Origin of the sequence: Kitasatospora sp. NPDC093102 (assembly GCF_040683915.1) — a bacterium.
Taxonomy (GTDB): Bacteria; Actinomycetota; Actinomycetes; order Streptomycetales; family Streptomycetaceae; genus Kitasatospora.
The window spans coordinates 57672-171918 of sequence record NZ_JBFBFA010000007.1 but is presented as its reverse complement, the minus strand read 5'-3'; the positions used below and the strand labels follow the sequence as shown (position 1 = coordinate 171918).

At 73.0% G+C, this 114247-nt stretch carries 108 protein-coding genes, 4 pseudogenes and 1 riboswitch (2 of these 113 only partly in view); of the genes and pseudogenes, 82 read left to right on the top strand and 30 right to left on the bottom strand.

Annotation, left to right across the window (positions count from 1 at the left end):
* The 14 genes and pseudogenes from AB0O11_RS12965 to AB0O11_RS12900 form a co-directional block, all read left to right on the top strand.
* Window positions 1–537 carry the final stretch of a glycosyltransferase family 4 protein gene (locus AB0O11_RS12965; protein WP_363385111.1) on the top strand. The gene continues 648 nt to the left of window position 1, outside the view, so the window shows 537 of its 1185 coding nt (coding positions 649–1185); its start codon lies off the left edge, out of view; its stop codon occupies window positions 535–537.
* Between the two features lie 94 nt (window positions 538–631).
* On the top strand, window positions 632–1000 hold the full coding sequence (locus AB0O11_RS12960) for an isomerase (protein WP_363385109.1): 369 nt from the start codon (window positions 632–634) through the stop codon (window positions 998–1000).
* Window positions 1001–1074: 74 nt separating this feature from the next.
* Entirely contained in the window at window positions 1075–1575 is a 501-nt protein-coding gene (locus AB0O11_RS12955; RefSeq protein ID WP_363385504.1) for a hypothetical protein, read from the top strand.
* A gap of 129 nt (window positions 1576–1704) precedes the next feature.
* Window positions 1705–2616: a pyridoxal 5'-phosphate synthase lyase subunit PdxS gene (pdxS, locus tag AB0O11_RS12950; RefSeq protein ID WP_030286348.1), complete on the top strand. Its 912-nt coding sequence runs from the start codon at window positions 1705–1707 to the stop codon at window positions 2614–2616.
* 93 nt (window positions 2617–2709) lie between these two features.
* Window positions 2710–3333: a pyridoxal 5'-phosphate synthase glutaminase subunit PdxT gene (gene pdxT, locus AB0O11_RS12945; protein ID WP_363385106.1), complete on the top strand. Its 624-nt coding sequence runs from the start codon at window positions 2710–2712 to the stop codon at window positions 3331–3333.
* Window positions 3334–3432: 99 nt separating this feature from the next.
* Window positions 3433–4191 carry a YebC/PmpR family DNA-binding transcriptional regulator gene (locus AB0O11_RS12940; RefSeq protein ID WP_049651428.1) on the top strand — a complete coding sequence of 253 codons (759 nt, stop codon included), beginning with the start codon at window positions 3433–3435 and terminating at the stop codon, window positions 4189–4191.
* Window positions 4192–4344: 153 nt separating this feature from the next.
* Window positions 4345–4899, top strand: a complete 555-nt coding sequence (ruvC, locus tag AB0O11_RS12935) for a crossover junction endodeoxyribonuclease RuvC (RefSeq protein WP_363385103.1) — start codon at window positions 4345–4347, stop codon at window positions 4897–4899.
* Window positions 4896–5507 (top strand): Holliday junction branch migration protein RuvA, encoded by a 612-nt coding sequence (gene ruvA, locus AB0O11_RS12930; protein WP_363385101.1) that lies wholly within the window; start codon window positions 4896–4898, stop codon window positions 5505–5507. Before ruvC ends, ruvA begins: the two co-directional genes overlap by 4 nt.
* A 53-nt stretch (window positions 5508–5560) precedes the next feature.
* On the top strand, window positions 5561–6646 hold the full coding sequence (gene ruvB, locus AB0O11_RS12925) for a Holliday junction branch migration DNA helicase RuvB (protein WP_363385098.1): 1086 nt from the start codon (window positions 5561–5563) through the stop codon (window positions 6644–6646).
* 261 nt (window positions 6647–6907) lie between these two features.
* Window positions 6908–7309 carry a preprotein translocase subunit YajC gene (yajC, locus tag AB0O11_RS12920; protein ID WP_224278745.1) on the top strand — a complete coding sequence of 134 codons (402 nt, stop codon included), beginning with the start codon at window positions 6908–6910 and terminating at the stop codon, window positions 7307–7309.
* Window positions 7310–7546: 237 nt separating this feature from the next.
* Window positions 7547–9271 (top strand): protein translocase subunit SecD, encoded by a 1725-nt coding sequence (secD, locus tag AB0O11_RS12915; protein ID WP_363385501.1) that lies wholly within the window; start codon window positions 7547–7549, stop codon window positions 9269–9271.
* Window positions 9272–9275: 4 nt separating this feature from the next.
* On the top strand, window positions 9276–10367 hold the full coding sequence (gene secF / locus AB0O11_RS12910) for a protein translocase subunit SecF (protein WP_363385094.1): 1092 nt from the start codon (window positions 9276–9278) through the stop codon (window positions 10365–10367).
* A 45-nt stretch (window positions 10368–10412) separates the two neighbouring features.
* The gene (locus AB0O11_RS12905; RefSeq protein ID WP_363385091.1) at window positions 10413–10964 is read left to right on the top strand and encodes an adenine phosphoribosyltransferase; all 552 of its coding nucleotides are present in this window, start codon (window positions 10413–10415) and stop codon (window positions 10962–10964) included.
* A 285-nt stretch (window positions 10965–11249) separates the two neighbouring features.
* Window positions 11250–13571 (top strand): annotated as a pseudogene (locus AB0O11_RS12900) (bifunctional (p)ppGpp synthetase/guanosine-3',5'-bis(diphosphate) 3'-pyrophosphohydrolase); the annotation flags it as partial.
* Between the two features lie 84 nt (window positions 13572–13655).
* Here the strand turns inward: AB0O11_RS12900 and AB0O11_RS12895 are convergent.
* Window positions 13656–14885, bottom strand: coding sequence for a DUF349 domain-containing protein (locus AB0O11_RS12895; RefSeq protein WP_363385088.1), 1230 nt, complete (start codon window positions 14883–14885; stop codon window positions 13656–13658).
* 265 nt (window positions 14886–15150) lie between these two features.
* Complete coding sequence (locus tag AB0O11_RS12890; RefSeq protein ID WP_363385085.1) at window positions 15151–15999, bottom strand: peptidylprolyl isomerase; 849 nt, start codon at window positions 15997–15999, stop codon at window positions 15151–15153.
* A 249-nt stretch (window positions 16000–16248) separates the two neighbouring features.
* Between AB0O11_RS12890 and AB0O11_RS12885 the strand changes: the two genes are divergently transcribed.
* The 7 genes from AB0O11_RS12885 (at window position 16249) to rpsD (ending at window position 23984) form a co-directional block, all read left to right on the top strand.
* Complete coding sequence (locus tag AB0O11_RS12885; protein ID WP_363385082.1) at window positions 16249–16956, top strand: MBL fold metallo-hydrolase; 708 nt, start codon at window positions 16249–16251, stop codon at window positions 16954–16956.
* Between the two features lie 11 nt (window positions 16957–16967).
* Window positions 16968–18230: a histidine--tRNA ligase gene (gene hisS / locus AB0O11_RS12880; protein WP_363385079.1), complete on the top strand. Its 1263-nt coding sequence runs from the start codon at window positions 16968–16970 to the stop codon at window positions 18228–18230.
* Window positions 18227–20017, top strand: a complete 1791-nt coding sequence (aspS, locus tag AB0O11_RS12875) for an aspartate--tRNA ligase (protein WP_363385076.1) — start codon at window positions 18227–18229, stop codon at window positions 20015–20017. Before hisS ends, aspS begins: the two co-directional genes overlap by 4 nt.
* 95 nt (window positions 20018–20112) lie before the next feature.
* Entirely contained in the window at window positions 20113–20619 is a 507-nt protein-coding gene (locus AB0O11_RS12870) for an N-acetyltransferase (protein WP_363385073.1), read from the top strand.
* A 128-nt stretch (window positions 20620–20747) separates the two neighbouring features.
* Window positions 20748–21566: a polyphosphate kinase 2 gene (gene ppk2, locus AB0O11_RS12865; RefSeq protein WP_363385070.1), complete on the top strand. Its 819-nt coding sequence runs from the start codon at window positions 20748–20750 to the stop codon at window positions 21564–21566.
* A gap of 54 nt (window positions 21567–21620) precedes the next feature.
* The gene (locus AB0O11_RS12860; RefSeq protein ID WP_363385067.1) at window positions 21621–23051 is read left to right on the top strand and encodes a replication-associated recombination protein A; all 1431 of its coding nucleotides are present in this window, start codon (window positions 21621–21623) and stop codon (window positions 23049–23051) included.
* Window positions 23052–23369: 318 nt separating this feature from the next.
* Entirely contained in the window at window positions 23370–23984 is a 615-nt protein-coding gene (rpsD, locus tag AB0O11_RS12855) for a 30S ribosomal protein S4 (RefSeq protein WP_270148363.1), read from the top strand.
* Between the two features lie 96 nt (window positions 23985–24080).
* Here rpsD and AB0O11_RS12850 read toward each other — a convergent pair whose 3' ends face one another.
* Entirely contained in the window at window positions 24081–24407 is a 327-nt protein-coding gene (locus tag AB0O11_RS12850) for a tetratricopeptide repeat protein (protein ID WP_363385064.1), read from the bottom strand.
* 169 nt (window positions 24408–24576) lie between these two features.
* Between AB0O11_RS12850 and AB0O11_RS12845 the strand changes: the two genes are divergently transcribed.
* From AB0O11_RS12845 to AB0O11_RS12775, 15 genes are all read left to right on the top strand, one after another.
* Window positions 24577–25056 carry a DUF948 domain-containing protein gene (locus AB0O11_RS12845; protein WP_363385061.1) on the top strand — a complete coding sequence of 160 codons (480 nt, stop codon included), beginning with the start codon at window positions 24577–24579 and terminating at the stop codon, window positions 25054–25056.
* A 4-nt stretch (window positions 25057–25060) separates the two neighbouring features.
* Window positions 25061–25522, top strand: coding sequence for a DUF6167 family protein (locus AB0O11_RS12840; protein ID WP_363385058.1), 462 nt, complete (start codon window positions 25061–25063; stop codon window positions 25520–25522).
* On the top strand, window positions 25522–28191 hold the full coding sequence (alaS, locus tag AB0O11_RS12835; RefSeq protein ID WP_363385055.1) for an alanine--tRNA ligase: 2670 nt from the start codon (window positions 25522–25524) through the stop codon (window positions 28189–28191). Before AB0O11_RS12840 ends, alaS begins: the two co-directional genes overlap by 1 nt.
* Window positions 28191–28670: a Holliday junction resolvase RuvX gene (gene ruvX / locus AB0O11_RS12830; protein ID WP_363385052.1), complete on the top strand. Its 480-nt coding sequence runs from the start codon at window positions 28191–28193 to the stop codon at window positions 28668–28670. Before alaS ends, ruvX begins: the two co-directional genes overlap by 1 nt.
* 137 nt (window positions 28671–28807) lie before the next feature.
* A complete protein-coding gene (gene mltG / locus AB0O11_RS12825; protein ID WP_363385049.1) occupies window positions 28808–30064 on the top strand; it encodes an endolytic transglycosylase MltG in 1257 nt (418 codons plus the stop codon).
* A 188-nt stretch (window positions 30065–30252) separates the two neighbouring features.
* On the top strand, window positions 30253–32097 hold the full coding sequence (gene mltG, locus AB0O11_RS12820) for an endolytic transglycosylase MltG (protein WP_363385046.1): 1845 nt from the start codon (window positions 30253–30255) through the stop codon (window positions 32095–32097).
* Window positions 32098–32131: 34 nt separating this feature from the next.
* The gene (locus AB0O11_RS12815) at window positions 32132–32962 is read left to right on the top strand and encodes a shikimate dehydrogenase (protein WP_363385043.1); all 831 of its coding nucleotides are present in this window, start codon (window positions 32132–32134) and stop codon (window positions 32960–32962) included.
* Between the two features lie 244 nt (window positions 32963–33206).
* Complete coding sequence (gene aroC, locus AB0O11_RS12810) at window positions 33207–34391, top strand: chorismate synthase (protein WP_363385040.1); 1185 nt, start codon at window positions 33207–33209, stop codon at window positions 34389–34391.
* 92 nt (window positions 34392–34483) lie between these two features.
* Window positions 34484–34987 carry a shikimate kinase gene (locus AB0O11_RS12805; protein ID WP_363385037.1) on the top strand — a complete coding sequence of 168 codons (504 nt, stop codon included), beginning with the start codon at window positions 34484–34486 and terminating at the stop codon, window positions 34985–34987.
* Window positions 34980–36071, top strand: a complete 1092-nt coding sequence (aroB, locus tag AB0O11_RS12800; protein WP_224284020.1) for a 3-dehydroquinate synthase — start codon at window positions 34980–34982, stop codon at window positions 36069–36071. Before AB0O11_RS12805 ends, aroB begins: the two co-directional genes overlap by 8 nt.
* Before the next feature lie 8 nt (window positions 36072–36079).
* The gene (gene aroQ, locus AB0O11_RS12795) at window positions 36080–36508 is read left to right on the top strand and encodes a type II 3-dehydroquinate dehydratase (protein ID WP_224284021.1); all 429 of its coding nucleotides are present in this window, start codon (window positions 36080–36082) and stop codon (window positions 36506–36508) included.
* A gap of 139 nt (window positions 36509–36647) precedes the next feature.
* Entirely contained in the window at window positions 36648–37490 is an 843-nt protein-coding gene (locus tag AB0O11_RS12790) for an AAA family ATPase (RefSeq protein ID WP_363385499.1), read from the top strand.
* Window positions 37491–37569: 79 nt separating this feature from the next.
* Window positions 37570–38379 (top strand): DNA-formamidopyrimidine glycosylase family protein, encoded by an 810-nt coding sequence (locus AB0O11_RS12785; protein ID WP_363385033.1) that lies wholly within the window; start codon window positions 37570–37572, stop codon window positions 38377–38379.
* 120 nt (window positions 38380–38499) lie between these two features.
* Complete coding sequence (locus AB0O11_RS12780) at window positions 38500–38826, top strand: putative quinol monooxygenase (protein ID WP_363385030.1); 327 nt, start codon at window positions 38500–38502, stop codon at window positions 38824–38826.
* Window positions 38827–38896: 70 nt separating this feature from the next.
* Window positions 38897–40906, top strand: coding sequence for an AAA family ATPase (locus AB0O11_RS12775; protein WP_363385027.1), 2010 nt, complete (start codon window positions 38897–38899; stop codon window positions 40904–40906).
* On the opposite strand, the gene AB0O11_RS12770 is transcribed toward AB0O11_RS12775, so the two are convergent.
* A complete protein-coding gene (locus AB0O11_RS12770; protein ID WP_363385024.1) occupies window positions 40903–42576 on the bottom strand; it encodes a hypothetical protein in 1674 nt (557 codons plus the stop codon). The genes AB0O11_RS12775 and AB0O11_RS12770 overlap by 4 nt on opposite strands.
* Before the next feature lie 74 nt (window positions 42577–42650).
* Window positions 42651–43034 carry a metalloregulator ArsR/SmtB family transcription factor gene (locus AB0O11_RS12765; RefSeq protein WP_363385021.1) on the bottom strand — a complete coding sequence of 128 codons (384 nt, stop codon included), beginning with the start codon at window positions 43032–43034 and terminating at the stop codon, window positions 42651–42653.
* An 81-nt stretch (window positions 43035–43115) separates the two neighbouring features.
* Window positions 43116–43329: riboswitch (cobalamin riboswitch) on the top strand.
* A gap of 30 nt (window positions 43330–43359) precedes the next feature.
* On the opposite strand from AB0O11_RS12765, the gene AB0O11_RS12760 reads away from it, so the two are divergent.
* Window positions 43360–44475, top strand: coding sequence for a HoxN/HupN/NixA family nickel/cobalt transporter (locus AB0O11_RS12760; RefSeq protein ID WP_363385496.1), 1116 nt, complete (start codon window positions 43360–43362; stop codon window positions 44473–44475).
* Between the two features lie 31 nt (window positions 44476–44506).
* Window positions 44507–44662: pseudogene (locus tag AB0O11_RS12755) on the top strand (cupin domain-containing protein); the annotation flags it as partial.
* 63 nt (window positions 44663–44725) lie between these two features.
* On the opposite strand, the gene rpmG reads toward AB0O11_RS12755, so the two are convergent.
* Entirely contained in the window at window positions 44726–44890 is a 165-nt protein-coding gene (rpmG, locus tag AB0O11_RS12750) for a 50S ribosomal protein L33 (protein ID WP_030056206.1), read from the bottom strand.
* 414 nt (window positions 44891–45304) lie between these two features.
* Between rpmG and AB0O11_RS12745 the strand changes: the two genes are divergently transcribed.
* The 5 genes from AB0O11_RS12745 to AB0O11_RS12725 all read left to right on the top strand — a co-directional run bounded on the left by AB0O11_RS12745 (window position 45305) and on the right by AB0O11_RS12725 (window position 49600).
* Window positions 45305–46411: an aminopeptidase P family protein gene (locus AB0O11_RS12745; RefSeq protein WP_363385018.1), complete on the top strand. Its 1107-nt coding sequence runs from the start codon at window positions 45305–45307 to the stop codon at window positions 46409–46411.
* 80 nt (window positions 46412–46491) lie between these two features.
* Window positions 46492–47055, top strand: coding sequence for an elongation factor P (efp, locus tag AB0O11_RS12740; RefSeq protein ID WP_224276679.1), 564 nt, complete (start codon window positions 46492–46494; stop codon window positions 47053–47055).
* 4 nt (window positions 47056–47059) lie between these two features.
* A complete protein-coding gene (gene nusB, locus AB0O11_RS12735; RefSeq protein WP_030290257.1) occupies window positions 47060–47497 on the top strand; it encodes a transcription antitermination factor NusB in 438 nt (145 codons plus the stop codon).
* A gap of 139 nt (window positions 47498–47636) precedes the next feature.
* On the top strand, window positions 47637–48458 hold the full coding sequence (locus tag AB0O11_RS12730) for a thioesterase family protein (RefSeq protein WP_363385013.1): 822 nt from the start codon (window positions 47637–47639) through the stop codon (window positions 48456–48458).
* Window positions 48459–48682: 224 nt separating this feature from the next.
* Window positions 48683–49600, top strand: coding sequence for a hypothetical protein (locus AB0O11_RS12725; RefSeq protein ID WP_363385010.1), 918 nt, complete (start codon window positions 48683–48685; stop codon window positions 49598–49600).
* A gap of 148 nt (window positions 49601–49748) precedes the next feature.
* On the opposite strand, the gene AB0O11_RS12720 is transcribed toward AB0O11_RS12725, so the two are convergent.
* A complete protein-coding gene (locus AB0O11_RS12720) occupies window positions 49749–50252 on the bottom strand; it encodes a transcriptional regulator (protein WP_030056198.1) in 504 nt (167 codons plus the stop codon).
* A gap of 329 nt (window positions 50253–50581) precedes the next feature.
* Between AB0O11_RS12720 and pyrR the strand changes: the two genes are divergently transcribed.
* The 14 genes from pyrR (at window position 50582) to AB0O11_RS12650 (ending at window position 67239) form a co-directional block, all read left to right on the top strand.
* Window positions 50582–51205 (top strand): bifunctional pyr operon transcriptional regulator/uracil phosphoribosyltransferase PyrR, encoded by a 624-nt coding sequence (gene pyrR, locus AB0O11_RS12715; protein WP_363385007.1) that lies wholly within the window; start codon window positions 50582–50584, stop codon window positions 51203–51205.
* Between the two features lie 5 nt (window positions 51206–51210).
* Window positions 51211–52200 (top strand): aspartate carbamoyltransferase catalytic subunit, encoded by a 990-nt coding sequence (locus AB0O11_RS12710; RefSeq protein WP_363385004.1) that lies wholly within the window; start codon window positions 51211–51213, stop codon window positions 52198–52200.
* 26 nt (window positions 52201–52226) lie between these two features.
* Entirely contained in the window at window positions 52227–53531 is a 1305-nt protein-coding gene (locus AB0O11_RS12705) for a dihydroorotase (protein ID WP_363385493.1), read from the top strand.
* On the top strand, window positions 53531–54124 hold the full coding sequence (locus AB0O11_RS12700) for a hypothetical protein (protein ID WP_363385001.1): 594 nt from the start codon (window positions 53531–53533) through the stop codon (window positions 54122–54124). The genes AB0O11_RS12705 and AB0O11_RS12700 overlap by 1 nt, the downstream gene beginning before the upstream one ends.
* Complete coding sequence (carA, locus tag AB0O11_RS12695) at window positions 54121–55278, top strand: glutamine-hydrolyzing carbamoyl-phosphate synthase small subunit (RefSeq protein WP_363384998.1); 1158 nt, start codon at window positions 54121–54123, stop codon at window positions 55276–55278. The genes AB0O11_RS12700 and carA overlap by 4 nt, the downstream gene beginning before the upstream one ends.
* Complete coding sequence (gene carB / locus AB0O11_RS12690) at window positions 55271–58579, top strand: carbamoyl-phosphate synthase large subunit (RefSeq protein ID WP_363384995.1); 3309 nt, start codon at window positions 55271–55273, stop codon at window positions 58577–58579. Before carA ends, carB begins: the two co-directional genes overlap by 8 nt.
* A gap of 169 nt (window positions 58580–58748) precedes the next feature.
* A complete protein-coding gene (locus AB0O11_RS12685; protein ID WP_224276695.1) occupies window positions 58749–59852 on the top strand; it encodes a quinone-dependent dihydroorotate dehydrogenase in 1104 nt (367 codons plus the stop codon).
* Window positions 59853–59884: 32 nt separating this feature from the next.
* Window positions 59885–60718: an orotidine-5'-phosphate decarboxylase gene (pyrF, locus tag AB0O11_RS12680; protein ID WP_363384991.1), complete on the top strand. Its 834-nt coding sequence runs from the start codon at window positions 59885–59887 to the stop codon at window positions 60716–60718.
* Window positions 60719–61078: 360 nt separating this feature from the next.
* Window positions 61079–61405 carry an integration host factor, actinobacterial type gene (mihF, locus tag AB0O11_RS12675; protein ID WP_363384988.1) on the top strand — a complete coding sequence of 109 codons (327 nt, stop codon included), beginning with the start codon at window positions 61079–61081 and terminating at the stop codon, window positions 61403–61405.
* A gap of 49 nt (window positions 61406–61454) precedes the next feature.
* Window positions 61455–62012 (top strand): guanylate kinase, encoded by a 558-nt coding sequence (gmk, locus tag AB0O11_RS12670; RefSeq protein ID WP_224276698.1) that lies wholly within the window; start codon window positions 61455–61457, stop codon window positions 62010–62012.
* Window positions 62013–62049: 37 nt separating this feature from the next.
* Window positions 62050–62319 carry a DNA-directed RNA polymerase subunit omega gene (rpoZ, locus tag AB0O11_RS12665; RefSeq protein ID WP_188297240.1) on the top strand — a complete coding sequence of 90 codons (270 nt, stop codon included), beginning with the start codon at window positions 62050–62052 and terminating at the stop codon, window positions 62317–62319.
* Between the two features lie 152 nt (window positions 62320–62471).
* Window positions 62472–63689, top strand: coding sequence for a bifunctional phosphopantothenoylcysteine decarboxylase/phosphopantothenate--cysteine ligase CoaBC (gene coaBC, locus AB0O11_RS12660; protein WP_363385490.1), 1218 nt, complete (start codon window positions 62472–62474; stop codon window positions 63687–63689).
* A 151-nt stretch (window positions 63690–63840) separates the two neighbouring features.
* Window positions 63841–65049 (top strand): methionine adenosyltransferase, encoded by a 1209-nt coding sequence (gene metK, locus AB0O11_RS12655; protein ID WP_224276700.1) that lies wholly within the window; start codon window positions 63841–63843, stop codon window positions 65047–65049.
* 105 nt (window positions 65050–65154) lie between these two features.
* A complete protein-coding gene (locus AB0O11_RS12650) occupies window positions 65155–67239 on the top strand; it encodes a primosomal protein N' (protein WP_363384983.1) in 2085 nt (694 codons plus the stop codon).
* Window positions 67240–67551: 312 nt separating this feature from the next.
* Here the strand turns inward: AB0O11_RS12650 and AB0O11_RS12645 are convergent.
* Window positions 67552–68051: pseudogene (locus AB0O11_RS12645) on the bottom strand (hypothetical protein); the annotation flags it as partial.
* A 253-nt stretch (window positions 68052–68304) separates the two neighbouring features.
* Here AB0O11_RS12645 and def point away from each other — a divergent pair.
* From def to AB0O11_RS12620, 5 genes are all read left to right on the top strand, one after another.
* Complete coding sequence (gene def / locus AB0O11_RS12640; RefSeq protein ID WP_363384980.1) at window positions 68305–68850, top strand: peptide deformylase; 546 nt, start codon at window positions 68305–68307, stop codon at window positions 68848–68850.
* An 87-nt stretch (window positions 68851–68937) separates the two neighbouring features.
* Entirely contained in the window at window positions 68938–69876 is a 939-nt protein-coding gene (gene fmt, locus AB0O11_RS12635; RefSeq protein WP_363384978.1) for a methionyl-tRNA formyltransferase, read from the top strand.
* Between the two features lie 151 nt (window positions 69877–70027).
* On the top strand, window positions 70028–71461 hold the full coding sequence (locus AB0O11_RS12630) for a transcription antitermination factor NusB (RefSeq protein ID WP_363384977.1): 1434 nt from the start codon (window positions 70028–70030) through the stop codon (window positions 71459–71461).
* Window positions 71462–71525: 64 nt separating this feature from the next.
* The gene (locus AB0O11_RS12625; RefSeq protein ID WP_363384975.1) at window positions 71526–71666 is read left to right on the top strand and encodes a hypothetical protein; all 141 of its coding nucleotides are present in this window, start codon (window positions 71526–71528) and stop codon (window positions 71664–71666) included.
* 78 nt (window positions 71667–71744) lie between these two features.
* Window positions 71745–72689, top strand: coding sequence for a MerR family transcriptional regulator (locus AB0O11_RS12620; RefSeq protein WP_363384971.1), 945 nt, complete (start codon window positions 71745–71747; stop codon window positions 72687–72689).
* 63 nt (window positions 72690–72752) lie between these two features.
* On the opposite strand, the gene AB0O11_RS12615 is transcribed toward AB0O11_RS12620, so the two are convergent.
* The 10 genes from AB0O11_RS12615 to AB0O11_RS12570 form a co-directional block, all read right to left on the bottom strand.
* Window positions 72753–73202, bottom strand: a complete 450-nt coding sequence (locus AB0O11_RS12615) for a hypothetical protein (protein WP_363384969.1) — start codon at window positions 73200–73202, stop codon at window positions 72753–72755.
* Window positions 73203–73355: 153 nt separating this feature from the next.
* Window positions 73356–73685, bottom strand: coding sequence for a sulfurtransferase TusA family protein (locus AB0O11_RS12610; RefSeq protein WP_363384966.1), 330 nt, complete (start codon window positions 73683–73685; stop codon window positions 73356–73358).
* Complete coding sequence (locus tag AB0O11_RS12605; protein ID WP_363384963.1) at window positions 73682–74368, bottom strand: class I SAM-dependent methyltransferase; 687 nt, start codon at window positions 74366–74368, stop codon at window positions 73682–73684. Before AB0O11_RS12605 ends, AB0O11_RS12610 begins: the two co-directional genes overlap by 4 nt.
* 156 nt (window positions 74369–74524) lie before the next feature.
* Window positions 74525–75043 (bottom strand): MarR family winged helix-turn-helix transcriptional regulator, encoded by a 519-nt coding sequence (locus tag AB0O11_RS12600; RefSeq protein WP_363384960.1) that lies wholly within the window; start codon window positions 75041–75043, stop codon window positions 74525–74527.
* Window positions 75044–75118: 75 nt separating this feature from the next.
* On the bottom strand, window positions 75119–75475 hold the full coding sequence (locus tag AB0O11_RS12595; protein ID WP_363384958.1) for a DUF6204 family protein: 357 nt from the start codon (window positions 75473–75475) through the stop codon (window positions 75119–75121).
* A gap of 193 nt (window positions 75476–75668) precedes the next feature.
* The gene (locus tag AB0O11_RS12590) at window positions 75669–76598 is read right to left on the bottom strand and encodes an aminoglycoside phosphotransferase family protein (protein WP_363384956.1); all 930 of its coding nucleotides are present in this window, start codon (window positions 76596–76598) and stop codon (window positions 75669–75671) included.
* Window positions 76599–76653: 55 nt separating this feature from the next.
* Window positions 76654–77880, bottom strand: a complete 1227-nt coding sequence (locus AB0O11_RS12585; RefSeq protein ID WP_363384953.1) for a serine hydrolase domain-containing protein — start codon at window positions 77878–77880, stop codon at window positions 76654–76656.
* A 300-nt stretch (window positions 77881–78180) separates the two neighbouring features.
* Entirely contained in the window at window positions 78181–78870 is a 690-nt protein-coding gene (locus AB0O11_RS12580; RefSeq protein ID WP_363384950.1) for an alpha/beta hydrolase, read from the bottom strand.
* Window positions 78871–78902: 32 nt separating this feature from the next.
* Window positions 78903–79025, bottom strand: a complete 123-nt coding sequence (locus AB0O11_RS12575) for a hypothetical protein (protein WP_363384947.1) — start codon at window positions 79023–79025, stop codon at window positions 78903–78905.
* 302 nt (window positions 79026–79327) lie between these two features.
* Window positions 79328–80251, bottom strand: coding sequence for an NAD(P)-dependent oxidoreductase (locus tag AB0O11_RS12570; protein WP_363384945.1), 924 nt, complete (start codon window positions 80249–80251; stop codon window positions 79328–79330).
* 319 nt (window positions 80252–80570) lie between these two features.
* Here AB0O11_RS12570 and AB0O11_RS12565 point away from each other — a divergent pair, with 319 nt between their 5' ends.
* Both AB0O11_RS12565 and AB0O11_RS12560 read left to right on the top strand, forming a co-directional pair.
* Window positions 80571–80885, top strand: coding sequence for a carotenoid oxygenase family protein (locus AB0O11_RS12565; protein ID WP_363385488.1), 315 nt, complete (start codon window positions 80571–80573; stop codon window positions 80883–80885).
* A gap of 234 nt (window positions 80886–81119) precedes the next feature.
* On the top strand, window positions 81120–82556 hold the full coding sequence (locus AB0O11_RS12560; protein ID WP_363384942.1) for a hypothetical protein: 1437 nt from the start codon (window positions 81120–81122) through the stop codon (window positions 82554–82556).
* A gap of 79 nt (window positions 82557–82635) precedes the next feature.
* Here AB0O11_RS12560 and AB0O11_RS12555 read toward each other — a convergent pair whose 3' ends face one another.
* Entirely contained in the window at window positions 82636–83151 is a 516-nt protein-coding gene (locus AB0O11_RS12555) for a GNAT family N-acetyltransferase (protein WP_363384940.1), read from the bottom strand.
* 162 nt (window positions 83152–83313) lie between these two features.
* On the opposite strand from AB0O11_RS12555, the gene AB0O11_RS12550 reads away from it, so the two are divergent.
* Entirely contained in the window at window positions 83314–84123 is an 810-nt protein-coding gene (locus AB0O11_RS12550; protein ID WP_363384937.1) for an alpha/beta hydrolase, read from the top strand.
* Window positions 84124–84206: 83 nt separating this feature from the next.
* On the opposite strand, the gene AB0O11_RS12545 is transcribed toward AB0O11_RS12550, so the two are convergent.
* Entirely contained in the window at window positions 84207–84773 is a 567-nt protein-coding gene (locus AB0O11_RS12545) for a hypothetical protein (RefSeq protein ID WP_363384934.1), read from the bottom strand.
* Window positions 84761–85903, bottom strand: a complete 1143-nt coding sequence (locus AB0O11_RS12540; protein WP_363384931.1) for a serine hydrolase domain-containing protein — start codon at window positions 85901–85903, stop codon at window positions 84761–84763. Before AB0O11_RS12540 ends, AB0O11_RS12545 begins: the two co-directional genes overlap by 13 nt.
* 140 nt (window positions 85904–86043) lie before the next feature.
* On the opposite strand from AB0O11_RS12540, the gene AB0O11_RS12535 reads away from it, so the two are divergent.
* The 3 genes and pseudogenes from AB0O11_RS12535 to AB0O11_RS12525 all read left to right on the top strand — a co-directional run bounded on the left by AB0O11_RS12535 (window position 86044) and on the right by AB0O11_RS12525 (window position 88944).
* Window positions 86044–86202, top strand: coding sequence for a hypothetical protein (locus AB0O11_RS12535; protein ID WP_363384928.1), 159 nt, complete (start codon window positions 86044–86046; stop codon window positions 86200–86202).
* Window positions 86203–86353: 151 nt separating this feature from the next.
* Window positions 86354–87061 (top strand): annotated as a pseudogene (locus tag AB0O11_RS12530) (VWA domain-containing protein); the annotation flags it as partial.
* Between the two features lie 500 nt (window positions 87062–87561).
* Complete coding sequence (locus AB0O11_RS12525; RefSeq protein WP_363384925.1) at window positions 87562–88944, top strand: pyridoxal-phosphate dependent enzyme; 1383 nt, start codon at window positions 87562–87564, stop codon at window positions 88942–88944.
* Window positions 88945–88951: 7 nt separating this feature from the next.
* Here the strand turns inward: AB0O11_RS12525 and AB0O11_RS12520 are convergent, their stop codons facing one another.
* Window positions 88952–89740: a TetR/AcrR family transcriptional regulator C-terminal domain-containing protein gene (locus tag AB0O11_RS12520; protein WP_363384917.1), complete on the bottom strand. Its 789-nt coding sequence runs from the start codon at window positions 89738–89740 to the stop codon at window positions 88952–88954.
* Window positions 89741–89845: 105 nt separating this feature from the next.
* Here AB0O11_RS12520 and AB0O11_RS12515 point away from each other — a divergent pair, with 105 nt between their 5' ends.
* The 5 genes from AB0O11_RS12515 (at window position 89846) to AB0O11_RS12495 (ending at window position 94352) form a co-directional block, all read left to right on the top strand.
* Entirely contained in the window at window positions 89846–90814 is a 969-nt protein-coding gene (locus AB0O11_RS12515; RefSeq protein WP_363384914.1) for an ATP-binding cassette domain-containing protein, read from the top strand.
* Window positions 90814–91635, top strand: a complete 822-nt coding sequence (locus AB0O11_RS12510; RefSeq protein ID WP_363384911.1) for an ABC transporter permease — start codon at window positions 90814–90816, stop codon at window positions 91633–91635. Before AB0O11_RS12515 ends, AB0O11_RS12510 begins: the two co-directional genes overlap by 1 nt.
* Before the next feature lie 68 nt (window positions 91636–91703).
* Window positions 91704–92690, top strand: a complete 987-nt coding sequence (locus tag AB0O11_RS12505; protein ID WP_363384908.1) for an aldo/keto reductase — start codon at window positions 91704–91706, stop codon at window positions 92688–92690.
* A 185-nt stretch (window positions 92691–92875) separates the two neighbouring features.
* Window positions 92876–93553 carry a DUF4188 domain-containing protein gene (locus AB0O11_RS12500; RefSeq protein ID WP_363384905.1) on the top strand — a complete coding sequence of 226 codons (678 nt, stop codon included), beginning with the start codon at window positions 92876–92878 and terminating at the stop codon, window positions 93551–93553.
* A gap of 61 nt (window positions 93554–93614) precedes the next feature.
* Window positions 93615–94352 (top strand): C39 family peptidase, encoded by a 738-nt coding sequence (locus AB0O11_RS12495; RefSeq protein ID WP_363384902.1) that lies wholly within the window; start codon window positions 93615–93617, stop codon window positions 94350–94352.
* 13 nt (window positions 94353–94365) lie between these two features.
* On the opposite strand, the gene AB0O11_RS12490 is transcribed toward AB0O11_RS12495, so the two are convergent.
* Entirely contained in the window at window positions 94366–95217 is an 852-nt protein-coding gene (locus AB0O11_RS12490) for a hypothetical protein (RefSeq protein ID WP_363384899.1), read from the bottom strand.
* A gap of 242 nt (window positions 95218–95459) precedes the next feature.
* Entirely contained in the window at window positions 95460–96314 is an 855-nt protein-coding gene (locus tag AB0O11_RS12485) for a hypothetical protein (RefSeq protein ID WP_363384896.1), read from the bottom strand.
* 237 nt (window positions 96315–96551) lie between these two features.
* Between AB0O11_RS12485 and rpe the strand changes: the two genes are divergently transcribed.
* On the top strand, window positions 96552–97235 hold the full coding sequence (gene rpe, locus AB0O11_RS12480; RefSeq protein ID WP_363384893.1) for a ribulose-phosphate 3-epimerase: 684 nt from the start codon (window positions 96552–96554) through the stop codon (window positions 97233–97235).
* A gap of 182 nt (window positions 97236–97417) precedes the next feature.
* On the opposite strand, the gene AB0O11_RS12475 is transcribed toward rpe, so the two are convergent.
* Window positions 97418–97735 (bottom strand): SsgA family sporulation/cell division regulator, encoded by a 318-nt coding sequence (locus AB0O11_RS12475; protein WP_363384890.1) that lies wholly within the window; start codon window positions 97733–97735, stop codon window positions 97418–97420.
* A 569-nt stretch (window positions 97736–98304) separates the two neighbouring features.
* Here AB0O11_RS12475 and AB0O11_RS12470 point away from each other — a divergent pair.
* The 3 genes from AB0O11_RS12470 to AB0O11_RS12460 all read left to right on the top strand — a co-directional run bounded on the left by AB0O11_RS12470 (window position 98305) and on the right by AB0O11_RS12460 (window position 100951).
* Window positions 98305–99552 carry a helix-turn-helix domain-containing protein gene (locus AB0O11_RS12470; protein ID WP_363384887.1) on the top strand — a complete coding sequence of 416 codons (1248 nt, stop codon included), beginning with the start codon at window positions 98305–98307 and terminating at the stop codon, window positions 99550–99552.
* Window positions 99553–99749: 197 nt separating this feature from the next.
* On the top strand, window positions 99750–99995 hold the full coding sequence (locus tag AB0O11_RS12465) for an alpha/beta hydrolase (protein ID WP_363384884.1): 246 nt from the start codon (window positions 99750–99752) through the stop codon (window positions 99993–99995).
* An 83-nt stretch (window positions 99996–100078) separates the two neighbouring features.
* A complete protein-coding gene (locus AB0O11_RS12460; protein WP_363384883.1) occupies window positions 100079–100951 on the top strand; it encodes a helix-turn-helix domain-containing protein in 873 nt (290 codons plus the stop codon).
* Between the two features lie 270 nt (window positions 100952–101221).
* On the opposite strand, the gene AB0O11_RS12455 is transcribed toward AB0O11_RS12460, so the two are convergent.
* Window positions 101222–102145: a glyoxalase gene (locus AB0O11_RS12455; protein WP_363384881.1), complete on the bottom strand. Its 924-nt coding sequence runs from the start codon at window positions 102143–102145 to the stop codon at window positions 101222–101224.
* A 159-nt stretch (window positions 102146–102304) separates the two neighbouring features.
* The gene (locus AB0O11_RS12450; protein ID WP_363384880.1) at window positions 102305–103141 is read right to left on the bottom strand and encodes an alpha/beta hydrolase; all 837 of its coding nucleotides are present in this window, start codon (window positions 103139–103141) and stop codon (window positions 102305–102307) included.
* 291 nt (window positions 103142–103432) lie between these two features.
* On the opposite strand from AB0O11_RS12450, the gene AB0O11_RS12445 reads away from it, so the two are divergent.
* Both AB0O11_RS12445 and AB0O11_RS12440 read left to right on the top strand, forming a co-directional pair.
* Entirely contained in the window at window positions 103433–104158 is a 726-nt protein-coding gene (locus AB0O11_RS12445) for an alpha/beta hydrolase (protein ID WP_363384878.1), read from the top strand.
* 38 nt (window positions 104159–104196) lie between these two features.
* A complete protein-coding gene (locus tag AB0O11_RS12440) occupies window positions 104197–104757 on the top strand; it encodes a DNA starvation/stationary phase protection protein (protein ID WP_363384876.1) in 561 nt (186 codons plus the stop codon).
* A gap of 296 nt (window positions 104758–105053) precedes the next feature.
* Here the strand turns inward: AB0O11_RS12440 and AB0O11_RS12435 are convergent, their stop codons facing one another.
* The 3 genes from AB0O11_RS12435 to AB0O11_RS12425 all read right to left on the bottom strand — a co-directional run bounded on the left by AB0O11_RS12435 (window position 105054) and on the right by AB0O11_RS12425 (window position 108718).
* On the bottom strand, window positions 105054–107033 hold the full coding sequence (locus AB0O11_RS12435) for a hypothetical protein (RefSeq protein WP_363384874.1): 1980 nt from the start codon (window positions 107031–107033) through the stop codon (window positions 105054–105056).
* A gap of 508 nt (window positions 107034–107541) precedes the next feature.
* Entirely contained in the window at window positions 107542–108024 is a 483-nt protein-coding gene (locus AB0O11_RS12430; RefSeq protein WP_224276234.1) for a DoxX family membrane protein, read from the bottom strand.
* 31 nt (window positions 108025–108055) lie between these two features.
* Window positions 108056–108718 (bottom strand): hydrolase, encoded by a 663-nt coding sequence (locus AB0O11_RS12425; protein WP_363384870.1) that lies wholly within the window; start codon window positions 108716–108718, stop codon window positions 108056–108058.
* 299 nt (window positions 108719–109017) lie between these two features.
* Here AB0O11_RS12425 and AB0O11_RS12420 point away from each other — a divergent pair, with 299 nt between their 5' ends.
* The 3 genes from AB0O11_RS12420 to AB0O11_RS12410 all read left to right on the top strand — a co-directional run.
* Entirely contained in the window at window positions 109018–110895 is a 1878-nt protein-coding gene (locus tag AB0O11_RS12420) for an amidohydrolase (protein WP_363385486.1), read from the top strand.
* Window positions 110896–111022: 127 nt separating this feature from the next.
* A complete protein-coding gene (locus tag AB0O11_RS12415; protein WP_363385484.1) occupies window positions 111023–111685 on the top strand; it encodes a YoaK family protein in 663 nt (220 codons plus the stop codon).
* A 128-nt stretch (window positions 111686–111813) separates the two neighbouring features.
* Window positions 111814–114247: the 5' portion of a LuxR family transcriptional regulator gene (locus AB0O11_RS12410; protein WP_363384867.1), read on the top strand. 293 nt of this gene lie beyond the right edge of the window; 2434 of the gene's 2727 nt are visible here — the first part of the coding sequence; it begins with the start codon at window positions 111814–111816; the stop codon falls past the right edge of the window.

The following is a 114247-nucleotide window of genomic DNA, read 5'->3' as shown; positions in this document are numbered from 1 at the left end:
CCGAGGATCCTGGCGGAGCGGCCGGGGGTGCGGCTGCTGGTGGCGGGCAAGGGCGACGAGGAGGAGGCCGTCGCGGGCCTGGCGCCCGAGGTGCGCCGGCAGGTGGAGTTCCTCGGCATGGTGAGCGACCGGGACAAGGCCCGGCTGCTGCGCAGCGTGGACCTGTACGTGGCGCCGAACACCGGTGGCGAGAGCTTCGGGATCATCCTGGTCGAGGCGATGTCCGCGGGCGCGCCGGTGCTGGCGAGCGACCTGGACGCGTTCAAGCAGGTGCTGGACGGCGGGGACGCGGGGGAGCTGTTCCCGGTGGAGGACGCGGACGCGCTGGCCCGTACGGCGCTGCGGCTGCTGGGCGATCCGGCGCGGCTGGAGGAGCTGCGGGACGCGGCGTCGCGGCACGTGCGGCGGTTCGACTGGTCGACGGTCGGTGCGGACATCCTGGCGGTGTACGAGACCGTGACGGCCGGCGAGGCGGCCGTGGTCGAGGAGGACGTGCGCAGCGGGCGGCGGGGCCGGTTCGGGCTGGCCCGGGACTAGCCGGTTCGGACTGCGCCCGGCACCCCGCGGCGGCGCCGGGGGTCGGCGGAGTTAGGGTCGGGCGTCCGCACCACTGCGATTCACGGGGGCAACGATGCCGCAGATCTCCGTCGACTACTCGGCCGACCTGGCCGGCACCTTCGACCGCCGGGGCCTCGGCCTGGCGATCAACCGGCTGGCGGAGGCGACGATCGACGCGAAGCCGGAGTCCTGCAAGACGGTGTTCCGGCAGAGCGAGGTGCTCGTGGTCGGCACCAGCGGGGCCGCCGCCGACACCCAGGTGTTCGTGGAGTTCCAGATCTTCCCGGGCCGCACGCCGGAGGCGAAGGCGGCGTTGAGCGAGGGCGTGCTGGCGCTGCTGGCCCGGTACGTCCGGCCGAAGCCGGGCACCCGGCTGTTCACGGCGGTGAACATCGCGGACATCGACCGGGAGAGCTACCGGAACGCGACCGCTCGGGGCTGAACCGGTGACACCGGGTAACGTAGCGGCCCGTGACTACCTGGATCTGGGCCGGCGTGGCCGTGGTGCTGTTCGGCATGTACCTGAGTTGGACGGCCGGCCGGTTGGACCGGCTGCACGCCCGGATCGACGCCGCGCGGGCGGCGCTGGACGCGCAGCTGGTCCGGCGGGCCTCGGTGGCGATGGAGCTGGCGACGTCGTCGTTGCTGGATCCGGCGGCCTCGCTGTTGCTGCTGGACGCGGCGCACGCGGCCCGGCAGGCCGAGGACGAGCAGCGCGAGGTGGCGGAGAGTCAGTTGAGCCTGGCGCTGCGGGCGGTGTTCGAGGAGCCGGCGCAGGTGGCGGCGCTGATGGCCGAGCCGGGGGGCGAGGACGCGGTTCGTGATCTGACGGCCGCGGTGCGGCGGGTGCCGATGGCCCGACGGTTCCACAACGACGCGGTGCGGGCGGCGCGGGCGGTGCGCGAGCACCGGCTGGTGCGGTACTTCCGGCTGGCGGGGAAGGCGCCGTTCCCGTTGGCGTTCGAGATGGACGATGCCCCGCCTCCCGCTCTTACCCCCGAAGGGGCGCCTGCTTAAGGTGTCCCCCGGATACGGCCCGTTTGTCGTATCCCGTCGTCCGGGCTGGACTTGGTGGCGCATGAGTGGGCCACCCGGTCTGCCTACCATAGGGCGATAGCACTGATTCATCTTCGAGTGAGGTCTCACGTGTCCACCACCCCCACCACCGCAGACCAGCCGCAGATCGGTACCGCCCGGGTCAAGCGCGGCATGGCCGAGCAGCTCAAGGGCGGTGTGATCATGGACGTGGTCAACGCCGAGCAGGCCAAGATCGCCGAGGACGCCGGCGCGGTGGCCGTCATGGCCCTGGAGCGGGTTCCGGCGGACATCCGCAAGGACGGCGGCGTGGCCCGCATGTCCGACCCGAACATGATCGAGGAGATCATCGAGGCGGTCTCCATCCCGGTGATGGCCAAGTCCCGCATCGGTCACTTCGTCGAGGCCCAGGTGCTCCAGTCCCTGGGTGTCGACTACATCGACGAGTCCGAGGTGCTGACCCCGGCCGACGAGGTCAACCACTCGGACAAGTGGGCCTTCACCACCCCCTTCGTCTGTGGCGCCACCAACCTGGGCGAGGCCCTGCGCCGCATCGCCGAGGGCGCGGCCATGATCCGCTCGAAGGGTGAGGCCGGCACCGGCAACGTCGTCGAGGCCGTTCGCCACCTGCGCCAGATCAAGAACGAGATCGGCCACCTGCGCGCCCTGGACCACAACGAGCTGTACGCCGCCGCCAAGGAGCTGCGCGCCCCGTACGAGCTGGTCAAGGAGGTCGCCGAGCTCGGCAAGCTGCCGGTCGTGCTGTTCTCCGCCGGTGGCGTGGCCACCCCGGCCGACGCCGCGCTGATGCGTCAGCTGGGCGCCGAGGGCGTCTTCGTCGGCTCCGGCATCTTCAAGTCGGGCGACCCGGCCAAGCGCGCCGCCGCCATCGTGAAGGCCACCACCTTCTTCGACGACCCGAAGATCATCGCGGACGCCTCCCGCAACCTGGGCGAGGCCATGGTCGGCATCAACTGCGACACCCTGCCGGAGACCGAGCGCTACGCCAACCGCGGCTGGTAATCGCCACCCTTTGAGCCGGCCCGCCGCAGCGCCTCGGCGCGCGGCGGGCCGTGCCACGTAGTCCGTCGTAACGATCGATTGAGGTTGAAGACCGTGAGCACTCCTGTCATCGGCGTCCTCGCCCTCCAGGGCGACGTCCGAGAGCACCTGGTGGCGCTGGCCGAGGCCGACGCGCTCGCCCGTCCGGTGCGTCGCGCCGAGGAGCTGGCCGAGGTCGACGCGCTGGTGATCCCCGGCGGGGAGTCCACCACCATGTCCAAGCTGGCGCTGCTGTTCGGCGTGATGGACCCGCTGCGCGAGCGGGTCGCCGCCGGGATGCCGGTCTACGGCACCTGCGCGGGCATGATCATGCTGGCGGACAAGATCCTGGACGGCCGCGAGGACCAGGAGACCGTGGGCGGCATCGACATGACGGTGCGCCGCAACGCCTTCGGCCGCCAGAACGAGTCCTTCGAGTCGGGGATCGACTTCGCGGGCCTGGACGACGCCCCGGTGCACGGCGTCTTCATCCGCGCCCCCTGGGTCGAGGCGGTCGGCGCGGGCGTCAGGGTACTGGCCGAGCTGCCCGCCGCGGACGGCCCGGAGAGCCGGATCGTGGCGGTGCGCCAGGGCAACCTGCTGGCCACCTCGTTCCACCCGGAGCTGACCGGCGACCACCGGGTGCACGCGTACTTCGTGCGGATGGTCGAGGAGCACCTGGCGGCGGCCGCGCGCTGACCGCGTCGGCCGCGCGTTGACCGTGTGCGCCTCACCGGTGACGACACCGGTAAGATCTCATCTGTTTCATTTCCCTTTGGCGACGTAAAGGAGCTGGCGATGTCCGGCCACTCTAAGTGGGCTACCACCAAGCACAAGAAGGCCGTGATCGACGCCAAGCGCGGCAAGCTCTTCGCCAAGATGATCAAGAACATCGAGGTGGCGGCGCGCACCGGCGGTCCCGACCCGGCGGGCAACCCGACCCTCTACGACGCCATCCAGAAGGCGAAGAAGAGCTCGGTCCCGATCGACAACATCAACCGCGCCGTCAAGCGCGGTGGCGGCCTGGAGGCCGGCGGCGCCGACTACCAGACCATCATGTACGAGGGCTACGGCCCGAACGGCGTCGCGGTCCTGATCGAGTGCCTCACCGACAACCGCAACCGCGCCGCCTCCGACGTGCGCGTCGCGATGACCCGCAACGGCGGCTCGATGGCCGACCCGGGTTCGGTGTCGTACCTGTTCACCCGCAAGGGTGTCGTCATCGTCCCCAAGGCCGACGGCGTGGACGAGGACAAGCTGTTCGAGGTCGTCCTGGACCAGGAGCCGGAGGAGATCAACGACCTCGGCGACTCGTTCGAGATCGTCTCCGAGGCCTCGAAGATGGTCGCCGTGCGCACCGCGCTGGTCGATGCCGGCGTCGACTACGACTCGGCCGAGGCCAACTTCCTCCCCAGCATGCAGGTCGAGCTGGACGTCGACGGCGCCCGCAAGATCCTCAAGCTGATCGACGCGCTGGAGGACAGCGACGACGTGCAGAACGTCTTCGCCAACTTCGACATCTCCGACGAGGTCGGCGCGCAGCTCGACGCCGAGTGATCACCGCCCGGTGATCGTCGGTGAGTGACCGTTCTCACTGCCCGGCCCGGTGGTCCCTGGACCACCGGGCCGGTGTCGTCGGCGGGGTTGTCGGACCCGGACGGTAGCCTTCGCAGGTCGCCTCCGGGCGGCGATCGACGAGAGGCGGGGCGAGTGGTACGGGTACTGGGCGTGGACCCGGGGCTGACCAGGTGCGGAGTCGGCGTGGTCGAGGGCGCGCCGGGCCGGCCGCTGCGGATGGCCGGGGTCGGCGTGGTGCGCACCCCCGCCGACGCCGAGATCGGGCAGCGGCTGCTCCGGGTCGAGCAGGGCATCGAGGCCTGGCTGGACGAGCACCGGCCCGACCTGGTCGCCGTCGAGCGGGTCTTCGCCCAGCACAACGTCCGCACCGTGATGGGCACCGCCCAGGCCAGCGCCGTCGCGATGCTCTGCGCCACCCGGCGCGGCATACCCGTCACCCTGCACACCCCCAGCGAGGTCAAGGCCGCCGTCACCGGCTCCGGCCGGGCCGACAAGGCGCAGGTCACCGCCATGGTCCAGCGCCTGCTGCGGCTGGACGCGCCGCCCAAGCCCGCCGACGCCGCCGACGCGCTGGCGCTGGCCATCTGCCACATCTGGCGCGGCGGGGCGACCAACCGGCTGGAGGCCGCCGTCCGGGCCGCCCGCGCCACCCCCCGTTCCACCCCCCTGAAAGGCACCGTCCGATGATCGCCTTCGTGCAAGGGCCCGTGGCGGCCATCTCCTCCGGGATCGCGGTGGTCGAGGTCGGCGGGGTCGGAATGGCCATGCAGTGCACCCCGAACACCCTGGCCGGGCTGCGGCTGGGCGAGCCGGCCCGGCTCGCCACCTCGCTGGTGGTCCGGGAGGACTCGCTGACACTGTTCGGCTTCGCGGACGACGACGAGCGCGCCGTGTTCGAGATCCTCCAGGCCGCGCCCGGTGTCGGCCCCAAGCTGGCGCAGGCGATCCTCGGCGTGCACAGCCCCGACGCGCTGCGCGCCGCGGTCGCCGGCGGCGACGAGAAGGCGCTGGTCGCGGTGCCGGGCATCGGGAAGGCCAAGGCGGCCAAGCTGCTGCTGGAGTACAAGGACAAGCTCGGTGCCCCGCACGGCGCCGTCCCCGCGCAGAAGCCGATCGCGACCGGCCCGGCGCCGTGGAGCGAGCAGCTGCACTCCGCGCTGACCGGCCTCGGCTACGCCCCGCGCGAGGCGGACGAGGCGGTCGCGGCCGTCACCCCGGAGGCCGAGGCACAGGCGACGCCGGACGTCGGCGCCCTGCTCCGGCTCGCCCTGCGCGGCCTCAACCGCGCCCGCTGACCATCTGCCGATCTGTCCTTTTGTCGACACTGGAGACTCTGGAGCCCGCGACGATGTACGACCCGGAACCCGCCGACCGGCTGGTCACGGCCGCCGCCGACGGTGAGGACCAGGCGGTGGAGGCGGCGCTGCGCCCCAAGCTGCTGGACGAGTTCATCGGCCAGGAGCGGGTGCGCGAGCAGCTGTCGCTGGTGCTCCAGGCCGCCCGCAAGCGCGGCAGCGCGCCCGACCACGTGCTGCTGAGCGGGCCGCCCGGGCTCGGCAAGACCACCCTGTCCATGATCATCGCCGCCGAGCTGGGCGCCCCGATCCGGATCACCTCCGGCCCGGCCATCCAGCACGCCGGGGACCTCGCGGCGATCCTCTCCTCGCTCACCGAGGGCGAGGTGCTCTTCCTCGACGAGATCCACCGGATGTCCCGGCCGGCCGAGGAGATGCTCTACATGGCGATGGAGGACTTCCGGGTCGACGTGATCGTCGGCAAGGGTCCGGGCGCCACCGCCATCCCCCTGGAGCTGCCGCCCTTCACCCTGGTCGGTGCCACCACCCGGGCCGGCCTGCTGCCGCCGCCGCTGCGCGACCGCTTCGGCTTCACCGGGCACATGGAGTTCTACGCCCCGGCCGAGCTCCAGCGGGTGGTGCACCGCTCGGCCACGCTGCTGGACGTGGAGATAGACCCGGCCGGCGCGGCCGAGATCGCCGGGCGCTCGCGCGGCACCCCGCGCATCGCCAACCGGCTGCTGCGCCGGGTCCGCGACTACGCCCAGGTCCGGCACGACGGCCAGGTCACCGCCGAGATCGCCGCCCAGGCGCTGGACGTCTACGAGGTGGACGCCCGTGGCCTGGACCGGCTGGACCGCGCGGTGCTGGACGCGCTGCTGCGGCTGTTCGGCGGCGGCCCGGTCGGTTTGTCGACACTCGCGGTCGCGGTGGGGGAGGAGTCCGAGACGGTCGAGGAGGTCGCCGAGCCCTTCCTGGTCCGCGAGGGCCTGCTCGCCCGTACTCCGCGCGGCCGGATCGCCACCGCGGCCGCGTGGCAGCACCTCGGCCTGACTCCCCCAGCACAGACCCCGCCGGTCCAGACCACTCGCGGGGTTGTTCCGGCGCAGCCGGAGCTGTTCCCCGCCGACGAAAGTTGACCGCCATCGGCTGAACGGGTGACTCCGGCGGGTCGGTTCCCACCCCGGCGCCGCCGTGGTGGCACGGGGAGAAGCCCGGAGCGGGGTCCGGGGAAACTGTGCAGGCGGAAGGTCGCCACTTTCGGCGGCAGGATGCGATGCTTGGCGTTGTCCGATCGATTCGGGGTCGCCTAGACTCCGCCGGACCGCCCCTCTCACCTGACGGGCCGACCAATACCACACAGGCCGCCGGCCGGCGGCCCGTAAAGGACCCTGGCTGCAGTGAACCTCATCATCCTTCTCCTCCCGATCATCGCGATCGTGCTCATGTTCCGGTCGCAGAAGAAGCGCCAGCAGCAGATGCAGCAGATGCAGACCGCGCTGGAGCCCGGGGCGGGGGTGCGCACCATCGGTGGCCTGTACGCCCAGGTGAAGGCGGTCAACGAGGAGACCGTCGAGCTGGAGATCGCGCCCGGCGTGGTCACCCACTTCACCAAGAGCGCCATCGCGGCCGTCCTGGAGCCCCAGGAGTACGACGCGATCATCAACGGCCGCCCCGCCGATGACGAGCTGCCCGAGCCGGAGGCCGAGGACGCCGAGCCGGTCGAGGACAAGCCGCTGACGCTCACCAAGGACAGCGCCGAGAAGGGCGATGCCGAGGGCGGGGCTCCCGCGAGCAAGTAGTACGGCCGGGCAACCCGCCCGGTCGCGCGGCGCAGTGCCGCGAGCCCACAGGACCTCAGGGCCGCCCAACCACCGTACCCCCGTCCCGACATCCGCCGGCCGGGGGTACGGCCGGGGGAGTGGCATGGACAGGGAGAAACGAGCAAGGTGGCAACACCCAAGTCGCGCCCGCGCGACGGCTACCCAGGGCGGGCGCTGGCCCTCATCCTGGTCGTCACCGTCGGACTGGTCGCCCTCATGTTCGGGAACGGCACCACCAAGCCCCGGCTCGGGATCGATCTCGCCGGCGGCACCAGCATCACGCTGACCGCGAAGTCGACCGACCCCAAGGCGCTCACCAAGTCCAACATGGACATCGCCGTCGGGATCATCGAGCGCCGCGTCAACGGGATGGGTGTCTCCGAGGCGGAGGTCCAGACCCAGGGCTCGGACACGATCATCGTGAACATCCCCAAGGGCGGCGACCGGCAGAACGCGGCGGACCAGGTGGGTACCACCGCCAAGCTGTTCTTCCGCCCGGTCCTGGCCGTGGCCCCCAGTGGCGTCACCGCCCCGGCGCCTGCCGACACCCCGTCCGCGGGCGCCACCGGCACCCCGGGTGCGGCCCCGTCCGCAGGCGCCACCCCGTCCGCGGGTGCCGCGACCGGCACTCCGTCCGCGGCCGCGAGCGCCACCAAGCAGGGCCGCGCCGCGAGCGAGGCGCTGGCCGCCGAGGGCGCCAGCCCGACCGCCGCCGCCACCGGTGCCGCGCCCTCCGCCACCGGCAGCGCGGCCCCGGCCGCCGGCGCCCCGAGCGCCCCGGCCACCCCGTCGGCCGCCGATCTCAGCGCCGCGATGACCCAGGGCACCGTGCCGCCGGAGCTGGCCTCCGCGTTCGCCGCCCTGGACTGCTCCAAGCCCGAGGTCCGCGCCGCCCAGACCGGCGCCGAGGACAAGCCCGTCGTCGCCTGCTCCCAGAAGGCCGAGAAGGGCTACTACGAGAAGCTGGCCCTCGGCCCCGTGGCCGTGAAGGGCTCGGACGTCGAGAAGGCCCAGGCCGGCATCGACACCCAGACCGGCGCGGGCTGGCAGGTCCAGCTCCAGTTCAACGGCGCCGGCACCGACGCCTTCTCCAAGATCACCGGCCAGCTGGCCACCCAGACCCCGCCGACCAACCAGTTCGCCATCGTGCTGGACAACCAGGTCGTCTCGCACCCGCAGGTCAACGGCCCGATCCCGGGCGGCAGCGCGGTCATCACCGGCCAGTTCAAGCAGACCGAGGCGCAGGACCTCGCCAACGTGCTGGGCTACGGCGCCCTGCCGCTGGAGTTCAGCAAGAGCGACATCACCACCGTCTCCCCGGCGCTCGGCAGCGACCAGCTCAAGGCCGGTCTGGTCGCCGGCGCGATCGGCATGATCCTGGTGGTCGCCTACTCGCTGGTCTACTACCGCGGCCTCGGCCTGGTCTCGATCGCCGGTCTGCTCGTCTCGGCGGCCCTGACCTACTCGATCATGAGCCTGCTCGGCAATGCGATCGGCTTCGCGCTGAACCTGCCGGCGGTCTGCGGTGCGATCGTCGCGATCGGTATCACCGCCGACTCCTTCATCGTGTACTTCGAGCGCATCCGCGACGAGGTCCGCGAGGGCGCCCCGCTGCGCCCGGCGGTCCAGCGGGCCTGGCCGCGCGCCCGGCGCACCATCCTGGTCTCGGACTTCGTGTCCTTCCTCTGTGCCGCCGTGCTCTACGTGGTCTCGGTCGGCAAGGTCCAGGGCTTCGCGTTCACCCTGGGTCTGACCACCGCGCTCGACGTCGTGGTGATCTTCCTCTTCACCAAGCCGCTGATCACGCTGCTGGCCCGCCGAAAGTTCTTCCTGAACGGTCACCCGTGGTCCGGCCTGGACCCGAAGCGGCTGGGCGCCCGCCCGCCGCTGCGCAGCAGCCGTCGCCGTAACCCCTCCTCTGCCGCCGTGAAGGAGGCCTGACACCGTGTCACGCTTCTCCAACCTGGGCCACCGGCTCTACCAGGGCGAAGTCAGCTTCGACTTCGTCGGTCGCCGCAAGCTCTGGTACTCCATCTCCGGCGTGATCGTGCTGGTCGCGGCGATCGGCCTGACCATGGGCCTGCACCTGGGCATCGAGTTCAAGGGCGGCTCGGTCTACACCGTGGCCAAGCCGGGGCTGACGGTCTCCCAGGCGCAGGACACCGCGAACGGGGTCGTCTCCTCGCACCCGCTGGTCCAGTCGTCCGACAACGGCAAGATCCGCATCCAGGTCAGCACCGAGGAGCCGAAGAGCTCGGACGAGATCCGCTCCGAGCTCTCGCAGAAGCTCGGCGTGCCGCTGGACACCGTCGAGGCCCAGGTGATCGGCCCCAGCTGGGGCAAGCAGATCTCCCAGAAGGCGCTCACCGGTCTGATCGTCTTCATGATCCTGGTGACGGTCTACCTGGCGATCGCCTTCGAGTGGCGGATGGCGGTGTCCGCCCTGGTCGCCCTCATCCACGACCTCCTGATCACCATCGGCGTGTACGCCCTGGTGGGCTTCGAGGTCACCCCGGGTACGGTGATCGGCTTCCTGACCATCCTCGGTTACTCGCTCTACGACACGGTCGTCGTCTTCGACACCGTGAAGGAGAACACCAAGGGGATCACCAAGCAGAACAAGCTCACTTACAGCGAGGCGGCCAACGCGGGCCTCAACCAGACCCTGGTGCGCTCGCTCAACACCACCGTGGTGGCGCTGCTGCCGGTCGCCGCGCTGCTGTTCATCGGTGGCGGCCTCCTGGGCGCCGGCACCCTGAACGACATCTCGCTCGCGCTGTTCATCGGTCTCGCGGCCGGTGCCTACTCCTCGATCTGCGTCGCCACCCCGCTGCTGGCGCAGCTCAAGGAGGAGCAGCCGGAGATGAAGGCGCTGCGCAAGCGGGTCCTGCAGCACCGGGCCGCCAAGGCCGAGGCAGCGGACGGCGTCGCGGTGGACGAGGAGCCGACGGGCGAGGAGCAGCCTGCGGGTATGGTCGGACAGCGTGGCCGGTCGGCCGGCACCCGTGCCAAGGGCCGTCCGTCCACCAAGCGCTGACCCCGGCCGCGACTCCGAGGCCCCACCACCGTGAAGGACAGAACCGTGACCACCGCCGACACCGCACTGGCCGAGCTGCTGAACAGCCGGATCCGGGACGTCCCGGACTACCCGAAGCCGGGTGTGCTGTTCAAGGACATCGCGCCGCTGCTCGCCGACGCCGAGGCCTTCGGCGCCCTCACCCGGGCGCTGGCGGACCGGGCCGAGGCGCTCGGTGCGACCAAGGTGGTGGGCCTGGAGGCGCGCGGCTTCGTGCTGGCGGCCCCGGCGGCCTTCGCGGCCGGGCTCGGCTTCGTGCCGATCCGCAAGCAGGGCAAGCTGCCCGGCGAGGTGTTCCGGCGCTCGTACGAGCTGGAGTACGGCTCGGCGACGCTGGAGGTGCAGTGCGACGCCTTCGCGCCCGGTGAGCGGGTGCTGGTGGTGGACGACGTGCTGGCCACCGGTGGCACCATCGGCGCCTCGCTGGACCTGGTGAAGGAGGCCGGGGCCCAGCTGGCGGGCGTCGTGGTGCTGATGGAGCTGGGCTTCCTGGACGGCCGCGAGCGGCTGGCCGAGCACCTCGACGGCGCTCCGCTGGAGACGCTGGTCACGATCTGAGGGACCTCTCAAGGGGACGGCGGTCGGAACATCCGACCGCCGTCCTCCCGTTTCCGGGCCCGGCCGGATGAACACCTCGGCGCCCGGCTCGGTACCATGAAGATTCATCCCCTCCCGGTTGTACCCGACCGTTCGGGCCACGGCAGGGGTCGGCCCCGGTGCCCCGAGGAGTTGTCCTTGCCCGACGAGGTTGTGCCCACGGCCGCAGCGGCCACCCCCGAAAACCGTCCCACGCCCTCGGGGGCCACCCCGGCACGCCCGGCGCCGACCTCCTCGCGCTCGCTCGGCCCCTCCGGCCGCGGCTCCACCGGCGGCATGCGGGCCCGGCTGGCCCGGCTGGGAGGCCAGCGCTCCAGCGTGCTCAACCCTGTCCTGGAGCCGCTGTTCCGCTCGATCCGGGCCAACGACCCCAAGGCCGACCCGGCACTGCTGCGCGACATCGAGCGCGCCTACGCGGTGGCCGAGAAGTGGCACCGCGGGCAGAAGCGCAAGAGCGGCGACCCGTACATCACCCACCCGCTGGCCGTCGCGACGATCCTGGCCGAGCTCGGGATGGACGCCCCGACCCTGATGGCCGGGCTGCTGCACGACACCGTCGAGGACACCGACTACGGCCTGGAGACCCTGCGCAAGGACTTCGGCGACTCGGTGGCGCTGCTGGTGGACGGCGTCACCAAGCTGGACCGGGTCAAGTTCGGCGAGGCCGCGCAGGCCGAGACCGTCCGCAAGATGGTCGTGGCGATGGCCAAGGACCCGCGCGTCCTGGTGATCAAGCTGGCCGACCGCCTGCACAACATGCGCACGATGCGCTACCTCAAGCGGGAGAAGCAGGAGAAGAAGGCCCGCGAGACGCTGGAGATCTACGCCCCGCTGGCGCACCGGCTGGGCATGAACACCATCAAGTGGGAGCTGGAGGACCTCGCCTTCGCGATCCTCTACCCCAAGATGTACGACGAGATCGTCCGGCTGGTCGCCGAGCGCGCCCCCAAGCGGGACGAGTACCTGGCGACCGTCATCGACCAGGTCCAGGCGGACCTGCGCGGCGCCCGGATCACCGCCTCCGTCACCGGCCGGCCGAAGCACTACTACTCGGTCTACCAGAAGATGATCGTCCGGGGCCGGGACTTCGCCGAGATCTACGACCTGGTGGGCATCCGGGTCCTGGTCGACACCGTCCGCGACTGCTACGCGGCACTGGGCACCATCCACGCGCGGTGGAACCCGGTGCCGGGGCGGTTCAAGGACTACATCGCGATGCCCAAGTTCAACATGTACCAGTCGCTGCACACCACGGTGATCGGTCCCGGGGGCAAGCCGGTCGAGCTGCAGATCCGCACCTTCGACATGCACCGGCGGGCCGAGTACGGCATCGCCGCGCACTGGAAGTACAAGCAGCGCGCGGTGGCCGGGGCGTCCAAGGTCCGCACCGACACCCCGACCCAGGTCCGCAAGGACGACAAGGCCGGCGCCGTCAACGAGATGGCCTGGCTGCGGCAGCTGCTGGACTGGCAGAAGGAGACCGCCGACCCGGGCGAGTTCCTGGAGTCGCTCCGCTTCGACCTGGCCAGCAACGAGGTCTTCGTCTTCACCCCCAAGGGCGACGTGATAGCCCTGCCGGCCGGGGCGACCCCGGTCGACTTCGCCTTCGCGGTGCACACCGAGGTCGGCTACCGGACGATAGGCGCCCGGGTCAACGGGCGGCTGGTGCCGCTGGAGTCGACCCTGGAGAACGGCGACACCGTCGAGGTGTTCACCTCCAAGGCGGAGAACGCCGGCCCGTCCCGGGACTGGCTGGGCTTCGTCAAGTCGCCGCGCGCCCGCAACAAGATCCGCGCCTGGTTCTCCAAGGAGCGCCGCGAGGAGGCGATCGAGCACGGCAAGGAGGCGATCGTCCGGGCGATGCGCAAGCAGGGCCTGCCGATCCAGCGGATCCTGACCGGCGACTCGCTGGTCACCCTGGCCCACGAGATGCGCTACCCCGACATCTCCTCGCTCTACGCCGCGATCGGCGAGGGCCACGTCGCCGCGCCGAACATCGTGCAGAAGCTGGTCCAGGCGCTCGGCGGCGAGGAGGGCGCGACCGAGGACCTGGCGGAGACCGCCACCCCGACCCACGACAACCGCCGCGCGGTGCGCCGCCGGGCCAAGGGCGACCCGGGCGTGATCGTCAAGGGCGTCGAGGACGTCTGGGTCAAGCTCTCCCGCTGCTGCACCCCGGTGCCGGGCGACCCGATCGTCGGCTTCGTGACCCGCGGCAACGGCGTCTCGGTGCACCGCGCCGACTGCGTCAACGTGGAGGCGCTGAGCCAGCAGCCGGAACGCATGATCGACGTCGAGTGGGCGGCCACCCAGTCCTCGGTCTTCCTGGTGGCCATCCAGGTCGAGGCGCTGGACCGCTCCCGGCTGCTCTCGGACGTCACCCGGGTGCTCTCCGACCAGCACGTCAACATCCTGTCGGCGGCGGTGCAGACCTCCAGGGACCGGGTGGCGATGAGCCGCTTCACCTTCGAGATGGGCGACCCGAAGCACCTGGGCCACGTGCTCAAGGCGGTGCGCGGCGTCGAGGGCGTGTACGACGTCTACCGCGTCACCTCCGCCCGCAAGTAGGCGGCGCCCTCCGCCCGAAAGCAGCAGCGGCGAAGGCCCCCGGGAGGATCCCGGGGGCCTTCGCCGTTCAGGGCGTCAGGGCGGTCAGCCGCTGAACTCCTCCTGGCTCTTGTGCGCCTGCTCCAGCAGGGTCTGCACGCCGGCCAGCTCGGACTCCAGCTTGGCCGCCTTGGAGGCGTTGCCGGCCGCGCGGGCCTTGGCCAGGTCGGCCTGGATCTTGTCGGCCTTCGCCTGGAACAGGCCCACCATGCCGGCCGCGCGGGCCTTGGCCTCCGGGTTGGAGCGCTTCCACTCGGCGTCCTCGGCCTCGCGGATGGCCCGCTCGACCGCGTTCAGCCGGCCGTCCAGCTTCGGACGGACCTCGCGCGGCACGTGCCCGATCGCCTCCCAGCGCTCGTTGACCTCGCGCAGCGCGGCCTTGGCGGCCTTGAGGTCGGTGATCGGCAGGATCGCCTCGGCCTCGGCGGCCAGCGCCTCCTTGAGCTTCTGGTTGGCCACCTGCTCGGCGTCCCGCTCGCTGAACACCGCGGAGCGGGCCTGGAAGAAGACGTCCTGGGCGCCGCGGAACCGCGCCCACAGCTCGTCCTCGATGTCCCGCTGGGCCCGGCCGGCGGCCTTCCAGCGCGCCATCAGGTCGCGGTAGGCGGCCGCGGTGCTGCCCCACTCCGTGGACGAGGACAGCGCCTCGGCCTCGGCGACCAGCGACTCCTTGGTCTGCCGGGCCTTGTCGCGCTCGGCGTCCAGGGTGGCGAAGTGCGCCTTGCGGTGCTTGGAGAAGACCGAACGGGCGTGCGAGAAGCGGTGCCACAGCTCGTCGTCACTCTTGCGGTCCAGCCGCGGCAGGCCCTTCCAGGTGTCCACCAGGGCGCGCAGCCGGTCCCCGGCCTCCCGCCACTGGGTGGACTCGGCGAGTTGCTCGGCCTCGGCGACCAGGGCCTCCTTGGCCCCACGGGCCTCGTCCTGGGCCTTGGCGCGGGCGGCCTTGCGCTCCTCGCGCCGGCTCTCGATCTCGCCGGCGAGCGTGTCCAGCCGCTTCGCCAGGGACTCCAGGTCGCCGACCGCGTGCCCCTCGACCACCTGGGCGCGCAGGTGCTCCAGCGCGGTCTGGGCGTCCTTGGCGGCCAGGTCGGTGGTGCGCACCCGCTTCTCCAGCAGGCCGATCTCCACCTCGATGCCCTGGTACTTGCGCTCGAAGTAGGCGAGGGCCTCCTCGGGCGAGCCGGCCTGCCAGGAACCGACGACGCGTTCACCGTCGGCCGTCCTGACGTAGACCGTGCCCTGCTCGTCCACACGGCCCCACGGGTCGCTGCTCATAGCGCGTCCTCCACATGACGTCGCGCCCGCGCCGGGGCGGCGCGCGTCCGTCGTCCACAGTTGATGTGCGACGGACCGAAAGAGTCCGCCGTCCCCGTCCGCCGTGCCTTGCTGCCGAGGGTGACGGCTAGGCGGGTCCGGGCACCCTATACAACGCCAACATAGGCGACCAGGACCGGTGCTGTCCGCATCCGGGCCGGGCGATTTCGGTCCGGGGCCGTGCGGGAGCGGCGCGCAGGCCACTCGCGGACAGCCCCGGAGTCGGTCAACCCTTCGCCACCGTAACGGAGTTGAAGGTGACGTCGGCCATCGGGTGGCCGTCCGAGGAGCCCTCCAGGGTGCCCGCGGCGGCGATCTTCTGCACCACGTCGAGGCCACCGGTGACCTTGCCGAAGGGGGTGTAGTTCGGCGGCAGCTTGGTGTCCTTGTAGACCAGGAAGAACTGGCTGCCGTTGGTGCCCGGGCCGGAGTTGGCCATCGCCACGGTGCCGGCCGGGTAGGTCGCGCCGGTCAGGTTCTCGTCGGCGAACTTGTAGCCGGGGCCGCCGGAGCCGCCCGGGACGGTCGCGCTGGCCGTCGGGTCGCCGCACTGGAGCACGTAGATGCCCTCGGTGGTGAGGCGGTGGCACTTGGTGTGGTCGAAGTACTGCTCGCCGGCCAGGAAGGCGAAGGAGTTCACGGTGTGCGGGGCCTTGGCCGCGTCCAGTGCGATCGTCACCTTGCCGCAGTTGCTGTCCAGCGTCATGGCGTACGAGCCGCTCGGGTCGATCGTCATGGGCGGCTCGGCCTGCCACTGCTTGCCGTTGGGCGCGCCCGGCGCCGGGGCGGCGCAGCCCTCGACCGGCTTGCGGGTCGGGGTGGTCGGCTCCCCGGCGCCGGTCGGCACGGGCTGGGCGCTCTGCGCGGCCGAGGCCTTCTTGTCGCCCTTGTCGTCCGAGCTGAACGCGCCGGTGGCGATCAGGGTGCCGCCGCCGGCCAGCAGCACGACGGCGAGCGAGGCGCCCAGGACCGCATTGCGCCGCTTGCGCGCGGCCGCGGCCGCGACCCGGCGCTCCAACTGGCGCTCGTACTTCTCTCGGGCGAGCTGCCGCCGCCGCTGTTCGCTGCTGACCACCGGCCGTGTCTCCTACGGATGTGCGGGAAAAGTGGATGGATTCCGGAGCGGATCATCGCATCCCTCGGCGGCCAAGTGTAGGGACCGGGCCCGTAAGAACGCGGTGAACCTGCCGGGCCGCGGCGCCCCGTCACCCCTATCTGGTTCGCAACCGGACCCGCGGCGCCGGTAGGCTGCACCTAAATCACCACTGGCAGCATCACCACTGGTAGCCGCCGCAGCCGACCGCCGCACACCCGAAGGACGCGCGTGTTCATCGCCGGATTCCCCGCTGGAGCCTGGGGCACCAACTGCTACCTGGTCGCTCCGGCTGCGGGCGAGGAGTGCGTCATCGTCGATCCGGGCCACCAGGCGGCCCGCGGCGTCGAGGAACTGGTCCGCGAGCACCGGCTGAAGCCCGTCGCCGTGCTGCTCACCCACGGCCACATCGACCACGTGGCCTCGGTGGTCCCGGTCTGCGGCGCCCGCGGCGTCCCGGCCTGGATCCACCCCGAGGACCGGTACATGATGTCCGACCCGGAGAAGGCGCTCGGCCGCTCCCTGGGCACCCAGCTGATGGGCGAGCTCACCGTCGGCGAGCCCGACGATGTGCGCGAGCTCACCGACGGCAGCGTGCTGGAGCTGGCCGGCCTGAAGCTCACCGTGGACCACGCCCCGGGCCATACCGGGGGGTCGGTGACCTTCCGGACGCCCGGTGCCGAGGACCTCCCCCCGGTGCTCTTCTCGGGTGACCTGCTGTTCGCCGGCTCCATAGGGCGTACCGACCTCCCGGGCGGGGACAGCGAGGCGATCATGAACTCGCTGGCCCGGGTGTGCCTGCCCCTCGACGACTCCACCGTGGTCCTCTCCGGCCACGGCGGTCAGACCACCATCGGCCGCGAGCGCGCCACCAACCCCTACCTCCGACAGGCAGCAGGGGCGGCGGGCGCCCCGGCTTTCCCGCGACGAGGAATGTGACGGAAGAGAAGTTGAGCACCTTCACCGCCCCCAAGGGCACCTACGACCTGCTGCCCCCCAGCTCCGCGACCTTCCTGGCGATCCGCGAGCGCATCGCCGCGCCCGCCCGCCGGGCCGGTTACGGCTACGTCGAGACCCCGGTCTTCGAGGACGTGAAGCTGTTCTCCCGCGGTGTCGGCGAGTCCACCGACATCGTCAGCAAGGAGATGTACACCCTCACCACGAAGGGTGGCGACGAGCTCGCGCTGCGCCCGGAGGGCACCGCCTCGGTGCTGCGTGCCGCCCTCCAGGCCAACCTGCACAAGCAGGGCAACCTGCCGGTCAAGCTCTGGTACTCCGGCTCGTACTACCGCTACGAGCGGGCCCAGAAGGGCCGCTACCGCCAGTTCTCCCAGGTCGGCGCCGAGGCGATCGGGGCCGAGGACCCGGCGCTGGACGCCGAGCTGATCATCCTGGCCGACGACGCCTTCCGCTCGCTGGGTCTGAGCAACTACTCGCTGCTGCTCAACAGCCTCGGCGACAAGCAGTGCCGCCCGGTCTACCGCGCCGCGCTGATCGAGTTCCTCTCCGGCCTGGACCTGGACGAGGACACCCGCCGCCGCGCCGAGATCAACCCGCTGCGCGTCCTCGACGACAAGCGCGAGTCGGTGCAGGCCCAGCTGGTCGACGCCCCGATGCTGCGCGACTACCTGTGCGAGGAGTGCAAGGCGTACGACGAGAAGGTCCGCGAGCTGCTCACCGCGGCGGGCGTGGCCTTCGTGGACGACCCCAAGCTGGTGCGCGGCCTGGACTACTACACCCGCACCACCTTCGAGTTCGTGCACAACGGCCTCGGCGCCCAGTCCGCGATCGGCGGCGGCGGCCGCTACGACGGCCTCTCCGAGATGATCGGCGGCCCGGCACTGCCCTCCGTCGGCTGGGCCCTCGGTGTGGACCGTACCTTCCTCGCGCTGGAGGCCGAGGGCGTCACCCTCGACCTGCCGGCCGCCACGGCCGTGTACGCGGTCGCGCTGGGCGAGGAGGCCAAGAACGTGCTCTTCACCAAGGTGATCGAGCTGCGCCGGGCCGGCGTGGCCACCGACCTCGCCTTCGGCGTGAAGAGCATCAAGAACGCCATGAAGTCCGCCGACCGGTCCGGCGCCCGCTTCGCCCTGATCGCCGGTGACCGGGACCTCGCCGAGGGCGTTGTCCAGCTCAAGGACATGAGCACCGGCGAGCAGACCCCCGTCGCCCTCGACGCACTCGTCACCACCCTGAAGGAGAAGCAGCTGTGATCCGCACGCACGACGCGGGCACGCTCCGCCCGGAGCACGCAGGCACCACCGTCACCCTGGCCGGCTGGGTCGCCCGCCGCCGCGACCACGGCGGCGTCGCCTTCATCGACCTGCGCGACGCCTCCGGCACCGTGCAGATCGTGGTCCGCGACCTCGACTCGGTGCACGGCCTGCGCGCCGAGTACTGCGTCAAGGTCGTCGGCGACGTCCGGGTCCGCCCCGAGGGCAACGAGAACCCGGACATCCCGACCGGTGCGGTCGAGGTCGTCGTCAGCGGGATCGAGGTGCTCTCCGAGGCGGCCCCGCTGCCCTTCCCGGTCGCCGAGTACGAGCCGGGCACGGTCAACGAGGAGGTCCGGCTGCGCTACCGCTACCTGGACCTGCGCCGCGAGGGCCCGGCCAAGGGCCTGCGCCTGCGCTCCAAGGTCAACAACATCATCCGCCGGGTGATGGAGGAGAACGACTACCTCGACATCGAGACGCCGTACCTCACCCGCTCCACCCCCGAGGGCGCCCGCGACTTCCTGGTCCCGGTCCGCCTCCAGCCCGGCCACTGGTACGCCCTGCCGCAGTCGCCCCAGCTGTTCAAGCAGCTGCTGATGGTGGCCGGCATGGAGCGCTACTACCAGATCGCCCGCTGCTTCCGCGACGAGGACTTCCGCGCCGACCGGCAGCCGGAGTTCACCCAGCTGGACATCGAGGCCTCGTTCGTCGACCAGGAGGACATCCTGGCCCTCGGCGAGAAGATCATCGGTGCCGTCTGGCGCGAGGTGCACGGCTACGAGATCCCCAACCCGCTGCCGCGGATGACCTACGCGGACGCCATGGGCCGCTACGGCTCGGACAAGCCGGACGTCCGCTTCGGCCAGGAACTCACCGACCTGACCGAGTACTTCAAGGGCACCGACTTCCGCGTCTTCCAGGCCCCGTACGTCGGCGCCGTGGTCATGCCCGGCGGCGCCTCGCAGCCGCGCAAGCAGCTGGACGCCTGGCAGGACTGGGCCAAGGCGCGCGGCGCCAAGGGCCTGGCGTACGTCCTCATCGACGCCGAGACCGGCGAGCTGCGCGGCCCGGTCGCCAAGAACCTCTCCGAGGAGCACCTGGCCGGCCTCGCCGCCGCCGCGGGCGCCAAGAACGGCGACGCGATCTTCTTCGCGGCCGGCAAGGAGCGCGCCTCGCAGGAGCTGCTCGGCGCCGCCCGTCTGGAGATCGGCCGCCGCTGCGAGCTGATCGACGAGTCCAAGTGGGCCTTCCTCTGGGTCGTCGACTTCCCGATGTTCGAGCCGATCGAGGACGACAAGGGCCAGTTCCAGGGCTGGCACGCGGTGCACCACCCGTTCACCGCCCCGACCGCGGAGTCGCTGGCCACTTTCGACACCGACCCGGGCTCGGCGCTGTCCAACGCCTACGACCTGGTCCTCAACGGCTCGGAGCTGGGCGGCGGTTCGATCCGTATCCACCAGCGCGACGTGCAGAAGCGGGCGTTCGACGCGATCGGCCTCTCCGAGGAGGAGGCGGCCTCGCAGTTCGGCTTCCTGCTGGACGCCTTCAACTACGGCCCGCCGCCGCACGGCGGTGTCGCCTTCGGCCTGGACCGGATCGTCACCCTGCTGGGCGGGTACGACACCATCCGGGACGTCATCGCCTTCCCGAAGACGTCCACCGGTGGCGACCCGCTGACCGGCGCCCCGACCCCGATCACCCCGGCGCAGCGCCGCGAGGCCGGCGTGGACGCCCAGCCCAAGGTCCGCGAGGACGCCAAGGGCGAGGCGCAGCCCAAGTCCTGACATCGCGTCATCCGCTAACCTGCAACGGCCCCGGACGGCCCACCTGCCGTCCGGGGCCGGTCCACAACGGTGTGCGACACAGGGAGGGTTGACTCATGCAGGTCACAACGAGAGTCGAATGTCCGCAGGACGCCCCGGCGACTCGACGCGTCCACATGGCCGCGTTCCCCGGTCCGGACGAGGCGGACCTGGTGGACGCGCTGCGCCGCGATCCGGCCTGGCTGCCCGGCCTGTCCGTGGTGGCGGTCGACGAGTCGGGGCTGGTGATCGGGCACGCGCTGCTGACCCGGCTGCGGGTCGGCGGCGGCAAGGGGCTGGCGCTCGCGCCGGTCGCGGTGGCGCCCGAGTGCCAGCGCCGGGGCGTCGGCGAGCTGGTCGTCCGGGCCGCGCTGGCGGCGGCCGAGGAGGCGGGCGAGAAGCTCGTGGTCGTCCTCGGCGACCCGGAGTACTACGCGCGGTTCGGCTTCGCGCCGGCCGGGCGGCACGCGGTCACCGGCCCGTTCGAGGTGCCGGAGGCGTACTTCCAGGCGCTGCCGCTGGCCGCGTACGACGGCGGCCCGCGCGGGCTCTGCCGCTACCCCGAGCCCTTCGTCGCGGTCTAGGAGCGACGCCCGGCCGCGATCGTGGTCTCGACCTGTTCCTTTCCGATCTGACCGCTCCGACCTGCGAATTCGCCGTGCTGCGCCTACGGTGAGTGTGCATCAGCATCAGTCGGACGGAGGATCAGAGGGTGGCCGAGGAGCAGCGGACCGCGAAGCCGAAGCAGTTGGCGAGGAGGCCGTACGAGCGGGAGCTGCTGCGGTTGCAGCAGGAGCTGGTGAAGCTCCAGGAGTGGGTGCGGGCCGAGGGCGCCCGGCTGGTGGTGGTCTTCGAAGGACGTGACGCCGCGGGCAAGGGCGGAGCGATCAAGCGGGTGACGGAGTACCTGAACCCGCGGGTCGCCCGGGTCGCGGCGTTGCCCACGCCGACCGAGCGGCAGAAGACCCAGTGGTACTTCCAGCGGTACGTCGAGCACCTGCCGGCAGCCGGGGAGATCGTGCTGTTCGACCGCAGCTGGTACAACCGCGCCGGGGTCGAGCGGGTGATGGGTTTCTGCACCGACGAGGAGTACTGGCAGTTCCTGCACCAGTGCCCGACCTTCGAGCGGATGCTGATCGAGGCGGGCATCCTGCTGCGCAAGTACTGGTTCTCGGTGAGCGACACCGAGCAGGAACGGCGGTTCCGGGACCGGCTGGAGGACCCGATGAAGCGCTGGAAGCTCTCCCCGATGGACGTCGAGTCGATCACCCGCTGGGAGGACTACTCGCGGGCCAAGGACGAGATGTTCATCCACACCGACATCCCGGACTCGCCCTGGCACGTGGTGGAGAGCGACGACAAGCGCCGGGCCCGGATCAACATGATCGCCCACCTGCTGTCCACCGTGCCGTACCAGGAGATCAAGGCGCCGCGGATCAAACTGCCGCCCCGCCCGGCCCCGCGCGGCTACCAGCGGCCCCCGCGCGACCTGCAGAAGTACGTCCCGGACCACGCCGTCGGGCTGGAGTAGGACGCTTCCCACGGGTCTTGGCGGGCTGTCCGGGGCCTCGCATAGGCTTCCGGTGTGGACGAACCGGACCTCTTCACCGCCGCAGCCGAGGAACGCCAGACCAGGGAGCCCGGCCGGGCGCCCCTGGCCGTACGGATGCGTCCGCGCACCCTGGACGAGGTGGCCGGGCAGCGGCAGCTGCTGAAGCCCGGCTCGCCGCTGCGCCGGCTGGTCGGGGGCTCGCGCGGTCCGGCGGCGACCAGCTCGGTGATCCTCTGGGGGCCGCCCGGCACCGGCAAGACCACCCTGGCGCACGTGATCAGCCAGGCGGTCGAGGGCCGCTTCGTGGAGCTGTCCGCGATCACCGCCGGGGTCAAGGAGGTCCGGGCGGTGATCGACGGCGCCCGGCGGGCGGTCGGGATGTCCGGCCGGGAGACGGTGCTCTTCCTGGACGAGATCCACCGCTTCTCCAAGGCCCAGCAGGACTCGCTGCTGCCTGCCGTGGAGAACCGCTGGGTCACCCTGATCGCGGCGACCACCGAGAACCCGTACTTCTCGGTGATCTCCCCGCTGCTGTCCCGCTCGCTGCTGCTCACCCTGGAGTCGCTGACCGACGAGGACATCCGGGCGCTGCTGCGCCGCGCGGTGACCGACGAGCGCGGTCTGGAGGGTGCGCTGGAGCTGTCCGCGGAGGCCGAGGACCACCTGGTGCGGCTGGCCGGCGGGGACGCCCGGCGGGCGCTCACCACGCTGGAGGCGGCGGCCGGGGCGGCACTGGAGAAGGGCGAGTCCAGCATCACGCTGGCCACCACCGAGACGGCGGTCAACCACGCGGCGGTGCGCTACGACAAGGACGGCGACCAGCACTACGACGTGGCGAGTGCGCTGATCAAGTCGATCCGCGGCAGCGACGTGGACGCCACCCTGCACTACCTGGCCCGGATGATCGAGGCGGGGGAGGACCCGCGGTTCATCGCCCGCCGGCTGATGATCTCGGCCAGCGAGGACGTCGGCCTGGCGGATCCGACAGCCCTGCAGACGGCGGTGGCGGCGGCTCAGGCGGTGGCCCTGATCGGCTTCCCGGAGGCCCGGATCATCCTCTCCCAGGCGGCCATCGCGCTGGCCCTGGCACCCAAGTCCAACGCCGCCTACCTGGCGATCGACGCGGCACTGGCGGACGTCCGGCAGGGCCTGGCGGGCGCCGTCCCGTCCCACCTGCGGGACGCGCACTACGGCGGCGCGGGCAAGCTCGGCCACGGCAAGGGCTACCGGTACCCGCACGACCTGCCGGAGGGCATCGCCGCCCAGCAGTACGCGCCGGACGCGGTGCACGGCAAGGAGTACTACCAGCCGACCAGGCGCGGCGGCGAGGCCCGGTACGCGGACGTGGTGGAGTGGACGCGCGGGCGGCTGCGAGGGGAGCGCAGGGTGGAGAAGAAGGCCGGGAAGGCGCCGGAGAAGCCGGAGCAGAAGGCCGAGGAGCAGCCCGGGGAAAAGGGCGGGTGATCCACCGGTATACTTCGTCGGAGTGCCGTGTCCCGGGACGGCGGCGGGGGAGACCCCACCGACCGGCCGCACCAGCGGGGCATCGGCGGTAGGCCTCCTCCGGGAGGCCCGCACCAGGAGCGTCGCGCACCGTTTCGGTGTCGCGTGCAGCCCACCAGCCTCGGTTCGGTGGGGCACACGCGTGCTTGCACTTTGTGCCCGGCTCCGGAGAGCGGCTGATCCCTTCGCGCAGGCGTCGGGGTTTTCTCCGGGCCGCGACATGCGACCTCCGTCAACACCTGGTGAAAGCCGTATTCGTAAGCAAGGAAGGTTTGGTTCATGGCGAACCAGAAGCGTCCCAAGGTCAAGATCGCGCGCGCGCTCGGTGTGCCGCTGACCCCGAAGTCCGTCAAGTACTTCGAGGCCCGCCCGTACCCGCCCGGCCAGCACGGCCGTGGCCGCAAGCAGAACTCGGACTACAAGGTCCGTCTGCTCGAGAAGCAGCGTCTTCGCGCCCAGTACGACCTGAGCGAGAAGCAGCTGTCGCGCGCGTTCGACCGCGCCAAGAAGGCCGAGGGCAAGACCGGTGAGGCGCTCGTCGCCGAGCTGGAGACCCGTCTGGACTCGCTGGTGCTGCGTTCGGGCATCGCCCGCACCATCTACCAGGCCCGCCAGATGGTCGTCCACGGCCACATCGAGGTCAACGGTGGCAAGGTCAACAAGCCGTCGTTCCAGATGAAGCCGGGCTACGTGGTGACCGTCCGCGAGCGCAGCAAGGAGAAGGTCCCCTTCCAGGTCGCCCGTGAGGGTGGCTACGCGGGTGAGGGCCAGACCCCGAAGTACCTCGAGGTCAACCTGAAGGCCCTGGCCTTCCGCCTGGACCGTGCGCCGCAGCGCAAGGAGGTCCCGGTGATCTGTGACGAGCAGCTGGTCGTCGAGTACTACTCGCGCTGACCCGGTTCCGCTCTTCGCGACACCACGAGCGAGCCCCCGCCGCCTTTCGAGGCGACGGGGGCTCGCCCCTTTTGCGCTGGTGCAGGGTCTCCGCCGCTACAGGCCCTCGCCGGTCATCGCGGCGGCCAGCCGCAGGTGCGGGCGGGCCTCCTCGGCGCGGCCCTGGCGCTCCAGGGTGCGGCCGAGCATCAGCCGGGCGTAGTCCTCGGCCGGGTCGGCCTCCAGGATCCGCAGCAGCTCGGCCTCGGCGCGGCGGAGCTGGGCGGAGTGGTAGTAGCTGCGGGCCAGCAGCAGCCGGACGGAGAGGTTGGCCGGCTCCTCGGCCAGCACACCTTCGAGCATGCGGGCCGCGTCGGTGTACGCCTTGGAATCGAAGTAGAACTTCGCCATGCGGTATTCGTTGGCGGCGTTGTGGACGGCCATGGTGTTTCCTTCCGGGCGGTTCCTTGCCTCCTCAAGCAATCGGCAAGTTCCAGCTATTCCGGACCGCACCCTGCGGCACCCGGGCCCGGGAAAGAACCCGGTCCGGAAACCGGGCGTGGGCGCGATAGGGTTCCCCCTGAAGAGCTGCAAGGCGAGGGAGCGCGCAAAGGTGTCCGTGGGAGAGCTGGCCGGATTGCTCGTCGCCGTGTTCTGGGCGGTCCTGGTCACCCTGCTCGCCGTGGTGCTGGTCCGCCTCTCCCGGGTGCTCAAGGAGGCCGCCGTCCTGGTCTCCGCGGTCACCGAGCAGGCCGTGCCGCTGCTGACCGACGCGGGCGCCGCCGTGCGCAGCGCCAACGAGCAGCTGGAGCGGGTGGACGAGATCACCGCCAACGTGCAGGACGCCGCCGCCAACGCCAACGCGCTCTCCTCCACCGTGGCCGCCACCCTGGGCGGACCGCTGGTGAAGGTCGCGGCGTTCAGCTACGGCGTGCGCAAGGCCGTCGCCCGGCAGCAGGGCGGCCTGCCGCCGGTGCCGTCACAGGCCGGGGAGCGCGAGGAGCTGGCCCGGCTGGTCCGGGCCGAGGTGCGCGCCGCGACCGCGCCCAGGAACGGCCTGTTCTCCCGGGTCCGGCGCGCGGTGAGGGGCTGACGGCATGGTGCGACGCATCTTCTGGATGGCGGTCGGCGCCGGCGCCACCGTCTGGGCCATGAACAAGGCCAACGAGGCCGTGCACCGGCTCACCCCGGACAGTCTCTCCGGCACCGCCGCCCGCGGTGCGCTGCACCTGGGCGATCTGGCCAAGCAGTTCGCCCAGGACGTGAAGGCCGGCATGGCCGAGCGCGAGGACCAGCTGAAGGACGACCTCGGGCTGCACGGCACCGCCGTGGTGGAGCCCCGCAGCGCCCTTCTCGGGAAACGCTCCGCGTTGCCCCTCTCCGGCGAGCCGCGGTACCGAGCTATCTCGGCGGCGCCCGGTAGCCCGGCCGCCGCCCTGCCTCCGTCCCGCACCCGCTCTGTGCCCAGCGGTGCCCGCACCACCCCCCAGACCACTGAAGAAACGCCCCGCCGTGCCCTGCCGCCGCGGGGCGGCACCCCGAACCGGAAGGACCACTAATGGAGTCGGCTGAGATCCGCCGCCGCTGGCTGCGCTTCTTCGAGGAGCGCGGCCACACCGTCGTTCCGTCGGCGTCCCTGGTCGCCGACGACCCCACCCTGCTGCTCGTCAACGCCGGCATGGTGCCGTTCAAGCCCTACTTCCTGGGCGAGGTCAAGCCGCAGTTCTCGCGCGCCACCAGCGTCCAGAAGTGCGTGCGCACCCTGGACATCGAGGAGGTCGGGAAGACCACCCGGCACGGCTCCTTCTTCCAGATGTGCGGCAACTTCTCCTTCGGTGACTACTTCAAGGAAGGAGCCATCAAGTTCGCCTGGGAGCTGCTCACCAGTCCCGTCGCGGACGGCGGCTACGGCCTGGAGAAGGAGAAGCTCTGGATCACCGTCTACAAGGACGACGACGAGGCCGAGCAGATCTGGCGTGACGTCATCGGCGTGCCCTCCGAGCGCATCCAGCGCCTGGGCATGAAGGACAACTTCTGGTCGATGGGCGTCCCCGGCCCGTGCGGCCCGTGCTCGGAGATCAACTACGACCGCGGCCCCGCGTACGGCGAGGAGGGCGGCCCGGCCGTCAACGGCGAGCGCTACCTGGAGATCTGGAACCTGGTCTTCATGCAGTACGAGCGCGGCCACGGCGACGGGAAGGACGGCTTCGAGATCCTCGGCGACCTGCCGAGCAAGAACATCGACACCGGCCTCGGCCTGGAGCGCCTCGCCGCCATCCTCCAGGGCGTCGACAACCTCTTCGAGATCGACACCAGCCGGATGATCCTCGACCGCGCCGCCGAGCTCACCGGCCACACCTACGGCGCCGACCACAAGTCGGACGTCTCGCTGCGCGTGGTCACCGACCACATCCGCACCGCGCTGATGCTGGTCGGCGACGGCGTCACCCCGGGCAACGAGGGCCGCGGCTACGTGCTGCGCCGCATCCTGCGCCGCGCCATCCGCAACATGCGCCTGCTGGGCGCCACCGAGCCGGTGGCCAAGGAGCTCATCGACGTCGCGATCAAGGCGATGGCCCCGCAGTACCCCGAGCTGGAGACCGACCGCAAGCGCATCGAGACGGTCGTCGTCGGCGAGGAGGCCGCCTTCCTCCAGACCTTGAAGTCGGGCACCAACCTGCTGGACGTCGCGGTCACCGAGACCAAGCAGGCCGGCGGCGTGGTGCTCTCCGGCGAGCAGGCCTTCAAGCTGCACGACACCTACGGCTTCCCGATCGACCTCACCCTGGAGATGGCCGAGGAGCAGGGCCTCCAGGTGGACGAGGCCGGCTTCCGCCGCCTGATGCAGGAGCAGCGGGACCGCGCCAAGGCGGACGCCAAGGCCAAGAAGATGGGCCACGCCGACGTCGCCGCGTACCGCGAGGTCGCCGACAAGTCCGGTGCCAGCGTCTTCACCGGCTACAGCCTCACCGAGGGCGAGGCCACCGTGGTGGGCCTGCTGGTGGACGGCGTCCCGGCGCCGGCCGCCTCCGAGGGCGACGAGGTCGAGATCATCCTCGACCGCACCCCGTTCTACGCCGAGGGCGGTGGCCAGCTCGCCGACCAGGGCCGGATCCGGCTGGAGTCCGGCGCGGTGGTGGAGATCCGTGACGTGCAGCAGCCCGTCCCGGGCGTCGTCGTGCACTCCGGCGGGGTGCTGTTCGGCGAGGTCGTGCTGGGCGCCTCGGCGTACGCCACGATCGACACCGAGCGCCGCCGGGCGATCGCCCGCGCCCACTCGGCCACCCACCTGACCCACCAGGCGCTGCGCGACGCGCTCGGCCCGACGGCCGCCCAGGCCGGCTCCGAGAACGCCCCCGGCCGCTTCCGCTTCGACTTCGGCTCGCCCGCCGCCGTCCCGGGCAGCGTGCTGGTCGACGTCGAGCAGAAGATCAACGACGTGCTGGGCCGCGAGCTGGAGGTCACCGCCGAGGTCATGACGATGGACCAGGCCCGCAAGGCCGGCGCCATCGCGATGTTCGGCGAGAAGTACGGCGACGAGGTCCGGGTCGTCACCATCGGCGACTTCTCCAAGGAGCTGTGCGGCGGTACCCACGTCGGCAACACCGCCCAGCTCGGTCTGGTGAAGCTGCTCGGCGAGTCCTCGATCGGCTCCGGCGTGCGCCGTGTCGAGGCGCTGGTCGGCAGCGACGCGTACCGGTTCCTGGCCCGTGAGCACACCGTGGTCTCCCAGCTCACCGAGCTGGTCAAGGGCCGCCCGGAGGAGCTGCCGGAGAAGATCTCGGGCATGCTCGCCAAGCTCAAGGACGCCGAGAAGGAGATCGAGCGCTTCCGCGCCGAGAAGGTGCTGGCCGCCGCGGCGGGTCTGGCCGACTCGGCCGAGGACGTGCACGGCATCGCCGTGGTCGCCGCGCAGGTCGCCGACGGCGTGGGCGCGGACGAGCTGCGCAAGCTGGTCCTGGACGTGCGCGGCCGCCTCGGCTCGCGCCCGGCCGTGGTCGCCGCCTTCACCGTGGCGAACGACCGCCCGCTGACCGTGATCGCCACCAACGAGGACGCCCGCGGCCGCGGCATCAAGGCCGGCGAGCTGGTCCGGACGGCCGCCAAGACCCTCGGCGGCGGCGGTGGCGGCAAGGACGACGTCGCCCAGGGCGGCGGTTCCAACCCGGCCGCGGTCGGCGAGGCCATCGCCGCGGTGCGCGGCCTGGTCGCGGAGCGCGCCAGCTGATGGAGCAGGAGGAGAGGCCCTTCCGGCGGGGGCGGCGGATCGCCGTCGACGTCGGGGACGCCCGGATCGGGGTCGCGTCCTGCGACCCCGACGGGGTGCTCGCCACGCCCGTGGAGACCGTCCCGGCCGGGGTGAAGTCGCAGGCCAGGATCGCCGCCATCGTCGACGAGTACGGTGCGATGGAGGTGATCGTCGGGCTCCCGCGCTCGCTCAGCGGCAAGGAGGGCCCGGCGGCGGAGAAGGTCCGGGCGTACGCGGCCCGGCTGGCCAACCGGCTCTACCCGGTGCCGGTGCGGCTGGTGGACGAGCGGATGTCGACCGTCACCGCGACCCACGGGCTGCGCGCCTCGGGGGTCAAGGCGAAGAAGGGCCGTTCGGTGGTCGACCAGGCCGCCGCGGTGGTGATCCTCCAGACTGCCCTTGAGTCCGAACGGGTGAGCGGACGCCCGCCCGGTGAGAGCGTCGAGGCGACCGGCTGACCGGCCTGGTTTAACGTCCCGTTGAGGGGTCCGTGCGGACGCGTCCGCACGGACCCCTTTTCATTCGTTTCCGTGTCCGTTTTGGATTGATTCACATCGATCCGGATCGATCTGGGACCGTCGAGGGGGCGCGAGACATGACAGACCAGGACTTCCACCCGGGGCTCACGCCCGGCCACCTGGGTGCGCCGGTGCTGGAGCCGGAGGGCCGTCCGCCGGGCGCGCCCCGCCCGCGCTTCGATGCGCCGGATCCGCGCAGGCGGCGCGACAGACTGGCCTGCGGGCTGACCGCGCTCGCGTTGGTCGCGGTGTTCGGCGGGATCGGGCTGACCGGGTACACCTGGTTGCAGTCGCAGCGCGAACCCCCGTCCGCGGCCGACTTCCCCGGGCCGGGCAGCGGCAGCGTGCAGGTCTCGGTGCCGGAGGGCGCCGGCCTCTCCCAGATCGCGTCCGCGCTGGTCCGCAACGGGGTGGTGGCCAGCTCGCTCGCCTTCGCCCGGGCCGCGAAGGGCAGTGCGGCGGCGGCCGGGCGGATCCAGCCCGGGACGTACACGCTGAAGCAGAAGATGTCGGCCGCGGCGGCGCTGGCGATCCTGATCGATCCGGCCAACGCCAACGGCCTGACCATCCCCGAGGGCTGGCGCGGCCACCAGATCTACGCGGCCATCGACAAGAAGCTGAACCTGCCCGAGGGCACCGCCCTGAAGACCGCCCAGGACCGCGGCGCCGAGCTCGGCCTGCCGGACTTCACCAACGGCAGCCCGGAGGGCTACCTGTTCCCCGCGACGTACAGCGTCACCGAGGACACCACCGCCTTCGACCTGCTGAAGCAGATGGTGGACCGGGCCGGCACGGAGTTCAGCCGGGACGACGCCACCGTGGTCGCCCAGAACCTCGGGCAGAGCGTGTACGGGCTGGTCACCGTGGCCAGCATGGTCCAGGGCGAGGCCGACAACACCGAGGACATGGGCAAGGTGGCCCGGGTCATCTACAACCGGCTGGCCAAGGGCATGCCCCTGCAGCTGGACTCCACCATCAACTACGTGCTCGGCCGTTCGACCCTGAACACCTCGGTGACCGACACCAGACTGGACTCCCCGTACAACACCTACCTGCACCCCGGGCTGCCGCCGAGCCCGATCTCCAACCCCGGGCGGCAGGCGATCATGGCGGCGCTGGACCCGACGCCGGGGGACTGGCTGTACTTCGTCACCGTGAAGCCGGGGGACACCCGCTTCACCGACAGCTTCGACGTGCAGCAACGCAACGTGGCGGAGTTCAACGCCAACCGGGCGGAGACCAAGCCGAGCGTCCCGGCGCCGGGTCCGTCCTCCGACCCAGTGGCGCCGGGTGCGGCGGGGGCACCTTCCGGCACCGGTGCGACGACACCGTGACGGTGTTGTGCGCCGTCGGTGAGATCGCTCACTGACGATGCGTCCGCCCGGGCGGGGGTGGGGCTGCGGTACGGTAACGTCTCCCTCCAGGCGCTGCGCTAGCACGCCGGTTCGAGAATCAGCCGGGACTGCGTCGTCCCGGACGGCCGGTTTGATCCTCCGGCCGTCACCGTCGGTTAAGGGGATCGATGACCGATCTGGGTGGGGGCTACGGCCCCCAGGGCGAGCCGTGGCACCCCGGTGATCCCGGGTACGACGGCCGGCAGCCGGTCCCCGGCCAGCAGGACGGCCAGTGGCAGCAGCACTACCCGCAGCAGGGCCAGGCGGCCCAGCAGCCGTACGGGGACGGGCAGCAGGGGTACGCGCAGCAGCAGATGACGCCGCAGATGCAGCAGCAGATGATGGCGCAGCAGGGCTACCCGCAGCAGCAGGTGCCCCAGCAACAGATGCAGCAGCAGGGCTACCCGCAGCAGGTGCCGCAGCAGGGCTACCCCCAGCAGGGGTACGCGCAGCAGCAGCCGGTGCAGCAGGGCTACCCGCAGCAGCAGATGCCCCAGCAGCAGGCGCCGGTGCAGCAGCAGGGCTACCCGCAGCAGGGTTTCCCCGGCGGCCAGCCGCAGGTGCCGCAGCAGCAGGTCCAGCCGCAGCAGGCAGCGCAGGCGCAGCGGCAGCAGGCCCGGCCGCAGCCGGCCGCGGAGCCCGCTCCGGCCGCCGGCCCCGGCCCGGACGGGATCGACTGGGAGGCCGAGGCCGCCGCGCTGGAAGCCGGTGCCGACCCGGTGGGCGCCGCCCGCGAGGGCGGGACGGACGAGTGGGACGGCCAGGAGGACGGCCGCCACGAGGACGACGGGTACCTCGACGAGCACGCCGAGGCCGGGGAGGCCGGCTTCCTCGGGGAACAGGACGACTCCCGCGAGGCCCAGAAGAAGCGCAAGGAGAAGGGCAAGAAGTCGGGCCGCCGCAACGGCGGCGCCTGCCTGCTGGTCGCGCTGGTGCTGCTCGGCGCCGTGGGCGGGGCCGGCTGGTGGGGCTACGGCTTCTGGCAGGACCACTTCGGCCCCGCGCCGGACTTCACCGGCGAGGGCACCACTCCCGTCCAGGTCGAGGTCAAGAAGGGCGCGGTCGGCGGGCAGATCGGCCTGGCGCTGAAGAACGCCGGCGTGGTCAAGAGCGTCGACGCGTTCTCCGCGGCCTGCAAGGCCGAGCCCAAGTGCAGCACCATCCAGTACGGCTACTACGGGCTGAAGAAGGAGATGTCGGCCGCCGCCGCGCTCAAGGAGCTGCTCGACCAGGCGGGCGGCGCGGCGATCGTGATCCCGGAGGGCAAGAACTCCACCGAGATCTACACCCTGATCGACAGCAAGCTGAAGCTCCAGCCGGGCACCACGGCGGGCGTCGCCAAGGCCCAGGTCAACGACCTCGGCCTGCCGGCGTACGCGCAGGGCAACATCGAGGGCTTCCTCTGGCCGACGCGCTACAACATCGCCGAGGGCATGAAGCCCGAGGACCTGCTCAAGCAGATGGTGAAGAACGCCACCGAGAAGTACGCCGGCCTGGACTCCCAGGCCGCCACGGTGGGGCTGAAGAGCGGCTACGAGGTGCTCATCGAGGCGAGCATCCTCCAGCGCGAGGGCAACAACCCGGAGGACTTCGCCAAGATGGCCAAGACCATCCAGAACCGGCTGGCCGCCGGCGGCGAGATCAACCACCGGCTCGGCATGGACACCACGCTCCAGTACTCGTTGGGCCGCAAGGAGCTCGACAGGAAGGACATGGACGACGCGTCCAACAAGTACAACACCTACATCAACCAGGGCCTGCCGCCCGGTCCGATCTCCAATCCCGGCGACGACGCGCTCAACGCGGTGCTGCACCCGGCGGACGGCAAGTGGCTGTACTTCATCGCGATGTCCCCGACCAGCACCCGGTTCGCCGAGACGAGCAAGGAGCACTACGCCAACGTCAAGGAGTTCTGCCTGGCGGCCGGCAACGGCTTCGACGAGGCGCGTGGCCACTGCACGACCAAGAAGTAGCCCCGGTCGGAAGACAGTTCGCGGAGAGGCAGCGTTGACCAGCAAGCACCGGGCGGCCGTACTCGGCTCGCCGATCGCCCACTCGCTCTCGCCGGACCTGCACCGCGCCGCCTTCGCGGCGCTCGGGCTGGACGGCTGGCGCTACGACCGCTTCGAGGTCGACGAGGCCGGGCTGCCCGGGTTCGTCGCCGCCCTGGACGAGGCCGAGTGGGCCGGGCTGTCGCTCACCATGCCGCTCAAGCGGGCGATCATCCCGCTGCTCGACGAGGTCAGCGCGACGGCCCGCTCGGTGGACGCGGTGAACACCGTGGTGTTCACCGCCGACGGCCGGCGCACCGGGGACAACACCGACGTTCCCGGGCTGGTCAACGCGCTGCGCGAGCGGGGGATCACCGAGGTGCCCGAGGCGGCCGTGCTGGGCGCCGGGGCCACCGCCTCCTCGGCGCTGGCCGCGCTCGCCCAGATCTGCACCGGCGAGGTGACGGTCTACGTGCGCAGCGCCGAGCGGGCCCGGGAGATGGCCGAGCTGGGCGAGCGGCTCGGCGTGGCCGTCCGCACCGCCGACTGGGAGCGCGGCGCGCAGGCGCTGGCCCGGCCGCTGACCGTCTCCACCACGCCGGTCGGCGCGACCGACGTCTTCGCCGACGCGCTGCCCGCCGAGCCGGGCGCGCTGTTCGACGTGCTGTACCACCCGTGGCCGACGGCGCTGGCGGCCGCCTGTGCCGGGCGCGGGGCGACCGTCCTGGGCGGGCTGGACCTCCTGGTGCACCAGGCGGTGCTGCAGAGCGAGGCCTTCACCGGGCGGACGCCCGGGCCGCTGGCGGCGATGCGCGAGGCGGGGGAGAAGGCGCTCGCCAGGCACTGAGCCCTGGCCGCGGACTCCGGCAGCGGACTCCGGCGTCGGGCCGGGTTCCCGGCCGTGGGACCGGGTGCCGGGCCCGCCCTCCGGCGGGTTCCCGGGCCGCTCCCGGCCGGATCGTGGCCGGTTGCCGTCCGTCACGCGGACTGTGCCCCCAGGTGCTGCTGGGGCATGAAAGGATTCAGGTACAAGGCACGCCCGGGCGGGCCCCGGCGGTGCCGAGGTCCGGTCCGCTGATGAAGGAGCTCCGTTGGGTACGTTGCGCTGGCTGACGGCGGGGGAGTCGCACGGCCCCGCACTCGTCGCGACGCTGGAAGGCCTGCCCGCCGGTGTACCGGTCACCACCGACGTGGTGGCCGACGCGCTGGCGCGCCGCCGGCTCGGTTACGGCCGCGGGGCGCGGATGAAGTTCGAGCAGGACGAGGTGACCTTCCTCGGCGGCGTCCGGCACGGTCTGACCATGGGCAGCCCGGTCGCGATCATGGTCGGCAACACCGAGTGGCCGAAGTGGGAGCAGGTCATGTCGGCCGACCCGGTCGACCCCGAGGTGCTGGCGGGCCTGGCCCGCAACGAGGCGCTCACCCGCCCCCGGCCCGGTCACGCCGACCTGGCCGGCATGCAGAAGTACTCGATCGAGGAGGCGCGGCCGATCCTGGAGCGCGCCAGCGCCCGCGAGACGGCCGCCCGGGTCGCGCTGGGCGCCGTCGCCCGCGCGTACCTCCGCGAGGTGGCCGGGATCGAGATCGTCAGCCACGTGGTCGAGCTGGCCGCCGCCAAGGCGCCGGCCGGCCTGCTGCCGCTGCCCTCGGACGAGGCCCGGCTGGACGCCGACCCGGTGCGCTGCCTGGACGCCGACGCCTCGAAGGCGATGGTCGCCGAGATCGACCAGGCCCACAAGGACGGCGACACCCTGGGCGGCGTGGTCGAGGTGCTGGCGTACGGCGTGCCGGTGGGCCTCGGCTCGCACGTCCACTGGGACCGCCGGCTGGACGCGCGGCTGGCCGCCGCGCTGATGGGCATCCAGGCGATCAAGGGCGTCGAGGTCGGCGACGGCTTCGACCTGGCCCGGGTGCCGGGCTCCAAGGCGCACGACGAGATCGTCCCCACCTCCGAGGGCGTCAAGCGCACCTCCGGCCGCTCCGGCGGCACCGAGGGCGGCCTGTCCACCGGCGAGGTGCTGCGGGTGCGCGCCGCGATGAAGCCGATCGCCACCGTGCCGCGGGCGCTGCGGACCCTGGACGTGCGCACCGGCGAGCCGGCCAAGGCGCACCACCAGCGCTCGGACGTCTGCGCGGTGCCGGCCGCGGGCATCGTCGCCGAGGCGATGGTCGCGCTGGTGCTGGCGGACGCGGTGAACGAGAAGTTCGGCGGCGACAACGTCTCCGAGACCCGCCGCAACGTCCAGGGCTACCTCGACAATCTGATCATCCGATAATGAGCGAGCGGAGCGAGCGACCGGAAGAAGGGGCCGCTTGGCGAAGCCGTCGGCCGAGCGAAGCGAGGGCCGGGGGTAATTCGCCCGTCGTCGTGCTGGTCGGCCCGCCCGGCAGCGGCAAGTCCACCGTCGGGCGGGCCCTGGCCGAGCGCCTGGGTGTCGGCTTCCGGGACACCGACGCCGACATCGAGGCGACGGCCGGCAAGCCCATCCCGGAGATCTTCGTCGACGAGGGCGAGCCGCACTTCCGCGCGCTGGAGGCGGCCGCCGTGCGCACGGCCGCCGAGGGGCACGACGGGGTCCTGGCGCTCGGCGGCGGCGCGGTGCTGGCCGAGGCCACCCGTGCGCTGCTGCGCGAGCTGCCGGTGGTCTTCCTGGAGGTCCCGCTGGCCGACGCGGTCAAGCGGGTCGGCCTGGACGCCCCGCGCCCGCTGCTGGCCATCAACCCGCGGGCCCGCTGGCGCGAGCTGATGGAGGCCCGCCGCCCCCTCTACCTGGAGGTGGCCACCGCCGTGGTCGACACCGCCGGGCGCAGCCCGGAGCAGGTCGCGGACGCCGTACTGGAAGCACTGGAGCTGAAGACCCCCCATGACTGACACCACCGTCAGGATCCACGTCGGCGGCAGCGCCGGCCACGACCCGTACGACGTGCTGATCGGGCACCAGCTGCTCGGCGAGCTGGCGCCGCTGATCGGCGCCCGGGCGAAGCGGGTCGCGATCATCCACCCGGAGGCGCTGGCCGCCACCGCCGACGCGATCCGCGAGGACCTGCTCGGCGAGGGCTACGAGGCCATCGCGCTCCAGGTGCCCAACGCCGAGGACGCCAAGAGCGCCGAGGTCGCCGCGTACTGCTGGTCGGTGCTCGGGCAGACCGGCTTCACCCGCAGCGACGTCATCGTCGGCCTCGGCGGCGGCGCCACCACGGACCTGGCCGGCTTCGTCGCCGCCACCTGGCTGCGCGGGGTGCGCTGGATCTCCATGCCCACCACGCTGCTCGGCATGGTCGACGCGGCGGTCGGCGGCAAGACCGGCATCAACATCGCCGAGGGCAAGAACATGGTCGGCGCCTTCCACCCGCCGGTGGGCGTGCTGGCGGACCTCGGCACCCTGGAGACCGTGCCCAGGCACGACTACGTCTCCGGCCTGGCCGAGGTCATCAAGTGCGGCTTCATCGCCGACCCGGCCATCCTCGACCTGATCGAGGCCGACCCGGAGGGCGCCAAGTCGCCGGCGGGGCCGCACACCGTCGAGCTGATCCGCCGGGCCATCCAGGTCAAGGCCGACGTGGTCTCCGGGGACCTCAAGGAGTCCGGTCGGCGCGAGATCCTCAACTACGGCCACACCCTCGGCCACGCCATCGAGCGCAACGAGCGGTACAAGTGGCGGCACGGCGCGGCGATCTCCATCGGCATGGTCTTCGCCGCCGAACTCGGCCGCCTGGCCGGGCGGTTGGACGACGAGACGGCCGACCGGCACCGCACCGTGCTGGCCTCGGTCGGTCTGCCGCTGAGCTACCGGGCGGACGCCTGGCCGAAGCTGCTGGACGCGATGAAGATCGACAAGAAGTCGCGCGGGGACCTGATCCGCTTCATCGTGCTGGACGGCCTGGGCAAGACCTCCGTGCTGGAGGGCCCCGACCCGTCGCTGCTGGTCGCCGCGTACGCGGAGGTCTCCGCGTGACCAGGGTGATGGTCCTCAACGGCCCCAACCTGGGCCGGCTGGGCAGCCGCGAGCCGGACGTCTACGGTGCCACCTCGTACGCCGGGCTGGTCGAGCGCTGCACCGCGCTGGGCAAGGAGTTCGGCTTCGAGGTCGAGGTGCACGAGACCAACTCCGAGCAGCAGATGGTGGAGTGGCTGCACGAGGCGGCGGACGGCCGGGTACCGGTGGTGATCAACCCCGGTGCGTTCACGCACTACTCGTACGCGATGCGGGACGCCGCGGCGCAGCGCACCGCGCCGCTGATCGAGGTGCACATCTCCAACCCGTACGCCCGGGAGACCTTCCGGCACACCTCGGTGATCGCCGCGGTGGCCTCCGGCACCATCGCCGGATTCGGGCTGGGCTCCTACGAGCTGGCACTGCGCGCGCTGGCCGAGCAGCTCACCACCCGCTGAGGGTACGGGCGGTGGCCCGGCGGCGGACTGTGCCCGCCGCCGGGCCGCCGTGTAGTGTCCCCGCTGAGAGGTGTCGGGAGGTGCCGTGACGCAGTACGCCGGAGGTGGGCAGGTCCCGCCGCGTCCTGTCGGTCCGCCGGTGCCGCCGGGGGGCGGTACACGGGGGACGTCCCCGGGGGCGCCGGTCTCCCCTCCGTCCTCTCCGTCCCCTCCGCCGGTCCGCCCGGCGCCCGCTGCCCCCGCCGCTCCCGGACCCACCGGCCCCGGACCCACCGGCCCCGGGCCCGCCGCTCGTCGGGCTCCGGTCCCCGCGGCCGCTCCGGCGCCGAGCGCGCCGGTGCCCGCCGGGGGTACCGGGCACTTCGTGCTGCCGTCCGGCGCGCCCGTCCAGCTGCCCACCGGCCCGCCGCAGCACCACGCGCCCACCGGGCCGATCGCCGTCCTGCTGATCGGACCGGCCGGGGCCGGCAAGACCACCGTCGCCCGCCACTGGGCCGAGCGGCGGCCCACCCCGACCGCGCACATCAGCCTGGACGACGTCCGCGAGTGGGTGCAGTCCGGCTTCGCCAACCCGCAGGCCGGCTGGAACAACTCCGCCGAGGCCCAGTACCGGCTGGCCCGTCGCACCTGCGGCTTCGCCTGCCGCAACTACCTGGCCAACGGCATCTCCTGCATCATCGACGACGCCGTCTTCCCGGACCGCCCGGCGATCGGCCTCGGCGGCTGGAAGCGGCACATCGGCCCCGGCATGATCCCGGTCGTGCTGCTGCCCAGCCTGGACTCGGTGCTGCGCCGCAACGCCCGGCGCAGCGGCAACCGCCGCCTCGGGGACGAGGAGGTGGCCCGCATCCACGGGCGGATGGCCGGCTGGTACAACTCCGGGCTGCCGATCATCGACAACTCCTACCTGGACGTCGCCGGGACGGCCGCCGAGCTGGACCGCGTCATCCTGGCCCGGCTGATGGGCATTCCGGTCCGCTGACCTGCGGCGTCGCGGAGCTGTCGGAGCCGGCTGCGATGATGGACGGGTCCAGTCGAAGCGCCCGGAGGAGCTGACGCCCGTGCCCGAAGGCCACATCATCCACCGCCTCGCCGCCGAGAACCGGAAGGCCTTCGGAGGCCGCCCGGTGCGGGTCTCCAGCCCGCAGGGCCGGTTCGCCGACGAGGCCAAGGTGATCGACGGGCAGCTGCTCAGCGGTGCGGAGGCCACCGGCAAGCACCTCTTCCTCGGCTTCGAGGAGGGCGCCTGGGTGCACGTCCACCTCGGCCTCTACGGCGGCTTCACCTTCGGCACCGGCCCGGCGCCCGCGCCGGTCGGGCTGGTCCGGCTGCGGCTGGAGAACGAGGACGGCTACGCCGACCTGCGCGGTCCCAACACCTGTGCGCTCGTCACCGAGGACCAGAAGGCCGCCGTCGCCGCCCGACTGGGCCCCGACCCGCTGCGTGCCGACGCAGACCCGGAGGCCGCCTGGCGCCGGATATCGGGCAGCCGGACGACCGTCGCCGCGCTGCTGATGGACCAGAAGGTGCTGGCCGGGGTGGGCAACGTCTACCGGGCCGAGGTGCTGTTCCGCCACGGTATCGACCCGCACCGGGCCGGGCGCGACCTCACCCGCCGGGAGTGGGACGTGATCTGGGCCGACCTGGTCGCCCTGATGCGCGAGGGCGTCACCGCCGGCCGGATCGACACCGTCCGTCCCGAGCACACTCCCGAGGCGATGGGCCGCCCGCCCCGGGTCGACGACCACGGCGGCGAGGTGTACGTCTACCGGCGGGCCGCCATGCCCTGCCTGGTCTGCGGCACCGACGTGCGGACGGAGGAGCACGCCGCCCGCAACCTCTTCTGGTGTCCGACCTGCCAGGCGGTGTGAGCGGGGCCCGGCCCCGTGTCGTGGGCAGCCCTCTGACCTGCGACGATGGACGCCGTGCGCGCCGAGCCGCGTGCCCCTGTCCGCACTGCCACGTGTGAACGTGGAGCGAAAGGAAGTCCCATGATCTTCATTACGGTCAAGTTCCCGGTCCGCCCCGAGCGCGCCGACGACTGGCTGAGCCTGGTCGACGAGTTCACCCGGGCCACCCGCCGCGAGCCCGGCAACCTCTTCTTCGAGTGGTCCCGCAGCGTCGACGACCCCAACGAGTTCGTCCTGGTCGAGGCGTTCCGCGACGGCGACGCGGGCAAGGAGCACGTGGAGTCCGCGCACTTCGCCAAGGCCATGGAGGAACTGTCGTACGCGGTGTCCGCCAAGCCGCGGATCGTTTCGACCGAGATCCCCGGCCTGGACGGCTGGGCGGAGATGGGCGAGATCACTCCCCGGTGACACCCGAGGGCCCCTCCGGCCGGGTGCCCAGCCCGTAGGCTGGGGCCGACCGGCCGGAGGGAGCAGGCGGATGGAACGGCACGAGGTGGCCAACACCGTGTCAGGTGCCACGGTGGGCGGCCATGTGGTGCAGGCCCGGGACATCGGATCGGTGCACTTCCACGATCGGGAGCCGCTGCCGAGGCCGCATCAGATCCGGCCTCCGCACGGTCCCTTCGTCAACCGGGAGCCGGAACTCGCCGCGCTCACCGAGGCCTTGGGCCGGGTCGGGGAGGGCGGACTCGGGGTCGTGGTGTTCACCGGCCTCGGTGGGGTCGGGAAGACCGAGCTGATCGCCAAGTTCACCGAGGACCATCGGGAGCACTTCCCGGGCGGGGACCTCTACGCCGACCTGGAGGCCTACCGGCACCAGGGCGGGGTGGACCTCCCCGAGTTGCTGGCCGGCTTCCTCCGGGCCCTCGGCACCGAGCCGCCGGCGGTGGAGGCCGAGCGGTTCACGGCCTTCCGCACCGCCACCGCCGAGCGCCGGTGCCTGTTCTTCCTGGACAACGTCGAGCACGCCGCGGAGGTGCGCGCACTGCTCCCGTTCAGCGGGCTGGTGGTGGTCGCGAGCCGGCGGCGGTTGCCCGCGCTGCGGACGGACGGCGCCGAGGTGCGCCGGCTCGGGCCGCTGAGCGCGACGGCGGGCGCCGAACTGGTGCGCGGCTGGGTGGGCTCCGGGCGGGGCACCGACGGGGAACTGGCGGAACTGGTCGAGCTGTGCGGCGGGCTGCCGCTCGCGCTGAACGCGGTAGGGAGCCAGCTGCTGGACCGGGACAGCCTGCCGGTCGGCCGGGTGGTGGCCGAACTCCACGGCCGGGAGGGCGGGTTGGCGGTGCTGGAGGACGAGGAGAACGATCTCGGCGCGACGTACGACCTGGTCTACGAGCGGCTGTCGGCACAGGGGCGGGCGCTCTACCACCTGATCGGCGTGCACCCCGGCCCCTTCGTGTCCGCCGAACTGGCACGTGCGGTCGGTGTCGAGCGGGCCGAGCGGGCGATCAAGGAGCTGCGTGGCGTTCACCTGCTGGACGAGGTGGTGGACGACGACGACCGCGAGAACCGCTTCCGGGCCCACGACGTGGTGCGGCTGCACGCCTACGGTCGGACACGGGAGCTGTCCGACCGCGGGGGACTCCTCGCCGGTGTCGTCGCGTACTACCGGGGCCGGGCGTCGGTCGCCGACCGCGCGATGGCCAGGAGGCGCCTCCGTCTGCAGGACCGGAGCGGCGACGACCTGCCCGGCTTCCCCTCCGGGACCGCGGCCCTGGAGTGGTTGTACGCCGAGCGCGCCAACTTCCGTGCGGTGGTGGAGGAAGCGGCTGCACAGGGGTGGCACGGCGAGGTGTGGCGGCTCTGCGAGTCGCTCTGGCTGCTCTACCACGGCCGGAAGCTCTACCAGGACTGGATCGCGACCCACCGGCTCGGCATCGAGTCGGCCCAGTGGGACAACCGGCCGGACGCCGTGGTCCGGATGCGCAACCAGCTCGCCCGCGCCCACCACGAGCGCAAGGAGTACCGGCTCGCCGCCGAGCAGCTGGCGCTCGCCACGGAGCAGGTGCCGCTGGTGACCGACCGTCAGGTGATCGGGGTGCTCTACGAGACCGACGGCCTGCTCTGCCTGGCCGACGGCCGCCCGGGCGACGCGGTGGAGCGGTTCACGCTGGCCCTGGCGGAGAACCGGGGCGACGACCACGGCGAGATCGTCCAGAGCTACAACCTGGCGCAGGCGCTGATCGCCGACGGGCGCGCCGAGGAGGCGCTGACCGTGCTGACCGGGGCCACCGGGCGGGCCGTGGCCACCGGGGACGACGACATGCTGATGAAACTGCCGCTGGTCCGCGCCCGCGCCCACCGGGCGCTCGGGCAGCTGGACCTCGCCGTCGCCCACGCAGAGGACTGTGCCCGGCAGGCCGAGAGGCGGAGCCAGTACGCGAAGGAGGCGCAGGCGCACACCCTGCTCCTCGCCCTCGCCGAGGAGCTGGACGACGAGGGGCTGGCCGAGCACAGCCGCGAGCGGCTGCGGCAGCTGTCGGCTTAGGGCCCCGTCCGGAAGGACACCCGGGTGTGGTGCCGTCCGGTGCGGACGGTGAGCCCGTGCTCGGGCAGGCCGGCCGGGTCACCGCCGTCGGCGAGCCAGCAGGCCACGGCGGAGCCGAGCAGCAGCGGGTCGATGCCGGGGTCGGGGCAGCCCCACTCCCGTTCGGCGCGGGCCTCCAACAGCAGGCCGGTGCGCAGCCGGAGCAGATGGCGGGCCGGGCCGAGGGCGGCCACCGCGACGGCGAGGCCGGGGAGTTCGGCGACGGTGTCGGCGAGCCAGCGGGTGGCGGGGCGTTCGGCGTGCACCTCGGTGCGGGCGAGGACCTCGGCGGTGTAGCGCAGGGCGTCGCCCGGGTGTTCGTCGGTCAGGGCGTGGAAGCCGCGCGGGGTGTGGTCGTTCGGGTCGAAGGGGTAGCGCCGGAGGCTGACGTCCGTGCCCTTGCTCGTGCCCTCGACGTCGTACGCGGTGGGCCCCTCGGTGGCCGCGGGGCATGGGACGGGCTTGGGGTAGGGCAGGAGGGCCGGTTCGTCCCGGGGTTCGTCCAGTCCTTCCAGGAAGGAGTAGAGCAGCGGGCGCAGCAGCCGGGCGGACTCGCCGCGGTGGGCGAGCGATCGGCCGGTGATGCCGCTCAGGTCGGCCGGGTCCTGGGCCAGGACCAGTTCGAGTTGGGCGGCGAGGTCCCCGTCCGGGTCGAGGACGGGTGCGGCCTGGCCGAAGGCGTAGCTGGGGGAGCGCGGGTCGAGTTCGGCGGCGCCGGTGGCGACGAGCACGGTGCGGTGGTCCAGGGCGGCGCCGTAGACGGTGACCGAGCCGTGGTCGCCGATCACGCAGTCGGCGGCGACGAGTGCGGCCTGCCAGCCCTGGTGGGGCGGGATCAGGCGCAGGCCCATCCGGCGGGCGTCGTCGAGCAGCGCCTCGGGGTCGTGGCGGCTCCACACGTTGGGGTGCAGGACGACGGCCACCGTGTACTCGTCGGCGGGCAGTTGGCGGACCAGCCGCTGGGGCAGGTCGGGACGGCTGCCGAATAACGAGTGCTCGCTCCAGGTGGAGCTGACGACGACGAGCCGTCGGTCGCCGGTGGCGCCGAGCGCGGCGCGGTAGCCGTCGCGGGAGCGCCGGCTGCCGAGCATCCGGTCGAAGCACGGGTCGCCGACCACCTTGGCGACGTCGAGCGCCTCGGGGCAGGAGATCCGCAGCCGGTCCAGCTGTTCGGGGTGGGAGAGGCCGAGGACGTCCACGAACACCCGTCCGCGGTGGGTGAGTTCGTTGCGGGACAGGCCGGCGGCGCTGATCGTGTCGCCGGTGGACTCGGTGACCAGGCGGTTGTAGCCGGCGCCGTGCGGGAGGACGACGAGGCGGGCGTCCAGGCGGTGCATGGAGGAGTGGACGGCGCAGGCGACGGCCAGGTCGAAGTGGCGGCGGACGGCGTCCTCCCAGTCCAGCACGGTGAAGCCGGGCAGGCCGTGGAGGTACTCGTCCAGGGCGCGGTCGGCGAAGGCGGAACCGGGGTTGACGGTGAAGTAGAGGTCGATGCCGTGCGGGCCCAGCAGGGAGAGGACGTCCAGGACCCGGGTGGCGGAGGTGAGGGTGCGGGCGACCGCCAGCACGCGGGCCTTGACCGGGTCGGTGTTCCAGCGGTCGGCGGGCCAGGCGTGGGGGTGGGACGGCACACCATGATCGTACTGGCAGGGGCGGCCTCCGGCGCGCCGCGCCCTTCCCGGGAATCGGCCGGCCCGAGGGGGAGTCAGCCCGCGGCCGCGCTGGGTTCGTGGTGCTCGGCGGCGGCGCACTCGTCCAGGAGGGGGCGCATGGCGTCGTCCACGAGCCGGTAGCGCACCACTCGTCCGTCTCGGTCGCCGGTGACCACGCCGGCCGTGCGGAGCAGCCGCAGGGCCTGGGAGACGGCGGGGTCGCGCATGCCGGTGGCGACCGCGAGGTCGGTGACGGCGAGCGGGCCGGCCCGGTGGAGGGCCAGCAGCAGGGCGAGCCGCCCGGGGTCGGCGAGCAGGGAGAACCGCTCGGCCCAGGACCGGACGTGCGCGGGGTCGCCGATCGCGGCGATGGCCTCGCAGACCCGGTGCCCGTCGATGGTGCGGTGGCCCGCGCGGTCGGCCGGTACGAGATGCATGCGGACATTCTTGCAGGCGGATCCCTGTGATCCTGGACACCTGCGCAGGTGCGCAGCCTTGCACGGGTCGGGCCCGGCCCCTACGGTGTAGCCCGCCGTGGTGCTCGGGAAGACCGGTGACGGACCCTCAGGGGTCCCAGCCCGGAGCGGCCCTCGCCACTGTGATCGGGTCGTTCCTCCGCCTGCGGAGGAACGTCGGCCGTACCCACGGAGCCACTGGGCGCCTCGCGCGCCTGGGAAGGCGGGTACGGGCGTCCCGTAAGCCAGGAGACCGGCCACGGCATCTCACGAGGTTTTCCACGAGGTGCTGGAGCGTGATCTGCAGATGACCCTGCCCGAAACCGTTGCCGCCGGGGCGAAGACGGCCCCTTCCGTCCTGCCCGCCTTCAGATGGCGGCGCGAGGACACCGTCCGTACGGCCGGGTTGATGACGGTGATCCTGGCCATGCACGTGGTGGCCTTCGGAACGCTGATCTTCCTGGTCGCACCCGAGAAGTACGCGGTCGGCACCCAGGTCTTCGGGGTGGGCCTGGGCATCACCGCGTACACCCTCGGCATGCGGCACGCCTTCGACGCCGACCACATCGCGGTGATCGACAACACCACCCGCAAGCTGATGGCGGACGGCAAGCGGCCGGTCTCGGTGGGCTTCTGGTTCGCCCTCGGGCACTCCTCGATGGTGGTGCTGATGGCCGCCCTGGTGGCGGGCGGCGCGCAGTTGGCGAACACGCTGATGGACGACGAGTCGACCACCCACAAGTGGCTCGGGATGGTCGGCACGACGGCCTCCGGCGCGTTCCTCTACCTGATCGGCGCGCTCAACCTGGCGGCGCTGCTCGGCATCCTCAAGGTGTTCCGGGCGATGCGGGCCGGGCGGTTCGACGAGGAGGAGCTGGAGGCGCACCTCGACTCGCGCGGCTTCATGGCCCGGGTGCTGAACCGAGCGACCCGTTCGATCACCCGGCCGGGGCAGATGTTCCCGGTGGGCATGGTGCTGGGCCTGGGCTTCGACACCGCGACCGAGGTCACCCTGATGGTGATGGCCGGCTCGGGTGCGGCCTCCGGCCTGCCCTGGTACGCGATCGTCTGCCTGCCGCTGCTGTTCGCGGCCGGGATGAGCCTGTTCGACACCCTGGACGGGACGTTCATGAACTTCGCGTACCAGTGGGCCTTCGCCAACCCGGTCCGGAAGGTGTACTACAACCTGACCATCACTGGTCTGTCGATCGCGGTGGCCTTCATCATCGGCACCATCGAGCTGGTCGGGGTGCTGCACGAGAAGCTCGATCTGACCGACCCGGTCTCCGGGTTCATCGCGGACATCTCGCTGGACAACGTCGGCTACGCCATCGCCGGGCTGTTCGTGGTGGTCTGGGCGATCGCGATCGGGTACTGGAAGCTCGCCCGGGTCGAGCAGCGCTGGACGCCCGAGAACTCGTGACTCAGGCGGCCGCGAGCAGCAGCGTGCCCGCGACGGCGAGCTGACCCTGGTCCACGACGGTGCGGACCATCCGGTGCCGGCCGGCGGCACGGTCTCCTTCGACGCCTCGTACGCGCACGTCTACCGCAATACGGGGGAGCGGGTGCTGCGGCTGACCATGGTGGTCTCCGTCCCGCCGCCGCGCTGAGCCGTCGAGCGGACGGAACGGCGCCTCCCCGGGCTCGGGGAGGCGCCGTTCGTGTGTGCGGGGTCAGCGCTCCTCACGGAAGTCGACGTGCCGGCCGGCCGCCGGGTCGTACTTGCGCAGGACCATCCGGTCCGGGTCGTTGCGGCGGTTCTTGCGGGTCACGTACGTGAAGCCGGTGCCGGCGGTGGAGCGGAGCTTGATCACCGGGCGCAGTTCGCTGCGGGCCATCGGGCGTCCTCCTGGGGTCCGGGGTGCCGGGTCTCGTGCGTCGGGCCGGGACCGTACACCGAAATGGAAGCCATTTTCGTGCATTCCAACGCGAGCCCGGCCCTGCCCATTCCCGGACGCCAGGAAGCGTCCATGTCCGCCCACCGGCTGCCGGCCCGGCTTCGGCAGCACGATCCCGCACCGCCGCGGGGCCCGTTCGACCCGGACGAGTGGTGAACGAGTGGTGACGAACGGTAGCGGGCGGTGAGGGGTGGGCACCGCCGAGGCTCGGGGTGCGGCGCGCGGGGGAGCGGGGGCCACGGCGCGTGTCCGGTAGTGACGGCGCGGTCGCGCAGGGGGCGCGCAAGGGGCACCGGGGGTTCTGTCGGGGGTGCTCGGCGGGCGGTTCGGGCCGGGGGTTCGTAGGCTCGACGCATGGCGGATGCGTACGCGGGGCGGCGGGAGCGGGTGAGGGAGCACTGCAGTGCGGCCGGGGCCGACGCGGCGCTGATCACCCGTGCGGCGAACGTGCGGTACCTGACGGGCTGCGCGCCCTGCGGGGCGAGCCTGCTGCTGACCAGGGAACGGGCGCTGCTCGCGCTGCCGGACGACCTGCCGCCGGACGACTCCGGGGAGCACCTGATCGCTCCGGACATCACCCGGATGCCGGTGGCGGCCGGCTCGGACACCGCGCTGGCCGCCGCGGCCGCCGCCGCGCGGGCCGGGGTGTCGGGCCTGGCGGTGGAGGAGCACGACCTGACCGTCACCCGGCACCGGGCGGTGGGGGGCCGCTCCGAGGGGGCCCGGCTGGTGGACCTCGGGCAGACGGTCGAGCGGCTGCGGGTGATCAAGGACGAGCGCGAGATCGCCGACCTGCGGATCGCCGCCGAGATCGCCGACCAGGCGCTCGGCGAGCTGCTGGAGTCGATCCTGGTCGGCCGCACCGAGCGGCACCTGGCGATGGAGCTGGAGCGCCGGATGATCGACCACGGCGCCGACCGGGCGGCCTTCCCGGTCTCGGTCGGCACCGGCACCCACTCCGGCCAGGCCGCCCACCAGCCGACCGACCGCCGGGTGGAGGAGGGCGACTTCCTGACCGTGGTGATGGGCGCCCAGTACCGCGGCTACGGCGTCTCCACCGCCCGCACCTTCGTGATCGGCGCCACCCCCGCGCCCTGGCAGGTGGAGCTGCACCGGCTGGTCTTCCGGGCCCAGCGGGCGGGGCGGGAGGCGCTCGGACCAGGGGTGGAGCAGTGCGTACCCGACCGGGCGGCCCGGCAGGTCCTGGAGGCGGCCGGCCACGCCGAGGCCTCCCCGCGCCCGGTGGGCCACGGCATCGGGCTGGAGATCCGGGAGGCGCCGCGCCTCGGTCCGTCGGACATGGGTAAACTGGACAGCCGCGTACCGGTCACCGTCGGTCCAGGGGTCCACCTCCCGGGCAAGGGCGGGGTCCGGATCGAGGACACGCTCGTCGTGCGCCCCCTCGAAGAGGGCGGGCCCGAGCTGCTCACCATCACCACCAAGGAGCTCCTCGCCCTGTGACCGCGGCCTCCCGACGGCCGTCGGCGGCAGGACGCAAACCCTTGGTTCCTTGACAGCTATATCCAGGAGTAAGTGCGCCCGTGGCTTCCACGAACGATCTCAAGAACGGCATGGTCCTCAAGCTGGAGGGCGGCAAGCTCTGGTCCGTCGTCGAGTTCCAGCACGTCAAGCCCGGCAAGGGCCCGGCCTTCGTGCGTACCAAGCTCAAGGAGGTCCTGACCGGCAAGGTCGTCGACAAGACCTTCAACGCGGGCACCAAGGTCGAGACCGCCAACGTCGACAAGCGCGGCATGCAGTTCTCGTACAAGGACGGCGAGAACTTCGTGTTCATGGACATGGACACCTACGACCAGCTGACCATCGAGCCGGCCGTCGTCGGCGACGCCGCCAAGTACCTGCTGGAGGGCTTCGAGGCCCTGGTCGCGCAGAACGAGGGCTCGGTCCTGTACATCGAGCTCCCGGCCGCCGTCGAGCTGGTCATCTCCGAGACCGAGCCGGGCGTCCAGGGCGACCGCTCCACCGGTGGCACCAAGCCGGCCACCCTGGAGACCGGTGCCGAGATCCAGGTCCCGCTGTTCGTCGTCACCGGCGACAAGGTCAAGGTCGACACCCGCGACGGCAGCTACCTCGGCCGGGTGAAGTAAGTCCGTGTCGGCCGCACGCAGCAAGGCCCGGACCCGGGCCTTCCAGATCCTCTTCGAGGCCGACCACCGCGGGGTAGACCCGCAGCAGGTCCTCGCCGACTGGGTGGCCCGCGCCCGCGAGCCCAAGCCCGACGAGGGCACCCCGCAGGTCGGTGAGTACACCATGGAGCTCATCGAGGGGTACGTCCAGCACGCTCGCCGCATCGACGACCTGATCGAGCAGTACGCCGTGGGCTGGACGCTCGACCGGATGCCGATCGTGGACCGCAACGTCCTGCGGCTCGGCGCGTACGAGCTGATCTGGGAGGACGGCGTCCCGGACGCCGTCGTCCTGGACGAGGCCGTCGAGATCGCCAAGGAGTTCTCCACGGACGACTCTCCGGCCTTCGTCAACGGCATGCTCGCCCGTTTCCTCGAACTGAAGCCGAGCATCCGCCGGTAGCAGGTCGGCCCCGTGGACGGCCGTCGGACCCGAACAGGTGTCCGGCGGCCGTTCCGCATTTCCCCCCGGGCGGCGTATGGTGAGGAACTACTCGTCAGTAACTTGACGTCCGGAGCCACGCGTGAAGGCAGGTCCCCACATGACCACGGCGATCCGCAGCGAGTTCGACCAGGGCATCGCCCTGACCAGGCACCCCGAGGAGGCCGGCCGCTACGAGGCCGAGCTCGGCGCCGGCTGGCAGATCGGCGGCGGGGTGAACGGCGGACTGCTGCTCGCGGTGGCCGGACACGCGCTGTCGCTGGAGCACGGCACCCACCCGGACCCGGTGTCGATCAGTGGTTACTACCTGTCCGCCTCCGTCCCCGGCCCGGCCACCGTCCGCACCGAGGTGCTGCGCACCGGCCGCAGCCTGTCCACCGGCACCGCCTCGCTCAGCCAGGACGGCGTCGAGCGGCTGCGCGTGGTGGCCAGCCACGGCGACCTCGCCGGCGCCGACGGCGAGGTGCGCACCAGCGCGCAGCCGCCGCAGCTGCCGCCGCCGGACCAGTGCATCGGCGTCGAACACGCGCCCAAGGAGCTGATCGCCCAGGCCGCCCTGCTGGAGCGGTTCGACCTGCGGCTGGACCCGGCCACCGTCGGCTGGGCGCTCGGACAGCCCTCCGGCAACGGGCGGATCCAGGGATGGTTCCGGCTCGCCGACGGCCGCGAGCCCGACCCGCTGCTGCTCCTGCTGGTCGCCGACGCGCTGCCGCCCGTCACTTTCGACCTCGGCATGCCGGGCTGGGCCCCCACCGTCGAGCTGACCGTCCACCTGCGCGCCAAGCCCGCGCCCGGCTGGCTGCGGGTCACCCACGCGACCCGCAACCTGGCCGGGGGCTACTTCGAGGAGGACGCGGAGGTCTGGGACGAGTCGGGCCGGCTGGTCGCGCAGTCCCGCCAGCTGGCCCGGGTGCCGCGGTAGGTCCGGCAGCAGTGCTATTACCGGTGGTTACATTCCTGTGACACGCCGTACGTGTGCGGCGCGCGCGGATGGGGAGGAAGACGGTCAGCGGCGAGCTCGCCGCTGACCGTCAGCCATGACCCGACCGCCGAAGCCAGGAGCCATCCCGTGAGCGAGCGCAGCGAGCGAACAGTCGACAGGCGCGTGTGGGCGAATGCCCCTGCCGAGCGCAGCGAGGTGGGCGCATGAGTCCTCTGGGGCGCGCCCGCCGCAACTCCGACTGCACCGCCGGCGGCTCGCGGCCCGCGGTACGGGCGTCGCACCGGCCGCGGCGGGCCGAGGGTGCCGAGCAGGCGTTCGTCATCGGGGTGCTCACCAACGCCGCGGACTTCGCCCGGGCCCGTGCCTGGGGGATCTCCGACGCCCCCGACCACGAGCGCTACCTGGCCGACACCGCCGAGCTGCTGGCCGAGGCGCTGGAGCGGTTCGACACCGTCCGGGCCCGGATGTTCCACCCGCAGGACTTCGAGGAGTTCTGCGTGCTGCACGGGCTGGACCCGGCCGAGCTCGCCGCCCGCGACCGCTACCTGGTCAACCCGGCCCTGCAGACCCAGCTGCTCGCGTACCAGGGCGAGGAGCTGGCCGGGGACTTCGTGCCGCGGCTGGTGCGCGCCCGGGAGAACGGGCTGACGCTCTGCCACGCCGACCTGCTGCTCGACGGGGGCCTGCACGGGGGCGCGGGTGCGCCCGACGAGGCGGACGTCGCCTGGGTGCGCGCTGCTTACCAGCGCGGGGGCGAGGTGTTCCGGCGGATGCTGGTCGGCGCGGGTGCCGGTGTGTACGAGCTGCGCCTGCGGGTGGACGCGCCCGGCGGGAAGCTGACCGCGGCGGCGCGGGTGCTCCAGTGGGAGGACGGCGTGGTCCGGATCAACGACGAGGACCTGGAGCTGGTCTGCGCGGTCCTCTGCACCGGGCTGGCCCTGGAGCTGCCGGGCGTCGCGGTGCTGCACGGCTCGCAGGGATCGGCCGCCTCCTGCGGAGAGTACCTGCCGGCCTCCTGGGCCTGGTCGAGCGGCGGGCAGGACTGGGCGCCGGCCGACCGGCCGGTCCGGCTGGACGGCGTGGCGGCGCAGCCCGGCTACGGCCTGGGGACGGTCTGCTGACGCCCGCGCCGCCCCGGGGTGGTGTGTCCACACCGCGGCGCGGCCCCCGATTCGGGGAGCCGCGCCGTGACGTTTCTGCTTGCCAGCACTACGGAAACGAGTGCTGGATCGTGCCTGGATCCGCTGGCCGGAGCCGGTGCGGTGAGCCTCAGCTCGCGTCCTCCTCGCGCACCGCACGGCGCGCGTCGGGGTTCAGCACGCCCCACGAGATCAGCTGCTCGGTGAGGATCGACGGCGACTGGTCGTAGATGACGGCCAGGGTGCGCAGGTCGTCCTGGCGGATCGACAGCACCTTGCCGTTGTAGTCGCCGCGCTGGCTCTGGATGGTCGCCGCATAGCGCTGCAGCGGGCCGGCCTTCTCGGAGGGGACCTGGGTCAGTCTCTCCAGGTCGAGGACCAGGCGCGGCGGCGGCTCGGCCGCACCGCCGGGCGTGCCGCCGGGCAGCAGCTCCTGCACCGGGACGCCGTAGAACTCCGCCAGCTCGGCCAGCCGCTGCACGGTGACCGCACGGTCGCCGCGCTCGTACGAACCGACGACGACTGCCTTCCAGCGCCCCTGGGACTTCTCCTCGACACCGTGCAGGGAGAGCCCCTGCTGAGTGCGGATCGCTCGGAGCTTGCCTCCGAGTTGCTTCGCGTAGTCGCTGGACATTGGTCTCCCCGGACGAGATTGCTTCGCGTTCAGTGGTGGGTCACGGGCGATTGCCGACGTCGTTACCGGTGGGTCCGACGTCCGTCTCGTAACTCACTGTGAGGTTACGTAGAGTAAGGTAGTTGCGTCAAGCCGAATGGGGCAGTCGTGCGAATGGCCCGCATCGTCGGCGCGTCCGGAGTGTTAACCCGGGGAAGCGGAATGATGGATGTCTGTTTGCGATCCGGCGCGCTGGTAGAATGACCGAAGCCCGCGCCACGTCGGCGGGGGCCATCCCAGACATCCTTTAAGGCCCGTCCCGTGAGGCGGGGAAGGAGGTCCGCTTCGGCATGACCACACACCACGAACCGACGCCCCGGCCGCCGCACCAGGTGCTGGACGGCACGGACATCGCCCGGGTCGTCACCCGGATAGCGCACGAGATCGTCGAGCGCGCCAAGGGCGCGGAGGACGTCGTGCTGCTCGGCATCCACACCAGGGGCGTCCACCTCGCCCGCCGTCTGCACGGCCGGCTGGCCCAGATCACCGGGCGCGAGATCCCGCTGGGCACCCTGGACATCACCATGTACCGGGACGACCTGCGGCTGAAGCCCGCCCGCGCCCTGGAGCACACCGAGATCCCGCCCGGCGGCATCGACGGCAAGCTCGTCATCCTCGTCGACGACGTGCTCTTCTCCGGCCGCACCATCCGCGCCGCGCTCGACGCGCTGAACGACATCGGCCGCCCGCGCGCCGTCCAGCTCGCCGTCCTGGTCGACCGCGGCCACCGCGAGCTGCCGATCCGCGCCGACTACGTGGGCAAGAACCTCCCCACCTCGCTGCGCGAGGCCGTGCAGGTGCGCCTGTCCGACAGCGACGGCGTGGACGCCGTCCTGGTCGGGGACCGCGACTACACCGCCCGCAGCTCGCAGGCTCTGGCCTCCCAGCCCACCGAACCGCACCTCCCGGAGTAGCCCGCGTGAAGCGCCACCTCGTCTCCGCCGCCGATCTCAGCCGCGACGACGCGCTGCTGATCCTGGACACCGCCGAGGAGCTGGCCCAGCTCTCCGGCCGGGCCGTCAAGAAGCTGCCCACGCTGCGCGGCCGCACCGTCGTCAACCTCTTCTTCGAGGACTCCACCCGGACGAAGACCTCCTTCGAGGTCGCCGAGAAGCGCCTGTCGGCCGACGTCATCAACTTCTCCGCCAAGGGCTCCTCGGTCTCCAAGGGCGAGAGCCTCAAGGACACCGCGCTGACCCTCCAGGCGATGGGCGCCGACGCGGTGGTCATCCGCCACCACGCCTCCGGCGCGCCGGCCCGGCTGGCCCAGTCCGACTGGCTGCACGGCAGCGTGATCAACGCCGGTGACGGCACCCACGAGCACCCCACCCAGGCGCTGCTCGACGCCTTCACCATGCGCCGCCACCTCAACCCGGGTGCCGGCCACGACCTGGCCGGCCGCCGGGTGACCATCGTGGGTGACGTCCTGCACAGCCGGGTCGCCCGCTCCAACGTCCACCTGCTGAACACCCTCGGCGCGCAGGTCACCTTCGTCGCCCCGCCCACGCTGCTGCCGATCGGGGTCGAGAACTGGCCCTGCGAGATCAGCTACGACCTGGACAGCGTGCTGCCCAAGACGGACGCGCTGATGATGCTGCGGGTGCAGCGCGAGCGGATGAACGCCGCGTTCTTCCCGACCGAGCGCGAGTACAGCCGCCGCTACGGCATGAACGGCCGCCGGATGGCCCAGCTGCCGGACCACGCCATCGTGATGCACCCCGGCCCGATGGTCCGCGGCATGGAGATCACCGCCGAGGTCGCCGACTCGCCGCGCTGCACCGCGGTCGAGCAGGTCGCCAACGGCGTCTCCGTCCGGATGGCCGTCCTCTACCTGCTGCTCGGCGGCGCCGTCTTCGCCGACGCGCCCGCCGACACCCCCCGTACCGACTCCGTGGAGACCGCCCAGTGAACGAGAGCAGCGAGCGAACCGGCACCATGGTCAGCTACCTGATCCGCAACGCCAGGATCCTGGGCGGCGCCCCGCAGGACCTCCACCTCGCCGACGGCGTGATCAAGGAGATCGGCACCGGCCTGACGGTCGAGGCGGACATCGAGATCGACGCCACCGGGCTGATCGCCCTGCCCGGGCTGGTCGACCTGCACACCCACCTGCGCGAGCCCGGCCGCGAGGACGCCGAGACCGTGCTGACCGGCACCCGGGCCGCCGCGATGGGCGGCTTCACCGCCGTGCACGCGATGGCCAACACCACCCCGGTGGCCGACACCGCCGGCGTGGTCGAGCAGGTCTGGCGGCTCGGCCAGGAGGCCGGCTACTGCGACGTGCAGCCGGTCGGCGCCGTCACCGTCGGCCTGGAGGGCAAGAAGCTCGCCGAGCTCGGCGCGATGCACGAGTCCGCCGCGGGCGTCCGGGTCTTCTCCGACGACGGCAAGTGCGTGGACGACGCGGTGCTGATGCGCCGCGCCCTGGAGTACGTCAAGGCCTTCGACGGCGTCGTCGCCCAGCACGCCCAGGAGCCGCGGCTGACCGAGGGCGCCCAGATGAACGAGGGCCAGGTCTCCGGCGAGCTCGGGCTCGGCGGCTGGCCGGCCGTCGCCGAGGAGTCGATCATCGCCCGCGACGTGCTGCTCGCCGCGCACGTCGGCTCCCGGCTGCACGTCTGCCACCTGTCCACGGCCGGCTCGGTCGAGATCGTCCGCTGGGCCAAGTCCAAGGGCTGGGACGTCACCGCCGAGGTGACCCCGCACCACCTGCTGCTCACCGACGAGCTGGTCCGCACCTACGACCCGGTGTACAAGGTGAACCCGCCGCTGCGCACCGCCGAGGACGTCCAGGCGCTGCGCAAGGCGCTGGCCGACGGCACCATCGACGCCGTCGCCACCGACCACGCGCCGCACCCGGCCGAGGACAAGGACTGCGAGTGGGCCGTGGCCGCGATGGGCATGGTCGGCCTGGAGACCGCGCTGTCGGTCGTGCAGCAGACCATGGTCGACACCGGCCTGCTGAACTGGGAGGGCGTCGCGGACCGGATGTCGCACCGCCCGGCCCGGATCGGCCGTCTCGCCGGCCACGGCCGGCCGATCTCGGTGGGTGAGCCGGCCAACCTGGTGCTGTTCGATCCCGCGTACCGTGGTGTCGTGAACCCGGACAGCTTCGCCACCCGCAGCCGCAACACCCCCTACAAGGGCCTGGACCTGCCCGGACGGGTGCACGCCACCTTCCTGCGCGGGCGTGCCACCGTGCTGGCCGGCGAGCCGGCCGATCAGGGCGGCGCGGAGTGATGGACCACGCCACGCTCGCCCAGGAGCAGGCGAAGGTCACCAACTGGCCCGGCTACATCGGCTGGTCCGTCGGCCTGCTGATCGTGATCGGCCTCGTCTACTGGCTGATGCGCCAGGGCTGGAACTGGCGGCGCACCCTGCAGTCCGGCATCCCGCCGCTGCCGGCCGTGCCGGCCCGCGCCGGGCGCACCCTCCTGGAGACCAGCGGCCGCTACCACGGCACGACCACCGCCGGGAACTGGCTCGACCGGGTCGTCGCACACGGCCTGGGCACCCGCAGCCGTGCCGACCTCACCCTCGGCGAGGACGGCCTGCTGGTGCAGCGCCCCGGTGACGTCGACTTCTGGATCCCGGTCGAACACCTGACCGGCGCCCGCACGGACTCCGGGATCGCCGGCAAGGTCGTCCCCTCCGGGCTGCTCGTCGTCACCTGGACGCTCCCCCAGCCTTCGGCCGGGGGGACCCCCGTGGGCACCATCGAGCTGGACTCCGGCTTCCGGGCCGACCACCCCGATGAGCACGCCGCCTGGGTCGAGGCGATCGCTCAGCTCGCAACACGCACGAAGACGAAGACGGAAGAGGCCGCCCAATGACCGCACCTGCCCCCACCACGCAGCGCCATCGGCGGGAGCGTACGCCCGCCGTGCTCGTCCTGGAGGACGGCCGGACCTTCCGCGGCCAGGCCTACGGCGCCATCGGCGAGACCTTCGGCGAGGCGGTCTTCAACACCGGCATGTCCGGCTACCAGGAGACCCTGACCGACCCGTCGTACCACCGCCAGGTGGTCGTGATGACCGCCCCGCAGATCGGCAACACCGGCTGGAACGACGAGGACGACGAGTCCAAGCAGATCTGGGTCGCCGGCTACGTGGTGCGCGACCCCGCCCGGGTCGCCTCCAACTGGCGCTCCCGCCGCTCGCTCGACGAGGAGCTGGTCAACCAGGGCGTCGTCGGCATCAGCGGCATCGACACCCGCGCGCTGACCCGCCACCTGCGCGAGCGCGGCGCGATGCGCTGCGGCATCTTCTCCGGCCAGGCGCTGGCCGACCAGGCCACCCTGCTCGCCCGGGTGCAGCAATCGCCCGAGATGAAGGGCGCCGACCTGTGCGCCGAGGTCGCCACCACCGAGCCGTACGTGGTGCCCGCGATCGGTGAGAAGCGCTTCACCGTCGCCGCGCTGGACCTCGGCATCAAGGCGATGACCCCGCAGCGGATGGCCGAGCGCGGCATCGAGGTGCACGTGCTGCCGGCCAACGCCACCCTGGAGGACGTCTACGCGGTCAACCCGGACGGCGTCTTCTTCTCCAACGGCCCGGGCGACCCGGCCACCGCCGACCACCAGGTCGCCGTCGCGCAGGGCGTGCTGGAGCGCAGGACCCCGTTCTTCGGGATCTGCTTCGGCAACCAGATCCTCGGCCGCGCCCTGGGCTTCGGCACCTACAAGCTCAAGTACGGCCACCGCGGCATCAACCAGCCGGTGCAGGACCGCACCACCGGCAAGGTCGAGGTGACCGCCCACAACCACGGCTTCGCCGTGAACGCCCCACTGGACAAGGTGAGCGACACCGCCTACGGGCGGGTCGAGGTCTCCCACGTCTGCCTCAACGACGACGTGGTCGAGGGCCTCCAGGCGCTCGACGTCCCCGCCTTCAGCGTGCAGTACCACCCCGAAGCGGCCGCCGGTCCGCACGACGCCGCCTACCTGTTCGACCGCTTCGTGAAGCTCATGGAGGGCCAGCGTGCCTAAGCGCACTGACATCAAGTCCGTCCTGGTGATCGGCTCCGGCCCGATCGTGATCGGCCAGGCCGCCGAGTTCGACTACTCGGGTACGCAGGCCTGCCGGGTCCTCAAGGCCGAGGGCCTGCGGGTCGTGCTGGTCAACTCCAACCCGGCCACGATCATGACCGACCCGGAGATCGCCGACGCCACCTACGTCGAGCCGATCACCCCGGAGTTCGTCGAGAAGATCATCGCCAAGGAGCGCCCCGACGCGCTGCTGCCGACCCTCGGCGGCCAGACCGCGCTCAACACCGCGATCTCGCTGCACGCGGCCGGCACGCTGGAGAAGTACGGCGTCGAGCTGATCGGCGCCGACGTCGAGGCGATCAACAAGGGCGAGGACCGCGACCTCTTCAAGGGTGTCGTCGAGGCCGTCAACGCCAAGATCGGCCACGGCGAGTCCGCCCGTTCGGTCATCTGCCACACCATGGACGAGGTGCTGGCCGGCGTCGACACGCTCGGTGGCTACCCGGTCGTCGTCCGCCCCTCCTTCACCATGGGCGGCGCCGGCTCCGGCTTCGCCCACAACGAGGAGGACCTGCGCCGCATCGCCGGCCAGGGCCTGACCCTCTCTCCGACCACCGAGGTGCTCCTGGAGGAGTCCATCCTCGGCTGGAAGGAGTACGAGCTGGAGCTGATGCGCGACAAGCACGACAACGTCGTGGTCGTCTGCTCCATCGAGAACTTCGACCCGATGGGCGTGCACACCGGTGACTCGATCACCGTCGCCCCGGCGATGACCCTCACCGACCGCGAGTACCAGATCCTGCGCGACATCGGCATCGCCGTCATCCGCGAGGTCGGCGTCGACACCGGCGGCTGCAACATCCAGTTCGCCGTCAACCCCGAGGACGGCCGGGTCATCGTCATCGAGATGAACCCCCGCGTCTCCCGCTCCTCGGCACTCGCCTCCAAGGCCACCGGCTTCCCGATCGCCAAGATCGCCGCCAAGCTGGCCGTCGGCTACACCCTCGACGAGATCCCCAACGACATCACCGAGGAGACCCCGGCCTCCTTCGAGCCGACCCTCGACTACGTCGTGGTCAAGGTGCCGCGGTTCGCGTTCGAGAAGTTCCCGAGCGCCGACGCGACGCTGACCACCACCATGAAGTCGGTCGGCGAGGCCATGGCCCTCGGCCGCAACTTCCCCGAGGCGCTCCAGAAGGCGCTGCGCTCGCTGGAGAAGAAGGGCTCCCAGTTCTCCTGGACCGGCCCGGTGGGCGAGAAGGCCGAGCTGCTGGCCAAGGCGGTCGTGCCGACCGACGGCCGGATCAACACCGTGATGGAGGCCATCCGGGCCGGCGCCACCCCGGAGGAGGTGTTCGAGGCCACCAAGATCGACCCGTGGTTCGTCGACCAGCTCTTCCTGCTGGACGAGATCGCCGCCGAGCTGACCGAGGCCGCCGAGCTCACCCCCGAGCTGCTGCGCCACGCCAAGCGGCACGGCTTCTCCGACCAGCAGATCGGCGAGATCCGCGGCCTGAAGCCGGACGTGGTCCGCGAGGTGCGCCACGCCCTCGGCATCCGCCCGGTGTTCAAGACCGTCGACACCTGCGCCGCCGAGTTCGCCGCCAAGACCCCGTACTTCTACTCGTCCTACGACGAGGAGAACGAGGTCGCCCCGCGCACCAAGCCCGCCGTGATCATCCTGGGCTCGGGCCCGAACCGCATCGGCCAGGGCATCGAGTTCGACTACTCCTGCGTGCACGCCTCCTTCGCGCTCGCCGACGCCGGGTACGAGACCGTCATGGTCAACTGCAACCCGGAGACCGTCTCCACCGACTACGACACCTCCGACCGGCTCTACTTCGAGCCGCTCACCCTGGAGGACGTCCTGGAGATCGTCCACGCCGAGCAGCAGGCCGGCCCGCTCGCCGGAGTGATCGTCCAGCTCGGCGGCCAGACCCCGCTGGGCCTGGCCCAGGCGCTCAAGGACAACGGCGTGCCGATCGTCGGCACCCAGCCCGAGGCGATCGACCTCGCCGAGGAGCGCGGCGCCTTCGGCCGCGTCCTGCGCGACGCCGGCCTGCCCGCGCCCAAGCACGGCACCGCCTTCTCCTTCGAGGAGGCCAAGGCGATCGCCGACGAGATCGGCTACCCGGTGCTCGCCCGCCCGTCCTACGTGCTCGGCGGCCGCGGCATGGAGATCGTCTACGACGAGGCCTCGCTCGCCTCGTACCTGGAGCGGCACGCCGGTCTGATCTCCGAGCACCCGGTGCTCATCGACCGCTTCCTCGACGACGCGGTGGAGATCGACGTCGACGCGCTCTACGACGGCACCGAGCTGTACCTCGGCGGCGTCATGGAGCACATCGAGGAGGCCGGCATCCACTCCGGCGACTCCGCCTGTGCTCTGCCCCCGATCACCCTCGGCGGCTTCGACATCAAGCGTCTGCGCGCCTCCACCGAGGCCATCGCGCGTGGTGTCGGTGTCCGCGGCCTGATCAACATCCAGTTCGCGCTGGCCGGGGACATCCTCTACGTCCTGGAGGCCAACCCGCGCGCCTCCCGGACCGTCCCGTTCACCTCCAAGGCGACCGCCGTGCCGCTGGCCAAGGCCGCCGCCCGGGTCTCGCTCGGCGCCACCATCGCCGAGCTGCGCGCCGAGGGCCTGCTCCCGGCCGAGGGCGACGGCGGCACGCTGCCCGCCGACGCGCCGATCGCGGTCAAGGAGGCCGTGATGCCGTGGAGCCGCTTCCGCGACGTCCACGGCCGCGGGGTGGACACCGTGCTCGGCCCGGAGATGCGCTCGACCGGTGAGGTCATGGGCATCGACAAGGTCTTCGGCACGGCCTACGCCAAGTCGCAGACCGGCGCCTACGGCGCGCTGCCGACCAAGGGCAAGGTCTTCGTCTCGGTGGCCAACCGGGACAAGCGCAACCTGCTCTTCCCGGCCCGGGCGCTGGTCGGCCTCGGCTTCGAGCTGCTCGCCACCGCCGGCACCGCCGAGGTGCTCCAGCGCGGCGGCATCCCCGCCACCGTGGTGCGCAAGCACAGCGAGGGCGAGGGCCCGAACGGCGAGCGGACCATCGTCCAGCTGATCCACGACGGCGAGGTCGACCTCATCATCAACACGCCGTACGGCACCGGCGGCCGCCTCGACGGCTACGAGATCCGCACCGCGGCCGTGGCCCGCGCGGTGCCCTGCCTGACCACCGTCCAGGCGATGGGCGCGGCCGTCCAGGGCATCGACCGGCTGCTGCGCGACGAGGTCGGAGTGATGTCGCTCCAGGAGCACGCCGAGCTGATCAACGCCGGCCGCAAGTAGCGCCACCGCAGTGGGGGGCACCGAAGCCAGTCGGGTGCCCCCCACTGCCATGCCCGCCCACCGTCCCCCAGCCTTCGGCCGGGGGTGCCCCCAGGCCCACCGCCACCCTTCTTTCGACGGGCTGCGCCCGCGCCCACGTCCGGTAACAGCTCCGGGAGTTGAACCACCCTTGTACAAGCTTCTGTTCGACCTCGTCTTCAAGAAGATGGACCCGGAGAAGGCCCACCACCTCGCCTTCTTCTGGATCCGCCTCGCCTCCTCGGTGCCCGGCCTGCGCACCCTGGTGCGGCTGGTGCTCGCCCCGCGTGACCGGGCCCTGCGCACCGGTGCCCTCGGCCTCGACCTGCCCGGCCCGTTCGGCCTGGCGGCCGGCTTCGACAAGAACGGCGTCGGCATCGACGGTCTGTCGATGCTCGGCTTCGACTACGTCGAGATCGGCACCATCACCGGCGAGCCCCAGCCGGGCAACCCGGCGCCCCGGCTGTTCCGCCTGGTCGAGGACCGCGCGCTGATCAACCGGATGGGCTTCAACAACCAGGGCTCGGCCCGGGTCGCCGCCCGACTGGCCGCCCGCCCGCACACCAGCTCCACCCCGGTGATCGGCGTCAACATCGGCAAGACCAAGGTGGTCGAGGAGGCCGACGCCGTCGCCGACTACGTGAAGTCCACCGAGCGGCTGGCCAAGTACGCCGACTACCTGGTGGTCAACGTCAGCTCGCCGAACACCCCCGGGCTGCGCAACCTCCAGGCCGTGGACCACCTGCGGCCGCTGCTGGCCGCCGTCCGCGAGGCCGCCGACCGCACCACCGCGCACCACGTGCCGCTGCTGGTCAAGATCGCCCCCGACCTGGCCGACGAGGACGTCGACGCGGTCGCCGACCTCGCCCTGGAGCTGGGCCTGGACGGCATCATCGCCACCAACACCACGATCGGCCGCGAGGGCCTGCGCACCGACGCCGGGCGGGTCGAGGAGATCGGCATGGGCGGCCTGTCCGGCGCCCCGCTCAAGGCCCGCGCCCTGGAGGTCCTCCAGCGGCTGCGCGCCCGCACCGAGGGCCGGCTGACCCTCGTCTCGGTCGGCGGCATCGAGACCGCCGAGGACGCCTGGCAGCGGATCGTCCACGGCGCCGACCTGGTCCAGGGCTACAGCGCCTTCATCTACGAGGGCCCGTTCTGGTGCCGGAAGATCCACAAGGGCCTGTCCGCCAAGGTCCGCGCGGGCGGTTTCCGCAACCTCGCCGAGGCCGTCGGCAGCGCCGTGCGCAGCTCCTGAACTCCTCCCCACCACCTCCGGAAAGAGACGACATGACCCTCGCCCCGTTCGGCGCCCGGCTGCGCCAGGCCCTCGACACCCGCGGCCAGCTCTGCGTCGGCATCGACCCGCACGCCTCCCTGCTCGCCGCCTGGGGTCTCGGCGACGACCTGGCCGGGCTGGAGGCCTTCAGCCGCACCGTGGTCGAGGCGCTGGCCGACCGGGTGGCCGTGCTCAAGCCGCAGGCCGCCTTCTTCGAGCGCTTCGGCAGCAAGGGCGTCGCGGTGCTGGAGAAGACCGTCGAGGAGGCCCGGGCGGCCGGCGCGCTGGTCCTGATGGACGCCAAGCGTGGCGACATCGGCTCCACCATGGCCGCGTACGCCGAGGCCTTCCTGTCGCCGGGCAGCCCGCTGTTCTCCGACGCGCTGACGGTCAGCCCGTACCTGGGCTTCGGCTCGCTGCGCCCGGCCCTGGACCTGGCCCGGGAGCAGGGCTGCGGCGTGTTCGCGCTGGCGCTCACCTCCAACCCGGAGGGTGCCGAGGTGCAGCGTGCGGTGGGCGCGGACGGCGAGCCGGTCGCGGCCTCGGTGCTGCGGCAGCTGGCGGCCGAGAACGCGGGCGCCGCGCCGCTCGGCTCCTTCGGCGCGGTGGTCGGCGCGACGCTGGCCGACGCGGGCGTGGAGCTGGCCATCAACGGTCCGCTGCTGGCCCCCGGGATCGGCGCCCAGGGCGCGACCATGGCGGACCTGCCGCGGGTGTTCGGCGGCTCGGTGATCAACGTGGTGCCGAGCGTCAGCCGGGACGTGCTCAAGCACGGCCCCTCGGTGCCGGCGCTGCGGGAGGCGGCGGAGCGCTTCGTCGGCGAGTTCGCGGACGCCGTCAAGTAGGTCCGAGGCCGTCGGGCGGGGCGGCCGGGCATCAGTCCGGTGACGTGCGCAGTGTCCGCAGGACGGCGTCGGCGTCCGCGCGTTGACGTGAGCGCCGTCACATCGACCCTGTCAAAGTCTCGCAATCGCGGTCATTTTGCCCCGGAAAGTCCTGGTCGGCCTCGGCTGACCAGGACTTTTCGTGTTCTTTTCCTGACGTGGCGCCGCAATGCGGGTAGTGTCCGGCGATAGGTCATCGGCGAGCCGCGATTTCCGCGTCTCCCGCAGGTCAGGGCCTTGTGGTTCCCCTTGCGGACGGTGTCCTCGGTACCGAACCAGTCCTAGCTCAATCCCTTCCATCCACACCCTGAGGTGAACGGCGTGGCTCTTCCGCCCCTTACCCCTGAACAGCGCACCGCCGCGCTCGCCAAGGCCGCCGAGGCTCGCCGGGAGCGCGCCGAGGTCAAGAACCGGCTCAAGCACTCCGGCGCCTCCCTGCGCGAGGTGATCAAGGCCGGCAAGGCCGACAACGACGTCATCGGCAAGATGAAGGTCTCGGCCCTGCTGGAGTCCCTTCCGGGCGTCGGCAAGGTCCGCGCCAAGCAGATCATGGAGCGCCTCGGCATCAGCGAGAGCCGGCGTGTCCGCGGCCTCGGTACGAACCAGATCGCTTCCCTGGAGCGGGAGTTCGGCGGTGGCGCTGCCTGACCGTGCCCCCGTGGTCCCAGGATCCCCCGCGATCCGGGATAATCGGTGCATGAGTGAGCGTCCGCGGCTGACCGTGCTCTCCGGCCCTTCGGGGGTCGGCAAGAGCACGGTCGTCGCTCATATGAGGAAGATGTACCCCGAGGTCTGGCTCTCGGTGTCGGCGACGACCCGCCACCCGAGGCCCGGCGAGAAGAACGGGGTCCAGTACCACTTCGTCGACAACGACGAGTTCGACAAGCTGGTCGCCAACGGCGAGCTGCTGGAGTGGGCCGAGTTCGCCGGGAACCGCTACGGAACCCCGCGCGCGGCCGTGCACGAGAAGCTGGAGCGCGGCGAGCCGGTGCTGCTGGAGATCGACCTCCAGGGTGCCCGGCAGGTGCGCGAGTCGATGCCCGAGGCGCAGCTGGTCTTCCTGGCCCCGCCGAGCTGGGACGAGCTGGTCCGCCGGCTGACGGGCCGGGGCACCGAGCCGCAGGACGTGATCGAGAAGCGTCTGGAAGCGGCCAAGGTCGAGCTCGCGGCCGAGCCCGAGTTCGACACGACCCTTGTCAACACCTCCGTCGAGCAGGTAGCGGCCGAACTGCTAGCCTTGCTCGGTGTAGCCTGACCTGTCTGTCTTTTCCACCCTTTCGGAAGGTTTTAGCGTGTCCTCTTCCATGACCGCGCCCGAGGGCATCATCAACCCGCCGATCGACGAGCTGCTCGAGGCCACCGACTCCAAGTACAGCCTCGTGATCTACGCCGCCAAGCGCGCGCGCCAGATCAACGCGTACTACTCCCAGCTCGGCGAGGGCCTGCTGGAGTACGTCGGCCCGCTGGTCGACACCCACGTGCACGAGAAGCCGCTGTCGATCGCGCTGCGCGAGATCAACGCGGGCATGCTGACCGCCGAGGCGGTCGAGGGCGCCGCCTGAGGCAGCCCCGTACCTTTCCCGGAGGGCCCGGCGGAATCGTTTCCGTCGGGCCCTCCGGTGTTCCGGCTCCGGGGTGGGGCACCGTGCGGGTGCCGACCGAGGGGTCGTAGGGTGAGCGGGTTCCGGATCGGGAGAAAGGTCGGTACGTGACTGTGGACGCCCCCCGCGTGGTCCTCGGCGTGAGCGGCGGGATCGCCGCCTACAAGGCGTGCGAGCTGCTGCGCCGCTTCACCGAGTCCGGCCACCAGGTCACCGTGGTGCCGACCGCGGCCGCGCTGCACTTCGTCGGCGAGGCGACCTGGGCGGCACTGTCCGGGCGCCCGGCCGCCACCGAGACCTGGGAGCGCGTGCACGAGGTGCCGCACGTGCGGATCGGGCAGCAGGCCGACCTGGTCGTGGTCGCCCCGGCCACCGCCGACCTGATCGCCAAGGCTGCCCACGGCCTCGCCGACGACCTGCTGACCAACACCCTGCTCACCGCCCGCTGTCCGGTCGTGCTGGCGCCCGCCATGCACACCGAGATGTGGGAGCACCCGGCCACCCAGGACAACGTGGCCACGCTGCGCCGCCGGGGCGTGATCGTGCTGGAGCCGGCCGTCGGGCGGCTGACCGGCAAGGACACCGGCAAGGGACGGCTCCCCGAGCCGTCGGTGATCTTCGACGCCTGCCGGGCCGTGCTGCGCCGGGGCGGGGCGGTGCCGGCCGACCTGGCCGGCCGGCACGTGGTGGTCTCGGCCGGCGGTACCCGGGAGCCGCTGGACCCGGTGCGCTACCTGGGCAACCGCTCGTCCGGCAAGCAGGGCTACGCGCTCGCCGTGACGGCCGCGGCGCGCGGGGCCAGAGTGACGTTGCTCTCGGCCAACGCCGAGCTGCCGGACCCGGCCGGGGTGGACGTGGTGCACGTCTCGACCGCGCTGGAGCTGCGCGAGGCGGCGCTGAAGGCGGTCCGGGACGCGGACGCCGTGGTCATGGCCGCGGCGGTGGCGGACTTCCGCCCCGCCGAGTACGCGACCGGCAAGATCAAGAAGGTCGAGGGGGTCGAGCAGGCGCCCGTCGCACTGGTCCGCAATCCCGACATCCTGGCCGAGCTGTCGGCCCACCGGGCCCGTTCGGGTCAACTCGTGGTGGGTTTCGCGGCGGAGACCGACGACGTGCTCGCCAACGGCCGCGCCAAGCTCGCCCGCAAGGGCTGTGACCTGCTCGTCGTGAACGAGGTGGGCAACGGCAAGGCCTTCGGCACGGACGTCAACGAGGCCGTGGTACTGGGCTCGGACGGCAGTGAGACGGCCGTTCCGGTGGGCCCGAAGGAGGCGCTCGCGGACGTGGTCTGGGACCTGGTGGCAAAGCGGCTGGAAATGGGCGGCAACTGATCGGAACCGCTCGCGCAGCGGTCGAGAATTCCTGAAGCGGGTGACGTTCTCCGGAACCAGACCGTTAGACTCCAGGAATCAAGTCTTTCCGGAGTTCCCCGGTTCGCCCGGGGAACTTCAGTCAGCAGCCGCTGCAACCCCAGGGAGCGCTGTGTCTCGCCGCCTGTTCACCTCGGAGTCCGTGACCGAGGGCCACCCCGACAAGATCGCTGACCAGATCAGCGACACCATCCTTGACGCTCTCCTGCGGGAGGACCCGACGTCCCGGGTCGCCGTGGAGACGCTCATCACCACCGGCCAGGTGCACGTGGCCGGCGAGGTGACCACCAAGGCGTACGCGCCGATCGCCCAGCTCGTCCGGGACAAGATCCTGGAGATCGGCTACGACAGCTCCAAGAAGGGCTTCGACGGCGCCTCCTGCGGCGTCTCGGTGTCCATCGGTGCCCAGTCGCCCGACATCGCGCAGGGTGTCGACACCGCGTACGAGGCCCGGGTCGAAGGCGACGAGGACGACCTGGACAAGCAGGGCGCCGGTGACCAGGGCCTGATGTTCGGCTACGCGTCCGACGAGACGCCCGAGCTCATGCCGCTGCCGATCACCCTGGCGCACCGCCTCTCCCGCCGCCTGACCGAGGTGCGCAAGAACGGGACCATCCCCTACCTGCGTCCCGACGGCAAGACCCAGGTCACCATCGAGTACGACGGCGACAAGGCCGTCCGCCTCGACACCGTGGTCGTCTCCACCCAGCACGCCAGCGACATCGACCTGGAGTCGCTGCTCACCCCGGACATCCGCGAGTTCGTGGTCGAGCCGGAGCTGAAGGCGCTGGCCGAGCAGGGCATCAAGCTGACCACCGAGGGCTACCGCCTGCTGGTCAACCCGACCGGCCGCTTCGAGATCGGCGGCCCGATGGGTGACGCCGGCCTCACCGGCCGCAAGATCATCATTGACACCTACGGCGGCATGGCCCGCCACGGTGGCGGCGCCTTCTCCGGCAAGGACCCGTCCAAGGTGGACCGCTCGGCCGCGTACGCGATGCGCTGGGTGGCGAAGAACATCGTCGCCGCCGGCCTCGCCCGCCGCGCCGAGGTGCAGGTCGCATACGCGATCGGCAAGGCCGAGCCGGTCGGCCTGTTCGTGGAGACCTTCGGCACCGAGACCGTGCCGGTCCTCTCCATCCAGAAGGCCGTCTCCGAGGTCTTCGACCTGCGTCCCGCCGCGATCATCCGCGACCTGGACCTGCTGCGCCCGATCTACGCCCAGACCGCGGCGTACGGCCACTTCGGCCGTGAGCTGCCGGACTTCACCTGGGAGCGCACCGACCGGGTGGAGCAGCTGAAGGCCGCCGTGCAGGACTGACGTCCGCGGCTCCTGATCCGTAGCGCCCGAAGCGGCGTCCGACTCCGAACGGGGGCGGGCGCCGCTTCGTGCATTGTCGGTGTGACCTGGTAGTACTTGGTGGCGATGAGCAGCACAGGGGACAACGGGGCCGGCGAGCCGGAGCAGCTGGCGTTCATCCGGGAGACGGTCAAGCGGGCCAAGCCGCGCACCTGGCGCGGGGCCAAGCGGGCCGAGCACCTGCCGGTGGCCCGGGTCGTGGTGGACAAGGGCGTGCTCACCATCGACAAGTTCTTCGACTACGAGGTGCCGGCCGGCATGGCCGAGGAGGCCCAGCCCGGAGTGCGGGTGCGGGTGCGCTTCGGGGCGCGGGTGGTGAAGGGCCAGCGCGAGGGCGGGGAACTGCACGACGGGTTCATCGTCGCCCGGCTGGAGAAGAGCGACTTCCCCGGCCCGCTCGCCCCGCTGGCCCAGGTGCTCTCGCCCGAGCCGGTGCTCACCCCGCAGCTGCTGCGGCTGTGCCGGACCGTCGCCGACCGGTACGCCGGGACGCTGGCCGACGTGCTCCAGCTGGCCGTCCCGCCCCGGCACGCCAAGGCCGAGGCCGAACCCTCGCCGCCGCCGCTGCCGCGCCCGGCCGCCCCGGCCCCCGGTGGCTGGCAGCGCTACCCGGCCGGGTCCGACTTCCTCGCCTCGCTGGCCGGGGGCGGCTCGCCGCGCGCGGTCTGGGCGGCGCTGCCCGGGCCCGGCTGGCCGTACGAGATCGCGCGGGCGGTGGCCGCGACCCTGGCGAGCGGGCGCGGGGCGCTGGTCGTGCTTCCGGAGGGGCGCTCGGTGGCCCGGGTCGACCAGGCGCTGACCGAGCTGCTCGGCCCCGGGATGCACGTGGCGCTGGAGGCCGACCTCGGTCCGCGCGAGCGCTACCGGCGCTGGCTCGCGGTGAGCCGGGGCTCGGTGCACGCCGTGGTCGGCACCAGGGCCACCATGTTCGCGCCGGTCCGGGACCTCGGGCTGGTCGTCGTCTGGTCGGACGGGGACGGCAGCCACAGCGACCCGCGCTCCCCCCACCCGCACGTGCGCGAGGTGGCGCTGCTGCGCGCCGCCGAGGAGGGCGCGGCGGTGCTGCTCGGGGGGCACGCGGTGACGGTGGAGGGCGCGCAGCTGGTCAGCACCGGCTGGGCGCGACCGCTGGTCGCGGACCGGGAGACGGTGCGGCAGGTCGCGCCCAGGGTACGGACCGTCACCGACCAGGACCAGCACCGGGACGCCGCCGCACAGGCCGCCCGGCTCCCCTCGGTGGCCTGGGAGGCCGCCCGGGAGTCGCTGGCCGCCGGGCACCCGGTGCTCATCCAGGTGCCCCGGCGCGGCTACGTGCCCCGGCTGGCCTGCGGGCGCTGCCGCACCCCCGCCCGCTGCCGGCGCTGTGAGGGGCCGCTGGAGGCGCCCTCGGCGGACGCCGCGCTGTGCTGCGGCTGGTGCGGGGAACCGGAGAACGACTGGCACTGCCCCGAATGCGGGTCCTTCCGGCTGCGGGCCCAGGTGGTCGGGGCCCGGCGGACGGCGGAGGAGCTGGGCAAGGCGTTCGCGCGCATCCCGGTGCGGACCTCGGGCCGGGAGGCGGTGCTGACCACCGTGCCGGACGAGCCCTCCCTGGTGATCTCCACGCCCGGTGCGGAGCCGGTGGTGGAGGGAGGCGGCGGGTACGGGGCCGCGCTGCTGCTGGACGGCTGGGCGCTGCTCAGCCGGCCGGACCTGCGGGCGGGGGAGGAGGCGCTGCGGCTCTGGCTCGCGGCGGCCGCGCTGGTGCGGCCCTCGACGGAGGGCGGGACGGTGGTCGTGGTCGCCGAGCCCTCGGCCCGTCCGGTGCAGGCGCTGGTGCGCTGGGATCCGCTGGGGCACGCCGGGCTGGAGCGGGACGAACGGGCGCAGCTGCACTTCCCGCCGGTGTCCCGGATGGTCTCGGTGAGCGGGAGCCCCTCGGCAGTGGCGGACCTGCTGAACCTGATCCGGCTCCCGGAGGGAGCGGACGTGCTGGGGCCGGTGCCGGTGCCGGCGCTGCGGGGGGAGGAGCAGGAGCGCGCGCTGCTGCGGGTGCCGCCCGGGCAGGGGGCCGCGCTGGCGGCGGCGCTCAAGGCGGCGCAGATCGCGCGGATCGCGCTGCGGACGGCGGAGCCGGTGCGGGTGAGGGTGGATCCGACGGACATCGGCTGAGCGACGGGCGGGGCTTCAGCGTGGTTTCGGGTGCGTGCTGCGGGTTCGGTGGCCCGGCGGTCTTCGTGGCCCGGTGGCCCGGTGGGGCGGGGTGAGTGGGCCACCCCGCCCCGGACGGCCCGGCTGCGGCGGCTCGGTCAGCCGCGCAGCGGGATGCCGGGTCGGTCCGCGTGGGGGCGGTCGACGGGGGTGCTGCGGTCGGTCGTGCCGCGGTCGACGGGGGTGTGGTCCACGGGGCCGCGATCCGTCGTGGTGCGGTCGATCGTGCCGCGGTCCAGGCCGCCGCGCTCCAGGCCGCCCCGCTCCAGACCGCCCCGCTCCAGGCTGCTGCGGTCCAGACCGCCCTGGCGGGCCGCCGGGACGGTCGTGGCCAGACCGGTGCGCTCGGCGGCGGGCAGCTCCTCGGAGCGGTCCGGGCGGCTCTGGCCCGGGACGGCACCGCTCGCGGCGAGGAGCTCGCTGGTCGGGCGACGCATGCCGTAGCGCCGGTGCACGGCCTGCTTGGTCACCCCGAGGGCGGAGCCCACCGAGTCCCAGGAGAAACCCAGCGCCCGGTCGAACTCGACCGCCGCCGCCACCAGGGTCTCCACGCTCTCCCGCAGCTCCTGCGCCAGGCGCACGGTCGGCGCCGGCGCCCGCCCGTACACCACGAAGCCGGCCGAGGTGCTCGGTCGGCGCGGACGGTAGACGTTGCCCAGTTGCGCGGTGAGCGTCCGCAGCGCGTCGACCTGCCGCCTCACCCGCTCGATGTCCCGCACCAGCAGGTGCAGGCTCGCCCGCGCCCGGGCGTCGTGGTTGATCTGCTCGGCCATGGCCTACGTGCCACCTTCCGTACGGTTCAGCTCGGCCGGGGCGCGGTGTCCCGTGCGTCCGGCCCTGGTCAATCTCTCTTGACCAACGCCGAAGCGGGGGCCGGGGTAACGCCGCTCGGCACAGTCGGGCCGTGCCGGACGCCGATCCGGCCCCGGGGAAGCCCTCGGCGGGCGGCCGTGCGGGGTTGCATAGACTGGCGGGTGAACCAGCCCGACCGCAGCCCGCGCCCCTACGGACAGGAGCCCGTACCCCGTGGCGATCCAGCCGATCCGTCTCTTCGGAGACCCCGTCCTGCGGTCCACCGCCAAGCCGGTGACCACCTTCGACAAGGAACTGCGCAAGCTGGTCCGCGACCTCACCGACACCATGCTGGACGCCCCCGGCGCCGGTCTTTCCGCGCCCCAACTCGGTGTTTCCCTGCGGGTGTTCACGTACCACGTGGACGGTGTCACCGGGCACCTGATCAACCCGGACCTGTCGCTGAGCGAGGAGGAGCAGGACGGCCCCGAGGGCTGCCTGTCGCTGCCCGGCCTGCGCTACGACACCAAGCGCTCGTACGGCGTGGTGGCCAAGGGCTTCAACATGTACGGCGATCCGGTGACCCTGGAGGGCACCCAACTGCTCGCCCGGTGCATCCAGCACGAGACCGACCACCTGGACGGCATCATCTTCATCGACCGGCTCGACCGCGAGCAGCGCAAGTCCGCGTTGAAGGCGATCCGGGAGGCGGACTGGGGCGGCGGGCCGGCCCCGGTGGTCAAGGTCTCGCCGCACAGCACCTTCGGTTCCGCCCGCTGACCTCGGCCCGCTGACCTCCGTCGGCTCCCGCTGGCTCCCGCCGGCTTCGCTTGGTTTCTCGAACTTCCTTTTGCAGAAAGGCACTTGATGCGTCTCGTCTTCGCAGGCACCCCCGAGGTAGCCGTCCCCGCCCTGGATGCCCTGCTCGCCTCGGACCGGCACGAGGTCGTCGCGGTGGTCACCCGCCCCGACGCTCCGGCCGGGCGCGGGCGCAAGCTGGTTGCCAGCCCCGTCGCCCAGCGCGCCGAGGAGGCCGGGATCGAGGTCCTCAAGCCGGCGAAGCCCAGCGACCCGGACTTCGTCGCCCGGCTCACCGAACTCGCCCCCGACTGCTGCCCGGTGGTCGCCTACGGCGCGCTGCTGCGCCCCGGCACCCTGGAGATCCCCGAGCACGGCTGGGTCAACCTGCACTTCTCGCTGCTGCCCGCCTGGCGCGGCGCGGCCCCGGTGCAGCACGCGGTGCTGGCCGGCGACGAGGTCACCGGTGCGTCCACCTTCCTGATCGAGCAGGGCCTGGACTCCGGCCCGGTCTACGGCGTGATCACCGAGGAGATCCGTCCGGCCGACACCAGCGGCGAGCTGCTCACCCGGCTCTCGGTCTCCGGCGCGCGGCTGCTCGCGGCCACCATGGACGGCATTGAGGACGGCACCCTGCACGCCGTGCCGCAGCCGGCCGAGGGTGTCACGCTCGCGCCGAAGATCACCGTCGAGGACGCGCGGATCGACTGGAACCACCCCGCGCTGCGGGTCGACCGGGTGGTGCGCGGCTGCGCGCCGGCGCCGGGGGCCTGGACGGAGTTCCGGGGCGAGCGGCTGAAGGTCACCGGGCCGGTCAAGCTGCTGCCGGACTCCGCCGAGCTGGCGCCGGGAGAGGTCGCGATGGTGGGCAAGAACAGCGTCCGGGTCGGGACCGGCAGCCACGACGTCGAGCTGGGGGAGGTGCGTCCGCAGGGGAAGAAGGAGATGCGGGCCGCCGACTGGGCCCGGGGCGCGCGACTGGAGGCGGGGGAGCGCTTCGGGGGCTGACGCTCCGGTTCGGCGCTACTGTTCGTTTGAGACCGTCCGTGTTCGTCCGAGACCGTCGAAGTCCGTCCGAGTTCGTCCGCGTCAGTTCATCACCGCCGTTCGTTTCATCACCACCGTTCGTTGATAGCCACCGCAGCACCTTGAGGCACCTGTGACCACCCCCAGCGCCAAGCGCGCCCCCCGCCCGCACCGCCGCCCGAAGAAGGACCCGGCCCGGATCGTCGCGTTCCGCGCACTGCGCGCCGTCGACGAGCGCGACGCGTACGCCAACCTGATCCTGCCCTCGCTGCTCCGCGAAGCCGAGCAGAAGGGCATGGACCGGCGCGACGCCGCCCTCGCCACCGAGCTGGTCTACGGCACCCTGCGCCTGCAGGGCACCTACGACGCGATCATCGCCGCCTGCATCGACCGGCCGCTCAGCAAGGTCGACCCGCCGGTGCTGGACGTGCTCTCGCTCGGCGCGCACCAGCTGCTCACCACCCGCATCCCCAGCCACGCGGCCGTCTCGGCGACCGTCGAGCTGGCCCGGGTGGTGCTCGGTGACGGCAAGGCCAAGTTCGTCAACGCCGTGCTGCGCCGGATCAGCGCCCACGACCTGGACGCCTGGATCGAGCAGGTCGCCCCGCCGTACGACCGGGACGCCGAGGACCACCTCGCGGTCGTGCACTCCCACCCGCGCTGGGTCGTCGCCGCGCTCTGGGACTCGCTCGGCCGCTGGCAGCCGGACGCCTCCGGGCGCACCGCGATGGAGGAACTGCTGCGGGCCGACAACGAGCGGCCCGAGGTCACCCTGGTCGCCAGGCCCGGCCGGGCCACCGTCGGTGAGCTGGCCGACGCGCTGCCGGAAGCCCAGCCGGGGCGCTGGTCCCCGTTCGCGCTGCGGCTCGCCGAGGGCGGCGACCCGGGCGCGGTCGCGGCGGTGCAGGAGAACCGGGCGGGCGTACAGGACGAGGGCAGCCAGCTGGTCGCGCTGGCGCTGGCCTCGGCGCCGCTGGAGGGCCAGGACCGACTCTGGCTGGACGGCTGCGCGGGCCCCGGCGGCAAGGCTGCGCTGCTCGGTGCGCTGGCCGCCGAGCGGGGGGCGGCACTGGTCGCGAGCGAGAAGCAGCCGCACCGGGCCCGGCTGGTGGCACGGGCGCTGGCGGGCAACCCCGGCCCGTACACCGTGATCGCGGCCGACGGGACGCGCCCGGCCTGGCGCTCCGGCGGCTTCGACCGGGTGCTGGTCGACGTGCCGTGCTCCGGCCTCGGTGCGCTGCGCCGCCGCCCGGAGGCGCGCTGGCGGCGCCGGCCGGCCGACGTCGCGGCCTTCGGCCCGCTCCAGCGGGACCTGCTGCGCTCGGCGATCGAGGCCACCCGGGTCGGCGGCGTGGTCGGCTACGCGACCTGCTCGCCGCACCTCGCGGAGACCCGGGCGGTCGTGGACGACGTGCTGCGGGGCGAGGGCGGCCGGGTCGAGTGGATCGACGCGCGCCCGCTGCTGCCCGGCGTCCCGGCGCTCGGCGACGGGCCGGACGTGCAGCTGTGGCCGCACCTGCACGGGACGGACGCGATGTACCTGGCGCTGCTGCGGCGCACCGCCTGACGTCGTTCCGATGTCACCTCCCCGGCCGGGGTCGTCACCTCGGCCGGGGCCGGCGATCCTGGCGGTGTGCGCCCTGACCTGCCTGCTGGTCGGCACCGGGGCGCTCCAGGCGGTCATCGGCGCGGCGGGCATCCTGTGCGCCGCCTGGCCGACGCCGCGGCGGTCCGGGCCGGAGGAGGGCCGTCGGCGCGGGCCCCGGGGGTGAGGCGTCGCGCGGTGTGGTGACGGTCACGGCCCTGGGCGGCTTGCATCTCCCGTGGGGGGAGGTAGCAGGGTGGTGGCCATGAACGGCGACGTGACGTACACCATCGGTGAGCTGGCCCGGCGGACGGGGCTGACGGTCAAGACCGTCCGCTTCTACTCGGACCAGGGGATCGTGTCGCCGGCCGACCGCAACCCGGCCGGCCACCGGAGGTACGGCGCCGACGCGGTCGCGCGCCTGGAACTGGTCCGCACCCTGCGGGAGCTCGGTCTCGGACTGCCCGCGATCAGGCGGGTGGTGGAGCGTGAACTGACGCCGGCCGAGGTCGCTGCCGCGCAGGCGGAGGCGATCGACCTCCGGATCCGGGTGCTACGGCTGCGGCGGGCGGTGCTCGGGGCGGTGGCGAGGCTCGGGTCGACGCCTGAGGAGTTGACGCTCGTGCACCGGTTGGCCCGGCTCACGGAGGACGAACGGGGCCGCCTGATCGAGGAGTTCCTGGCGGGGGTGTTCGGCGGGATCGGTGGCGACGAGCGGTTCTCCGCCGTGGCGCGCTCGTTGACGCCGCAGCTGCCGGAGGATCCGTCGGTCGAACAGGTCGAGGCCTGGGTGGAGTTGGCGCAGCTGGCAGGGGACGCCGGGTTCAGGGCGCTGCTGCGCGGGCTCGCCCAGGCGGAGGCGGCGGAGTCGGTGATCGCGGAGGCGCGGGCCGGCACGGGCTTGCCGAGGCCCGGACTGGCGGTGGCGGTGCGGGAGCTGGCCGGAGCGGCGGTCGCGGCCGGGGTGGACCCGGGGTCGGCGGAGGCGGCGGCCGTCGTCACGGAGTTGGTGGAGCGGTACGGGCAGTGGTGCGCGGGGGCGGTGCCGGGGGATGCCGGGGCGCTGCGTGACCGGTTGGCGGAGCGGCTGGGGGCGATGGCCGATCCGCGGCGGGAGCGGTACCTGGAGCTGCTGGCGGTGGTCAACCAGTGGGCCTCACCGGAGAGTTGGGCGGCGGAGGTGGACTGGGCGGTGCGCGCCGTGGCGTGAGCCGGGTACGGGGGCCGTGTGGCTGGGGTTGCGGCCGAGGTGGTTGTGGCAGTGGCTGGGCGGCTATCGGCGGGTGGGGCCGGGGAAGGCGGCGAGGAAGGCGTGGGCCTGGGCGCGGAGGTGGTCGACCGGCGGATCCTCGCAGATCACCTCCAGGCCGAGTCCGGTTGCCCGGCCCAGGTCGTAGTAGGACTGGTAGGCGAGGTACGGGCGGTGGTCGTCGGTGGGGTCGAGGCCGACGGCGAAGGTCGCGAAGTGGGGCTGCGGCCCGCCCTCGGCAGTGGTCGTTCCGGTGCGGGAGAGCTGCCACTCGAATTCGTACGGCTCGGGTTCGGCGGGCAGGTCCAGCAGGGTCTGGGCGAGTCGGCGGACCTCGTCCGGGTTCGCGAAGGGGATCGACTCCGACCAGGAGGGGGCCGAGGCGAGCAGCTCCCAGCCGTCGCCGTTGTGGCCGACGGTCAGGGCCCATGCGCCCTGCCGGTCCTGCCAGTGGCAGCTGATGATCGGGTCCACGGCGGTCAACCTCCCTGTGGTGCTGGGCCGTTCGTACCTCCTCATCGTGGCACACCGGGCGGCCCGGGGGCCTCGGCCGTGAGCCGTCCTCGGGCCCGCTGCCAGGCCTCCTGGAGCGTGCGATGGCCGGGGACGGCAGCGGGGCGGGGCCGGTCAGTCGGTGTCGGCGGCCGGGTGCCAGGGGCGATCGGGGCGGGTAGGGACCGGGGCGGAGGTGAGGCGCAGCGCGTACACCTCGCGGTCGGTCGCCTCGTGCGGGACCTGGCCGAGGTACTCGTGGCCGGTCAGGTGGCACCAGGCGGGGAGGTCGAGCGGGGCGGCGGGGTCGGTGGTGTGGATGTGGACCACCGCGCCGGCCGGGAGGTGCGCGATCCGGGCACGCAGCCGGAGCAGGAGCTGGACGCAGAGCAGGCCGGTGCCGTCGATGGTGAGGTCGGGGGTCTCTGCGGCGGCCTTGGGGGTGGCGGCGTCGGCTGCGGTCATCGGGGGGTCTCCTGGGTGATGCGCCAGAGGCGGCGGGGCAGTTCGCCCTCCTCGAAGGGGTGGACGTCGGTCAGGCGCCAGCCCTCGGCGAGCGCGTCCACCAGCTCGCGGGGGAAGAAGTGGACGGCGAAGCCGCCGTGCTCCCAGATGTCGTCCCCGTGGCCGGTGCCGGCGCCGTAGTGGGCGTCGCCGGTGTGGCGGACGGTGTAGACGAAGGTGCCGCCAGGGCGCAGGACCCGGCGGACCTCGGCGACGAGCGCCTCGATCTCCTCGGTGGAGAGCGCCATGCAGAGCAGCATGTGGGCGAAGACCGCGTCGACGGAGGCGTCGGGGAGGGGAAGCGGCTCGCGGACGTCGTGGGTGAGGACCGAGAGCCGGTCGGCCAGGCCCTGGTCCGCCGCGGCGGCGCGCAGCTGTTGCAGGCCGGTCGGGCTGAAGTCGGCCGCCAGCACGCGGAAGCCCGCGCGGGCGAAGTGCAGCGCGTCGCGCCCGTGGCCGGCGCCCAGTTCCAGCACGTCCCGCGCCCCGGCGGCGGCGAACACCTCGGCGGCGTGCTCGGCGGGGGCGGAGGGCTGCTCGCCGTACATCCCGGGGTTGGCGGTGTAGGTCCGCTGCCAGTGCGCACGTTGGGCGTCGGCGAGGGTGTGCTCCAGGCCGGGCCCGGTGCCGGGGGTGTCGGTCATGGTGCTGCCCTTCGCGGGTGGTGCGCCTGGTGCGGGTGGTGTGGGCGGTGCGCCTGGTGCGGTGGTGCGGTGGTGCGAGGCCAGCCTAGGACGTGAGGGCGCGCGGTGGGTGTGCCGGGGTGCGGTGGGCGTGGGGCCGGGCCAGGGGGAGCCGGCTCAGCCGAGGCGCTGACCGGGGGCGGTGCCGCCGAGACGGGTGAGCAGGGTGGACAGTCGGCCGAGGTCCTCGGCGCTCCACTGCCCGGCCGCGAAGTGGTCGGCGGCGACCTGGCGGGCGGTGTGCAGCATCTCGGCGAGCCGCTCGCGGCCGGTCGGGGTGAGGGCGGCGTAGGCGACCCGGGCGTCGCGGGCGGCGGTCTCGCGGGTGACCAGGCCGATCCGCTCCAGCGGCGCGAGGCCGCGGGTCACGCCGGAGGCGGTGAGCCCGAGGGCTTCTGCGAGGTCGACCCGGCGCATCCGGCCGCCGGGGGCCTGGGAGAGGTGGAGCAGCATGGTGAAGTCGGCCAGGCTGACGCCGTGCAGGCTGCTGAGGCCGGCGTCGAAGCGCTTGACCACGGCCGTCTGGGCGCGGACCAGCCGCAGAGCGGTATCCAGCGGATCGGGGCCCGGGCCCGTTGTGGCCGGCGCGGTCGCGGTCGGCCCTGTTCGCTCCGACTGCTCTGGCTGTTCTGTCATTGCCACCTCCTTGACTGCTCAAGTATATCCCGACGGGGCGCCGTCAAGGAGGTGGCGGAGGGGGAGGGGATCGGATCAGTGAGCGGTGTTGGCGGCGCGGCGCAGACGCTTGCCGAGCGGCGCCTGGGAGAGGTCCTCGGCCTGGGAGCGGAGGTTCTTGTAGCCGTAGCCGCGTTCGGTGAGCCAGTTCTGTGCCGACTGTTCGGCCCGCTCGGTGGCGTCCAGGATGTCCTCCTCGGCCTCGCCCTCGTCGAGGAAGCGGAAGGTGAAGGCGGCCCTCGCGGACAGGTCGTAGCTGAGGTGGCCCTCGTGGGTGAAGGCGGCGTGCAGCACGTCGTGCTCGGGTGCGGCGGCGAGCAGTTCGGTGCGCTGTTCGTCGGTGAGGCCGTCGAAGACGCCGCGCACCATGATGCGGAAGGTTCGAGTGGTCATCCCCCGACCATAGGCAGTACGGGCCGTCGGCCGCCAACGCGATTTCGGGCGCCGCGGTGCGGCAGCCTGGCCCGGTGACCGAACAGGGGCGCGGGCCGGGCATTCGTGAACTCGTCGAACTCGTCGAACTCGTCATGGCGGACGGACTCGGGGCGGGTGTGTTTCGGCGCCCGTAGGCGGTCGGGTGTGAGGGTCAGTCGGGGGTGAGTGCTTCGGCGAGCCCGTCCGCGTACCGGGTGAGCCGGTCGAGCTCGGGGCCGCCCCGGGCGCGCCGGAAGCCGTGCCGTCGGCCATGGAAGGCGGCCTGGACGGCGTGGAGTTGGACCCAGCGGCGGGTGCGTTCACGGTCCAGCTCGGCGGCCTCGGTGAAGACGTCGAGTGCTCGGAGGAGTGTGCGGTTCACGTCCGTCGCGCCGAGCAGGGTCAGGGCGTGGACCTTGAGCAGGGTGCCGCCGTCGTAGGCCCGGTCGCCCGCGTAGCCCTTGGGGTCCACGGCCAGCCAGGGTTCGCGCTCCGCCCGCAGGATGTTGCGGGGGTGGAGGTCGCCGTGGACGAGCACGTCCGGCTGGCTGCGGGCGAGTTCGCGGACGGTCGCGAGGGCGGCGCCTACCGTGCGGGGCGGCAGGGCGTGGGACAGGGAGGCCGCGTCGGCGCGTAGTCGGGCCTCCCAGTCCGCCGCCTGCTCGCTCAGCCGGGGCAGGCCCGGCGGTGCCGGGACGGCGAGCCGGCGGCTGAGCCGCCCGGCGACCGTCAGCACCTCGTCGCTGTCCCGGACCTCCGCGAGTGTTGCCGGGCTCGCCCGTTCGAGCAGCATCGCGAAGCGCTCGTCGTCCCGTTCGTACAGCCGGACGGCGCCCCGGCCCGCCCACACCGCGAAGGCGTCCGGTTCGTGGACGTTGCCCGGGTGGGGGAACGAGACCTTCAGTACGGCCGGGCGCCCCGAGGCCTGCCGGACCGGGAGGATCAGGCCGACGCCGCCGTGGGTGGCCGCGCCGTCCGGTACGCAGCCCCAGCGGTCCAGCAGTTCGGCGGCGAGGCGGGGGAGTTCGGCGATCCAGGCAGCGCCGGAGGCTCCCTCGCGGTCGACGGTGGTGTGGGCGAGCCCGTCGGGGACGGTGATCACGAGGGTTCCTTGCGGTGGTGGGGGAGGGGCGGTGCGGCGGTTGGTTCGGCCGGGCTCAGGGGGCGAAGGGGCCGAAGGTCGTGGCGGCGAGGCGGAGCGCCGGTGCCGGGGTGTCGGGCCCGGTGCCGACGGAGTAGACCAGCCGCTTGCGAAGGTCCGGGGTGGTGAAGAAGCCGCCGGAGTACCCGAGGTCGTGTCCGGTCTTGCCCCAGAGCACCGTGCCGTCCTGCAGGGCAATGGCCGTCAGCCCGGCGCTGTGGCAGGCCCGGCCCTTGTCCGGACCGAACCGGCACTCGTCCGCCCCGCGTACGGGCAGCAGCCGGCCCGAGGCGTCCCGCGGAAGGGTGAGCAGGTCGTGCAGCTGCTGGGGCGGCAGGAGTTCGCCGTCCAGCAGCGCGCGCAGGAAGCGGTCCAGGTCGGCCGGGGTGGAGACCATTGACTCCGGGTTGCCGCCCTGTTCGGAGACGTCCGTCGGGATGCCCGCGTTGTCGGGGTAGTAGCCGGTCAGGTGGGGCTCGGGCATCGCGGGCCTGCCCTCCGTCACCTCGGTGTGCCGCAGGCCGAGCGGGTTCAGGATGCGGGCCGTCACCTCATCCCTGATCGTGTGCCCGGTCACCTGCTCGATGATCCGGCCCGCCAGCCGGTAGTTGACGCTGTTGTACTCCTGTGCGGTGCCCGGATCGAAGGCCGGGCTCGCCTCGGGCAGGCCCTTCTCCGGGTGGGGACGGAGCGTCCGCTGTATGACCAGGTCGAGCGTCTCGTTCGCGAACCGGTGGGCGATCAGGCCGTCGTGGTCCTCGACCTCCGGGCCCTCGACGGCCTGCGGAAGTCCGCTGGTGTGGTCGAGGAGTTGGCGGACGGTGATCGGCAGCGTGAAGCTCGCGGGCAGGGTGCCGGGCAGGTACTGCTGGACGGTGCCGTCCAGGGAGATCCGCTGCTCGGCGGCGAGTTGGAGCAGTACCGCGGCGACGAAGGGCTTGTTGATGCTGCCGATCCGGAACGCGGCGTTCGGCGCCACCGGCCGCCCACTCACCGGATCGCCCGCGCTGCCGCGCCAGGCCCGGCCGTCGACCGTCACCCGGGCGACCACTCCCGCCACCGGGTCGCCCGGCCGGGCGGTGATCGCGGCGTCGAGGGCGGCCGGATCGGGACCGGTGGGCGGTGCCTGACCGACGGCGGGCGAGGGCGAGGGCTCGGCGGCGAGGGCGGGTGCGGCGGGAGCTGCTGCGAGGAACAGGGCGGCGAGGCCGCGTGCGAGGGCGGCGGTTCTGGTGACGGCCATGTGCTCTCCGATGCCGTTGGGGCGGGTGTGGGGCGGATTGATCCGCCCTGGAGAACACGAAGCTGACGAACGATCAGTTCCACCCCGCCGGCACGGAGGTGGAGAGCGTGGTCGCGGAACACGGTGGAGACTCCCTTCCACGGCGGCCCGGGTGGCCGCCGTCGCGGTGACTCCAAGATTGATCGCCGAGACCCTGTCCGCGCATGTGCCGATCGGCAGGAATCCCGCCGGAATGCGAGCGGCCCTCCCCTGCCGATCGGCAGGGGAGGGCCGCTCGCACCCCCGCGGCGGAGGGGGCGACTACACCCGTGCCGGGAGTCGGGTGCAGACCGCCCCCGCCACCAGCGGCGCGGGCTCGGCGCCCAGGGCGGCGAGGGTGAAGGCGGTGGTCAGCGCACTGATGTCGCGGGACTCGCGGATCAGGAGGTGGCTGGCGCCCGGGGCCTCGTACCGCGCGAGGTCCGGGACGACCCGCCGGGCGCGCAGCGCGTACTCCAGGGACTGGGTGGCGCCGGCCGTGCTGTGGTCCCCGGTGCCGTGGACGATCAGCACTCGCCGACCGGCCAGCTGGCCGACCGGGTCACCGCTGGGCAGCCAGGGGGCGATCCCGGCCACGCCGACCACGGAGGGGTGCCCGGCGCACCAGAAGGCGGCGCGCCCGCCGAGCGAGTTGCCGATCAGTGCGACGGGCGTGTCCGGGTACAGCCGGGTGAGCTCGTCGAGCGCCCAGTGGGTGTCGACGGCGGTGTCGGCGTCGGCGTCGTTCCAGCCGCCGAGGCGGTAGCGCAGCAGGTGCACCGCGAGGCCGTGCGGCCGGCCGCGCTCGGTGAGCTCGGCGGCCAGGTCCCGCAGGCCCAGTTCGGCGAGCTTCAGGGGTGCGCGCCGACTGCGGATGAATCCGCCCGGCAGCAGCAGGGCGACGCCGTTGACCGGCCCCTCCCCCTGTCGCGGAGTCAGCTCTGCGGTGCGCGGACGCTGCGCTCGGAACACGCGAAATCCCTCCTGATGTGTACAGGCGGATTCTACGGTTCCGGCGAGGGGCCACGGTGCACCAGCAGGGACCGCAGGACCCAGCCGGAGACCCGGGTGCGCACCACCATGACCCTCGCCCAGCGGGCGCCGAGCGGGGAGGTCCAGGTGTTCACGACCTCGACCCGGTCACCCGAACGTGCGAGTCCGATGACGGCGTCCTCACCGAAGTGGGCGACCCGGACGTTGGCGGCGTCGGCCGAACACCTCCCACCAGCCCGACGTGGAGATCGGGCGCACCGGAGGCGCGGGAGCAGACCCTTGCCACCGTCAGCTGTCCTTCCGTGGAGGAGGGTTGGCGTGGCCAGGCGGACGGCCGGGGCGCCGATCGGCGCCCCGGCCGGCGCCAGGACGCGCTCCGCCGAACCGGCGGGCAGCAGCACCGGCCGGGGGACGGATGGGCCCCGGTGCCCGCCGCTCAGCGCGGGCCGGCGGCCGGTTCGGCGCGGGGATCGGGGTGGCGCGGGATCCAGTGCAGTTCGCGAGCGGCCTTGGCGTTGGAGACCCGCAGGGTGGTGTCGAGCATCAGCTCGCCGAGGTAGGGCACGGCGGCCCGCAGGGCCCAGCCGGGGAGGCGGAGGGCCGGGCGGCCGCGGCGGGTGGCGGTGGCCAACTCGCCGAAGCTCGCCGGGTGGTCGCCCGTGAGGTTGTACGCCTCGCCCGCGCGGCCGTGCTCCAGCGCGGCCAGCGTGGCGGTGGCGGCGTCCTCGACGTGGGTCCACGGCACCACCCCGCCGCCGCCCAGCGGAACGGGCAGCGGGCGGGCGCCGGGGGTCGGGTCGAACCACGTGCCCGGGCCGTGGAACAGGCCGTAGCGCAAGGCGATCCCGGCCACGTGCGGGGCGTCGAAGGCCCGCTGCTCGGCCTCGACCAGGCCGGTGACGACGTGGTCGGAGGCGGTGGCCCGGGGGCCCGTGCCGTACACGCCGAACGGGTCCTCCTCGCTGAGGAACCGGTTTCCGTGGTCGCGACAGCCGTAGCCGAGGACCAGGGACTGGGTGAGGAAGCGCTCGGCGCCCACGACCCGTGCGGCGGCCAGCAGATTGGCGGAGCCGCGGACGCGCAGCACGTTGGTCGGATTGTCGGCGGCCACCCTGCGGGAGGGCGCGCGGAGGGCGGTCAGCTGGTGGATCACCGCGTCCGCGGCCAGGCCGTCCACCGCGCGCAGCAGCCCCTCGCGGTCCAGCGCATCGGCCCGTACGGGCGTGCAGCCTGCGGCGAGGACGGCCCGCGCCGAGTGCTCTGAGCGGGCGAGGGCCAGGACCTGGTGGCCCGCGTCGATCAGCACCCGGGTCAGCGGGGCGCCGATCGCCCCGGTCGCACCTGCCAGTAGTACGCGCATCGTCCGCTCCTTCGAGTTCTTCGAGTCCTTCGGGCCGGGCCGTGAGGCCGTCGTCAGCAGGGACCGGGCAGGCCGCCGGAACGTGACACGGCGATGGGTGCAGGGGTTCGGGCAGGGGTTCGCGGACGGGCTCGGGCAGTGATCGCGCGTCGTCGGCCGGCCCGGGGGACGACCGCCCGGAGGAGGGCTTCAGCAACGCCCTGCTCAAGCAGGACCTGAGCCGGGGGACCGTCGAGGCCCGCGAGTTCGGGCGCGACGGGGCCTTGGGCGAGGCGGTGTTCGCCCCGCCGAGTCGCCGACGGCGGAGGACGACGGACACCTGATCGCGTACGTCCTCGACCCGGGCCGGGGCGCGACGGACCTGGTGATCCTCGCCGCCCAGGACTTCACCGGCGAGCCCGTCGCCCGCGTCCACCTGCCGGTGCGGGTGCCGTCGGGCCTGTACGGGAACGGGGTTCCGGGCGGGGAACCGGGGCAGAGGCAGGGGGCCGATGTCGTCCCGCGACAGGGGGGAGGCCCGGGATGGCGGGAGTCGCGGTCATGCCGGGCAACGCAGGCCGGCGTCCCCGGGGCACCCAATCGGATTCCCCTTCCGCGGCAATGCAGGGCAGGGCGGTGCGGCGGCCGGGGGTGAGGGGCGGGGATCGTCATGATCCCGGTGGCCGGGGCCTGGTGTGTGCGGGTCATGGCCGGGGTTTTCCCTGCTCTTTGTTTCGGATCATGGCGCGCTCTGCGACGATCCGATGATCGTCGCCCCGACGTGGGGGCGGCGCGTCGCAGGGGAGAGACCGGCATGGCTGTTCGGCCCGAGGACAGTGTCGTCCGGGCGAGATGGGGAGCCAGGTTCGCCTGGGACAAGGAGACCTGGATGGTGGTCTCCGGCGGGGTGCTGGGGGCGATGTTCGCGAGCATGGGGCTGGCGGTGCTGTTCGGCCCGGCGAACGGGTTCGGCGGCGACAGCCTCGCGTACATGGGGATCATCAGCATCCTCGGGCTGATGCCCTGTGGTGCGGGCTTCGTCTGGGCGCTGATCCACCCGAAGGCCGGGTTCCCCTCGGCCGCCGTCGGTGCGCTGCTGGGGCTCGGGATCTTCGTCGGCTTCGCCGGGGACGGCCTCAACGACTCCTGGAAGGCGCCGCTGGACCGGCCGTCCACGATCCGCGCGGTGGGCAGCTGGACCAGCGGGGACCTGGTGGTGCGGGTCCGGCCGGACCTGGTGGTGGCGTACCGCAGCGTCACCGGGGCCGTCGCCTGGCGCTGGACCCCGCCCGGGGAGGACTCGGTGTGCGCGATGAGCCGGGGCACCGGGCCCGACGGGACGGGCCGCGGCGGCGCCGTCGGTCTGATCGGCCACTCGCCGCACGGCACACCGTGCTCGGCCGTCACCTCGCTCGACCTCGCCGACGGCACGGAGGGCTGGACCGCCACCGTGGACGCGCCCGCCCGGGACGGGGACGACGCGGCACCGGACGTGGTCGCGGTGGCCGGGCAGCAGGCCCTCCTCCAGGAGAGGTCCGGCTGGCGCGCCGTCCGGCTGGCGGACGGCCGGGACGTCTGGCGCAGCGCGGCCGATCCCGGCTGCTCCCCGTTGCAGGTCGCGGGCGGGCCCGGGGACGCCGTCACGGTCGCGCAGTGCGGCGACGCGGCGCCCGTACTGCGCTCGCTGGCGCCGGCGGACGGCCGGGAGCAACAGCGGATCGCGCTGCCCGCGGCGGGCGGGCTGAAGAACCTGGCGGTGGTGTCGGTCGACCCGCTCGCGGTGTGGGTGGACGCCCAGGCCGAGCGCGGCACCCACGCGGTGCTCAGCTACGACCGTACCGGCCGGCAGCGGGCGGCGATACCGGTCGCCGGGGACGAGTACGACCTGGACGTGATGCTGGGCGGGCTGCACGCCTTCGACGAGTTCACCGCCCGGCCGCTGTTCGGCGGGGTGGTGGTGGGGGACCTGTTCGTCGTGCCGGGCGAGAAGCCCGGCGACGTCAGCATCAGCGGCGGCAGGCACCCGAGCCGGACCGCCACCGGCCGGCTGCTGGCGTACTCGCTCACGGACGGCGGCAAGCGGTGGACGGCGGGACTGGACGACCAGGTGACCGGTCTGGTGGTGGACGGCGGCTCGGTGTGGGCGATGACCCGGGGCCGGGTGACCAGGGTGGAGGCGGCCACCGGGCGGCAGAGCGCGGTGCTGGACGTGAACGACACCGTGTCGCTCTACCCGGTGGACCTGTCGGTGTCGGGCCCGGAGCGGTTCACGGTGGTGGCGGAGGACGGGACGCGGGACGAGCCGCCGGTGCGGGTGATGAACTGACGGCGGACGGCAGGTCGCCCCTGGCGCGTTGGCTGCCTGTCCCCGCCGCGCTGCGGTTCGTCCCCCGCCGCGTTCGCGGCTACCGGAAACCCGGGTAGCCGAGGACGAGGATCCGCTCCGCCGGGTTCCGGACGTAGGGGACCACCGTGCCGGTCGGCTCGAAGCCGAGCCGGCGGTAGAAGGCCTGGGCGCGCCCGTTGTCCTCGTGCACGCCCAGGGTCAGCGCCCCCACGGTGGTGTGCTCCCGGGCGTGGCGGACGACCGCGCGCACCAGGTCGGCGGCCGGGCCGGCGGCGCCGCGGTGCGCCGGGGTGACGTAGACCGAGTGGATGTGCACGTGGTCGGGGACGTCCGGCAGGGGCTCGACGCCGGCGATCCCGACCCAGGCGCCGGTCTCGTCACCGGCCGTGAAGGTGGCGGACTCCCGTGCCGTGGCCCCGTGGGCGGCCCGGTGCCGCCAGTAGTCCTCGGGGCGGGCGGCGGAGTCCGCGTACGAGGAGCTGAAGGCCTTCGGGGAGTCCCGCAGCGCCTCCAGCGTGATCCCGCGCAGTTCCCGCCACTCCCCGGCGGCCATCCGGCGTACGTCGTAGTGCATGCGTCGAGCCTGGCACGGGCCGGGCGGCGGCCGGATCACGCACGGGGATGATCTTCGCCACCCTCCGTGCCCCGTGACGGGGCCCGCCACCGGCGGATCTGAGCCTTCCCGGTGGTTGTGTCAGGCTGGTGGGGGAGCACCGCCGAGATCGGGAGACTCGTGATGGCCGAGATCAGGGTGAACGGGGTGGCGCTGCACTACGAGGCCCGAGGTGAGGGCCCCGGTGTCGTCCTGGTGCACGGTTCCTGGAGCGACGCGGACTCCTGGGCGCGGGTGCTGCCGGGTCTGGCCGAGTCCACCACGGCGGTCGCCTACGACCGCCGTGGGCACAGTCGCAGCGAGGACCTGCTCACCCAGGGTTCGGTGCACGAGGACGCGGCCGACCTGGCCGGGCTGATCCAGGGGCTGGGCCTCGCGCCGGTCTTCGCCTACGGCGACTCCTACGGCGCGCTGGTCACCCTCAGGCTCGCCGCCGCCCGGCCCGACCTGCTGCGCGGGATCGCCGTGCACGAGCCGCCGGGCACCGGCATCCTGCTCGCCGACCCGGACCTGCGCCCGATCGGCACCGCCTTCGCCGACCGGATCGCCGCCGTCCGGGAGCTGCTGGAGCGGGCCGAGTCGGCCGCGGCGGCCGAGCTGTACGTGGACAGCCTCGCCCTCGGCCCGGGTGCCTGGGAGCAGCTGCCCGCGCCGGTCCGGCACACCTACATCCGCAACGCGCCCACCTACCTGGACGAGCTGCGCGACCCGGACGCGCTCGACCTCGACCTCACCGGGCTCTCCCGGTTCGGTGAACCGGCACTGCTCACCCAGAGCGACGACAGCGCGCCGATGTTCGGCGAGGTGCTGGACCTGATCGACCTCACCCTGCCCAAGGCGGAACGCCACCTGTACGAGAGCGCCGGGCACGCCCCGCACCTGTCGCAGCCGGAGGAGTGGGTGCGGGTGGTGCTGCCGCGGGCGCTGTTCTGAGGCTCCACGGCTCCGAGGCGCCACGGCTCCGAGGCGCCACGGCGGGCCGTCCAGGAGCCGACGGCCCACGGCCCGCCGTCGCGTCAGTGTTCGGCGGCGCCCCAGCCGTCGTCCGGCAGGTCGCCGTCCGGCGCGGGGCACTCGACGTGCTCGAAGCCCCACAGCACCGCCTTGTGCAGCATCCACTCCGGAGACGGCGGCTGGTCGTAGCCGTCGCGGTCGGTGAGCACCAGCTCGACCCGGACCTCCTCGGCCGGCGAGAACACCAGGTTCCGCTGGCCCGGGAGGTTCTCGTACGTCACCGTCTCCCAGATCCCGCCGGAGACGGTCAGCGCGGCCATCAGGTCGGTCTCGGTGACGTGGGTGTCGAGCGTCACCGAACCGCCGCCCGGCTGCGGGAGGTCCAGCTCGCCGTGCCAGACCGGCAGGGACAGCGAATGGAGCCGGCGGCAGCGGCAGAACACCGTCGGCACGTCGCCCCAGCCGAAGGCGTGCGGCCAACGCCTGTCCCGGTGGATGCGGCCGCCGTCCCACGGATCGCCGTAGTGGGCGGCGAGTTCGGGCAGCGAGGCGCCGTAGCGCAGCTCGCCGAGGCCGCCGGTGGTGGCCAGGCGGGTGACGAGCGGGAGGAAGCCCGTCAGCCCAGGCACCCGCGCACCGCCTCGATCAGGCGGTTCGCCCGGGCGTCGCCGTGGCCGATCATCCGGTTGGCGACGTAGCCGAAGCCGATGGCGAACTCGTCGTCACCGAAGGCGAACTGGCCGCCGGCGCCGTCGTTGCCGAAGCTGCGCGCGCCGAGCAGCGGGCGGAAGGCGGGGGAGTCGAGCAGCAGGCCGGAGCCCCAGCGGGCACCCAGGTCGAAGCCCAGGAAGCCCGCGCCGGAGGAGACTTCGCGCACCGCATCGGTCACGGTGCCGGCGGAGAGCAGCCGCTCGCCGCCGTCCAGTCCGGTGGCCGCCGCCGCGTACACGCCCGCCAGGCCGGTGGCCGAGGCGACGGCGCCCGCGCCGGGCAGCTCGATCGCGTGCAGGGCCGGGTCGTTCCAGCCGTGCGGCACGTCCAGGCCGGGGAAGGCCAGGGCGCCGTTCATGGTGACGATCCGGGTGAGCAGGTGCTCCGGGCCGGGCATCGGGCGGCGGCCTTCGGCCTCCACCAGCCGGGCCAGGCGCGGGAGTTCGCTCTCCGGAAGGCCGATCCAGACCGGCAGGCCGAGCGGCTCGGCGATCTCCTTGCGCAGGAAGGCGCCCGGGGTCAGGCCGGTGATCCGGCGGATCACCTCGCCGACCGCGAAGCCGAACACATGGCCGTGGTACTCGTAGGTCGTGCCCGGCTCCCAGAGCGGCTGCTGCGCCTCGATGGCCCGGATCACCGGCTCCCAGGCGGCGACCTCCTCGAAGGAGAGCGCCGCGTCCAGGGCCGGGAGGCCGGCGCGGTGGCCGAGGATCATCCGGGTGGTGACGGCCTGCTTGCCGTTCCGCGCGAACTCCGGCCAGTAGCGGGCGACCGGCGCGTCCAGGTCGAGCCGGCCCTGCTGGGCGAGCAGGTGCGCGGAGATGCTCACCGGGCCCTTGGCGCAGGAGAACACCGGTACCACGGTGTCCTGCGTCCAGGCCCGGCCGGTGCGCTCGTCGGCCGTGCCGCCCCACAGCTCGACCACCTTCCGGCCGCCGGCGAACACCGTGACAGCGGCGCCCAGTTCGGGGAACTCGGCGAAGTTGGCGGCGAAGACGTCCGCGACGGCGCCGAAGCGTTCGTCGGCCCAGCCCTGGTACTGCTGCATGATGTGGTGCCCCGTTCTGCCCTCAAGATCGACCGAACCACGCTACGGGAGCCGGGCGGCCGTGACGAGGGGATTTCGCCAGGCCGGGGCTGGTGGGGCGGATGTGGCAGACTCGCCTGCCGGCGAGGAGGAGGAACCGGGTGGATCGCGCGGCGCTGACGGCGCTCTGGGAACGGCGGTGGCCCGGCACGGAGCCCGTACGACGGGGCGCGGACGTCCACCTGGCCACGACGGAGGAGCGCGACCGGCTGAAGGAGCGGCACGCCGACTGGCTGTCCCGCCACCCCGGCGGGTGGTGAGGGACCGGGCCGGGCAAGGGTGTGCCGCCGATCCCGCCTGGTCCGGGCAAGGGCTTGCCGCCGCCTCCGTCCGCCCCGCACAGTGTCCGGGGCACGTCGACGATCACGTGCCCCGGCGGCCCGGCTGCCGCGGTGAGCGAGGGAGCGACACATGGCCGTCAGTCTGAGCAAGGTCGAGCAGAGCGCGCCCGCGCTGGTGAGCCTCTACAAGACGGCCGGCGCCTCGGTCGAGCGGCGTGGGCTGAGCGGTCAGCGCGTCGCGGTGTACCTGGTGATCGACTACTCCGGCTCGATGAAGCCCTACTACAAGGACGGCAGCGTCCAGGCGCTCGCGGACCGGGTGCTGGGGCTGTCGGCCAATCTGGACGACGACGGGAGCGTGCCGGTCGTCTTCTTCTCCACCGAGGTCGACGCCCAGGTCGAGGTCGCCCTGGCGGACCATGCGGGCTGGATCGACCGGATCGTCGCGGGCCTCGGCCACATGGGCAAGACCAGCTACCACCTGGCGATGGACGCGGTGGTCCGGCACTACCGCGAGAGCGGCTCCACGGCACCGGCCCTCGTCCTGTTCCAGACGGACGGCGGGCCGATCAACAAGCGGGCGGCGGAAGCACGTCTGTGCGAGGCGGCGAAGCTGCCGATCTTCTGGCAGTTCATCGGCTTCGGTGACCCGGACAGCCGGCAGTTCGACTTCCTGCGGAAGCTCGACGAGCTGCCGGTTCCGGAGATGCGGCCCATCGACAACGTCGGCTTCGTCCACCTGGGGCGCGATCCCCGGACGGTCTCCGACCGGAAGCTGTACGACCTGTTGCTGGCCGATCTCCCCGTCTGGCTCGCGACCGCGCGGGCCCAGGGCATTGCACCGGAGGGCCCGGCGCTGCGGGTGCCGGCTGCTCCGCGTCCGGAGCAGCCGGAGCAGCCGGAGCGCCGGGGCCTCTGGGCCGCTCTGACCGGGTGGCTGGGCGGGCGCGGCCGTACCGGCCGGGGAGTGTGAGCCAGACGCGGCCAGGCGCGGTCAGGCGGTGAAGCGGGGGCGCGGGGTTTCGACGGCCCGGGCCGCCACGGCCGACCCGACGGGGCGTCCCCGGAGGGCGCTGGTGCGCGATCTGGAGCGCGGCAGTACCAGAGGGCGTGAAGTGCATCACCGTGCGCCCTGCTTCACACTCCTGACGGAGAGGCGGGCGCGGCCACCCGGGCCTGCGCCCGCCTGCGTCTGCCCACGCCCGCCTGCGTCCGCCCGCGCCCGCTTGAGCCCGTCGTCCATGGTGTCGACCGGATGAGGAACGGTGTCGCTGCCGTCTACCGAACTCCCGGGCTGGGCAGGCTCGGTCGGACAAGCGCCGACGAAAGGGGCCGACGATGGCCGCAGTTCACGAATCCGTCCTGGACGCGATCGGCGGGACACCGCTGTTCCGCCTCGCCCGGCTCGGCGCCGGCCTCGCCGCGCCGATCTACGCCAAGACCGAGTTCCTCAACATCGGCGGCAGCGTCAAGGACCGCGCCGCGCTGTCCATGGTCCTGGCCGCCGAGCGGGACGGCCTGCTGAAGCCGGGCGGGACGATCATCGAGGCGACCTCCGGGAACACCGGTATCGGGCTGGCGATCGTCGGCCGGCAGCGCGGGTACCGGGTGATCGCCGGGGTGGCGGACAAGTCGGCGCCCGAGAAGGCGGACATCCTGCGGGCGTACGGCGCGGAGGTGGTGCTCGGGCCGACCGCGGTGCCGCAGGAGGACCCGAGGCACCTGTTCAAGGTGGTCGAGCGGCTCACCGAGGAGATCCCCGGCGCCTGGCTCGCCAACCAGTACGACAACCCGGCCAATCCCGAGGCCCATGTCCGGACCACCGGTCCCGAGGTCTGGGAGCAGACCGGCGGGCGGGTGACCCACTTCGTCGCGGGCGTCGGCACCGGCGGCACCGTCACCGGCACCGGCGGCTACCTGAAGGAGGCCTCCGGCGGCACGGTGACCGTGGTCGGCGCGGACCCGGAGTCCTCCTCGTACGGGGGCGGGGACGGCAGCCCGTGGTTCGTCGAGAGCATCGGGCACTTCCTCCACCCCGGGACGGTGGAGGACCGCTGGCCGCAGGCCTACCGGTCGGAGGTGGTCGACTCCTTCGAGCGGATCCCGGACCGCGAGTCGCTGCTGACGGCGCGCCGGCTCGCGCGGGAGGAGGGCATCCTGGCCGGCCCGTCCTCCGGTACGGCGGTGGCGGCGGCGCTGCGGGTGGCGCGGCGGCTGGGCCCGGAGGACCTGGTGGTCGTGCTGCTGCCGGACTCGGGGCGCTCCTACCTGTCCAAGGTGCACAGCGACGCCTGGATGCGGGAGTGGGGCTTCCTGGAGGAACCCGGGGAGACGGCGGTGCGGGACGCGCTGGCGGCGGCGGGTCCGCTGGTGGCGGTCGACGCCGACGCGACCGTCGGTGACGTGGCGCAGGCGCTGCGGGACGCGCCGGGCGGCGTCGCCCCGGCGGTGCTGGCGCGGGCGGCGCGCCCGTTCGGGGTGAGCGCGACCGAGGTGGTCGGCTCGGTGTCCCGGGAGGTGCTGACGGCGGCGCTGGCGAACGGCGCGGCCAAGCCGGGCGACCCGCTGGGCGCGCTGCTCGGGCCGGCGCTGCCGACGGTCGGCGTCGGGCAGTCGGCGGCCGAGGCGCGGGCGGCGCTGGCGGGCGGGCGCCCCGCGGTACTGGTGCTGGTGGACGGCCGGGTGGCGGGGCTGCTGACCAGGGAGGCTCTCGCGGACTGATGGAGCGTCAGTTGTCGCCCGCCGACGCCAGGATGGCGGAGATCACCCGGTCCAGGGTGCGGTCGAACGCCCGGTCCGGGTCGGCGGGCGGGCCCGCGGTGGCGAAGGCCTGGGCCAGGTGCGGGAATTCGCCGCTCGCCGCCGCCTGGCCGAGGTAACCGACCATCTCGGCCTGCCACTTGGCACCCGCGGCCGCGGTCTGCTCGTACTGCGCGAACTGGGTGACGAAGCCGTTGAACAGCGCCATCGCCTCCATTCGGGCGCCGCCGTCGAGGCCGGTGGGGGCGGTGGCGGCGAGGAAGTGGTCGGTGTAGCGCAGGGCGTTGGGGCCGATGCTGGGGCGGACCAGCAGCAGCGCGGGCAGCCAGGGGTGGCGGCGGGAGATGCCGAGCTGCTGGTGGGCGAGGTCGACGAGATCGGCTCGGACGTCGCCGCTCGGCGCGAGCGGCAGCCGGTACTCGCCGGCGACGGCGTCGAGCATCAGGTCGAGCAGGTGCTCCTTCTTCGGTACGTAGTTGTAGAGCGACATGGTGCCCGCGCCGAGCGCCGCCGCGACCCGCCGCATGGAGACCGCGTCCAGGCCCTCGGCGTCGGCGATCCCGATGGCCGCGGCGGCGATCGAGTCGCGGCTGTGGGTCGGGCGCGGGCCACGGCCGGTGCGCTCGGGGCGCAGCCAGATCACTTCGGGCGCCTCGGGGGGCGTGGGCTTGCTGGACGCCGGCGCGGGCCCGATGGGCGGGGGCGCGGGCTCGCCCGGTGCGGGCGTGCTGGACGGCGTGGGCTTGCTGGACGGCACTGGAAGATCACCTCGCTCTGCCCATCTTAGATACGTACGACGTACGTAGTACGATGCGCTTGCGCGCGCTTCTACGTACGCTGTACCTAGAGAAGGGGCAGAGCCATGTCCGACACCGCCCGGCCCGCCATCGAGATGGCGGGCGTGGAGAAACGCTTCGGCGCCACCGAGGCCCTGCGCGGCCTCGACCTCACCGTCCCGGCCGGCACCGTCTGCGGCCTGCTCGGCCCCAACGGCGCCGGCAAGACCACCGCCGTCCGCGTCCTCGCCACGCTGGTCGCCCCCGACCGCGGCACCGCCCGGGTCGCCGGGCACGACGTCGTCCGCGCCGCCGAGGAGGTCCGGCGCGCCATCGGCCTCGCCGGGCAGCACGCCGCCGTCGACGAGGGCATCACCGGCCGCGACAACCTCCGGCTGCTCGGCCGGCTGCACCACCTCGGTGCCCGCCGGGCCCGGGAGCGCGCCGACGAACTGCTCGCCCGCTTCGACCTCACCGAGGCCGCCGACCGGCTCGTGCGCACCTACTCCGGCGGCATGCGCCGGCGTCTCGACCTCATCGCCAGCCTGGTCACCAGCCCGCCGGTGCTCTTCCTGGACGAGCCCACCACCGGGCTCGACCCGCGCAGCCGGCAGGCGATCTGGGACACCGTCGAGGAGCTGGCGGGCGGCGGCACCACCGTGCTGCTCACCACCCAGTACCTGGAGGAGGCCGACCGGCTCGCCGACGACATCGTGGTGGTCGACCACGGCGCTGCCATCGCCACCGGCCCGCCGCACCGGCTCAAGGCCGCGATCGGCAGCCAGGTCTCCGTCACCCTGGCCGGCCCCGGACAACTCGCCGCCACCGCCGTGGTGCTGTCCTCGCTGACCGGCGGCGACGCGCAGGTGGACGTCGCCGAGCGGACCGTCACGGTGCTGACGACGCCGGGCGTGTCCGTCCTGCTGCCCTCGCTGGTGCGGGAGTTGGACGGTGCCGGGGTCGTCGCCGAGGACGTGGCCGTGCGGGCGCCCTCGCTGGACGACGTGTTCCTCGCGCTCACCCAGGAGTCCGCGGACGCGGGGAGGGCCGCCTGATGGCCGTCGCCGTGTACGCCGCCCCGCGACCGTCCGCCCTCGGCCGGCTCCTCTCCGACACCTGGACGTCGATGATCCGCGTCCTGCTCAACTACCGGCGCTCGCCGGGCCTGCTGGCCGCATCGCTGGGCGTTCCGGTGGTCATGGTGGTGGTCTTCGGGTACGTCTTCGGCAGCGCCATGCAGGTGCCGGGCGGCGGTGACTACCGGGAGTTCCTGATGCCCGGCCTGTTCGCCATGGTGGCCACCAACGGCATCATGCCCACCATGGTCGGCGCCGCCCGCGACGTCGGGCGCGGGGTCACCGACCGGCTGCGCTCCATGCCGGTCTCCCGCACCGGACTGCTGCTCGGGCAGACCCTCGCCGACCTGCTGGTCAGCGTGGTCGTCCTGGCGTTGCTGGCCGTGGTCGGGCTCGCCGCCGGGTGGCGCGCCCGGCACGGACTCGCCGACGCGGCAGGGGCGTTCGCACTGCTGCTGCTCTTCCGCTTCGTGATGACCTGGGTCGGGGCCCTGCTCGGCCTGGCCGTCGGCAAGGAGGAGGCGGCCGGCCAGCTCTCCGTCGCGGTCTTCCCACTGGCGATGATCACCAACGCCTACGTGCCGACCGGCGGCATGCCCGGCTGGCTGCGGTTCCTCGCGGAATGGAACCCGATCAGCTCCGTCGTCCAGGCCTGCCGGGAGCTGTTCGGCAACCCCGCGGCGGCCGGTTCCGCCTGGCCGACGCAGCACGCCACGCTCGCCGCGCTGCTCTGGAGCGCCGTGCTGCTCGCGCTCTGCGTGCCGCTCGCCGTAAGGAAGTTCGCCACGCACGGGCGGTGACCAGGGGATCCGGCACGCCTGTGGAATGTGCTGGACAGCGGGGCCGGTGTGGTCTTGGGTGGGGCGCCATGGAGTACACCCACCTCGGCCGCACCGGCCTGACCGTCTCCCGCCTCTGCCTCGGCACCATGAACTTCGGCCCCCATACCGAGGAAGCCGAGGCCCACCGCCTCATGGACACCGCCCACGAGCGCGGCATCAACTTCTTCGACACCGCCAACAGTTACGGCCGCGACAGCGAGGGCCGGCTGCGGGGCCGTACCGAGGAGATCATCGGCCGCTGGTTCGCCAAGGGCGGCGGCCGCCGCGAGCGCACCGTCCTCGCCACGAAGGCCTACGCCGACATGGGCGACTGGCCCAACGAGGGCAAGCTCTCCGCGCTCGCCATCCGCAAGGCCGTCGAGGCCAGCCTGCGCCGCCTCCAGACCGACCACATCGAGCTCTACCAGATGCACCACATCGACCGGGCCACGCCCTGGGAGGAGATCTGGCAGGCGATGGAGGTCCTGGTCGCCCAGGGAAAGATCGTCTACGTCGGCTCCAGCAACTTCGCCGGCTGGCACATCGCCCAGGCCCAGGAGACCGCCCGCGACCGCCACTTCTTCGGCCTGGTCAGCGAGCAGTCCCTCTACAACCTGCTCGACCGCACCATCGAGCTCGAGGTCATCCCCGCCCTCCAGCACTACGGCCTCGGGCTGATGCCCTGGTCCCCGCTGCGCAGCGGCCTGCTCGGGGGCGTCCTGCGCAAGGAGCGCGAGGGCACCCGCGACCGCAGCGCCATGGCCTACGCGAGCGAGCTCCTCGACCGGCACCGCGACCGCATCCAGGCCTACGAGGACTTCGCCGCCGAGCTCGGCACCGACCCCGCCGACCTCGCCCTCGCCTGGCTCCTCTCCCGCCCCGCCGTCACCGCCCCCATCATCGGCCCCCGTACCCCGGCCCACCTCGACGCCGCCATCGGCGCGCTCGACCTCAAGCTCGACCAGAAGACCCTCGACCGCCTCGACGACCTCTTCCCGGGCCGCCGGCCCGCCCCGGAGGACTACGCCTGGTAGGCCACCCGCGCCCGGCCCCGGATCCCTGGCGCGGGCCGGGGCCTGGCCGCGGACCCGCCCCGGCGGCCTGGTGGCCGCCGGGGAGCGGCTGATGGGTGGACGGGTGGACGGGCGCGGACGCCGGAGGCTCCGTTCGGGGGTGTGACCGGGACGGGGGACCGCCCCGCTGTGGTAGCAAGGCAGGCATGAGGGAGCGGGAGCAGGCGCGGGGTGGGGGCCGGGAGGCCTACCACCACGGGGCGTTGCCGGAGGCGTTGGTGGCGGCGGCGTTCGAGGTGCTGGACGAGCAGGGCCAGGAGAAGGTCAGCGTGCGGGAGGTGGCGCGGCGGGCCGGGGTGTCGGCGGGGGCGCCGTTCCGGCACTTCGCCGACCGGCAGGCGCTGTTGACCGCGCTGGCGGATCGGGTGCTGGCGGACCTCGTGCGGTGGCAGGAGGCGCAGGTCGCGGCGGCCGGGCCGGACGGCGGGTCGGTGATGCGGGCGATCGGGCTGGGGTTCGTCCGGTACGCGCTGCACCATCCGCGGCGGTTCGAGCTGGTGCGCTCGCGGGTGTTCACGGCCTCGCGGGAGCCCGAGCTGCGCGAGCAACTGGACGGCATCGACCGGGCGTTCACGGACCTGATCGTGGCGGACCAGGAGGCGGGCCGCGGGCACGTCGGGCTCTGGCACGAGACGTACATCGTGCCGCCGGGCGGGTACGAGTCGATCTACTTCGACATGCCGCCGTTCGGCCTGGCCGCAGCCACCGGCCAGCTGTCGGTGGAGGAGCGCGGACGGCACGCCGCGCAGCGGCTGGCCTACCGGGAGCCGGAGACCGGCGGGGCGGACGATCACGCCGGGGTCGCGGCGGGGCCCGGCGCCTGAGTGCGGCGGCTCAGGGAGTGTCGTGAGTCGTCCGGGCGCCGAGGCGTGAGAGCGTCGGGGGATGGTGGATCAGGGCGACGCGCGGGCGTGGCAGCCGGCGCGGTCGGAGCTGTCGCGGGGTTCGGGGTGGCCGGCAGGGAAGGACCGGCCGCAGGCGCCGGTGCGGCCGCTGCGGGTGGTGCACGAGGTGCCGTACCACGCGCAGTGGGAGTCGGCGGAGCTGGTGCAGGAGATCGTCGACGGGCGGCTGGACGCCTCCGCCGACCCGCGCTGGGGGCAGTCCGGCGCGGCCACCCCGGAGGAGTACGCGTGGTGGTCCTGGCGGCTGTGCGGGGTGGCCTGCCTGCGGATGGCGCTGGCGCACTGGTGGGGCGTGACCCCGGCGGCGATGGCGCTCGCGGCCGAATGCGTCGCGGCCGGCGCGTACCTGCGGGACGGCGACAGCCTGCGCGGGCTGATCCATGCGCCGTTCGCCGAGTACGTCGAGCGGCGCTGGGGACTGGCCGCGTGGGCGCGGGAGTTGACGCCCGGGGAGGTGGCGGCCGAGGTGACCGGTGGCCGGCTGGTGATGGTCTCGGTGCACCCGTCGATCCGGGAGCCGTACGGGCCGGAACCGGTGCGGCGCGGCGGGCACCTGGTGCTGGCGGTGGGTGCCACGGACACGGCGCTGCTGATCCACAACCCGTCCGGGTTCCCGGGGGAGTCGCAGGCCTTCGCGCGCGTGCCGTGGCGGCCGTTCGGGCAGTTCTACGCCGGGCGGGGGATCGTGCTCGGCCCGCCCGGGGCGTCCTCGACCTGACGTCGCGGACCGGTCACCGGGTGTCCGGCAGCCCCATCGGGTTGATCGGCAACTGGCTGCGACAGAGCGCCGAGATCGGCTTCAACGCAGCGGCCAGCCGGTCGAGTTCGGCGCGCGGGTAGTCCTCCCAGACCCGGGCGGCGGCCAGGTCGGTGGCGGCCTCCAGGGCCTGGTGGCGGATCCGGCCGAGCTCGGTCACCGAGCCGGCCGCCGTCAGCCAGCCACGCTCGACCAGGCGTTCGGCGGCCGCCTCCCACTGTCCGTCCGTCCAGCCGCGCGCCGGCTGGAGCTCCTCGCGTCGCATGTCCATCGCACAGCGGACCACCAGTGCCTCGCAGCCGTCCAGCCCGGACGCCACCAGCGCGGCCACGTGGCCGTCCCCGCGGTGCTCGCGCATCACGGTGGCGGCCTGCCAGAGCCGCTCGTAGAGCCCCGTCGGCGCCGGGAGCGCCGCGTTGGCGGCGGCCAGCACCCGTCCGGCGCAGTCCAGTCGGGCCGCGGCCTGCTCCAGCGTCTCGACCGCGTGCTCGACCTGCGCCCGGTCCACGTGCTCCAGCAGCCGGGCCAGCGCCGCCCCCGAACCCTTCGTCCGGGCGGCCAGCGCCTCCTCCGGGCTCGCCAGGGCCCACACCGCGGGCAGCGCCCGCTCCACCATCGCCGGGGCGAAGCCGAAGAACGCGGCGATCACCGGCGGTGCGTCCACCGCGCCCAGCGGGGCCGAACGGCCCGCGAAGTAGCCGCGCCAGAAGCCGCGCAGCCCGGCCCCCTCGAAGGCGTCGTGACACTCGGGCTGGAAGTAGGTGACGGCGTGCACCGGCTCGAAGAGCCACCAGAGCGCGCGGGCGGGGTGGACGAGATCGGCCATGGGGGGACCTTCCTCGGACGGGGCTCCGGGCGGGCGCGGGGAGCTCGATTGGTCGGGACGGTCCGGCGGGCGCCGGAGCGGCGGGGTGCCGGGGCCGCTCGGGCGGGTGCGCGGGCCGCTCAAGATCTGATGACCACGGCGGTGGCCCCGGTAACCGCCGGCGAGGTGTGATGACGGTCACGCGGGGGCGTCGGCGCGGCGCGGAACGACAGGCCGAGGTGCCCGCCCCGGCATCCGGCCGGTTACCGGTTCACCGGCGGCATCGCGAGCGGGTTGATCGGCATCTGCTCACGACAGAGCGCCGCGATCGGCGTCAGGACGGCAGTCAGGCGGTCGAGTTCGTCGTGCGGCAGGCCCTCCCACACCCGGCCGGCGGCCAGGTCGGTGGCGGCCTCGACGGACCGGTGCCGCATCCGGCCGAGCTCGGTGGCCACCCCCTCCGCCGTCAGCCAGCCCCGCTCGACCAGCCGCGCCGCGGCGGCCTCCCACTCCTTGTCCGTCCACCCGCGCAGCGGCTGGAGCACCTCGCGGCTGGCGTCCAGTGCGCAGTGGAGCACCGACGCCTCGCAGCCGTCCAGCCCGGCCGCGACCAGCGCGGCCACGTGGCCGTCCCCGCGGTGCTCGCGCAGCACGTTCGCGGCGTGCCACAGCCGCCCGTACACGTCCACGGGCCGGGGGAGCGCGGCGTTGGCGGCGGCCAGCACCCGGCCGACGCAGTCCAGCCGGGCCACCGCCTCCTCCAGCGCGGTCGCCGCCGACTCGACCTGCTCGGGCTTCACCGGCGCCAGCAGCCGGGGCAGCGCCGCCGCCGAGCCCTCGGTCCGGGCGGCCAGCGCCTGTTCGGGGCTCGCGTGCGTCCACACCTCCGGCAGGGCGTGCTCGACCATCGCCGGGGCGAAGCTGAAGAACGCGGCGATCACCGGCGGCGCGTCCACCGCGCCCAGCGGAGCCGAGCGGCCGGCGAAGTAGCCGCGCCAGCCGCCGTCCAGCCCGCCCGCCTCGAAGGCCGCCCGGCTCTCGGGCTGGAGGAAGGTGACGGCGTACACCGGCTCGAAGAGCCGCCACAGCGCGCGGGCGGGGTGGACGGGATCGGACATCGGGAGACCTTCCTCGGAGGAGCTTGCCGGCTGGACGGGGACGGCCCGGTGGGCACGCCGCCTGCTCAAGTGCTGATGACCACGGTGGTGGTCCCGGCAACCGCGGGTGAGGTGTGATGACGGTCACGTGGAGGCGGTGCCGTGCGGTCGGCGCAGGTGCGGCACGGGATGATGGGATGAGGTGCCCGCTCCGGGGGTGCCCAGCCCTCGCAAGCCCTCGCACGAAGGTAGTCGGTCATGGCCCAGATCAACCCCAGCATCCTGTCCGCGGACTTCGCCCGGCTCGCCGACGAGGCCGAGGCCGTCCGGGGTTCCGACTGGCTGCACGTGGACGTCATGGACAACCACTTCGTGCCCAACCTGACTCTCGGCGTCCCGGTGGTCGAGTCGCTCGCCCGCGCCACCGACATCCCGCTCGACCTGCACCTGATGATCGAGGACCCTGACCGCTGGGCCCCGCAGTACGTCGAGGCCGGCGCCGGCTCGGTCACCTTCCACGTCGAGGCCGCCGCCGCGCCCGTCCGGCTCGCCCGCGAGATCCGCGCCAAGGGCGCCCGCGCCTCGATGGCGCTCAAGCCCGGTACCCCGATCGAACCGTACGAGGACCTGCTGCCCGAGCTCGACATGGTGCTGATCATGACCGTCGAGCCCGGCTTCGGCGGCCAGGCCTTCCTGGACATCATGCTGCCGAAGATCCGCCGCACCCGGGAGCTGATCGCCAGGCACGACCTGGAGGTCTGGCTCCAGGTGGACGGCGGCGTCTCCGCGGCCACCATCGAGCGCTGCGCCGAGGCCGGCGCGGACGTGTTCGTGGCCGGCTCGGCGGTGTACGGGGCCGAGGACCCGGCCGAGGCCGTCCGCAACCTGCGCGAGCTCGCCGGCAAGGCGTCGGCGGACGCCTGGTGGGCCTGCGGGCACTGAGCCTGCGGGCACTGGGCCTGCCGCTGCCGCTGCCGCTGCCGCTGCCGCCGCTGCCGCTGGCCGCCGGATGGCCGGGCGCGGGTGGAGGAACGTCGCACCGTGACGGATGATCGGTGACGACGAACCCTTCTCCGCCCGGCCTTCCTCGTACGGTGGTGGAACCGCGATGAGCAACCTCGACCTCAAGCCCGCCCCGACCGCCTGCGGCCGCGAGGCCAGCGCAGGGAGGCGCGGCCGTGGCAGGTGCAGGGCGGCCAGATGCGGACGTTGCCGAGGCCGGCGGGCTTCTGCAGGCCCTCCCAGAGGAGGTCGCGGGAGAACTGCCAGGTGCCCGCTTCCGCTGCGGGTCCGAGGAACTCGAGCGCGACGGCGAGCGGGTCGTCGCTGCGGTAGCCGAAGCGCACCGGGATGTCGACGGACTCGTGCTCGCCGAGGACGATGTCGGTGCTGGTCACCTCCGGGCGGGGCTGGGGGCTGGAGAGGGAGTGGTGCGGGGGCATGGGTTCTCCTGGGCGGGCGGTGTAGAGGCGGGGCCGAGAGGGGCCGCCGGCCGGGCCGGCGTGGGCCGGCCGGTGCGGTGTCCGATCGGGACGGGGCGCGCCGGACGGTCGGGGCGTCGGTGCCGGTGACGGTGCGATGCTCTCGCCTCGGGCCCTGGGAGCTGCCGAGGAGCAGGGGGAGGCGGAATCGCTCCTCAGGCTAGGAAGAGGTGCCGGCACGGATGTTCCGGCCGTGCACCGCGAGGTGACGATCCGCGCACCGTTCGCCCGGCGTGCCGGGGTGGGGTGCTGGTTCCTCGCTGTCGCGTCCGCCCGCTCCGGCAGTCGGGCCCCGGCCTGTCCGGCTGCCGGGCGGGCTGTTGTCGCATCGTCTCGCGTGAGCTCAACATCCTTGTGCAGGAAGCTGATTAGCCGGATCGCCGTGTCGTGTGCGGAGCCTCTTCCGGGGCTGGGCGCCGCCCGGGGCGGTCGCCGTCCAACCCGGGCGGGGCCACCGAATCCTCGACTTGTCGAAGGTTTGTCCATCCCGTTTCGCTCCTTGTATGAAGGGCGCCGGGAGGCTTTTGATCATGCAGAGGTGGATCCAGCGCGCACGCTCGGGAGGCGAGGCGCTGCAGGCGTTGGTGGACGGTCTGGCCGAGGAGCTGGGGCGCTCCGTCGTTCTCGACGACCCGTTGGTGCGGATGATCTGCACCAGTCGGCATTTCGGCGACGAGGACCGGGTGCGGGTGCGCGCACTGCTGCAGGGCGTCGCGGACGACGAGACGATCCGCTACGTGCTGTCGCAGGGCGTCGCCCAGTGGACCCGTCCGGGGGTCCTGCCGGGCCGCGAGGACCTGGGGCTGCAGCCGCGCTACTGCGTCCCGATCCGTGAGCGGGGCCACATGCTGGGCATCCTCGTGGTCGTGGCTGCGGGAGAGCCCCTCACGCAGGCCGAGACCGCGGCCATCGACAGGGCCGCCAGTGCCGTGGCCGTGGAGATGTACGCCGAGCGGCTGGCCTCGGACGGCGACGAGGAGCACACCCGTCGGCTGGTGAGCCGGCTGGTCGGCCCGGACTCGGCGCAGCGCTGCGCGGCGCACCGGCGTCTCGTGGACGACGGCCTCCTTCCGGCGGGCCCCCACGTCGTGGTGACCAGCGTGGCTGTCTCGGGGCAGCGGGGGCCTTCCGGGCAGGTCGCGGTGGCGCTGCGCGGTGCGCTGGAGCCGTTCCGGCAGACCCGTACGGCCCGTGGCCTGCCGGCGGTCGACCAGGACCGGGCGGCCTTGGTGCAGGTCTTCGAGCGGGAACCGGCGGAGGAGGGCCTGGAACAGCAGTGCCGCGCCATCGTGCGCTCCCTGACGACCTTCCTGGGCCCGGGGCCGGCCGTCGTGGTGGGCGTGGGCGGCCGTCGTACGGCGCTCGCCGACGCGTGGATCTCCTACGAGCAGGCCCGGGTGGCGGCGCGCGCGGCCCGCCGGTTGCCCCGGCTGGAGGGCGTCGGCGACTGGGAGCGGCTCGGCGAGTACGCCGTGTTCCTCCAGTTGCCCGACAGCGCGCTCAACGACTCCCTCCTGCCGAAGCCGCTGCGGCGTCTGCTGGCCGGCGGCGGCAACTCCCGGCTGGAGGAGACCCTGCGCTGCTTCCTGGAGAACGCCGGTTCGGTGCCCAGGACCGCGGAGGTCCTGGAGGTCCACCGCACCTCGCTGTACTACCGCCTGCGCCAGATCCAGGAGGTCACGGGCCTGGACCTGGACAACGGTGCGCACCGCCTCGTCCTGCACACGGGGCTGAGGCTGTGGGACCTGCTGCAGGCTCCCCCGGAGGGACCGGCCTGACCTGGGGCGTCGTCGAAGCGAGCCGTTGCTACAGAGTGATGAAGCTTCGTCGGGCAATCCCTACGTCGGTCGGTGGTCGACGGGTTCGGTGCGCCGCGAGAATGTCCACTGCGAGCTGCCGCTCATCCCCCCGGCGACCTGCGGGTTCCGGACACCCTGAACCCGCGAGCCGAGACGAACGGACACGAACGAGCACCATGCACGAACTGACCACGAACGACGGTGTGCGCCTGGCCCGTGACGTCCTCGGCCGCATCGACGTACCGGCCCCGGTGCTCGGTTGCGAGGGAAGCCACGTGGACCCCGACTCCCAGCGCTTCGTCGCCGATCGGATCCCCGGCGCCCGCCTCCACGTGTTCCCGGCGGGCGTGGCGAGCTCGCACTTCCCGTTCCCGGAGAACCCCGGCGGGTTCAACGCCGCCGTGGAGGAGTCCCCCTCCTGATCCCTTCGCCGCCGTGACCGCCCAGCGGCGCGGCCGGCCGCCCTCCCCGTACCTGAAACGATTCGAACCGGTCGGAGCCTCCCGTGATCCCGTCGGGTCCCTCACCCCTGCCCGAAACCCAGTACCACCAGCTTGACCGGACCGCCCCCGACGGCGGCAGCGGCTGCATCGACATCCTCTCCCCACCGCCCGGAACCGACCCTGAGGACTGTCTCTACATCACCCTGCACGTCCACGGCGCGGCCTCCGTCCGACGCCACGGTGTCGGCACCGTCCTCGCCCCTGGGGACCTGCTGATCGGCACCACCGTGCACCCGGCGGGCCTGCTGAAGGACGCCGAGTGCCGGATGCTCCGGTTCCGCGTCCCCTGCTTCTACCTGGGCGTCCGGCCCGGCGACGTCCGGCGCACGGGCGGGCTGATGGCGCGGGGGAACGAGGGCATCGGCTCGCTCGCCTCGCAGGTGCTGTGGACGCTCGCCACCCAGGCCGGGGCGGACCGGGCCCGGCCGGGCAACCACCTGGCGCGCAGTGCCTCCGAGATCGTCGCCATCCTGGTGACCGACCTGCTCGAACGGGAGAACCCGGAGCACCCGACCGGCTCGGCCGAGCTGCTGTCGCGGATCCGTGCCCACATCGAGGAGAACCTCGCCGATCCGGACCTCGCGCCCGAAGCGATCGCCCGGTCGCAGCACATCTCGGTGCGCTACCTGCACAAGCTGTTCCAGCAGGACGGGACGACCGTGGGCCAGTGGGTGCGGCAGCGTCGGCTGGACGCCTGCCGCAGGGAACTGGAGCGCCCGTCCCGCCGGCAGACCAGTGTCTCCGCCGTCGCGCACCGGTGGGGCTTCGTCAGCCACTCCCACTTCAGCCGGGCGTTCCGCGACGCCTACGGGGTGTCGCCCCGCGAGTGGCAGGCCTACGCCGCACAGGCCGACGGCCGCAGTCCGGCCTCCTGACTCCTCCGCCACGACCTCCTCCGCCGCGACCTCCTCCGCCGCGACCTCCTCGCCTCCCGCCGCCTGGCGACACCGCCCGCCCGGTGACCGTGCGCCTCGCCGTCCGGCGCCATCCGAAAGGCCGCCATGCCCTCCACCAGGCCCACCTGACGGGCGGGGAGACGGACTGGGCATCGCCTGGGTGCGGGCGCGGACCGGAGGGCCGAACGCGCCGGCGGGCGGCCGGGCGACGAGGCGCCCGACCGCCCACCGGCGACCGCGTCACACCGGTCACCGGGCGGTGTGGATCTCCGCGATGTAGCCGCCCGGGAACTGGACCATCGCGCTGTCCCGGCCGCCCGCGTGGACCGGTCCGGACAGCACCGTGGCGCCGGCGGCCTTCGCCTTGTCCAGGGTGGTGCCGAGGTCCGAGACGCCGTAGCCGGTGAGCTCCTTGCCGTACGGGTACGGCAGGTGGCCGTCGGTCACCGCGACCGTGGTGGTGCCGAACCCGGAGGTCAGGCGGATCAGCCGGTACGTGGTGCCGGGCAGGCCGATGGCGGCGCCGTCGGCCTTGCGGTCGTCGGAGACGATCCGGCCCTGGGTGAAGGCGAGGTAGCTGTGCAGGAAGTCGCCGACCGCGTCCGGCGACAGGTACAGCCGGTTCTCCGGCACGCTGGCCAGCGCCGGGTACGACGTCGGGCCGGTGTGCACGTACAGCTGGGCGCTGATCCCGCCGGGGAACTGGACGATGGCGTCGCGGCCGATCGGGTCGGCGAACGGCTTGACGGTGACGGTCGCGCCGTCGGCGCGGGCGGCCCGGACGGCCTGGTCGAGGTCGGTGACCAGCCAGCCGGTGCGCTCCGTGCCGAACGGGTACGGGATGGGCGTGGTGTAGTCGAACACCGACAGCGTGCCCACCGGGGACACCACCAGCTCGGACAGCGTCCGGCTGGGCGTCGGGGTCACCTGGGTGGAGACCGGGCCGATCGTGGTGCCGCCGAAGGTGGACGTCCAACTGGCCACGAAGGCCTGCTCGGTGCCGGGCGCGACGTAGACGTGGGTGGAGTCGTACTGCGGGCCGACGGCGAACTGCTGGTGGGTGCCCGGCGGCTTCGCCGGGGTGCTCTGGGTTGCCGAGGCGGCGGGGATCGCGGTCAGCGCGGCGACAGCCGCCACCAACGGGACCACGCGCCGGGCGAATCGAAGCTTCACGGGTGACCTCCTGGTCGTGGTGCGCGCCCGGCGCCCGCGTGGAGCGGGTACCGGGCGCGGTTCTGTGGTCGGTACCGCCGTCGCCGTCCGGGCCCGGACGCCGATGGCGGTACCGACATGGGACGGCCGGCCGCGGTCGGGGTGGCGCGGCCGCCCGGGTCACTTGGCGAGGAAGGCGAGCAGCGCGGTGTTGACTTCCTCGGCGTGGGTCCAGAGCAGGCCGTGCGGCGCGCCCTCGATCTCGACGTAGTCGGCGGTGGGCAGGGCCTTGTGGAACTGGCGCGCGGTGCTGTCGATCGGCAGGGTGCGGTCGCCGGTGCCGTGCAGGATGAGCGCGGGGACGTCGATGCGGGTGATGTCGCCGCGGAAGTCGGTGTACCAGGTGGTCGGTGCGGCGGAGGCGCCGAAGGCGCCACCGGAGGCGGCGACGTTCCAGCTGTTGCGGACGGCCTCCTCGCTGATCCGGGTGCCGAGGTTCTCGTCGAGGTTGTAGAAGTCGTTGAAGAAGCCGGTGTAGAAGGCGAACCGGTCGGCTTTCACGGCGGCGACGATGCCGTCGAAGAACTCCTTCGGGGCGGCGCCGTCCGGGTTCTCCTCGGTCTTCAGCAGGAACGGCTCCAGGGAGGCCAGGAAGGCGACCTTGGCGACGCGCTGGGAGCCGTAGGTGCCCACGTAGCGGGCGACCTCGCCGGTGCCCATCGAGAAGCCGACCAGCACGGCGTCGCGGACGTCGAGGGTCTCCAGCACGGTGTTCAGGTCCGCGGCGAAGGTGTCGTAGTCGTAGCCGGTGGTCGGCTGCGAGGACCGGCCGAAGCCGCGGCGGTCGTAGGTGATGACCCGGTAGCCGGCGTCCAGCAGTGCGGCCTCCTGGCGCTCCCAGGAGGCGCCGTTCAGCGGGAACCCGTGGATGAGGACGACCGGCTGCCCGGTGCCGTGGTCCTCGTAGTAGAGGTCGATGGAGGTGGTGTTCTCCTGGCCAACGGTGATGTACGGCACGGGTTTTCCTTTCATACGGCAGCGTGTGGCTGCGACGGTTCACACGCTAGGGCCGTCCGCCGTCGGCCGGTTGCCTCTGAGAGCACCCCGAGTCGTCCGAGAGTGCTACGGCCGGGAGGGAGCACCCGCCGGGACGGACAGGTGGAAGCGGCTCGACTCCCGTATCCGGTGCACGGACCGACCGTGGACAGTGCGCGGTCGGAACAGGCCCGGGGCCCGCGCGTTCCTAGCCTGATGGCCGAAGAAGTCAGTGATCCGAAGGCCTCGGTGAGGCCCAGTGAGGACTCAGTCATGACGACGAACGACATGCCCACCGTCGTGCTCGTGCACGGCGCCTTTGCCGACGCCTCCAGCTTCGCCCGGGTCATCCCCGAACTGCTGGCCGACGGGCTGAAGGTGGTGGCGCCGGCCGTGCCCAACCGCAGTCTGACCGGCGATTCCGCCTACGTCGCGTCGGTGGTCCGGCGGATTCCCGGGCCGGTCGTGCTGGTCGGCCACTCCTACGGCGGCGCGGTGATCACCGTGGCGGGCGCCGAGGAGAACGTCAAGGGGCTGGTGTACCTGGCGGGTTACGCGCTGGAGGAGGGGGAGAGCCTGGGTGAGCTGCAGGGCGGCTTCCCCGACTCCGACCTCGCCTCCGCCCTGGTGTACAGCCCCTTCCCGCTGGAGGACGGGAGCGGTGAGGGCACCGACGTCTCGGTGGAGGCCGACCGTCTTCCGGCGATCTTCGCGGCCGACGTCGACCCCGAGCTCACCCGGGTCCTCGCCGTCACCCAACGGCCGCTCGCCGCAGCGGCGTTCGGCGAGGCCGCGCCCACCGCCGCGTGGCGGACCAAGCCGTCCTGGGGGATCGTGGCCACCGCCGACCGGACCCTCAACCCCGATGTCCAGCGCTTCGGCTACCGGCGTGCCGGGACCACCACGGTCGAGGTCGACTCCTCGCACCTGGTGATGCTCTCCCACCCCGAGCGGGTCGCCGACCTGATCCGCGAAGCCGTCCGGTCCGTGGACAACTGACCACCCCACCCCCGAGAAGCCCGAGAAACCCGAGGAACATGATGACCAGCCAGCAGCCGCGACTCCACCAGCACGGCCCCGAGATCCAGCAGTTCGGCACCGTCACCCAGCTGCCGATCGCGCTCTCCCATGACGCCCGGCAGTACTCGTGCCAGCGGCTCAACCGCGTGCTCGCGGACACCCAGTTCCTGTACGCGCTGTACAAGAAGTACCACTGGGGCATGCGCGGGCCGACCGCCTACCAGCTGCACCTGCTCCTCGACAAGCACGCCCAGGAGCAGTTGGAGCTGGTCGACGCGCTCGCCGAACGGGTGCAGAGCCTCGGCGGCGTCGCGGTGGGCGACCCCCGGCACGCCGCGCAGATCACGGACGTGCCGCGCCCGCCGGACGGCATCGAGAGTGTGCGGTCGATGCTGTCGCGACTGCTCGACGCGCACGAGACCATCCTCACCGACGTCCGCGACGCCGCCACCCGCACGGCCGAACTCGGCGACGACGGCACTCAGGACCTCCTGGTCTCCCAGATCATCCGCACCGGTGAGACCCAGGTCTGGTTCCTCGCCGAGCACCTGGTCGTCACCCCCGAGAGCGGGGCGTGACCGCGGGCCGGGCCTGTTACGTCGGCGGGCCCGGCTCCGCTCCGTGCCGGGCCCGTTCGTCGGCGGGCCCGGCACCCGGCGTGCCGCTCACCGGCTCCGGCGGTACCCGTACGGTCGCGACCGGGCCGCAACGCCGGCTCCGCGAGCGGAGCTTCGTCCTCGTGGCCCGCGGCAGGGAATCCGAACCGATCGACCGGGACGCCGAACCGCGCCGACCGGGCGGTGGCCGCTGAGACGACCGGTCCGGTCGCCACCCGGTTGAGGGGTGACGACCGGACCGGTGGCCTGTGCGATGGTCAGGCAAGCTTCTGGCAGAGCAGCGCGTACGGCCGCGCCGCCCACAGCTGCCACCAGGGCTGACTGTAGGCCATGCCCGCGACGAACTCGTCGTCCGCGCACTGACCCTTGGCGAAACCGTACGAGAAGTCACCGCCCTTGGCCGCGGCGGGACGGTTGTCGCCCTTGTCGAACCAGAGCGTGCGGGTCGAAGTCCCGACCGGGGTCGCGGACTTGGCGCACAGCGCGCCCATCGTCCGGCCGTTGCGGCTGTATCCGGTCATGACGGAGCCGGCGGGGCACTGGGCCTTGGAGTAGCCCGGCGCCCAGTCGGTGGTCACGTAGGTGCCGCCGTGGTCGACGACGAACGAGTGGCCGGCCTCCCACAGGTTCGCCTTCGTGACGTCCGTGCACAGGCCGTTGTCACCGCCGAAGCTGAGCCCGATCAGCCGGCTGCCGTCCGGGCAGGACGCCTTGAGGGCCCACGGGTCCCAGTCCGGCCGGGTCTTCAGGTACGCGGACTGGTTGTCGTCGAACAGACTGGCGTTGAGTGAACTCCAGTTCACCAGGGGCGTCGGGGGCTGCCCGACGCTCACCGAGGCGAGCGGCCATTCGCGGTGGAAGGCGAGGAAGGGCAGGTCCGCGGACAGGATCGGGGTGCCGAGGATGGCGAGCCGGGCCATCAGGGCCCCGTTGATGTCGAGTCCGCCGTAGAGGGCCGCCGCGCCGTTGACGGCCGGCGTGGTGCCGGTGCCGTCGAGGACGATGGAGCCGTTGACCGTGGCCCGCAGGTACGGCTCGATGGACGCCTTCACGCCGACCGTGTCGTACAGGGCGATCGAGCCTTCGGCGAGCAGGCCGGCCTTCGCCGAGGCGGAGCCCTTGAGGTTGAGGCGCAGCGGGGAGACGGTGGAGTTCCCGGGGTCGGTGGTGGTGGTCCAGCCCGGGCCCTTGACGTAGTCGGAGTGGACGCCCCACTGGCCGTCGTACGCCTGCTCGGCGTCGAGACTGACGGTGCCGTCGGCGCTGATGTCGGCGGAGAGGGTGAAGGACAGGTTGATGACGACGGGCAGGGGGCCCACCATCAGCACGGGGCTGGCGCTGTACTTGGCCAGCGGTATCCGGATGGGCGTGGTGCTCGCGGTGAGGTTCGCGCTGACGCGCCAGTCCGCGTGCGCGCCCAGGGTGAAGCCGACCCGGGCCTGCTGGGGGTCGATGAGGCCGAGGCCGCCCTGGTAGGAGAAGTCGATGGCGGGGTGGATGGAGGCCGAGCCGGAGAGCGTCGCCGAACTGCCGTCGGGCAGCGGGACGGTGGCGTTGGCGCTCAGCCCGAGACTGCCGGACACGGAGCCCTGGCCGGAGGTCGCGCCGAAGTCGGTGGTGACCTGGACGCCGCCGATCTGGGGCTCGACCTGGAAGGTGCTCGGGCTGACGGCGCTCCGCAGGCTGGTGTTGGTTCCGCCGAGCAGTTCGGGGAGGGTGGCCGGGCGGGTGGTGACGGCCACCTTCCCGTCGGCGGTCGGCTGCACGCCGGTGACGGCGACCAGCGCGCCGTGCGGGGCCGCCGGGGTGGGCGGACTGTCGATCAGCTGGCCGGGCTGGACGGCGGCCGCGGCGGCCTCGGGGGTCGCGGCCAGGGCGGACGGTGACTGCGGACCGGTCGTGGCCGGTGCGAGTACGGCGGTGCCGGTGTTCGCGTCGTAGGAGGAGAGCGCGAGGGCGGGGGCGGTGGTGGCGGTGGCCGGCGCGCTGCCCTGCGCCGGCGTCGCCACCGTGGCCGCGGTCGTGCCGGACGTCGGGGGCGCCAGCGTCGCCGACGTGCCGGGGTCGGCGGGCGAAGCCGACGGGTCGGGTGACGCGGTCGGGGTGGCTGCCGCGGTCGCGGCGGGTGCGGTGGTCGCAGCGGCCGGTGATGCCGCTGCTCCGTTCAGGATGGCGCCGCAGAGGATGAGCACGGTGGTTGTCGCGGCGGCTGACAACGTCAGCTTGCGCACGGTCACGTGGAGGGTCCCTTCGGGTCAACGGTGCTGGAGCGGTGGTGACTTGTGGTGGGGCACACTGCCCGGAGCAGTCGCACTGGCCCTGACCGACGGGTAACTTAGCAGTCACCGGCAGCCTTGTTGACACTTTTGTCAGGTTCGCGGATCGCGATCACGAGATTTCATGACTCGGGAGCCGGGCTTTTCCCTTCGGTTAATGCGGAGCTCGGCAATCCGGCGCGAGGCGATTCGGCGAGCCGGATCGGGAAACAGCCCGATCGACCGTCACCTTCGCGCGAAGCCAGGAGAAATGGCGCCGGGTTCCAGGCCTCGCACGGCCGTCGTTCGCGAGATGCCCGACCGGGTCGGTTCGGCCGGTGTCGTCGGGTAGGCATTTTCCGGAACCCGTCGGTCCCTACCGTTCTTCGTCCGGGGCCGGCTGGATCGCCGAGCACCCGAACACGCCGACGGGCTCGGGCTCCGGGCGGGGATTCCGCCCAGGGCCCGAGCCCGTTCCGTCGTGGCCGCCTCAGCTGCGGTGCAGGGCGAGGCGGGTGACCAGCCCGCCGCCCACGCCGGCGACGACGGCCGCGGGCAGCCACCACAGCGGCCACTGCGCCAGGCCGAGGGCCCCGTCGACCGACCACTGTCCGGGGCCGGTGGCGGTCAGTGCCGCGCCGATGACGATCAGGACGAACGGGAACTCGTACCCGTCGTGCTGCACCCACAGCCCGTGCGGCCACTTGACCGTCAGGGCGACGGTCATCACCCCCATGACACCCGCGCCGGCCAGCGGGGTGAGCAGGCCGAGGGCCAGCATCAGCCCGGCCCCGAGCTGGGTGCCGCCGGCGGTGATCGCGGTGAGCTTGCCGCCGCGGAAGCCGTCGCCCCGGAACTCGGCGCTGCCGCCCTCCAGCCCACCCCCTCCGAGGTGGAAGCTGACCTTCTGGACGCCGTGGCCCGCGATCAGCAGGCCGGCGACCAGGCGCAGCAGGAGTAGACCCGTGTTCATGTCGGACTCCGTGAGGGTCGGTGGCGGGCCGTCAGCCGGCGGCGTGCGGGTTGATCATCGACTGGGCGTAGACGATGCCCATGCCGTAGGCGCCGCCGTGCTCCTTGACCAGGTCCGTGACCGCGACGTAGGTCTCGGTGCGGGCCCAGTCGCGCTGGAGCTCCAGCAGGACCTGCACCCAGGTGACGGGCACGGCGCCGGCGGCGGTCATCCGCTGCAGGGCGTGCTCGTGGGCCAGCGGGCTGACGCCGCCGGAGGCGTCGGCGACGACGTAGACCTCGTAGCCCTGGTCCAGTGCGGAGAGGGCGGGCAGGACCAGGCAGACCTCGGTCCACAGGCCGGACAGGATGATCTTGGTGCGGCCGGTCGCCTTGACCGCCGCGACCAGGGCCTCGTCCTCCCAGGCGTTCATGCTGGTCCGGTCGATGACCTCCTGGTCGGGGAAGACCGCCCGCAGCTGCGGCAGGAGCGGGCCGGAGAAGGACTCGGCCGCGACGGTGGACAGCACCACCGGCACGTCGAAGACCTTCGCGGCCTTCGCCAGGCCGACGGTGGAGTTGATGATGGCGGTGCGGTCGCCGCTGCCGGTGCCGAAGAACATCTGCGGCTGGTGGTCAACGAACAGCATCATCGCGTTGTCCGGGGTGAGCAGGTCCGGGCTCGGGGCGGCGTGGACGTTGGCGAAGTCGACCATGGTTCTTCCCTTTCCTTGGGAATGCGGAGAATTGACACTCAGTCAGACGCGGCCGGTGATGGGCTCGGCGTCACGTTCAAGGACACTAGTCCGCGAGGTCCGGCCGTTCTGCTCGCTCTGCGCCCGGGACTGTTCCGACAACGCACGACCGAGGGCGCCGGGCCTCGCCGACCGCCGGAGTGCGCTGCTGGGCAACTGTCGATGCGCTGCGGAGAACCTCGCCCGCCGCCGGCCGCCTAGGTTCGCTGGGCGGCCCCGCGCCGAAGCGCCACCGAACGAAGGGAACTCCGTTGTCCACCATGCCCGTCGCCGGAATCCGTCCCGGTACCCCCGACCAGCCCGCCGACCTGGTCGTACGCAACGCCAAGGTGTTCACCAACGACCCGCGCCGCCCGCAGGCCACCGCGGTGGCCGTCCGGGACGGTCTGATCCAGGCGGTCGGCGACGACGCGGACGTCGTTCCGCTGGTCGGCCCCCACACCCGGGTGGTCGACGCGCTCGGCCGCCGGGCCGTCCCGGGACTCAACGACGCGCACCTGCACGTCATCCGCGGCGGCCTCAACTATGTGCTGGAGCTGCGTTGGGACGGCGTCCCGACACTGCGCGAGGCCCTGGCCATGCTCCGGTTGCAGGCCGAGCGCACCCCGCCCGGCCAGTGGGTGCGGGTGGTCGGCGGCTGGTCCGCGGACCAGTTCGCCGAACGGCGCCTGCCCACCCTGGAGGAGCTCAACGCCGCGGCGCCCGACACCCCCGTCTTCGTGCTGCACCTCTACCAGTCGGCGCTGCTCAACCGGGCCGCGCTGCGCGCCGCGGGCTTCACCCGGGACACCCCCGACCCGGCCGGCGGCCAGATCGTGCGCGGGCACGACGGCGAACCGACCGGACTGCTGATCGCCGCCCCGGGCGCCCTGCTGCTCTACTCCACGCTGGCCAAGGCGCCGACGCTGGACGAGGCCGACCGGATCGGCTCCACCCGGCACTTCCTGCGCGAGCTGAACCGCTTCGGCCTCACCTCGGCGATCGACGCCGCCGGCGGTTTCCAGAGCTTCCCCGAGAACTACGGCACCGTCATGGAGCTCGCCCGGCAGGGTGAGCTGACCCTGCGCATCGCCTACCACCTCTTCCCGCAGACCGCGGGCCAGGAGCTGGACGACCTCACCCGCTGGGTCGACACCGTGCGCCCCGGCGAAGGTGACGAATGGCTGCGGCTCAACGGTGCGGGGGAGAACCTCACCTGGGCTGCCGCCGACTTCGAGAACTTCACCGAACCCCGGCCGCAACTGGGCGCCTACGAGAGCGAGTTCGAGAAGGCCGTCCGCCTGCTGATGGAGAACGGCTGGGGCTTCCGGCTGCACGCCACCTACGACGAGACCATCCGCCGCGACCTCGCCGTCTTCGAGAAGCTCGCCGCCGAGGGCCTCTTCCCGCAGGGCAACCGCTGGCTCTTCGACCACGCGGAGACGGTGAGCCCGGACAGCCTCGACCGGATCGCAGCCCTGGGCGGCGCCGTCTCCGTGCAGAACCGCCTCTCCTTCCAGGGCGAGGCCTTCGTCTCCCGCTACGGCGCCCCGGCCGCCGCCGAGGCCCCGCCGCTGCGCGCGATGCTGGACCGCGGCCTGACCGTCGCGGCGGGCACCGACGCCACCCGGGTCTCCTCCTACAACCCCTGGGTGGCCCTGCACTGGCTGGTCTCCGGCCGCGCGGTCAGCGGGCGGCGCCTCGCAGCCGACCACAACCGGCTCAGCCGCGAGCAGGCCCTGGAGCTCTACACCCTGGGCGGCGCGCGCCTCACCGGCGAACAGGACGTGAAGGGCCGTCTGGCGGTCGGCAGCTACGCGGACCTCGCGCTGCTCAGCGCCGACTACTTCACCGTCCCCGAGGCCGACATCCCGCACATCGAGTCCGTCCTCACCGTCGTCGGAGGGCGCATCGTCCACGCCACCGCGGAGCACCAGGGGCTGGCGCCCGAGCTGCCCGAGGTGTCGCCGTCCTGGAGCCCGGTCACCCGCTTCGGTGGTTACCACGCCACCCCCGCCCCCGGCCTGGCCGGCGTCCGTCAGGCCGAAGGCGTACTGGAGGCCGTGGCGGCCTCCGGCGAGCAGCACGCCTGGCGCGCGGCCCGCGGCCTCGCCCTCCCGGGGCAGCCGCAGGTTCCGATGGATCCCTGCTTCTTCTGAGGGGCAGTCGAGTCCGCCCGGGGGCACCGCCGGAACGAGGCGGTGCCCCCGCCCGCATCCCCCTACCGCACGAGGAGCCGTCGTGACCACGCCCGGAGCCGAATCCCGCACCGCACCCCCGCCCCAGCTGCCCGGACCGCAGATCCACGACCGCCACCCGCTGGCCCTGGCCCTGTTCGGCCTCACCCTGGTCAGCGGCCTGATCGACGCCGTGAGCTACCTCGGCCTCGGCCACGTCTTCACCGCGAACATGACCGGCAACGTCGTCGTCATCGCCTTCGCCCTTGCCGGCGCGCCCGGATTCTCCGTCGCCGGCTCGCTGACCTCCCTCGCCGCCTTCCTCCTCGGCGCCGTCCTGGCCGGCCGACTCGCGACGCGGAACGCCGGCCCCCGGCAGCCCTGGCGGTTGCGCACGGCCTTCGTCCTGGAGGCCGCGCTGTACGGCGTGGCCGCTGTCGTCGCGTTCGCCTGGAGCGTCGACGGACCCGCGCAGTACGGCGTGATCGCGCTGCTCGCCCTCGCGATGGGCATCCGCAACGGCACCGTACGGGGCCTCGGCGTGCCGGACCTCACCACCACCGTGCTCACCCTGACCCTGACCGGCCTGGCCGCCGACTCCCGCCTTGCCGGCGGCACCGCCCTCCGCCAGCGCCGGAAGGTGTTCTCCGTCGCCACCATGCTCGCCGGCGCCGCCCCCGGCGCGGTCCTCGTGCTGCACGGGCAGACTGCCTGGGCCCTGGTCGTCAGCGCCGCCCTGGCCGGTGTCACCGTCCTGCTCTACCGCGAGTGAGCCGACGATCCGGCCTCGTCGCGCGCCCGCGTTCGGGGCCGTGGAACCGGCGTGGAACCGGCGGATCGGGCGGACGGTAACCTGGGGTGCCCGGCGAGCGGATCGGTCGGCCCGAGGGGGAGGAACCAGTGGCGGAGGACAGGCGGTTTCCGGCCCTGGTCGGGCGGCAGCGGGAGACGGAGCTGCTGACCGCGGCGCTGGTCCAGGCCGAGGACGGCGGGAGCGGTTCCACCGTGCTGCTGCGCGGCGACGCCGGTGTCGGCAAGAGCACCCTGGTGGCCCGGGTCGAGTGCGTGGCGCGCGGGCGCGGGTTCACCGTGCTGCGCGCGGTGGGTACGGAGGCGGAGACGGACCTCGCGTTCGGGGCCCTCCACCAGGCCTTCTGGGCGCTGCTCCAGCGCTCCGACGCACTGTCCGCGCACCAGCGGGAGGCCCTGGAGAGCGCGTTCGGCGTCCGCTCCGGGACCCCGAGCGGCTTCGCCGTCGGAGCCGCCGCGCTGGCCCTGCTGGAGGAGGCGGTGCGGACCGCCCCCGTCCTGCTGCTCCTGGACGACCTGCACTGGATGGATTCGTCGAGCGCGACCGTCTTCGCCTTCCTGCACCGGCGGTGCGCCGAGCTGCCGGTGGCGATCGTCGGCGCCACCCGCCCGGACGGACCGGCCGCCCAGACCTGGTCGGCCGAGGCCGTCGACGTCCCGGCCCTGCCCCGGGAGGACGCGGCCCTGCTGCTGGGCACCTGCTACCCCGAACTCGCGGCGCCCGCCAAGGAGCGCGTCCTGACCGAGGCGGCCGGGAACCCGCTGGCGCTGGTGGAGCTGCCGCGCCAACTGGCGGCCGCCCAGCAGCGGGGTGCCGCTCCGTTGCCCGAACGTCTGCCGCTGGGGCGGAAGCTGGAACGGATGTTCGCCGAACGGCTGGGGGCGGTGACGCCGGAGGTCGGCCGTCTCCTGCTGCTCGGCGCCCTGGCCACCGGCCCGGACTCCGGCAGCGCCGAGTGGCTCCGAGCCCTCGCGGACGAGAACGCGCGGGAGATCCTGGAACGGATCGAGGCGGAGGGCCTGGCCCGGCTCGACCCGGCCGGACACCTCGTGTTCCGGCACCCCCTGGTCCGCACCGCCGTCGTCTCCACCGCCTCCGACACCGCGCGCCGGGAGGCGCACCGCGCGCTGTCCGAGACCCTCGCACCGGACGACCCGCGACGGCTGGCCCACGAGGCCGCCGCCGCGCTGCTGCCCGACGAGGACCTCGCGCACCGCCTCCAGGAGGCCGGCCGCGACCTCGCCCACCGGGGCGGCGAGGCGGAGGGCGCGCTCCTGCTCGAACGCGCCGCCGCCCTCAGCCCCAGCTCCTGCGACCGCGTCCGCAGGCTCACCTGGGCCGCCGTGATGGCCGCCCGCGGCGGGCAGCTGCGCCACACCGTGGCCCTGGTGGAGGAGCTGAAGAGCAGTACCGTTCCGCAGGACACCGCCCCGCTGTTCTCGTACGCGGTGGTCTACGCCGACCAGAGCCACCACGTCGACTTCGAGTCCTCCGCCGCGCTGCTGCCCGCGGCCCTCGACGCACTGACCGAGCCGGGTGCCGACACTTTCGGCGGGCTGGTCGAGCAGGCCTACTTCAAACTCCTCCTGGCCGCCACCTACACGGACGACCCCTGGGCCTGGCGCGCCCTGGAACGGCACCGGGAGAACGTCTCCGAGGCGGGCCGGCTGTGCCTGCGGGCCTGGACCGACCCGGGCCCGGACGCGGCCGCCGCCCTGCTGACGATGGCCGAGGGCATGACCCAGGAGCAGGAGGCCGGCGCGGCCTGGCTCCTGCTGTGGACGGCCTCGGCGCTCGACTGCCCCGACGGCGACCTGTGGCAGCGCTTCACCGGGCTGCACGGCTACGCCACCCAGGGCTCGGTGGCCAAGGCCAAGGCCCACCAGGACTACCTGCTCGGGCACTGGGACCGCGCGGCCGTCTGCCTGCGCGAGGCCGAGATCGCGGACGAGCTCGGCTACCACACCAACGCCCTGATGTTCCGCCAGTACTACGCCCACTTCCTGGCCGGCCGGGGGGACGAGGCCGGACTGCGGGAGGTCGAGCGGGCCATCAAGCCGATCGCCACCCGCGCCCGGATGCGGTACGTCCTCGACCGCCTGACCCATCTGCGCGGCCTGGCCGCGCTCGCCCACCGGCGTTACGAGGAGGCCTACGCCCACTTCTGCGAGCTCACCCCGCCCGGGCGCCTGCCCGGCGGCCCGCCCTGGCACCACGCGCTGGTCCTCGACCTGGTGACGGCCGCCGTGCACACGGGACGGCACGAGGAGGCCCGGGCCCACCTCGCGGCCGGGGACACGGCGCGTTCGGCGAAGACCTCCGGTCGCCACGCCTTCCTGTTCGCGGCCGCCACCGCCCTGGCCGCGGACGACGACGAGGCCGACGCCGCCTACCGTGCCGCGTACGCCGTACCGGGCGCCGAGCAGTGGGTGTTCGACCTCGCGCGCCTGCGGCTCGCCCACGGCGCGTGGCTGCGCCGGCGTCACCGGCCCGGGGCCAGGGAGGCGCTGCGCGCGGCCCACC

Bases quoted from the DNA above. Each gene is read 5' to 3' on its own strand.
- pyrR (WP_363385007.1), top strand. From the start codon at position 50,582: ATGACCACACACCACGAACCGACGCCCCGGCCGCCGCACCAGGTGCTG.
- AB0O11_RS12560 (WP_363384942.1), top strand. From the start codon at position 81,120: ATGGTGGTCTCCGGCGGGGTGCTGGGGGCGATGTTCGCGAGCATGGGG.
- ruvA (WP_363385101.1), top strand. From the start codon at position 4,896: ATGATCGCCTTCGTGCAAGGGCCCGTGGCGGCCATCTCCTCCGGGATC.
- AB0O11_RS12840 (WP_363385058.1), top strand. From the start codon at position 25,061: ATGGTGCGACGCATCTTCTGGATGGCGGTCGGCGCCGGCGCCACCGTC.
- AB0O11_RS12610 (WP_363384966.1), bottom strand. From the start codon at position 73,685: ATGACCGCAGCCGACGCCGCCACCCCCAAGGCCGCCGCAGAGACCCCC.
- ruvX (WP_363385052.1), top strand. From the start codon at position 28,191: ATGGAGCAGGAGGAGAGGCCCTTCCGGCGGGGGCGGCGGATCGCCGTC.
- AB0O11_RS12540 (WP_363384931.1), bottom strand. From the start codon at position 85,903: ATGCAGCAGTACCAGGGCTGGGCCGACGAACGCTTCGGCGCCGTCGCG.
- aroB (WP_224284020.1), top strand. From the start codon at position 34,980: ATGACTGACACCACCGTCAGGATCCACGTCGGCGGCAGCGCCGGCCAC.
- AB0O11_RS12595 (WP_363384958.1), bottom strand. From the start codon at position 75,475: ATGACCACTCGAACCTTCCGCATCATGGTGCGCGGCGTCTTCGACGGC.
- AB0O11_RS12585 (WP_363384953.1), bottom strand. From the start codon at position 77,880: ATGGCCGTCACCAGAACCGCCGCCCTCGCACGCGGCCTCGCCGCCCTG.
- pyrF (WP_363384991.1), top strand. From the start codon at position 59,885: ATGACCCTCGCCCCGTTCGGCGCCCGGCTGCGCCAGGCCCTCGACACC.
- fmt (WP_363384978.1), top strand. From the start codon at position 68,938: ATGCGTCTCGTCTTCGCAGGCACCCCCGAGGTAGCCGTCCCCGCCCTG.
- AB0O11_RS12895 (WP_363385088.1), bottom strand. From the start codon at position 14,885: ATGAGCAGCGACCCGTGGGGCCGTGTGGACGAGCAGGGCACGGTCTAC.
- AB0O11_RS12705 (WP_363385493.1), top strand. From the start codon at position 52,227: ATGGTCAGCTACCTGATCCGCAACGCCAGGATCCTGGGCGGCGCCCCG.
- rpsD (WP_270148363.1), top strand. From the start codon at position 23,370: ATGGCGAACCAGAAGCGTCCCAAGGTCAAGATCGCGCGCGCGCTCGGT.
- AB0O11_RS12440 (WP_363384876.1), top strand. From the start codon at position 104,197: ATGATGACCAGCCAGCAGCCGCGACTCCACCAGCACGGCCCCGAGATC.
- AB0O11_RS12425 (WP_363384870.1), bottom strand. From the start codon at position 108,718: ATGGTCGACTTCGCCAACGTCCACGCCGCCCCGAGCCCGGACCTGCTC.
- carA (WP_363384998.1), top strand. From the start codon at position 54,121: ATGACCGCACCTGCCCCCACCACGCAGCGCCATCGGCGGGAGCGTACG.
- secD (WP_363385501.1), top strand. From the start codon at position 7,547: ATGTTCGGGAACGGCACCACCAAGCCCCGGCTCGGGATCGATCTCGCC.
- AB0O11_RS12650 (WP_363384983.1), top strand. From the start codon at position 65,155: ATGAGCAGCACAGGGGACAACGGGGCCGGCGAGCCGGAGCAGCTGGCG.
- aroQ (WP_224284021.1), top strand. From the start codon at position 36,080: ATGGTCCTCAACGGCCCCAACCTGGGCCGGCTGGGCAGCCGCGAGCCG.
- AB0O11_RS12430 (WP_224276234.1), bottom strand. From the start codon at position 108,024: ATGAACACGGGTCTACTCCTGCTGCGCCTGGTCGCCGGCCTGCTGATC.
- AB0O11_RS12525 (WP_363384925.1), top strand. From the start codon at position 87,562: ATGGCCGCAGTTCACGAATCCGTCCTGGACGCGATCGGCGGGACACCG.
- AB0O11_RS12505 (WP_363384908.1), top strand. From the start codon at position 91,704: ATGGAGTACACCCACCTCGGCCGCACCGGCCTGACCGTCTCCCGCCTC.
- AB0O11_RS12940 (WP_049651428.1), top strand. From the start codon at position 3,433: ATGTCCGGCCACTCTAAGTGGGCTACCACCAAGCACAAGAAGGCCGTG.
- AB0O11_RS12725 (WP_363385010.1), top strand. From the start codon at position 48,683: ATGAGTCCTCTGGGGCGCGCCCGCCGCAACTCCGACTGCACCGCCGGC.
- AB0O11_RS12765 (WP_363385021.1), bottom strand. From the start codon at position 43,034: ATGCATCTCGTACCGGCCGACCGCGCGGGCCACCGCACCATCGACGGG.
- AB0O11_RS12955 (WP_363385504.1), top strand. From the start codon at position 1,075: ATGTACCTGAGTTGGACGGCCGGCCGGTTGGACCGGCTGCACGCCCGG.
- AB0O11_RS12420 (WP_363385486.1), top strand. From the start codon at position 109,018: ATGCCCGTCGCCGGAATCCGTCCCGGTACCCCCGACCAGCCCGCCGAC.
- AB0O11_RS12485 (WP_363384896.1), bottom strand. From the start codon at position 96,314: ATGTCCGATCCCGTCCACCCCGCCCGCGCGCTGTGGCGGCTCTTCGAG.
- alaS (WP_363385055.1), top strand. From the start codon at position 25,522: ATGGAGTCGGCTGAGATCCGCCGCCGCTGGCTGCGCTTCTTCGAGGAG.
- AB0O11_RS12550 (WP_363384937.1), top strand. From the start codon at position 83,314: ATGGCCGAGATCAGGGTGAACGGGGTGGCGCTGCACTACGAGGCCCGA.
- AB0O11_RS12490 (WP_363384899.1), bottom strand. From the start codon at position 95,217: ATGGCCGATCTCGTCCACCCCGCCCGCGCGCTCTGGTGGCTCTTCGAG.
- AB0O11_RS12515 (WP_363384914.1), top strand. From the start codon at position 89,846: ATGTCCGACACCGCCCGGCCCGCCATCGAGATGGCGGGCGTGGAGAAA.
- AB0O11_RS12870 (WP_363385073.1), top strand. From the start codon at position 20,113: ATGCAGGTCACAACGAGAGTCGAATGTCCGCAGGACGCCCCGGCGACT.
- AB0O11_RS12475 (WP_363384890.1), bottom strand. From the start codon at position 97,735: ATGCCCCCGCACCACTCCCTCTCCAGCCCCCAGCCCCGCCCGGAGGTG.
- AB0O11_RS12570 (WP_363384945.1), bottom strand. From the start codon at position 80,251: ATGCGCGTACTACTGGCAGGTGCGACCGGGGCGATCGGCGCCCCGCTG.
- AB0O11_RS12470 (WP_363384887.1), top strand. From the start codon at position 98,305: ATGCAGAGGTGGATCCAGCGCGCACGCTCGGGAGGCGAGGCGCTGCAG.
- AB0O11_RS12780 (WP_363385030.1), top strand. From the start codon at position 38,500: ATGATCTTCATTACGGTCAAGTTCCCGGTCCGCCCCGAGCGCGCCGAC.
- AB0O11_RS12445 (WP_363384878.1), top strand. From the start codon at position 103,433: ATGACGACGAACGACATGCCCACCGTCGTGCTCGTGCACGGCGCCTTT.
- mltG (WP_363385049.1), top strand. From the start codon at position 28,808: ATGACAGACCAGGACTTCCACCCGGGGCTCACGCCCGGCCACCTGGGT.
- AB0O11_RS12600 (WP_363384960.1), bottom strand. From the start codon at position 75,043: ATGACAGAACAGCCAGAGCAGTCGGAGCGAACAGGGCCGACCGCGACC.
- ruvB (WP_363385098.1), top strand. From the start codon at position 5,561: ATGTACGACCCGGAACCCGCCGACCGGCTGGTCACGGCCGCCGCCGAC.
- AB0O11_RS12960 (WP_363385109.1), top strand. From the start codon at position 632: ATGCCGCAGATCTCCGTCGACTACTCGGCCGACCTGGCCGGCACCTTC.
- AB0O11_RS12620 (WP_363384971.1), top strand. From the start codon at position 71,745: ATGAACGGCGACGTGACGTACACCATCGGTGAGCTGGCCCGGCGGACG.
- rpe (WP_363384893.1), top strand. From the start codon at position 96,552: ATGGCCCAGATCAACCCCAGCATCCTGTCCGCGGACTTCGCCCGGCTC.
- AB0O11_RS12500 (WP_363384905.1), top strand. From the start codon at position 92,876: ATGAGGGAGCGGGAGCAGGCGCGGGGTGGGGGCCGGGAGGCCTACCAC.
- AB0O11_RS12605 (WP_363384963.1), bottom strand. From the start codon at position 74,368: ATGACCGACACCCCCGGCACCGGGCCCGGCCTGGAGCACACCCTCGCC.
- AB0O11_RS12760 (WP_363385496.1), top strand. From the start codon at position 43,360: ATGACCCTGCCCGAAACCGTTGCCGCCGGGGCGAAGACGGCCCCTTCC.
- AB0O11_RS12745 (WP_363385018.1), top strand. From the start codon at position 45,305: ATGGCGGATGCGTACGCGGGGCGGCGGGAGCGGGTGAGGGAGCACTGC.
- AB0O11_RS12510 (WP_363384911.1), top strand. From the start codon at position 90,814: ATGGCCGTCGCCGTGTACGCCGCCCCGCGACCGTCCGCCCTCGGCCGG.
- AB0O11_RS12850 (WP_363385064.1), bottom strand. From the start codon at position 24,407: ATGGCCGTCCACAACGCCGCCAACGAATACCGCATGGCGAAGTTCTAC.
- AB0O11_RS12700 (WP_363385001.1), top strand. From the start codon at position 53,531: ATGGACCACGCCACGCTCGCCCAGGAGCAGGCGAAGGTCACCAACTGG.
- AB0O11_RS12775 (WP_363385027.1), top strand. From the start codon at position 38,897: ATGGAACGGCACGAGGTGGCCAACACCGTGTCAGGTGCCACGGTGGGC.
- mltG (WP_363385046.1), top strand. From the start codon at position 30,253: ATGACCGATCTGGGTGGGGGCTACGGCCCCCAGGGCGAGCCGTGGCAC.
- AB0O11_RS12465 (WP_363384884.1), top strand. From the start codon at position 99,750: ATGCACGAACTGACCACGAACGACGGTGTGCGCCTGGCCCGTGACGTC.
- AB0O11_RS12720 (WP_030056198.1), bottom strand. From the start codon at position 50,252: ATGTCCAGCGACTACGCGAAGCAACTCGGAGGCAAGCTCCGAGCGATC.
- AB0O11_RS12730 (WP_363385013.1), top strand. From the start codon at position 47,637: ATGACCACGGCGATCCGCAGCGAGTTCGACCAGGGCATCGCCCTGACC.
- AB0O11_RS12555 (WP_363384940.1), bottom strand. From the start codon at position 83,151: ATGCACTACGACGTACGCCGGATGGCCGCCGGGGAGTGGCGGGAACTG.
- AB0O11_RS12495 (WP_363384902.1), top strand. From the start codon at position 93,615: ATGGTGGATCAGGGCGACGCGCGGGCGTGGCAGCCGGCGCGGTCGGAG.
- rpmG (WP_030056206.1), bottom strand. From the start codon at position 44,890: ATGGCCCGCAGCGAACTGCGCCCGGTGATCAAGCTCCGCTCCACCGCC.
- gmk (WP_224276698.1), top strand. From the start codon at position 61,455: ATGAGTGAGCGTCCGCGGCTGACCGTGCTCTCCGGCCCTTCGGGGGTC.